The organism is Arcicella rigui, assembly GCF_034929435.1.
GTDB lineage: Bacteria > Bacteroidota > Bacteroidia > Cytophagales > Spirosomataceae > Arcicella > Arcicella rigui.
Genome location: NZ_JAYFUM010000003.1, coordinates 115344 through 199926, shown reverse-complemented (window position 1 = coordinate 199926; position 84583 = coordinate 115344). Strand labels below are relative to the sequence as shown.

General features: G+C 34.4%; 75 protein-coding genes and 5 tRNA genes (1 of these 80 running past the window's edge). 41 read left to right on the top strand and 39 right to left on the bottom strand.

Translation table 11 applies throughout. The annotated features are described in order from the left end of the window. Positions 1–46 precede the first annotated feature (46 nt). Positions 47–119, top strand: a tRNA-Lys gene (locus VB248_RS03105). 76 nt (positions 120–195) lie between these two features. Continuing rightward, positions 196–271, top strand: a tRNA-Lys gene (locus VB248_RS03100). Positions 272–330: 59 nt separating this feature from the next. Here the strand turns inward: VB248_RS03100 and VB248_RS03095 are convergent. Then, positions 331–756 carry an organic hydroperoxide resistance protein gene (locus tag VB248_RS03095; RefSeq protein ID WP_323295267.1) on the bottom strand — a complete coding sequence of 142 codons (426 nt, stop codon included), beginning with the start codon at positions 754–756 and terminating at the stop codon, positions 331–333. A 16-nt stretch (positions 757–772) separates the two neighbouring features. Beyond that, the gene (locus tag VB248_RS03090; RefSeq protein ID WP_323295266.1) at positions 773–1207 is read right to left on the bottom strand and encodes a MarR family winged helix-turn-helix transcriptional regulator; all 435 of its coding nucleotides are present in this window, start codon (positions 1205–1207) and stop codon (positions 773–775) included. Between the two features lie 152 nt (positions 1208–1359). Between VB248_RS03090 and VB248_RS03085 the strand changes: the two genes are divergently transcribed. From VB248_RS03085 to VB248_RS03070, 4 genes are all read left to right on the top strand, one after another. Then, positions 1360–2361: a phosphotransferase enzyme family protein gene (locus VB248_RS03085; RefSeq protein WP_323295265.1), complete on the top strand. Its 1002-nt coding sequence runs from the start codon at positions 1360–1362 to the stop codon at positions 2359–2361. A 76-nt stretch (positions 2362–2437) separates the two neighbouring features. After that, complete coding sequence (locus tag VB248_RS03080; RefSeq protein WP_323295264.1) at positions 2438–2968, top strand: TetR/AcrR family transcriptional regulator; 531 nt, start codon at positions 2438–2440, stop codon at positions 2966–2968. 50 nt (positions 2969–3018) lie between these two features. Beyond that, on the top strand, positions 3019–3993 hold the full coding sequence (locus tag VB248_RS03075; RefSeq protein WP_323295263.1) for an alpha/beta fold hydrolase: 975 nt from the start codon (positions 3019–3021) through the stop codon (positions 3991–3993). Between the two features lie 143 nt (positions 3994–4136). Continuing rightward, positions 4137–4280 carry a hypothetical protein gene (locus VB248_RS03070; RefSeq protein ID WP_323295262.1) on the top strand — a complete coding sequence of 48 codons (144 nt, stop codon included), beginning with the start codon at positions 4137–4139 and terminating at the stop codon, positions 4278–4280. 79 nt (positions 4281–4359) lie between these two features. Here VB248_RS03070 and VB248_RS03065 read toward each other — a convergent pair whose 3' ends face one another. The 5 genes from VB248_RS03065 to VB248_RS03045 form a co-directional block, all read right to left on the bottom strand. Then, the gene (locus tag VB248_RS03065; RefSeq protein WP_323295261.1) at positions 4360–4659 is read right to left on the bottom strand and encodes a thioredoxin family protein; all 300 of its coding nucleotides are present in this window, start codon (positions 4657–4659) and stop codon (positions 4360–4362) included. A gap of 266 nt (positions 4660–4925) precedes the next feature. Beyond that, positions 4926–5807, bottom strand: coding sequence for a carbohydrate kinase family protein (locus tag VB248_RS03060; RefSeq protein ID WP_323295260.1), 882 nt, complete (start codon positions 5805–5807; stop codon positions 4926–4928). A 57-nt stretch (positions 5808–5864) separates the two neighbouring features. Further along, positions 5865–7187, bottom strand: coding sequence for a sugar porter family MFS transporter (locus VB248_RS03055; RefSeq protein ID WP_323295259.1), 1323 nt, complete (start codon positions 7185–7187; stop codon positions 5865–5867). A 283-nt stretch (positions 7188–7470) separates the two neighbouring features. Beyond that, on the bottom strand, positions 7471–10194 hold the full coding sequence (locus tag VB248_RS03050) for a substrate-binding domain-containing protein (RefSeq protein ID WP_323295258.1): 2724 nt from the start codon (positions 10192–10194) through the stop codon (positions 7471–7473). A gap of 200 nt (positions 10195–10394) precedes the next feature. Beyond that, entirely contained in the window at positions 10395–10769 is a 375-nt protein-coding gene (locus VB248_RS03045) for a winged helix-turn-helix transcriptional regulator (RefSeq protein WP_323295257.1), read from the bottom strand. 140 nt (positions 10770–10909) lie between these two features. Here VB248_RS03045 and VB248_RS03040 point away from each other — a divergent pair, with 140 nt between their 5' ends. Continuing rightward, a complete protein-coding gene (locus tag VB248_RS03040; protein WP_323295256.1) occupies positions 10910–11272 on the top strand; it encodes a DoxX family protein in 363 nt (120 codons plus the stop codon). 70 nt (positions 11273–11342) lie between these two features. Here VB248_RS03040 and VB248_RS03035 read toward each other — a convergent pair whose 3' ends face one another. The 3 genes from VB248_RS03035 to VB248_RS03025 all read right to left on the bottom strand — a co-directional run bounded on the left by VB248_RS03035 (position 11343) and on the right by VB248_RS03025 (position 15540). Beyond that, entirely contained in the window at positions 11343–13640 is a 2298-nt protein-coding gene (locus tag VB248_RS03035) for a M1 family metallopeptidase (protein WP_323295255.1), read from the bottom strand. Between the two features lie 282 nt (positions 13641–13922). Further along, the gene (gene holA / locus VB248_RS03030) at positions 13923–14942 is read right to left on the bottom strand and encodes a DNA polymerase III subunit delta (RefSeq protein WP_323295254.1); all 1020 of its coding nucleotides are present in this window, start codon (positions 14940–14942) and stop codon (positions 13923–13925) included. Next, a complete protein-coding gene (locus VB248_RS03025) occupies positions 14935–15540 on the bottom strand; it encodes an acyl carrier protein phosphodiesterase (RefSeq protein WP_323295253.1) in 606 nt (201 codons plus the stop codon). The genes holA and VB248_RS03025 overlap by 8 nt, the downstream gene beginning before the upstream one ends. Before the next feature lie 105 nt (positions 15541–15645). On the opposite strand from VB248_RS03025, the gene VB248_RS03020 reads away from it, so the two are divergent. Together VB248_RS03020 and VB248_RS03015 are read left to right on the top strand one after the other, a co-directional pair. Further along, positions 15646–16158 carry an FKBP-type peptidyl-prolyl cis-trans isomerase gene (locus VB248_RS03020; protein WP_323295252.1) on the top strand — a complete coding sequence of 171 codons (513 nt, stop codon included), beginning with the start codon at positions 15646–15648 and terminating at the stop codon, positions 16156–16158. An 80-nt stretch (positions 16159–16238) separates the two neighbouring features. Further along, positions 16239–16697 (top strand): deoxycytidylate deaminase, encoded by a 459-nt coding sequence (locus VB248_RS03015; RefSeq protein WP_323295251.1) that lies wholly within the window; start codon positions 16239–16241, stop codon positions 16695–16697. A gap of 184 nt (positions 16698–16881) precedes the next feature. On the opposite strand, the gene VB248_RS03010 is transcribed toward VB248_RS03015, so the two are convergent. The 5 genes from VB248_RS03010 to VB248_RS02990 all read right to left on the bottom strand — a co-directional run bounded on the left by VB248_RS03010 (position 16882) and on the right by VB248_RS02990 (position 22586). Beyond that, the gene (locus tag VB248_RS03010) at positions 16882–17745 is read right to left on the bottom strand and encodes a sigma-70 family RNA polymerase sigma factor (protein ID WP_109744482.1); all 864 of its coding nucleotides are present in this window, start codon (positions 17743–17745) and stop codon (positions 16882–16884) included. Positions 17746–17894: 149 nt separating this feature from the next. After that, complete coding sequence (gene pnp, locus VB248_RS03005; RefSeq protein ID WP_323295250.1) at positions 17895–20024, bottom strand: polyribonucleotide nucleotidyltransferase; 2130 nt, start codon at positions 20022–20024, stop codon at positions 17895–17897. A gap of 224 nt (positions 20025–20248) precedes the next feature. Then, on the bottom strand, positions 20249–20524 hold the full coding sequence (gene rpsO / locus VB248_RS03000; RefSeq protein ID WP_323295249.1) for a 30S ribosomal protein S15: 276 nt from the start codon (positions 20522–20524) through the stop codon (positions 20249–20251). A gap of 81 nt (positions 20525–20605) precedes the next feature. Beyond that, positions 20606–22087: an LptF/LptG family permease gene (locus VB248_RS02995; RefSeq protein ID WP_323295248.1), complete on the bottom strand. Its 1482-nt coding sequence runs from the start codon at positions 22085–22087 to the stop codon at positions 20606–20608. A 106-nt stretch (positions 22088–22193) separates the two neighbouring features. Then, the gene (locus VB248_RS02990) at positions 22194–22586 is read right to left on the bottom strand and encodes an START-like domain-containing protein (RefSeq protein WP_323295247.1); all 393 of its coding nucleotides are present in this window, start codon (positions 22584–22586) and stop codon (positions 22194–22196) included. Between the two features lie 305 nt (positions 22587–22891). On the opposite strand from VB248_RS02990, the gene VB248_RS02985 reads away from it, so the two are divergent. Next, a tRNA-Met gene (locus tag VB248_RS02985) sits at positions 22892–22965 on the top strand. 88 nt (positions 22966–23053) lie between these two features. Then, positions 23054–24772, top strand: coding sequence for a 2-succinyl-5-enolpyruvyl-6-hydroxy-3-cyclohexene-1-carboxylic-acid synthase (gene menD / locus VB248_RS02980; RefSeq protein ID WP_323295246.1), 1719 nt, complete (start codon positions 23054–23056; stop codon positions 24770–24772). Positions 24773–24864: 92 nt separating this feature from the next. On the opposite strand, the gene VB248_RS02975 is transcribed toward menD, so the two are convergent. Further along, positions 24865–25767 carry a tetratricopeptide repeat protein gene (locus VB248_RS02975; RefSeq protein ID WP_323295245.1) on the bottom strand — a complete coding sequence of 301 codons (903 nt, stop codon included), beginning with the start codon at positions 25765–25767 and terminating at the stop codon, positions 24865–24867. Between the two features lie 219 nt (positions 25768–25986). On the opposite strand from VB248_RS02975, the gene VB248_RS02970 reads away from it, so the two are divergent. Together VB248_RS02970 and VB248_RS02965 are read left to right on the top strand one after the other, a co-directional pair. Continuing rightward, positions 25987–26430 carry a peptidylprolyl isomerase gene (locus VB248_RS02970; protein ID WP_323295244.1) on the top strand — a complete coding sequence of 148 codons (444 nt, stop codon included), beginning with the start codon at positions 25987–25989 and terminating at the stop codon, positions 26428–26430. Between the two features lie 19 nt (positions 26431–26449). Then, positions 26450–26692, top strand: a complete 243-nt coding sequence (locus VB248_RS02965; RefSeq protein WP_323295243.1) for a hypothetical protein — start codon at positions 26450–26452, stop codon at positions 26690–26692. A gap of 155 nt (positions 26693–26847) precedes the next feature. Here the strand turns inward: VB248_RS02965 and VB248_RS02960 are convergent, their stop codons facing one another. Then, entirely contained in the window at positions 26848–28656 is a 1809-nt protein-coding gene (locus tag VB248_RS02960; protein WP_323295242.1) for a M61 family metallopeptidase, read from the bottom strand. Between the two features lie 224 nt (positions 28657–28880). On the opposite strand from VB248_RS02960, the gene VB248_RS02955 reads away from it, so the two are divergent. The 6 genes from VB248_RS02955 (at position 28881) to trmB (ending at position 37834) form a co-directional block, all read left to right on the top strand. Further along, complete coding sequence (locus VB248_RS02955) at positions 28881–31904, top strand: tetratricopeptide repeat protein (RefSeq protein WP_323295241.1); 3024 nt, start codon at positions 28881–28883, stop codon at positions 31902–31904. A 54-nt stretch (positions 31905–31958) separates the two neighbouring features. Next, positions 31959–33653, top strand: a complete 1695-nt coding sequence (locus VB248_RS02950; RefSeq protein WP_323295240.1) for a TonB-dependent receptor — start codon at positions 31959–31961, stop codon at positions 33651–33653. A 48-nt stretch (positions 33654–33701) separates the two neighbouring features. Continuing rightward, positions 33702–34775, top strand: coding sequence for an HU domain-containing protein (locus VB248_RS02945; RefSeq protein WP_323295239.1), 1074 nt, complete (start codon positions 33702–33704; stop codon positions 34773–34775). 24 nt (positions 34776–34799) lie between these two features. Then, positions 34800–35768: an energy transducer TonB gene (locus tag VB248_RS02940; protein ID WP_323295238.1), complete on the top strand. Its 969-nt coding sequence runs from the start codon at positions 34800–34802 to the stop codon at positions 35766–35768. Between the two features lie 86 nt (positions 35769–35854). After that, positions 35855–37147, top strand: a complete 1293-nt coding sequence (locus VB248_RS02935; protein WP_323295237.1) for a bifunctional folylpolyglutamate synthase/dihydrofolate synthase — start codon at positions 35855–35857, stop codon at positions 37145–37147. A 21-nt stretch (positions 37148–37168) separates the two neighbouring features. Further along, positions 37169–37834, top strand: coding sequence for a tRNA (guanosine(46)-N7)-methyltransferase TrmB (gene trmB, locus VB248_RS02930; RefSeq protein ID WP_323295236.1), 666 nt, complete (start codon positions 37169–37171; stop codon positions 37832–37834). Positions 37835–37900: 66 nt separating this feature from the next. Here the strand turns inward: trmB and gap are convergent, their stop codons facing one another. Then, positions 37901–38911, bottom strand: a complete 1011-nt coding sequence (gap, locus tag VB248_RS02925) for a type I glyceraldehyde-3-phosphate dehydrogenase (RefSeq protein WP_323295235.1) — start codon at positions 38909–38911, stop codon at positions 37901–37903. A 756-nt stretch (positions 38912–39667) separates the two neighbouring features. Between gap and VB248_RS02920 the strand changes: the two genes are divergently transcribed. From VB248_RS02920 to VB248_RS02905, 4 genes are all read left to right on the top strand, one after another. Further along, positions 39668–40486 (top strand): 2,3,4,5-tetrahydropyridine-2,6-dicarboxylate N-succinyltransferase, encoded by an 819-nt coding sequence (locus VB248_RS02920; protein WP_323295234.1) that lies wholly within the window; start codon positions 39668–39670, stop codon positions 40484–40486. 309 nt (positions 40487–40795) lie between these two features. Continuing rightward, positions 40796–41647, top strand: a complete 852-nt coding sequence (locus VB248_RS02915) for a CvfB family protein (RefSeq protein ID WP_323295233.1) — start codon at positions 40796–40798, stop codon at positions 41645–41647. Between the two features lie 143 nt (positions 41648–41790). Further along, positions 41791–42267 (top strand): helix-turn-helix domain-containing protein, encoded by a 477-nt coding sequence (locus VB248_RS02910; RefSeq protein ID WP_323295232.1) that lies wholly within the window; start codon positions 41791–41793, stop codon positions 42265–42267. 582 nt (positions 42268–42849) lie between these two features. Beyond that, complete coding sequence (locus tag VB248_RS02905) at positions 42850–43320, top strand: nucleoside triphosphate pyrophosphohydrolase family protein (RefSeq protein ID WP_323295231.1); 471 nt, start codon at positions 42850–42852, stop codon at positions 43318–43320. Between the two features lie 333 nt (positions 43321–43653). Here the strand turns inward: VB248_RS02905 and VB248_RS02900 are convergent, their stop codons facing one another. Together VB248_RS02900 and gyrA are read right to left on the bottom strand one after the other, a co-directional pair. Beyond that, positions 43654–45132, bottom strand: coding sequence for a hypothetical protein (locus tag VB248_RS02900; protein WP_323295230.1), 1479 nt, complete (start codon positions 45130–45132; stop codon positions 43654–43656). Positions 45133–45227: 95 nt separating this feature from the next. Continuing rightward, a complete protein-coding gene (gene gyrA / locus VB248_RS02895; RefSeq protein WP_323295229.1) occupies positions 45228–47762 on the bottom strand; it encodes a DNA gyrase subunit A in 2535 nt (844 codons plus the stop codon). Between the two features lie 333 nt (positions 47763–48095). Here gyrA and VB248_RS02890 point away from each other — a divergent pair, with 333 nt between their 5' ends. The 3 genes from VB248_RS02890 to VB248_RS02880 all read left to right on the top strand — a co-directional run bounded on the left by VB248_RS02890 (position 48096) and on the right by VB248_RS02880 (position 49471). Further along, positions 48096–48518, top strand: coding sequence for a ribonuclease domain-containing protein (locus VB248_RS02890; protein ID WP_323295228.1), 423 nt, complete (start codon positions 48096–48098; stop codon positions 48516–48518). A 4-nt stretch (positions 48519–48522) separates the two neighbouring features. Then, positions 48523–48933 carry a barstar family protein gene (locus VB248_RS02885; RefSeq protein WP_323295227.1) on the top strand — a complete coding sequence of 137 codons (411 nt, stop codon included), beginning with the start codon at positions 48523–48525 and terminating at the stop codon, positions 48931–48933. 121 nt (positions 48934–49054) lie between these two features. Then, a complete protein-coding gene (locus VB248_RS02880) occupies positions 49055–49471 on the top strand; it encodes an OsmC family peroxiredoxin (protein WP_323295226.1) in 417 nt (138 codons plus the stop codon). Between the two features lie 57 nt (positions 49472–49528). On the opposite strand, the gene VB248_RS02875 is transcribed toward VB248_RS02880, so the two are convergent. From VB248_RS02875 to VB248_RS02860, 4 genes are read right to left on the bottom strand one after another with little or no spacing between them, the layout of a single operon-like run. Then, complete coding sequence (locus VB248_RS02875) at positions 49529–50560, bottom strand: LacI family DNA-binding transcriptional regulator (protein ID WP_323295225.1); 1032 nt, start codon at positions 50558–50560, stop codon at positions 49529–49531. A gap of 6 nt (positions 50561–50566) precedes the next feature. Next, positions 50567–50917 carry a dihydroneopterin aldolase gene (gene folB / locus VB248_RS02870; RefSeq protein ID WP_323295224.1) on the bottom strand — a complete coding sequence of 117 codons (351 nt, stop codon included), beginning with the start codon at positions 50915–50917 and terminating at the stop codon, positions 50567–50569. A gap of 39 nt (positions 50918–50956) precedes the next feature. Further along, entirely contained in the window at positions 50957–51952 is a 996-nt protein-coding gene (locus VB248_RS02865; protein WP_323295223.1) for a DivIVA domain-containing protein, read from the bottom strand. A 36-nt stretch (positions 51953–51988) separates the two neighbouring features. Next, positions 51989–52891, bottom strand: coding sequence for a WD40 repeat domain-containing protein (locus VB248_RS02860; RefSeq protein ID WP_323295222.1), 903 nt, complete (start codon positions 52889–52891; stop codon positions 51989–51991). Positions 52892–53016: 125 nt separating this feature from the next. On the opposite strand from VB248_RS02860, the gene VB248_RS02855 reads away from it, so the two are divergent. Beyond that, positions 53017–53652 carry a 4'-phosphopantetheinyl transferase family protein gene (locus tag VB248_RS02855; RefSeq protein WP_323295221.1) on the top strand — a complete coding sequence of 212 codons (636 nt, stop codon included), beginning with the start codon at positions 53017–53019 and terminating at the stop codon, positions 53650–53652. Position 53653: 1 nt separating this feature from the next. Here the strand turns inward: VB248_RS02855 and VB248_RS02850 are convergent, their stop codons facing one another. Next, positions 53654–54490 carry a transglutaminase-like domain-containing protein gene (locus VB248_RS02850; RefSeq protein WP_323295220.1) on the bottom strand — a complete coding sequence of 279 codons (837 nt, stop codon included), beginning with the start codon at positions 54488–54490 and terminating at the stop codon, positions 53654–53656. Positions 54491–54726: 236 nt separating this feature from the next. On the opposite strand from VB248_RS02850, the gene galE reads away from it, so the two are divergent. From galE to rfbA, 3 genes are read left to right on the top strand one after another with little or no spacing between them, the layout of a single operon-like run. After that, positions 54727–55749, top strand: a complete 1023-nt coding sequence (galE, locus tag VB248_RS02845) for a UDP-glucose 4-epimerase GalE (RefSeq protein WP_323295219.1) — start codon at positions 54727–54729, stop codon at positions 55747–55749. 27 nt (positions 55750–55776) lie between these two features. After that, positions 55777–56835, top strand: a complete 1059-nt coding sequence (gene rfbB, locus VB248_RS02840) for a dTDP-glucose 4,6-dehydratase (RefSeq protein ID WP_323295218.1) — start codon at positions 55777–55779, stop codon at positions 56833–56835. 6 nt (positions 56836–56841) lie between these two features. Next, positions 56842–57702, top strand: a complete 861-nt coding sequence (gene rfbA, locus VB248_RS02835) for a glucose-1-phosphate thymidylyltransferase RfbA (RefSeq protein WP_323295217.1) — start codon at positions 56842–56844, stop codon at positions 57700–57702. A gap of 109 nt (positions 57703–57811) precedes the next feature. Here the strand turns inward: rfbA and VB248_RS02830 are convergent, their stop codons facing one another. The 4 genes from VB248_RS02830 to VB248_RS02815 form a co-directional block, all read right to left on the bottom strand. Then, a complete protein-coding gene (locus VB248_RS02830; RefSeq protein ID WP_323295216.1) occupies positions 57812–59668 on the bottom strand; it encodes a DUF4139 domain-containing protein in 1857 nt (618 codons plus the stop codon). A gap of 213 nt (positions 59669–59881) precedes the next feature. Continuing rightward, positions 59882–60268, bottom strand: a complete 387-nt coding sequence (locus tag VB248_RS02825; protein ID WP_323295215.1) for a Dabb family protein — start codon at positions 60266–60268, stop codon at positions 59882–59884. Between the two features lie 90 nt (positions 60269–60358). Continuing rightward, positions 60359–61186, bottom strand: a complete 828-nt coding sequence (locus tag VB248_RS02820; protein WP_323295214.1) for an aldo/keto reductase — start codon at positions 61184–61186, stop codon at positions 60359–60361. Continuing rightward, positions 61180–62172 carry a phytanoyl-CoA dioxygenase family protein gene (locus VB248_RS02815; protein WP_323295213.1) on the bottom strand — a complete coding sequence of 331 codons (993 nt, stop codon included), beginning with the start codon at positions 62170–62172 and terminating at the stop codon, positions 61180–61182. Before VB248_RS02815 ends, VB248_RS02820 begins: the two co-directional genes overlap by 7 nt. 142 nt (positions 62173–62314) lie before the next feature. On the opposite strand from VB248_RS02815, the gene VB248_RS02810 reads away from it, so the two are divergent. Continuing rightward, a complete protein-coding gene (locus VB248_RS02810; RefSeq protein ID WP_323295212.1) occupies positions 62315–63157 on the top strand; it encodes a helix-turn-helix transcriptional regulator in 843 nt (280 codons plus the stop codon). 284 nt (positions 63158–63441) lie between these two features. Here VB248_RS02810 and chrA read toward each other — a convergent pair whose 3' ends face one another. The 5 genes from chrA to VB248_RS02785 all read right to left on the bottom strand — a co-directional run bounded on the left by chrA (position 63442) and on the right by VB248_RS02785 (position 67558). Next, positions 63442–64620 carry a chromate efflux transporter gene (chrA, locus tag VB248_RS02805; RefSeq protein WP_323295211.1) on the bottom strand — a complete coding sequence of 393 codons (1179 nt, stop codon included), beginning with the start codon at positions 64618–64620 and terminating at the stop codon, positions 63442–63444. Positions 64621–64676: 56 nt separating this feature from the next. Next, a complete protein-coding gene (locus VB248_RS02800; RefSeq protein WP_323295210.1) occupies positions 64677–65654 on the bottom strand; it encodes an isopenicillin N synthase family dioxygenase in 978 nt (325 codons plus the stop codon). A 168-nt stretch (positions 65655–65822) separates the two neighbouring features. Beyond that, positions 65823–66572 carry a superoxide dismutase gene (locus tag VB248_RS02795; protein ID WP_407652843.1) on the bottom strand — a complete coding sequence of 250 codons (750 nt, stop codon included), beginning with the start codon at positions 66570–66572 and terminating at the stop codon, positions 65823–65825. 39 nt (positions 66573–66611) lie between these two features. Beyond that, positions 66612–67229 (bottom strand): recombination mediator RecR, encoded by a 618-nt coding sequence (gene recR, locus VB248_RS02790; RefSeq protein ID WP_323295209.1) that lies wholly within the window; start codon positions 67227–67229, stop codon positions 66612–66614. A gap of 47 nt (positions 67230–67276) precedes the next feature. After that, on the bottom strand, positions 67277–67558 hold the full coding sequence (locus tag VB248_RS02785; RefSeq protein WP_323295208.1) for an ATP-dependent Clp protease adaptor ClpS: 282 nt from the start codon (positions 67556–67558) through the stop codon (positions 67277–67279). 87 nt (positions 67559–67645) lie between these two features. Between VB248_RS02785 and VB248_RS02780 the strand changes: the two genes are divergently transcribed. Further along, the gene (locus VB248_RS02780; RefSeq protein ID WP_323295207.1) at positions 67646–69094 is read left to right on the top strand and encodes a sodium:solute symporter; all 1449 of its coding nucleotides are present in this window, start codon (positions 67646–67648) and stop codon (positions 69092–69094) included. Positions 69095–69150: 56 nt separating this feature from the next. Here the strand turns inward: VB248_RS02780 and VB248_RS02775 are convergent, their stop codons facing one another. Next, complete coding sequence (locus tag VB248_RS02775) at positions 69151–69999, bottom strand: septal ring lytic transglycosylase RlpA family protein (protein WP_323295206.1); 849 nt, start codon at positions 69997–69999, stop codon at positions 69151–69153. 262 nt (positions 70000–70261) lie between these two features. Here VB248_RS02775 and VB248_RS02770 point away from each other — a divergent pair, with 262 nt between their 5' ends. The 5 genes from VB248_RS02770 to glgB all read left to right on the top strand — a co-directional run bounded on the left by VB248_RS02770 (position 70262) and on the right by glgB (position 76700). Beyond that, complete coding sequence (locus VB248_RS02770; RefSeq protein WP_323295205.1) at positions 70262–72220, top strand: alpha-1,4-glucan--maltose-1-phosphate maltosyltransferase; 1959 nt, start codon at positions 70262–70264, stop codon at positions 72218–72220. A gap of 59 nt (positions 72221–72279) precedes the next feature. Continuing rightward, positions 72280–72738: a DUF1572 family protein gene (locus VB248_RS02765; RefSeq protein ID WP_323295204.1), complete on the top strand. Its 459-nt coding sequence runs from the start codon at positions 72280–72282 to the stop codon at positions 72736–72738. 122 nt (positions 72739–72860) lie between these two features. Further along, positions 72861–73397: a bifunctional pyr operon transcriptional regulator/uracil phosphoribosyltransferase PyrR gene (pyrR, locus tag VB248_RS02760; RefSeq protein ID WP_323295203.1), complete on the top strand. Its 537-nt coding sequence runs from the start codon at positions 72861–72863 to the stop codon at positions 73395–73397. A 1-nt stretch (position 73398) separates the two neighbouring features. Beyond that, positions 73399–74325, top strand: coding sequence for an aspartate carbamoyltransferase catalytic subunit (locus tag VB248_RS02755; RefSeq protein WP_323295202.1), 927 nt, complete (start codon positions 73399–73401; stop codon positions 74323–74325). A 341-nt stretch (positions 74326–74666) separates the two neighbouring features. After that, a complete protein-coding gene (gene glgB, locus VB248_RS02750; RefSeq protein ID WP_323295201.1) occupies positions 74667–76700 on the top strand; it encodes a 1,4-alpha-glucan branching protein GlgB in 2034 nt (677 codons plus the stop codon). Positions 76701–77617: 917 nt separating this feature from the next. On the opposite strand, the gene VB248_RS02745 is transcribed toward glgB, so the two are convergent. Both VB248_RS02745 and pyrF read right to left on the bottom strand, forming a co-directional pair. Beyond that, the gene (locus tag VB248_RS02745) at positions 77618–78271 is read right to left on the bottom strand and encodes a hypothetical protein (protein ID WP_323295200.1); all 654 of its coding nucleotides are present in this window, start codon (positions 78269–78271) and stop codon (positions 77618–77620) included. 44 nt (positions 78272–78315) lie between these two features. After that, complete coding sequence (gene pyrF / locus VB248_RS02740; protein WP_323295199.1) at positions 78316–79149, bottom strand: orotidine-5'-phosphate decarboxylase; 834 nt, start codon at positions 79147–79149, stop codon at positions 78316–78318. Between the two features lie 157 nt (positions 79150–79306). On the opposite strand from pyrF, the gene rfbC reads away from it, so the two are divergent. Then, positions 79307–79837 (top strand): dTDP-4-dehydrorhamnose 3,5-epimerase, encoded by a 531-nt coding sequence (gene rfbC / locus VB248_RS02735; protein ID WP_323295198.1) that lies wholly within the window; start codon positions 79307–79309, stop codon positions 79835–79837. A gap of 55 nt (positions 79838–79892) precedes the next feature. On the opposite strand, the gene VB248_RS02730 is transcribed toward rfbC, so the two are convergent. Beyond that, a complete protein-coding gene (locus tag VB248_RS02730) occupies positions 79893–81467 on the bottom strand; it encodes a putative maltokinase (protein ID WP_323295197.1) in 1575 nt (524 codons plus the stop codon). Positions 81468–81749: 282 nt separating this feature from the next. On the opposite strand from VB248_RS02730, the gene VB248_RS02725 reads away from it, so the two are divergent. Together VB248_RS02725 and VB248_RS02720 are read left to right on the top strand one after the other, a co-directional pair. After that, positions 81750–81821 (top strand) — tRNA-Glu (locus tag VB248_RS02725). A 114-nt stretch (positions 81822–81935) separates the two neighbouring features. Next, positions 81936–82007, top strand: a tRNA-Glu gene (locus VB248_RS02720). Positions 82008–82206: 199 nt separating this feature from the next. Here the strand turns inward: VB248_RS02720 and VB248_RS02715 are convergent. Continuing rightward, a complete protein-coding gene (locus VB248_RS02715; RefSeq protein WP_323295196.1) occupies positions 82207–83877 on the bottom strand; it encodes a 2-oxo acid dehydrogenase subunit E2 in 1671 nt (556 codons plus the stop codon). Positions 83878–84301: 424 nt separating this feature from the next. Here VB248_RS02715 and VB248_RS02710 point away from each other — a divergent pair, with 424 nt between their 5' ends. Continuing rightward, positions 84302–84583 carry the 5' end (the start) of a hypothetical protein gene (locus tag VB248_RS02710; RefSeq protein WP_323295195.1) on the top strand. It continues 966 nt past the right edge of the window, so 282 of the gene's 1248 nt are visible here — the first part of the coding sequence; its start codon is at positions 84302–84304; its stop codon lies off the right edge, out of view.

Below are 84583 nucleotides of genomic sequence, written 5' to 3'. Positions count from 1 at the left end.
GTGTCAGAGGACACACTCTATATATACAATCGGCTTGCCGATTACCGATTCCGTAGCTCAGTTGGTAGAGCAATACACTTTTAATGTATGGGTCCTGGGTTCGAGTCCCAGCGGGATCACAGAAGATTGCCAGTGGTAATTTTCCCTTCGTGTCAGAGGACACACTCTATATATACAATCGGCTTGCCGATTACCGATTCCGTAGCTCAGTTGGTAGAGCAATACACTTTTAATGTATGGGTCCTGGGTTCGAGTCCCAGCGGGATCACCAAAGAAAAAGCCTTCAAAATCTGATTTTGAAGGCTTTTTCTTTTTGGGTAAAACAGATTCTTAACCCTCAGTTGTCACCGTAATTGCTACTTCAATATTTCCTCTGGTAGCATTTGAGTATGGACAAACTTGATGTGCTTGGTGTACCAGTTCTTCTGCTTTTGCTTGCTCAACGCCAGGAACATTGACGAATAATTCTACGCCGATGCCAAAGCCACCATTCTCAATTTTACCAATACTTACCGCTGCTTTTACTGAGGTTTCGCCAGTGGTAACTTTTGCCATTTTTATTACCAATTTCAAAGCACTATCAAAACAAGCTGAATAACCTGCTGCAAATAATTGCTCTGGATTAGTATAATTATCGTTTGCTCCGCCCAAAGCTTTAGGCATACGTACTTCTAAATCTAAAATTCCGTCCGAACTTTTTACTTTTCCGTTTCTTCCGCCAGTAGCAGTAGCTACGGCTGTATATAATTTTTCCATTGATAATTGATTGATATTAAACGTTTTGTGATGATTTTACTGATAATATTTGATTAATTTGTTTTTGAAGTAAGAAAAACTGTTCTTCATCCGTAGCCAATTCCTTAAAAAGTTTTTCAGGAATACTTGCCGCTTCTTGTTTTAAGTTTTCTCCTTTTTCTGTAATACTAATATTTACTACTCTTTCGTCTTGTTCAGCACGTTTTCGAGTCAATAAACCATTTTCAGCCATTCTTTTGAGTAATGGAGTAAGTGTTCCGCTATCGAGCCATAATTTTTGACCCAATTCTTTTACCGTCACTTGTTGATGTTCCCAGAGTACCATCATCACCAAGTATTGCGGATAAGTAAGCCCGATTGCTTCCAAATGAGGACGATATAAGGAAGTAATATGTCTTGATAAGGCATAAACTGGGAAACAAAGTTGGTTTTCAAGTTTTAAAATATCCATTGTTGTAATTATTATTGTGTAAAATTAAATTGTACACAATTAAATTGCAAGCTAATTAAAGAATATTTTAAAAAAAAATCATACCAAAGCTATTCTACCATTATCATTATGCTTTTACTATCTTTGCCATCCTTTTCAAAAAACAATCAGCGATGGATACAATTTTTCCTACTCAATACTCAACAGTTTCCACCAAAGCATTAGAGCAATTCTTAAATCAACAATATGGATTTGAAGGAATGTCTTGCCGTTTATTAATCCGCAATGTGAGTGATACTTATTTGTTGGAAGGTGAATCAGAGCGATATATTTTTAAGATTTATCGAAATACGCACCGAAAACTGGATGAAATTGAAGCTGAGGTAAAGATTTTACATTTATTAAAACAGGAGGGAGCAAAAGTAGCTTTTCCAATTTTTGATAAAGAAGGTAACGATATTCAAATGTTTAAAGTAGCAGAAGGGAATCGTTACGGAGTCTTGTTTTCTTATGCCAAAGGAAAACCTGTATATGATTTGAATGAAAGTCAGTTAATAGTACTTGGACGAGAAATGGCTTTGAATCATACTATTGTCTCAAAAATTTCTTTAGATTTTTCTCGTGAAATGTATGACATTGATTCAACTTTGATTAAGCCTTTAGAAATTATTAAACCAGCTTTTAAAGATTTGCCCGAAGAGTATGAGTACTTAAAAAGTACTGCTTTTCAGGTTATAGCGAAAATGAAATCCTTTGATACGCAAAAGTTTAGCTATGGCTACTGTCATTATGATTATTTGCCCAAAAATTTTCATTTTGATGAACATGATAACATTACTTTTTTCGATTTTGATTTTATGGGAAAAGGATTTTTAGTGAATGATTTAATGACATTTTTCGTCCATTATTTTCTTCATGTTCACCATAAAGCCACTTCACAAGAACAGGCGGATAAAGATTTTGAAATTTTTATAAAAGCCTATCGAGCAAATAGAGCCTTGTCCGATGAAGAATTGAAAGCGATTCCTTACTTAGGCTTTATGTTCTGGATGTATTACTTTAAATATCATTTTCAGCATTTTGAAGATTGGTCGAACTACTTTTTTACGCCAAGATTTATCAAAGAAAGAGTAGCATTGATAAAAAAATGGGTTGAATTATTTTGTGAGTTTTAAAATAAATAAAAAATATGTGCGAACAGACTTGTCTGTATTGGAAATGCTTTCTACATTTGTCTATCAAATTAAAAATATGGACGTTAAAAGCAGAATCATAGACACAGCCTCCCGTTTATTTTACAAGCAAGGCTATAATAGCACGGGAATCAATCAAGTAATCAAAGAAGCAGAAGTTGCGAAGGCAAGTTTGTACCAATATTTTCCTTCAAAAGAAGATTTGTTAATTGAATATTTGAATGTAACCAGTAGAGTTACCAAACAGCAGTTGGAATTGGTAGTTAGTCAATTTGAGAACCCCAAAGATAAAGTATTAGGCATTTTTGATTTTTTAATTGAAATGACTGAAATTACTTCTTTTAATGGTTGTAATTTTCTCAATATTAGTGCTGAATTACCACAGGAAAATACGAAAGTTACAGAATTGATTAAAGCTCAAAAGGATTCAATAAGAAATCTATTTACAAGGGTTTTGAACGACGAGCAAAAAGAAGAATTAGCCGATGAGCTTTATGTACTTTTTGATGCAGCTTTAGTTTCAAGTAAAGTTTATCAGAGTAGTTGGCCAGTAAAAACTGCTCGAAAAATTGCTGAAAAATTATTATAGTATTTTTTTTATTCACTCAAGACAGAACGGTCTGTATAAATTTTATTCAAATGAAAACACGAGTTATTATTTCAATCATGCTGTTGGGTAGTGTACTAACTTCCTTCTCAAGCAACACTCCTTCAAAAAAAGGAAATCATTCTTCTAAAAGTATGAGCCATCAAACAATTAGTCACAAAAAAGTTAAAGTAGGTGAATTAGAAATTTTTTATCGTGAAGCTGGCGATAACAACAAACCAACCTTATTATTGCTACATGGATTTCCTTCATCTTCGCACATGTTCCGAGATTTAATCAATGATTTATCAAATGAATATCATTTAATTGCTCCTGACTATCCAGGTTTTGGAGAAAGTAGTGCTCCAACGCCAAAAGAATATCAATATACTTTTGATAATTTAGCTAATACGGTCAATCAATTTATTGATATTCTGGGACTTAAAAAGTTTAGTTTGTACGTTCAAGACTATGGTGGACCTGTTGGTTTTAGAATTGCAACACGCCGTCCAGAGATGATTCAAGCATTAATTGTACAAAATGCCAACGCTTATAATGAAGGCTTGGGCGAAGTACTTAAACCTTTAGTTGCTTATTTGCAAACCCCCAATCCTGAAACTGAAAAAGAAGCCAGATTCTTTTTGACTTTAGAAGCCACCAAATGGCAATATACCAACGGTGCTGAGAATGTTAATAAAATCAGTCCAGCAAGTTACACGCTTGACCAGTATTATCTGAACAGAACAGGCAATGATGAAATACAATTGGCTTTGTTCAGAAATTATGGAACTAATATTCCATTGTATCAGGATTGGCAAGCCTATTTCAGAAAATACCAACCTGCTACTTTGGTGATTTCAGGTAAAAATGATCAATTGTTTGTGGCTGCTGGGGCTAAGGCATTTAAAAAAGATATTCCAGACGCACAAATTAGCTTATTAAATGGTGGACATTTCGTATTAGAAGAGCATCATGCAGAAGCTGCGGATTTAATAAAGGCTTTTTTGATTAGAAAAGGAATTAAATAATTTAGTGAAAACAAAAGACAGACCATTCTGTTTGTTTCTTTTGATTGATATTTATCAAATATCATACTTGAGCAAAATCGAAACAGTAACAAAATAATTATCAATTCATTGAAGAAAAACTTCAATTTTAACAATTAAATATCATGGAAAATACATCATCAGAATATCAAGAAGTGTCTTGGGGAGAAAACACTTATGTTCCTTTTTTCAACGAAGAATGTGGAGATTCACTTTGGGATGAAGTCTTAAAGGAAAAAGAAGCATTAGAAGCTAATAAGACTTTTTAGTAAAGTAGATAAAGGCAAATACCATAAAGGAATTAAGCTCATCATATAAGTTGGGCTTAATTCCTTTATTTAGTGGCACTTACAAAATTCCTCTAATCGCTTGTTTGGCTTTTACTAAAGTAATCATACCTGTATGTCTCCATTTTTGTTTTCCATTTTTAAAGGCAATCAAAGTTGGAACAGCCGTGATATTATATTTTTTTCGTAAAGCTGGATTTTTATCGACATCAATTTTTATCACTGAGATTTCTTCATCTAATTCATCTACTAACTGACTCAAAATTGGCGTGATTTTTTTACAAGGAACACACCAAGCAGCAGTAAAGTCAATTACAACGGGTGTGGGAGAGGAGATGAGTTCTTCAAAAGTTCCTGACATGGCATTTTTTATTAATTCTGAATTTAATAAACGTCAATTGTAGGTTTACAAGTTCCTTTGGTCTGGATAAGTAGAAAAGAAAATTAGCTGACATCCATAAAATCAAAAAAAGTCAGCGTAAAACACTGACTTTTCCAAAATCCAATTTTATTATGAACCACTATTTTCAAACAGTTATTTCATAAGAAATACTGAATAGAAAATAGTTAAGCTTAATTGTACTCTGTATTTTTTGCTGAAATTTCTGAAAATCAGCTTTTTTAAATCTATTGATTAATGATTTTAGCAATCTCTTCATCCGAAATGCGAGGCGTAGCTCCACGATGCGTTGCCACTAAAGCTCCAACAGCACAAGCAATTTTCAAGGCTTCTTGAATAGGTGTCCCTTTCAAAATATTTGAAATAAATGCAGCCAAAAACGAATCTCCACTACCGATAGTGTCTTGTACTTCTACTTTATAACCATGTTGTGTGAAATATCCTTCTTTTGATAAAACGGCTGCTCCGTCTGCACCAAGCGTTACGCAAAGAATATCTAAATTGAATTTTTGATACAAGCTTTTGATTTTTGTTTCTTCATCACCTTCAATTTCATACCAAGCAGCAACCTCTGCCAATTCGTGATGATTCATTTTTACGATGTCGGAAGCATTCAATAAATATTCAATTCCTTCTTGAGAATAATGTGGGGGACGAATATTTACATCAAAAATTTTAGTTTTGGCAATTTTCAAAAGCTCGTACAAGGTTTCTCTTGATTGGTTACTTCTGGTAGCTAAACTTCCAAAAATAAAAATATCAGCTTCTTTTACTTTTTGAATCAAATTTTCATCAAGCTGTATATAATCCCAAGCAACTGGCTGAACAATTTTGTAGGTTACTTCATTTTTATCATCCAAATTTACTTTTACAACGCCTGTTAAATGTGTATTTCCTACTTGTACTAATTCAGTAGAAATACCTTCATTTTTTAAAAATTGTATTAATTCTACCCCTAAGTCGTCACTTCCTACTCGACTAATCATTAAAGGAGGAAGTCCAAAATTTTTAAGGTGAATTGCTACATTCATTGGAGCTCCGCCAGCTTGCTTTCCTGATGGAAGCATATCCCAAAGCATTTCTCCAAAGCAAATTACTTGTTCTTTCATTGTGTTTTTATAAGCAAAAATTGGATAATAGTTTTTATGTCTTTGATTATCAATAAATTAATGAATAATCATTGATTTTTCGATTTGTTCTAACGAAGTACCTTTTGTTTCTGGCATTACTTTCCAAACAAATAATAATTGTAATATCATTGTTCCGCAGAAGAATGAGAAAGTAATACCACCTCCGAATGTATCGGCAATTATCGGGAATGAAAAAGCGATAATTGCTGCCATAATCCAGTGTGTAAAACTTCCTAAAGACTGACCACTTGCACGCACTTCATTAGGAAAAATTTCAGAAATAAATACCCAAATTACCGCACCTTGCGAAAAGGCAAAAAAGGCAATATAAACGAATAAGAAAATAGGTACTCCTGTAAAATCATTGATAAAGAAAGCTCTGGCTACTAAACCTAAAGTGATAATTAAACCGAACGAGCCAACCGTCATTAATACTTTTCTACCGAATTTGTCGATAAAATTGATGGCTAATAAAGTGAATAAAAAGTTGACCAATCCGATTCCCGCTGATGATAAAAATGCTGCCTTTGTTCCTAAGCCTGTCATTTCAAAAATCCTTGGACTATAATAAATAATAGCATTGATACCCGATACTTGATTAAAAACAGCGAATAAAACGGCTAAAGTAACTGGTGATTTGTATTTTCCTGAGAATAAATTTTCTTTAGGCTTACTTTGTGTTGTCTCATTGGCAGAAATAATCGCTTGTAAAGTTTCTTCACTGGTACTTGGGTCAATAATATCAAGAATCTCTTTAGCTTCTTTTACCAAATTATGTTTCATAATCAACCAGCGTGGACTTTCTGGAACATTTAATAAAGCCACAAAAAAGATAACTGATGGCACTGCTTGAATACCCAACATCCATCGCCAATCATTTTCGGCAATTCCTTGCATAAAGTAGTTTGAGAAATACGCAACCAAGATTCCGAAAACTACATTGAATTGGAAAAGTCCAACTAATTTACCTCTTGACTTGGCAGGTGAAATTTCAGAAATGTACATCGGAGCGGCAACCGATGAAGCTCCAACACCAAGACCTCCTAAGAATCTAAAAATTAAAAAAATCACCCAGTCGCTCGCTAAAGCTGAACCAAGAGCCGAAACAAAATAAGCAACCGCAATCCAAATCAAAGTTTGCTTTCTACCTAATCTATCTGTCGGAATTCCACCCAACAATGAACCGATAACAGTACCGATTAAGGCAATCGAAACGGTAAAACCATGTTCAACAGATGATAAATTCCATAATTGTTGAATGGCTTTCTCTGCTCCTGAAATTACAGCAGTGTCAAATCCAAATAAAAAGCCGCCTAAAGCAACGACTATCGACCAAGCTAATACTTTATTGTTATTCATTTAGTGTTTATGTTTTTGTCAAAAGTACTGTAAAATATCACTACGAATAGTCAAATTATATCTCAAAAAAGTTAAATATCGTATCAATGTTATTTTGTTGAGATAAAATGTTGAATTTTAACGATTTATGAATTATCAATTTTATAGAATTAAGCTATATTTTTAAAAACTGTAAACAGTTTTTTCAGTATTGTATCAAAGCTGATATAGGACTTAATTGAGAAAAAGCATAAAAAAAGCACCAAGTGTGATTTGGTGCTTGATTTTGAACGATATGTTAAGATTATGAATTTTTATATTCTAAAGGAGTCTTGTTAAATTTTGCTTTGAAGGCAGTTGAAAAATAAGTTGCCGAGGAAAAACCAACTTTGAAAGCAATATCTGCAATACTCATATTGTCTTGCTTCAATAAATGTTTTGCTTTGTTCAATCTTACTTGCTGTATATAATCATTGACACTATAATTGAGCAAGGCTTTTACTTTTCTGTATAATTGTACTCTTGACAAACCCAGTTGTTTTCCAATTTCATCAACATTCAAATTAGGGTCGCCAAGATGTTCTTCAATGTAAGAAATAAAATCGTTGATGAATTTCTTGTCAATTTTATTTGGATTTCCATTCGCATCAATTGGCAGTTCACTTGTATAATGCTCTCTTAAAATATTTCTATTTTTGATGAGTGTATTTATGTTCGCCGTCAGTACTTCTAAATTAAAAGGCTTGGTGATATATAAATCTACACCAGCTTTGATTCCTTCCACTTGCTGTTCTTGACTATTTTTTGCTGTTAGTAAAATAATAGGAATGTGCGAAGTTCTAAAATCGGTTTTCAAAATGGAAGCCAAAGAAACCCCATCTTTTCCGGGCAACATAATATCACTGATAATTAAATCTGGAATATTTTCAAAGGCACTTCTCAGTCCGCTATCACCGTCCATAGCTAAATAAGTTTTAAAATAAGGTTGTAACTTACGATTTATCACTTGAATCAACTCTTGGTTATCCTCAATAATCAAAACTGAATGTTGTTGTGAAGTAGATTCTGTACTCTCAAATTTAAAAACCTCAATATCAGCTTGATACAATTCAAATGACTGTTGAATCGCAAATTCTTCTTTAACAATTTCTTCAAGTTTTTCGTCTCTCTTTTCTATCAAAGGCAATAAAATTGTGAATGTAGTTCCTTTTCCTTTCTGACTATTTACAAAAATATCGCCGTTGTGAAGCGTAATCAATTCTTTGGAAAGTGCCAAGCCTAAGCCTGTTCCCATTCTTTTGTTGCTTTCGGCTTGGTAAAATACTTCAAAAACGTGTTTACTTTCCTCAGCACTCATACCAATTCCTGTGTCTTCAATTTTGATTTGAATTTGATTATTCGCACAAACTTCAAGATACAAGTAAATTCGCCCATTATTTTCTGTAAACTTAAAAGCGTTCGACAACACATTAAAAATTACTTTGTCTAATAAACTTGGGTCGAAGTAGGTAAATAATTTTGTTTGGCTACAAATAATTCTGAAATCAATATTTCTTTGTTGAGCAATTTTTTTGAAGGATGCCATAATTTCATTCAAAAATGGAATCAAATCATGTTTTTCAGATTTGATTTGCATTTTTTGTCCCTCTACTTTTCTGAAATCCATCAACTGATTTACCAAACGCAAAAGTCGAAGGGTATTTTTTCTTATCAAGAGTAAATCTTGTCTGAAATTCGCATCTTTAAATTTACTCGAAGAAAGTATATCATCTAAAGGAGCTAAAATTAAAGTCAGCGGGGTTTTGAACTCATGCGAAATGTTGGTAAAAAATTTCAATTTTGCTTCATGGGCTAATTGTGCTTTTTCGCCAATGGCTATTAACTGATTTTTTTGCTCAGAAATTTCTTGATTTTGTATCGCTAATTTTTGATTAATTTTTCTGTTTTCTTTTAAAGAAAAATATGAAATCAAACCCAGTACGATGGCAAGTCCCAAAGTAAATGAAATGCCATAAATTATATAGCTTTGATTTTGAGTAATGATATTTTGTTCTTCAATTCGGTTTTGTCTTCGCTCAATATCTTGCTGTTGCTTGAATACTTTTTCATTTTGCAGTTTTGTGATTCTAACATTGTTTTTATCAATAACCGTGACTGACAAAATGTTTTCCTTTTTGAAGGGCTTTTTCTTTAAAATATCAATAGCGGTTCTGATAGCCTCTTCGCCGCCAGTTGGATAAAGAATCGTGGCACTCAACATCGCTCTATCAACCAAATCAATTCCTTGTCCTTTGCCTGATAAACCATCAACGCCAATAATTTTTATTTTTTTATCAAGTCCTAATTTTTTACATACTTGATAAGTTCCCAATGCCATTCTATCGTTGTGAACAAAAATAAGGTCAACGTTACTATTTTTTTGTAGGAAACTTTCCAACTGTGGTTCAAAAGAATTACGCTCCCAATTTCCATTAATTTTTGTAAGAAATTTGATGCCTGTATTTTCTGAAATTGATTTCAGAAAACCATTATGTCTGTCGATTTCTGGTGAAGAGCCAGTTAAGCCTGATATTTCGATGACATTACCTTTTCCTTTCAAAAGAATTTTAGCTTCATCTCCTGCATTTTTACCTACTTCAAAATTATCAGCTCCAACATAAGCAGTAAATTTTTGTGAATTACTTCTTCTATCAATAATGATTACGGGAATGCCTTTGTTGTATGCTTTTTCAATGATAGGAGTGATAGGGATAGTTTCATTGGGTGAAACAATTAATAAATCAATGGGTTGGTCGATTAATTCTTGAATATGAGCAATTTGGATAGAACTATTTCCTTGTGCGTCTTTTACTTCAAAATTAATTTCTGGATTAAACGACAATTCTCTTTTCATATCGTCTTCCATCGTTTTTCGCCACAAATCAGCACTTGTACATTGCGAAAAACCAATCGTAAATTTTTCTGCGGTTTTTTCAGTACAAGACCAAGTGAAGAAAATTAAAAAGACAATAAAAGACTTGTATCGCATATCGAACCAAATTAAAGCAATTCAAAAGAATAGTTATCAATAAACAAAGCTATAAAATTTTCAAAGATAATATGCTTTTGTAGCAAATACGTTTTTAATTGGAGATTTCAGCAGAATAAAGTTAAGTTTTTCGATAAAATAGGTTAAAATCAATGTGAATGTTTATTCATTCTATAAACTATACTTGATTAAATATAAATTTACAAAGTCATTATGCGTTTTCGATGCTCTAAACCCCATTTTATCATTTCTGTAATTAAACTATTGAGCGTTTTGCCATATTCTGTAATTTCATACTCAACGGTTATGGGTTTGGTATGACAAACCGTTCTGGTAATTAATTGATTACTTTCGAGATTCTGGAGTTCCTTTGAAAGTATTTTTGCACCAATGCCTTCAAGACTTTTGGCTCTGCTTAAATCCATAAAGCGTTTTTTACCTTCAAAACTTAAAGTAGCGATGATGGCAATTTTCCATTTTCCGCTTAGAAGTTCCATCACATCTCTTGATGCCAAAATGGCCTGAGTGTGGTCTTCATTACAAAGTGCATGTTTACTTGTTGTCTGTATCGTCATAAGATTTGATTTTTTTTACAATTTATCAATATACTTTCAAAAACGAATATTAGTTTCTTATAGGAAACTACTTTCTTGAAAGAAACTAATAGTAATGACTGCCATAAAATTTTTGAATTTTGTTCAAAAAAAATATTCAAATGAAAAAAGACAAAATAATTTATTGGCTCAGTACTGGTTTAATATCCACAGCGATGTTGATGAGCAGTATAATGTATCTAACAAAAAATCCTGAATTGATGAATAATTTCAAGCAATTGGGGTATCCTTCATTTTTTATTCCAATTTTAGGAACGGCTAAATTATTAGGAGCGATTGCTTTGGTAAATCCATGGTTTAGTAAACTGAAAGAATGGGCTTATGCAGGTTTTACTTTCACTTTTATCGGGGCTATTTGGACACACGTTGCTACTGGTACTCCATTTATTCCTGTAATTGTATTATTAGTAATTTTAGGAGTTTCTTATTTTTTCAATTTGAAGCTCAGTAAAAATTTGGAGTAATTTCTGTAAAAAAAAATCCCGAACAATGCTGTTCGGGATTTTTATGAGTAAAATTTTATACTAAAAAATATTAGTTTTTAGCTCCTTGAATTGCTCCACCTTGTGTCTGCTTTTGTAATTGCATAGGGTTTGGTTGAGCAGGTCTATTTTGTTTAAATACTTGGAAACGAGTTGGTTGCTCTGGCTCTCTTGGGAAAATATTCGATTTTGTATCAATATCCGCTGTTTCCAAGAATGGGTCAAGTACCCAATTCGTTACTTTTTTATCAGTAGGAATTACTTTCTTAATTTCTTTATCGTTCAAACGCCAGATTTCAGCAGGGAAACGGAATACTTCGCTTGTTCCATCTTCATAATTAGCTTTTACGATTACTGGCATAGGCAAACCTCCTACATTTTTTACGTTTAGTACGTAGAAATTTTTATTACTTTCTACCAATTTTTTCTCATCTTCGTTCAAGCTTGCAACAGTTTGCTCAAATCTCTTTTTGTCGGCTTCACTTGTCGCAAATTTATTGTAGCTATTATAAAAATCTCTCATGTCAGGATTTTCTTCTACCACAGTTTTGGGAATATCCGTTTTGTTACGAATATTACTCATCGTCTGACGTTTCGCTTCAGCCTCAGCTTTGGCATTTTCATTTTTCTTTTCTGGTGAAAGATTGTCAATACCAAACCATTCTACATTTTCTAAAGATAAATCCACAGGTTCAACTCCATAGAACCAACCTTTCCAGAACCAATCTAAATCTACACCCGAAGCATCTTCCATAGTACGGAAAAAGTCTTGAGGAGTTGGGTGCTTAAATGCCCAACGGCGAGCGTACTCTTTGAAAGCAGCATCAAATAATTCTCTGCCCATTACAGTTTCTCTCAAAATATTCAAAGCTGTTGCAGGTTTTGTATAAGCGTTTGGTCCAAAAGCCATGATATTGTCTGAACTCGACATAATTGGTACTTGTTGGCTTTTGTCGGTTTTCATATAAGGCACAATGTCTTGTGGCTCACCAGAAGCATCAAAATTTCTATCCCATTCTTTTTCAGCCATTTGCTCGCAGAAAGTATTCAAACCTTCATCCATCCACGACCATTGACGTTCGTCTGAATTGATAATCATCGGGAAGAAGTTATGACCTACTTCATGGATAACTACACCAATCAAAAAGTTTTTAGTACCTTCTGAATAAGTACCATCAGCTTCTGGTCTTGCTCCGTTGAAAGACATCATCGGATATTCCATTCCGCCCACAGGCCCATGAATTGATTGTGCAACAGGGTAGGGATAAGGAATTGTTTTCTTTGAATATGAGCGTAAAGTATGTGCTACCAACATAGTAGAGTATTGTCCCCAAAGTGGATTAGCTTCTTTTGGATAAGCTGACATTGCCCATACTTTTTTACCTTCAATATCTACTTGCATGGCATCCCAAAGAAATTTTCTTGAACCAGCAAAAGCGAAATCTCTTACATTTTGTGCTGCAAAAACCCAAGTTTTCTTACCACTTGGTTTTGATTTTTCAGCAGCTGTTGCTTCGTCTTGTGTTACAATCAATACAGGACGAGTAGCATTTTTGGCTTGCTCTAATCTTTTAATTTGTGTTGCCGAAAGTACTTGTGCAGGATTTTGTAATTCTCCAGTTCCCAAAACGACAAAATCATTTGGAGCAGTGATACTTACTTTATAGTCGCCGAATGGAACAGTAAATTCGCCTTGTCCTAAAAATTGTTTGTGTTGCCAGCCGTTTACGTCGTCATACACACACATTCTTGGAAACCACTGAGCCATTTCGTACAAGTAATTTCCATCTTTAGGGAAAAACTCATAACCACTTCTGGCTCGTGTTGCGATAGCATCTGTGATATTAAAATTCCAATCAATTGAAAATGTGAAGATTCCGCCAGATTTTAATGGAGTCGGTAAATCAATTCTCATCATTGTTTCATTGATGGTATATTTCAAAGCATTGCCTGCTTTGTCTTTTACCGAAGTAATTTTGTAGCCATACTCTTTTGGAGATAAAAGCCCCGTTGAACTACTCAATCTACCAAATGAAGTACCTCTATCACTCAAACTTGATGTTTGTGTTAATTGAGCAATACCATTTTTCTGGAAATTGTTTTGGTCAAGTTGAACCCACAAATAAGTAAGTTCGTCTGGCGAGAAGTTTTTGTAGGTAATTACTTCAGAGGCTGTCATTGATTGATTGGCATCATTCAATTCTGCTTTGATGTCGTAGTCTGCTCGGTTTTGCCAATAGCTTTTTCCGGGAGCTCCCGAAGCCGTTCGATAAGCATTGGGTGTAGGCAACATATTTCCCATTTGTTCAAAACGAGTGTTACCATTGTACTGACTTGATTGTTGTGCCATCGCTGGGACACAAAAAACAATCAGCAAAAGCAATGAGTAAAAGTTTTTGTTGGTCATGAAGTGATAAATTAAGTGAATTAATTCCACTAATTTAAGAAATAAAATGGTTTTATCCTTTACCCTACAAAGCCTCTTAAATACTGTTTAGTAAACAGCGTTTGCTGATTGGTACTTCAATTTGCTAATTATCAAATATTTATGGAAATAATGACTCCGATTACATAGAGTACATTACTTGTATTGAATTGTGATAATATCCTGAACTTGATAAAACGATTAACTTTAATGTAAAATCTTAAAAGTCATTTCCCTTAAAGCCTCAGCATCCGACCATGAGCCACCTTCGATACCTTTTGATTTTAATTCTAATTTTTTAATTTCATTGATTATATGAATCACTTTCATCAAATTATAGTTTCTAACCGCCAATGAATAGTCTTTGGTGAAAAATGGATTAACTCCCAAGACAGTCGCTAAGTTTTTTTCAGATTTATCAGGCGTAACATGCGTGAGTAATACTTTAGAGAAAAAATTGAAAAGCATTAGCACAATCGGAGCGATGGGATTGTCTTTTGGATTAGCAGCAAAAAAGTTGACAATTTGGTTGGCTTTCAACACATCACGGTTGATTAAGGCTTTCTGAAATTCAAAATAATTATACTCTTTGCTGATTCCGACAAATTTTTCAACTACTTGTGCATTAATTTCCTCATCTACTCGTAGATTCAAAACGATTTTATTGATTTCAGAAGCTAATCTTTTTAAATCATTTCCCACATTTTCAACCAGCATTTCAATTGCCTTTCTACTGATTTTCAGTCCTTGTTCATGGCAATATTCTAAAATCCAATCGGGCAATTTATTATCGTAAAGTTTTTTTGATGGCATCACTACGCCATTTTTATCAAATGCTTTTACCCATGCCTTTCTTTCATCAACGGCATCTTTGAACATCAGCACCAGAATACTTGAATTCAAAGGGTTTTTGGCATAATTTTCTAATGCCAATTGCATTTCTTTTTGTTCAATTCCTTGAATACTCTGAGCCTCTTTTACAATAACTAATTGTTTATCAGCCATCATCGGAAAACGCTTCACATACGAAAGTAATGAAGGTACATTTACATCTTTGCCAAAAAGTATGAATTGATTGAAACTTCTATCCGCAGGACTAAGGGCGTGTTCTTCTAAATAATTGCCGACTTTTTCTATATAATAAGGCTCGTCGCCATGTAAAATATACAAGGGAGCGTATTGTTTTTTCTTTAAATCTTTTAAAACTTCGGTACTTGATTTAGGCATTTTTTTGTTGAGCTAAAAATACTTGACAGTAGTTAATTAATGTAGGGAAAAAGATGTCAAACTCTTTTTTATACAATTCGTAATCATTTTTTAAATCTTCCACGGCGAATTCTATTCCCGATTTAAATTTTAAGCGTTGTGAAATTCCTCTTAATGACCATTCGATTCCCTCGTAGTTGGCATAATTACTCAACCAATCTCTTGAAATCATGGAATTTACCAATCTGTCCATACTTTTAGGAATTTCCTCTTTTCTTTCTATGAGTAATTGATAAAAAGTTTGACTGAATGCAGTAAGTGGTATGGAAGAGTATTCAGAGAAATTTTTTGCAAAAATATGATCATAAAACATATCTACCACAATCCCAGAAAACTTATGATATTTTGGGTGAAGTCTTTCAATACTTTGTTTTACTACTTCATGAGAATCAGTAAAAGAGTCAATAGCTCTATGCAAAGCAATGCCTTGAAGAACTTCTTTTTTAATATGTGAGTTATGAATATTATCGAGATTGCCTTTTACAAAGTCACCTAAGAAATTCCCGATTTTAATATCATTATTATCGCCAGAAAGGTAAATATGTGCTAAAAAATTCAAATTTCGATTTTTTTATGGTTCTCAAACCATAAAGTTAAGGAAAAACCCTTACGTTTGTGGCAAATAGAGAATCCTCAACGAAAACACTATCAAAAACTTAGTACAATGCAAATTTCAAATGAAAAGGTTGTTACCTTGGTGTATGAGCTAACAGTCACTGATGCTGAAGGCCAAAAAGAATTAATTGAAACCGTTGAGCAAGACGAACCGATGGTCTTTATTCATGGATTAAGCGGTTTACCAGAAGCCTTTGAAGAAAAAATTCAAGGACTTTCGGCTGGTGATGGATTTGAGTTTTCAATTCCTGCCGAAGAAGGATATGGCGAGTACGACCCAGCAGCAGTTGTAGAACTTCCAAAAGAAATTTTTAAAGTTGATGGCGAATACGTAGAAGAAATGCTTGAAATTGGTAATGTTTTACCAATGACTGACGATGCTGGTAATCGTTTGAATGGCAGAATTATTGATGTTCAAGATACTTTTGTAAGAATGGATTTTAATCATCCTTTGGTTGATAAAGAAATGTTTTTCAAAGGAACAATTGTAGCTGTTAGAGAAGCTACTCCTTCTGAATTAGACCATGGTCACGTGCATGGCGATGGCGGAGTACATCATTAATAGTTCATGGATTTAAAGTTTATGAGTTTAATTTATTTACTTATAAACTTTAAATCCATAAATTCATAAACTCAAAAAGAATGCAGAAACCAGCTTTTGATGATATTTTCATGGATTTGGCTGTCAATCTTGCACAGCGTTCGCATTGTGTGAAAGCTCAAGTAGGAGCGGTATTGACAAAAGATACAAGAATTATTTCGATTGGCTATAATGGCCCACCCGCAGGAACGCACAATTGTGATATAGAATTCCCAAGAGAAGGTTGTGAAAGAGATTCAAAAGGAAGTTGTTCTTTGGCTCTTCATGCCGAACAAAATGCTATTTTGTATGCTGTAAAAAATGGCTCAAGTATCGAAGGTTCAACTATTTATGTAACGCTTTCACCTTGTATCGCTTGTGCAAGGGTAATCTATACAATGAAAGTTGCCAAAGTAGTTTATTTGAATTCTTATGCTGAATACAAAGGAATTCCTAAAGACGAAGGAGTTGAATTTTTGAAAAAATTTGGGGTAGAAGTTGTTAGATACAAGAAGGACTAAAGGACTTAAAGATTGGAAGACTTAATGACCTTATGATTTGAAAAGACTAAAAAAACGAAGGACTTAATCACTAAAAGACTTGAAGACTAAGGGACTTATAGGTTAAATCTAATAATCCTAAAGTCTTCAAGTCTTTCAGTCTAAAGTCATTAAGTCCTTTAGTCTTAAATCCCAATGTCAAAAACTATCCAAGATAAGTTTTCAAAGCTTTACTTCTTGAAGTATGTCTCAAACGACGAATTGCTTTTTCTTTGATTTGACGAACACGTTCACGAGTCAAATTGAATTTCTCTCCAATTTCCTCTAAAGTCATCGCATGTTCACCATTCAATCCAAAATACAAAGTAACAACATCCGCTTCACGTTGTGTTAAAGTTGACAAAGCTCTTTGTACTTCACGGCGAAGAGAATCATTGATAAGTCCAGAATCTGGTTTATCTTCACCATCATTTTCTAAAACGTCCAACAAAGAGTTTTCTTCACCTTGTACGAATGGAGCATCCATAGAAACATGACGACCCGAAATCTTCAAAGTATCTACTACTTCACCAGTTGAAATTTCTAATACTTCAGCTAATTCTTCTGGAGTAGGCTCACGCTCAAATTTTTGTTCTAACTCAGAAAAAGTTTTTGAAATTTTATTTAACGAACCTACACGGTTTAAAGGCAAACGCACAATACGAGACTGCTCAGCTAAAGCTTGCAAAATCGATTGACGAATCCACCAAACGGCATAAGAAATAAATTTAAAACCACGAGTTTCATCAAAGCGTTGAGCCGCTTTAATCAAACCTAAATTTCCTTCATTAATTAAATCTCCTAAACTAAGTCCTTGATTTTGATACTGTTTTGCTACGGATACCACAAAACGAAGGTTTGCTTTCGTTAGTCTTTCTAAAGAAAGTTGGTCTCCATCACGAATTTTTTGAGCTAAAATAACCTCCTCCTCTGGTGTCAACAAATCCACCTTACCAATCTCCTGTAAATATTTATCAAGGGATTGACTCTCTCTGTTAGTAATTTGCTTACTAATTTTTAGCTGTCTCATATTATACTTGTTATATTATTAAATTGGTTAACAAATCCTAACGTAAAAACCAAACAATTATATAAAGACAAAATGTTCAGAATATAATCGTTTGGTAAAGAAATATTTATAATCGTTATTTAAATAACGTCAGAAGATTTGGATTTGTTCTAATTCTTTTCTGGTTTTGGTAAAAGTACTTTGCGTGATAAACGGAATTTGCCAGTTTTCTTATCAATTTCAATCAATTTTACTTTGATTTTCTCACCGATTTGTAAAACTCCATCAACGGTTTCTAAACGTTCCCATTTGATTTCAGAAATGTGTAGTAAACCATCTTTACCCGGTAAGAACTCAACAAATGCTCCGAAAGGCATAATTGATTTTACAGTACCATCATAAACTTCACCTTCTTCAGGAATCATTACAATACCTTTTACCATCGCAACGGCTTTGTCCATCGACTCTTTGTTTGAAGAGAAAATCGAAACATAACCACCATCAGGTTTTTCTTCAATAGTTACCGTAGCACCAGATTGCTTTTGAATATCTTGAACAATTTTACCACCCGGCCCGATTACCGCACCAATTTGGTCTTTCAAGATTTTGATAACCATCGCTCTTGGTGTATGAGGTTTCATTTCAGGTCTTGAAGTTTCAATCGCTTCCTTCATTTTACCTAAAATATGCAAACGTCCACGTTTTGCTTGGTCTAAAGCTTCTGCTAAAACTTCATAAGAAAGTCCATCTACTTTAATATCCATTTGGCAAGCCGTAATACCGTTTTCAGTACCAGTAACTTTGAAGTCCATATCACCTAAATGGTCTTCATCGCCTAAGATATCTGAAAGAACCGCATATTTTCCAGTTGTTGCATCCGAAATTAAACCCATCGCAATACCTGAAACAGGAGCTTTGATTTTTACACCAGCATCCATCAAGGCTAAAGTACCTGCACAAACTGTTGCCATTGAAGACGAACCGTTTGATTCTAAAATATCAGAAACTACACGAATAGTATATGGATTATCTGCGTCAGGAGGAAGTACTTTTTTAATAGCACGCATGGCTAAATTACCATGACCAATTTCACGACGACCCGGACCTCTGTTTGGTTTTACTTCACCTGTTGAGAATCCTGGGAAGTTGTAGTGTAACATAAAACGGTTATAACCAGATGTCATTGCTTGGTCAACAATTTGCTCATCTAATTTTGTACCTAATGTTACTGTGGTAAGTGATTGCGTTTCGCCACGAGTAAATACTGCCGAACCGTGTGGAGAAGGTAAGTAATCTACTTCACAAGTAATTTGACGAATTTCATCTAATTTACGACCATCCAAACGATAACGTTCGTTTAATACCAATTGACGAGCCGCTTCTTTTTCAATATCGTGGAAGTACCATTTTGCCAAAGTTTTATTGACAGTTGTATCTTCTGGCAATGAAGCAAAGTACTCTTCTTCAATAGCTTTGAAAGTTTCTTTACGACCACTTTTGCTTGGGTTAGCTAATTTTACCGCTTCGTAAAATTTGGTAAAATAAGTATCCCAAAGGTATTTTTTCAATTCTTCATCATGAGTTTCATGATTATAAACTCTTTTCTCAGTTTTACCAGTTTCAGCTGTTAATTCGATTAAAGCTGCACACTGAATTTTGATAGCATCATGAGCAATTTTCAAAGCTGTTAACATATCAGCCTCAGAAATTTCATTTCCTTCACCTTCTACCATCAAAATATCATTCATATTAGCCGCAACTAATAATTCTAAATCAGCAGAAGGAATTTGAGAAGATAAAGGGTTGATGACAAACTCTCCATTAATTTTGGCAACACGTACTTCAGAAATTGGTCCGTTGAAAGGAATATCCGACACTGCCAAACAAGCGGCTGCGGCTAAACCTGCAAAAGCATCAGGAGTAACTTCAGCATCAGCCGAAATCATTGTAATCATTACCTGTGTATCTGCGTGATAATCAGATGGGAACGTAGGACGTAGAGCTCTGTCAACCAAACGGCTTACTAAAATCTCGTAGTCAGAAAGTCTTGATTCACGACGTAAGAAACCTCCTGGGATTTTACCAGCCGAAGCAAATTTTTCTTGATAATCAACTGAAAGTGGCAAAAAGTCAGTTCCTTCTTTTACGGTTGTACTGGATACTACCGTTGCCAAAAGCATCATGTTTCCGCTTCTCACAACCACAGAGCCATCTGCCTGTTTTGCGAGTTTACCTGTTTCGATGGTAATCTCTTTACCATCGGGCATTGTTATTTTTTTCGTAATTACGTTAAAAGACATAGTTTTTGATTGATTACCCTTTGCATTTGATGCTTCACTGAATGTAAAAGGTTTTAGTTGGATGTTGCTTCGTTAATTCTCTGTTCGTCAATAATCAATTTATCGTTAAAATTGTTTTAGAGAAACTCCTTTTCTGACGAACTACAATAAAATTGACGATTACCCAAAGAGAGGAAAATGTAAGCAGGGAATCTTTTTCAAGACTCCCTGCTTTGCAAAGTGAATTACTTTCTGATGCCGAGTTCAGCAATGATAGCACGGTAACGAGCAATATCTGTTTTGATTAAATAATCCAACAAACTTCTACGCTTACCAACCAACTTCAAAAGACCCATACGAGTAGAGTGGTCTTTTTTATTTTTCTTTAAGTGTTCTGTCAAATGAGAGATTCTGAAAGTAAACAAAGCTATTTGAGACTCTGCAGAACCAGTATCAATTTTTGACTTCTCATGTCCACGAGATTCGAAAATCTCCTGCTTTACTTCTGAAGTTAAGTACATCTTCAACCAGTTTTAAAATGTTATAAAATATGAAAACGTGCAAAAGTAATGTTTTTTTATGCCATTCACAAATCTATTCTACTAATTGTTGAATAATAACTTATAAATCTTAGTTTTATTGAGTTTTTCTTTCAATTGATTGAAATAAATAATGTAAACATCGCTTTCAAAGAGCCTTGAATCATTTTTGGCTTTACTCAGAAAATATAAACCTATCAAGAAAAGAACAGTATTGGAAGCCCAAGCTCCAATCTGCACAATTACTCTACTTTCTTTGGCTGCTTTATCGCCTTGCTGGGTCATTACATACATCAAGATAAAAAAGAAAATAGCAATTACTACGGGCATACCAAATCCTCCTTTTTTGATAATCCCTCCGAGTGGTGCTCCAATTAAAAACATCACAAACACAGCAATAGCATTCGTAAATTTATGATGCCATTCCAAATCTGTTTTTCTAAAATCTTCACCTTTTGTGGCTAAGGCTGAAATATTATTTTCCACATAACTTAGTACATTATTCGTTTGAGAAATAGCAAAGTCAATGTTCTGGAATGGATTGGCTGTTCGGGTGTCTCTTTTTTTAATCAGCGAATCAATCGTACTATTTTTAGTTTTGAATAATTTTTTCTGCTCCTCATTAAGTACTTGGGGGAGTTTATTCATTTCATAGATATAATAAGACCTTGAGTTTTCATAGAAATTTTCTCTCAGTTTATTATAATCTCTTTTAAGTGAATCCGAATCATTAGCCAATTCACTAAAACTTCTCATCATTTGATAATGCTTAAACTGCTCTTCTTCAGTTTTGTGCATATCAAAAGCCGCCAAGCTCATGACTACTTTACTTTTTCTAAAATTATGAGCCGCCAAATCAGTCTGATTATTATTAGATGTTCTGTCGGCATCTTCCACATAATCATTGCCATTAAAAAGCTCAAATATTAAATATTGTTTATCCATGATGGTGTACATCAGAGCCGAATCTGCCAAAGTAACGTGCTTATCGCCGTCATTTTTGGTATGGTCAAAAATGATGACATTCTTGAGAGTTTTATTATCAGGATACTTCTTAGCAACTTTTATGCTGTAACCGGGCAAATCATTATAAAAAATACCCTCTTTGATATTGAGTGTAGTTTTGGTAGTTTTTATATCATACAAAAGTCGATAACCTTTTAAGTTTGCCCAAGGCAAAGCCACGTTATTGAACCAAAATGCAAAAATACTGATGAGTACCGCCACGATAAACATGGGTTGCATAGCACGAGTCATAGAAATTCCCGCACTTTTGATGGCCGTTAGCTCAAAAAATTCTCCCAATTTTCCATAGGTCATCAGTGTCGAAAGAAGCATTGCCAAAGGCAAAGCAATAGGAATGGTAATGAGACTAAAGTAGAAAAACAATTCAAGATATACTTCTACGCCCAAATCTTTTCCAAAGAGGTCGGCAAAATAGGCAAGAATAAGCCTCATTAAAAAAATGAAAATGACCACGGCCAAGGTCATTACAAAAGGTTGCCAAAAGGCATTAAGAATCAGTTTATCAATTTTCTTTATCATGCTTGATAAGTAAAACGCTCGTATTTTCTGAAAAACACGAGCGTCGTGCGTTTTTAATTAAACGCAAAAATAAATAATTAGGATTTATGAAAGATGTTAAAAAACTTTAATTCCCAACAATCTCTTTTAATTTATAAATGAGGTCTTCCCACAATTCTTGTAGTTCATTGTCATCTGTATTTTCAGAATAATCTACAATTTTTAAATAAGTAGAGCCCGTTAAATCACTTACCTCCATTTTAAATTCAATATAGTTATGATCTCTATCGTCTGGATTTGAAGGGATAAAATCAAACTTTGCTGATTTATTTAAACGTAATTGTGATAATTTGGCAATATGGCTGTCGCCATCCCAAGAAAAATCAAAAGTAGAGCTATCCTTGAGTGTTACTTTTTCTGCAAACCACTGTTGTAGGCCCGAAGCCGAACTTATGTAAGGGAATAGTACCTTTGGAGATGCTCTCAATTCAAATTCAACGACAAATTTATGTTTGCTCATATTCATAAATATTTTAAAGGTATTGGTTACTCAGTAAACTAACAGTAAAGATTATTGAGTAATAGACTTCCGAAACTCTGTATTGGCAAAGGTATAAATGTTAAAGAAATACGCAAGCATTTTTTTTTACTTTCAGAAAATTTGTGAAAAAGCTTTTTTGTTTTTATTGATTGTCAGTGATTTACCGCAAAAATATTTTTTCATTTTTTTTCTTGTTGAAATCTATTTTTAAAAAGATGAAAAGTTTTTTGAGAAAAGATTTGTTAGTAGAAAACTATTTCCGTACTTTTGCACCACAATACGACAGCGGGATAGCTCAGATGGTTAGAGCGTAGGATTCATAACCCTAAGGTCGGCAGTTCGATCCTGCTTCCCGCTACTTTTTAAAAGCGTAATTAATTGTTTTTCAATTGATTACGCTTTTTCTTTTTCAATTGCACTAAGCTTTTACTAATCTCTGAGTATTTATGCTTTTACAACCCATCGTTAATTTGGTAGCAATCCTTTCAAAGAAAGGGCTAAAGCGTGCTATTATTTCTCCCGGTTCAAGAAATGCTCCTTTAACAATTGCTTTGGCTCGTCATCCGGATATTCAAACTTTTTCGATTTCAGATGAACGTTCGGCAGCTTTTATCGCTATGGGCATGGCTCAAAGTAGCAAAGAAGCCGTGGCAATTTGTTGTACTTCTGGTTCGGCAGCCTATAATTATGCCCCAGCGGTGGCAGAAGCTTTCTTTTTGGAAATTCCCCTGATTGTTTTAACCGCAGACCGACCTAAAGAATGGATTCATCAACACGATGGACAAACCATTTATCAAACCGATATTTTTGGAAAACACGTCAAGAAAAGTTTTGAAATAGGAGCAGATTATAGTCATCCAGACGCTATCTGGCATATTGAAAGAACGGTAAACCAAGCCGTTAATTTGGCAAATACTTTTCCAAAAGGCCCAGTTCATATTAATATTCCTTTGCGTGAGCCGTTTTATCCACTTGAAAATGAGGTTGTCGAGTTTGATAGAAATGTTAGAATTATCGAAAGAACGAAAACCGAGGCTATATTATCGACTGAAGTTTGGGCTGAATTATTACAAAAAATAGAGCAGTACGATAATATTTTGATTGCTGGCGGACAAGATGATTACCAGCCCGAACTTTCGGAAGTATTAGCAAAAATTCAAGCAGAGTTTCAAATTCCTGTTTTAGGCGATATTATCAGTAATTTATCTTTTGAAGCCATTAGTAAGCATGATACTTTTTTGCCAAAAGCCGATGCTGAATTAGCACCTGAATTATTGATTACTTTCGGAAAATCATTCATTTCAAAGAGTTTTAAAACATACTTGAGAAAACACAAGGCAATTGAGCATTGGCATTTGAGTTTGAACGAGCATTTAATTGATACTTTTCAATCCCTGACGCAAGTATTAGCCGTAGAGCCTTTGTACTTTTTCAAAAAAATGTTGGAAGAATTAGACTTTCGTCAATTCAAAAACGGGGATGAAGAAGAAAGAGATGGCGAATATTTGAATACTTGGCAGAAAGCTGAAACCAAAGCCAATGTTTATATTGAAAACTTTTTTAGTGAAAGTTTTCATCAAGTCTCTTTGAATGAATTTTATGCCATCAAGCAAATCATGGACGCACTTTGTCCGAATAGTCAGTTGCATTTGGCGAATTCTATGTCGGTACGTTATGCCAATTACTTGACAGTGTCTGCAAACAAAAAGATTGAAGTATTTGCGAATAGAGGAACAAGTGGCATAGATGGCTGTGTGAGTACGGCTTTAGGTGCGGCTCTTACGACAGATAAATTGGTTTATTTATTGGTGGGCGACCTGGCCTTTTTTTATGATAGAAATGCCCTGTGGAATCGTTATGTGCCTGATAATTTGAGAATTATCTTGTTGAATAATCATGGTGGCGGAATTTTTAGAATGATTGATGGCCCAAGTAAACAAGCCGAATTGAATGATTATTTTGAAACCGTACAATCTTACAAAGCGGATACAACAGCCCAAGAAGCCAATTTAGAATACTTTTTTGTGGATAATATTGAAAAATTATCAGCATCCATCGAAGCATTTTGTAGTAAAGAAGGAAAAGCGAAGTTGATAGAAATAGAAACAAATGCGGTGAATAATACAGAAGTATTCAAGAAGTTTAAAGAAGGCTTTGTGTATTAATAAGTAGTGATTAGTGTTTTTAATTGATTATAATACAAGATTGAGTAATTTTCATAATGTTCAATTACTCAATCTTGTAATTACTTAATCACTCATTTTATTTCAATAGAATCATCTAATTTTTTGGCAGCATCAAAGTTTTTGTTTGCCTCAGCTTCGTTGCCCATTTTTTGAAAATAATACCCTAAGTTTCTAAGCGTGTAAGCATTATTAGGATTTATTCTGAGCGAACGCTCTAAGTATTCTTTGGCTTTTGCCAATTCACCCAATTGCAATAAAATATTGCCATAATTATTCAAGTAAATGGCATCCGTAGGTTTTATAGCCAAGGCTTTTTCTGCATAGATTTTAGCTTCTGAGTAAAGTTGTTGCTCTGAAAGAATAAATGCCAAATTGTTAAGAGCAAAATCTTGTTTGGGATTTAAGGAAATAGCTTTCTGAAAATCCTTTTTTGCCAAATCATATTGTTTATTTTCAAAGAAAATAAAACCGTGATTGGTGTAAGCCTCAGCATTTTTAGGGTCAATTCTAATTGCCTTTTCGTAATCGGCAGTTGCTCCAGCGGTATTATTCAACTGGACTTTTACATTGCCTAAACTCACGAAATAGAAAGCAGAATCTTTAAAAGGAACTGCAATTTTTTCTAAATCCGACAAAGCATTTGAAAAATCCCCTTTTTGAAAAAATACTTCCGAACGATTATAATAAGCTTCCCAGTACTTTTTATCCAAATCGATGGCTTGGTTAAAATTTTCGATGGCTTCATCCAACAAATCTAATTGCTGATATGCCAACGCTCTGTTGTTGTAAGCATCTGCAAATTTTGGGTCTTTGATGATGGCTTCATCAAACCAATGAATGGCTTCTTGATATTCTTTGTCTTTTAATTTGTAATTGCCTCTTTTGAAAAATTTGATGGCTTCTTCTTTTTTATCAGCACCACAGGCAGCTACTAACAAACAGAGGATAAGGAAGAGTATTGATTTTGTTTTCACGAAAAATGGAGAATTAGTCTTTGGTAATGGTATCAATGGAGATTTGTGTTTCAGTTAAAAGACAAAATTACGCTATTTTGTTCAAAGGAATCTCTACATCTTACTTTAATCGGCTCTTGGCTATCAAAATTTGCTCAAATTTTTCTGAGCGTAATGACATTCGCATATTTGTCCTTAATTTTGTAGGCTATTAGTTTACAAAATTTAAAAAACATTACAATGATTAAAGCCGAAATGCTAACCGATAAAGGTTTGATGGTAATAGAATTTTTTGAGCAAGACGCTCCAATTCACGTAAAAAACTTTGTTGATTTATCAAAAAGTGGTTTTTATGATGGCGTTACTTTCCACAGAGTAATTCCTGATTTCGTGATTCAAGGTGGCGACCCAACGGGTACAGGTGGTGGTGGTCCTGGGTATAGCATTCCATGTGAATTAACAGGCGGAAATCAATACCATGACCGTGGTGTTTTGTCAATGGCTCACCGTGGTAGAAATACTGGTGGTTCTCAGTTTTTTATCTGCCATAGCCGTAAAAATACTGCTCACCTCGACCGTAACCATACATGTTTCGGTAAAGTAGTAGAAGGATTAGAAGTAATTGACGCAATCCGTCAAGGAGATAAAATTCAGAAAATTACGATTATCGAAGAACAAGCTTAGTTAACCTAATCACAAGAAGATGTATTTTATTGGTGAATTAGAAGGTTCGAGTCCCGACTTAAAAATTTCATTGTATAAATGGAATGCAAAGTTTTTTGTAAAATTCGAGACAGCAGATTTAGAACAAGTATATAAAATTTCAGAAATGGACGTTTCGGAAGCCGAAGTGAGAGCGATGGTAACAGAGGAGTTTATTCAGAAAATCATACAACGTTTTAAAGAAATGTATGAGGATTTAGGCGAATTAATGGGAGACTATTAATTTGGGATTTGTGATTGAGGATTTACGATTTTGTAATTTCTTAAAAAACAAAAAGCTTGGAAGATAATTCCAAGCTTTTTGTTTTTTAAGAATAAATAATTGATTTTCAGGATATTGAAAACTAATCACCAATCTCTAATTACCAATCACTATTACTATAAATACAACCACTTTTTATAAAGGGCTAATTGCTCTGGGGTTTGTGAAGGAAGTGCTTCAATTACAAAATTTTTGGTAGGGTTTCTTTGTAAGTTCACCAAGTAAGTTTTTTCTAAACCATCTCTTTTTACTTTGAAAGAAATCACATCTCCGATTTTTTTACCGCTAATGGCTTTTAAAAGGTCATCAGTTTTATTGCAGTTAATACCATCGATTTGAAGTATTTCATCGCCAATGTTTAGTCCATCGTTATAGGCAGGAGAATCTTTAATGATTGAAGTAATTCTTAAACCCCCTGCTCTGAATTCTGCACCAATATATGGGTCATTCTTTTCAGCATTTTTATCAACTAAACGCATACCCACAGCCGACAAGTAAGTATTATAAGGAATTGTTTCTGTGCCGAAAATATATTTTTGGAAAAAATCATTCAAATTTTTGCCAGCTACTTTCTCAACAGTTTTCTGGAATTCTTCATCCGTAAAGCCTCGTCCTTGTTTTTTGTAGTACTCATCGTACAAAGATTTCATCACATCATCCAGATTTTTTGCTCCATTGGTTGACTGAAGAATCATCAAATTGAGTACACCGCCCAATACAGCTCCTTTATCATAGTAAGAAACGGTACTATTACGAGAGTTTTCGTTCGGACGATAATACTTTATCCAAGCATCCCAGCTCGATTCCGCTACCGATTGTACTTTATTTCCCGGTTGGTTTTCAATTGTATTTATTTCCGCAGCGTAAGTATTTAAATAATCTTCTGGCGTCATCAGGTTCGCACGGCGTAAAATATAGCTTTGGTAGAAACTGGTACAACCTTCCGAGAACCAAAGTAAATGCGTATAATTTTCGTTTTCGTAATCGAAAGGGCCAAGTGCTTTTGGACGAATACGTTTAACATTCCACAAGTGAAAATATTCGTGAGCAATTAGGCTTAAAAAACCTTGGTATCTTTTAGCATCAGTATAAACAGTACGAGAAGTTTGGCAAGTAGTAGAATTGAGGTGTTCTAATCCGCCACCACCCGCAGAAAGGTTATGAATCAAGAAAGTATAATCTTTACAAGGGTGTTCGTCCACTACTGAAAGAGCTGCTTCACACACTTTTTTGAAATCAGCCGTTACTTTAGCTTCGTCGAACTGAGCTTCGCCATACATAGCGATTTTATGAGGAATACCATTCAAATCAAAAGAAAGTACTTTTTGTGTACCGATTTCGATAGGAGAGTCAATCAAAACATCTAAATTTTCTGCTTCAAAAGTATTATTACCCAAAGCTTTTAAAGCCGTTGAAATTGTATTCCAACCTTTATAAGGCGTAATCGTAAGCGTTGAAGGGAAATTTTTAAGTTCGTTCACATATAAAAATACACTCGCAGGATTCAAGTAACCATGAGAATCATCCAAGAAAGAAGTTCTTACTGAAAGTTCATAAGCATAAACTTTGTACTTGACCGAAAACTCATTGGTTGAATTAGAAAACCATACACGCCAAGTATTTTTATTAATTTTGTCCGACTTTAAAGTTGTAGAACCATTTGAAGCGTTCAAACTTTCAACATTTTTGGCATATTCTCTTACTAAATAAGAACCGGGAGTCCAAACAGCCATTTTTAAATCAAGGTAGCCCAAGCTTTTAGTTTTGGCATCAAGGTTAGAAACTTTCACCACTACATCAAAATAGTGAGTTGGAGCTTGTTCCATTGAAAGTGAATAATGAATTTTGGGATGAGTTGGAGGGGTTTGTGCCCATAAAAATTGGCTAAAGAGGAGAAATACCGCTAATATTGATTTTTTTTTCATAATTTAATGTTTGTTATGAACGTTTAAAAATTAAATGATACTTTATGTCGTAAATGGTCTGTTCAGATGATAATTTTATTCATATATTACAAAAGCATCATGTTCCAGTACCTATTCACTACTGTCAAAAGTAACAATCCATTGCTTGTTTCACAAATTATTTTCATGCTTAAAAAGAGAAAGTCTTTTTTGTAGCAGATAAAACACCCTTAAAATCATCTCTAATGAAAAGATTAGCTTCGTTAGTAATCCCAACGTTTTTTTTACTGACTATTATTTCCCACACTGAGCTTTCAGCACAGAGTACCTTAAACAACACCGAAATTTCGCTGCATTTTCGCAACGGGCAAGAATATTTTGAAGCACGGAATTATGAGGCTTGCCGAGTAGAAATGAGTGTCTTTTTGGAAGCCAATCGTAGTTTTCTTGAAAAAGACGATTCCAATATCATCATGGCAGAGTACTACATGGTGATGTGTAGTTTGTATTTGAATTTTACGGATACAGAATTATTAGCGAGCCGATTTGTAAAAAATCATCCAGAGCATCCGATTACCGCAACGCTATTTACAGAAATCGGGAATTACTTTTATGACCAAGGGGATTATGCCAGAGCGATAGATTACTTATCAAAAAGCCCAAAGAATAACGAGGAGGCACAGTTTCGTTTAGCCATTTCACATTATACTTTGCAAAACTACTATGAAGCATTAGCAGTCTTTAATAATGTAAAACAAGCCAGAGGTACTTATTCGCCAGCATCATTTTATTATGCGGGGGTAATTAATTTCAAATTGAAAAACTATGATGATGCCATTTACGATTTCAAAGAAGCTGAACTTTCATCTGTTTATCGTTCAGAAGTACCCAGTTGGTTAGCACACAGCTATTACAAGCAAGGAAAGTTTGCTGAAATGTTGGTTTATACTGAGGCTTTATTGAAAGAGAAAAATTCAGGCAGAAAATTAGATGAAGTAGCATTACTGACAGCCGAGGTTTATTTTCAACAAGGGAATTATACCAAAGCTGCCTTCTACTATAATACTTACAAAAATTATAAGTCGCAGGGAATGTTGCCAAGTGTCGCTTATCGATACGGGTACAGCTTATATAAAACTGAACAATACGGCCCAGCAAGTGAACAACTTAAAAATGTAGCTGCTTCAGGTGACACTTTAGGACAATACGCTGCCTTTATTTTAGGGATTTGTTATTTGAAAGCCAATAATCCTAACTATGCTTTAGGAGCGTTTGACCAAGCTCGTAAAACCAATTTTAATAAAGTTGTAACCGAGGATGCAGATTTTAATTACGGCAAAGTACTCTTAGACTTACAAAGAGGGAGCGAAGCCGTAATAGCCTTGGAAGCTTATTTGCAGAAATATCCAAATCCAAGATATGAGGATGAAACCAATGAATTGATTAGCGAAGCCTATTTGTTCTCTAACAATTACCAAGCGGCTTTACAATACATTGAATCTTTGAAAAAACGTTCACCAAGAATCAATACCGCTTATCAGCGTATTGCCTTTAATCAAGCCGTGAAGTTTTATAATGAAGAGAAATACAACGATGCAAGACCTTACTTTGAAAAGTCTTTGATTACTCCAGAAAATCCTGAAACCAAATATGCCGCAATTTTCTGGAAAGCAGAATCATTCTCGGCACAGTCACAGTTCAGAGAAGCCATTCCACTATATATTTCATTAATTAATACCAACGACCCTACTACTTTAAGTTTAAAAGAATTACAAGCAAAAAGTAAATATGCTTTGGCTTACTGCTATTATAATATTCAAGATTTTGATAGAGCCAACAAAGTATTTAAAGATTATGCAGAAAGCATGAAAGGAATGCCCGGAACACAGGCTTATCAAGATGCCCTTGTACGTTTGGGAGATACTTATTTTGCAACCAGAAAATATGATGATGCCATCAATGCTTATAACCGAGCGATTGATGGAAGTAAAACCGATAGAGATTATGCCATGTACCAAAAAGGTTTGGTATTAATTGCCAAAGGGGATTCTAAGGCTGCGAAAGCTTCATTCCAAGCTTTGCAAATGAGTTTCCCAGAGTCATTATATTTTGATAATGCGATTTTCCAAGAAGCCAATCTTGAATTCATTGCTGGAAATTATACGGCTGCCATTTCACGATTTACTCAGTTAATCAATAATAAATCCCAAAGTCCACTTGTTCCTAAATCACTTCTAAAAAGAGCTATTGCCTTCAGTAATACCAATAATTTAGAGTATGCCATTACTGATTATAAAAACATTCTAAGAAATTATCCAACTTCACCAGAAAGTAAAGAAGCATTGACAGGTTTACAAGAAACCCTCAGTGAAGTAGGAAGACCAGATGAGTTTACCAACATTCTTGGAGAATATCAAAAGGTAAATCCAACAGACCAATCGGTGATGGGCATGGAGTACGAAACTGCCACAAAATTATTTTATGCTGAAAAATACGATAAAGCTATTGAGGCTTTAAGAGAATACATCAGAAAAAATCCTATAAGTGTAGAATCGTATGAAGCAAAATATTTAATTGCGGAGGCTTATTTCAAACAAGGAAATAGACCACAAGCCCTTAATTATTACAATCAAGTAATTGCTGATAACAAGTACAAATTTGTGAATAGAGCTTTGATACAAGCTTCAGTTATTGAATTTGAATCAAATGATTTCAAAAATGCCATTACTCATTATCGTAGAATTTTGAATTATGTGGCAGATAAAAAAGAACAACAAACAGCTTTATTAGGTTTGATGGAGTCTTATTATAAAATTCAGCGAACAGATTCTACGCTTTATTATGCCAAAGAAGTAGCCAATACGCCAGATTTAGTAATTGGAGCAAAAAGCAGAGCTAATCTGTATTCTGGAAAAATCTTGATGGACAAAGGCGACTATGCAAAGGCAATCGAGTACTTCAATCAAACCATTGCACTTGCCAAAGACAATAATGGAGCAGAAGCACAGTATTCTATTGCACAGATTTTACATTTACAAAGAAGATACAAAGAGTCAGTAGATATGATTATTTCAAAATTCAGAAATGATTTTGCTGATGCTGCTCCAAAAATTGTTGGCAAAGCCTATTTATTACTTTCAGATAATTTTGTACGTATGGATAATGTGATTCAAGCGAAAGCAACCTTGAATTCAATCATTAATAATCATCCAGACCCTGAAATCATAGCGGAGGCTAAAAACAAATTAAAAGCTATCGAAAGAAAATAAATTGTTGTACTACTCAAATCTTAAAACATAGACAATTCATTAAATTTTATGAAAATGCCCCAACATTTGAACGATACACATACAAAAAGCCTTTACTTTTTACTCTTATCCCTTGGTGTAAGTGTAAGTGTGAACGGTCAAGATACCAAAGAAGGAAAGATTAAGACTGACGATATTGAGATTATTAAAGAAACTAAAGTAACGCTTAATCAAGCCAATAGAATTTTCGAGAAAATTTATACCAATAAAATGAGCGAAGCTAAAAAGCCCATTCGGTATGAGTTTGTAGAAAGAAAAATGCCTATTGAAACTCCTGAGTTTTCGCCCATTGTATTAATGCCCAACAAGACAGATGCCTCTAACAATGATTATTCAGAGAAGTATCACAATGTTGTGCGTGTGGGAATCGGTAATTATGGACATACCTTCTTAGAAGGACATGGAGGAATCCTGACTGCAAAAGATAATTATCATGGCATTTATATCAAGCACAATGCTTTTCGTACTGGACCAGTTGCAGCTACTTACTCAGGACAATCGCAAAATCAAATTAGAGTACATAGTAGAACATCCTTTAATAATGTGAAATTAGACGGAGCTTTGGGCTGGGAAAGAAGAGGCTTCGATTATTATGCCGCTTATATTCCGAATATTATCAATGCTCCCGAATCAGCATTTTATAATAGTTGGAATAAATTTAGTTTTATCGGAAATATCAATAACATCAATAAAACTGCCAAAGTAGATTATACATTCAAATCGAATCTTGCTTACCTTACCTCTCGTTTGAAAGCTAATGAATTAGTTTGGAAAGGCGAATTGCAAGGGGTATATCCATTAACAGAACAACTTTCGGCGGTTTTAGATGCGAATGTCATGTTATCGCAACGACAAGATTCAACAACCCTTTACAGAAATCTATACAAATTGCGTCCAACCTTCCAGTTTAAGGCAAATACGTTCTCTGTTACAGCAGGAATCAATGTAGTAAACGACCGTGAAAAAACAACTTTCAACAACAGTTACCTTTATCCAGTCCTGAAAGTAGATGTACAACCCATGGAAGGCATTAAAGTATATGCGGGTTACGAAGGAGACGTTCATGCCAATACTTTAACATCATTACTTTCAGAAAATCAATGGATTGCACGATTTACTCCTTTGAGAAACACTCGTAAATTGGCTGATATATATTTAGGAGGAAGAGCCAATTTAGCCAATGGTTTAACCATTGAAGTAAAAGGAAGTTATGCTTCTTACAAAGATTTTTATGTTTTTACAAACAGTAAAGCAGATAGTAGCCGTTTTGATGTTTTATATTCTGATGATACAACCAAAGTAAGAGTAACCAATGTGTCGGGACAAGTAAGTTATCAAATTCCACAGATTTGGAAAACCAATTTCAAGTTTGATGTAAATATGTACAGCAATTTAGGTAATCTAAAAGAACCTTGGCATTTACCATTTTTCAATGCTACTTGGAACAACACTTTTACGATTCGTGAAAAACTTTATGTTTCTTCAGACTGGTACGTGATTTCAGGTTTGAAAGGAAAAAATGCACAAAGCGACCAAGAAGTAAAGTTGAAGCCCATCATTGATTTGAATTTAAAATTCACTTATTTACTTTCAGACCATTGGGATGTTTTTGTTTCAGCAAACAATATTCTTAATAAAAGTTATCAGCGTTACCTGTATTATCCTACTCAAGCTGTTAATTTTCTTGGAGGAATGTCATATTCTTTCTAAATTCGTAATTATAATACAAGAATGAATCATTATTTTTTTTAATATTTTATGGCAACGGTACAAAATCATATCAAAGAATTACTATTTGAGCAAGACTGTGTAGTAATTCCAGATTTCGGTGGATTTATCACAAACTTTGATGCTGCTAAAATTAATACGGCAGATCAAACTATGATACCGCCCAGAAAATGGTTGGCATTTAATGGATTACTCAAAAATGATGATGGATTACTCAGTAATTATATTGCTCAAAATGAAGGAATTAGTCGTGAAGAGGCTGTTCAAAGAATAAAGTCATTTGTAGAAGATGCTAAAAAAATCATTCGTTTTGACCAAAGTTATCATATCGACGAAGTAGGTACTTTTTCTCAAAATGAAGAAGGTAAGTTACAGTTTCATCCCACTGAGTTCAGTAATTTTTATGCTGAAAGCTTTGGTTTAGAAAACGTGAAACTACATAAACCAGTAGTATCACCAATCGTAAGCGAAATCAAACCCAAGGTACAGGTTACTTCTTCACATACCATTCAGCAAGTATTTTCTACGAATGATAGAAAAAAAATCACCGCAGAAGTTATCCAAGAGTATCCGATGCTAAAAAATGCGATACCCCGTAAAAGAAATCAATTATTGAAGTTTATGGCTGGTATGGTGGGGGCTTCACTTTTGGTAGCTTTTATATTCATGTACGAAAACCCAAAATTGAGTTTAAGTACCTTCAATCCCTTTGAATTTAGCCAAGAACAAAACGATAAACCTAAGCCATCAATCGAACAGGTAGTATCCAATACTCCAGAAGTATTAGAGCAAGCTGTCGTTACACACGAAAAGGAAACCCCTTCGCTAAGTACTCCTGTTGCTACTGAGCCAAAAGCTGAAAAAGTAAATGAAGACCATTTTTTAGTGATTGTTGGAAGTTTTGGATTAAGAGAAAATGCCGATAATCAATTGAAAGAACTTCAAAAAAATGGTTTTGAAGAAGCAAGTATTATTGAGCCAAACAAAGGAGCAAAATTAATAAAAGTATCTGCGGGTAGCTTTAGTACAGAAGCAGAAGCCACAGAAGCATGTTCAGCAATCTCTAAACGCATACATCAGAATACATGGGTTTACAAAATATAGTTATTTTAACAATCAATAAAGCCAATGAACTCCTATAATTTAGAAAATGAAGAAAGAAAAAATAGAACCAATGCCTTTATCCTGACCTTTATCATTAACGCAGCCATGCTTTTTCTCTTTTGGAAAATAACAGTATGGTCTGCCGAAGAGAACCAGAAAAAAGACGAGATACTGGCAGGGGGTGGTTTTATCATGAATTATGGGACTGACAAAGCTGGTAGCGGAAATGTTTATTCAAGGAATAAAGCCAATAAAAGTCCAGAGGTTGTTGATTCAAAACCCTCAGAAGAAATTAAGAAAACTAAAGAGCTAACAGTTCCTGAGCCAGAAGTAAATAAAAACAAACTGACTCCTACCAAAAAAGAAGTGGAACAGCCTTTAATTGCTTCAAACAAGCCAAGTTCAGTTAAATACAAAGAGGTTAAGGAAGTAAAAGTTGATAAAAAAGAAAAGACCAAACCTCTCACTGAAACCAAAAAAGTAGCCAATAAGCCAGCCGCACAACCAGTAATTGATAATTCGGCTTTGTTTCCAGTAAAGAAAGACAATGGTTCAAACGGTTCATCTGGAACAAATAGTAAAGCAGGTGGAGCTTCAGATGGAAACTCGAAAGGTACTGGAAATCAAGGACAACCAGAAGGACGTTCAGTAAGTGACGCAGAATATACTAAAAGACCTCCTGGTGATGGAAGTGGCGGTAATGGTGGAAGTGGAGCAGGTAACGGAAGTTCACATACACTTATCGGCTGGACATGGAATTCAAAACCGGTGGTTGACGATGATTCAAATGATACAGGAGTTATTAGATTTAAAATTAAAATTGACTCAGATGGTGACGTTGTAGATATTTCAGTAATTGAAAGTACAGTTAGTCCAAATGTAATGAGAAAATATAAATCAGCACTCCAAAGAACTAAATTTAGACCAACCACAGGAGATAGAAAAACCGATTATTCCTCTGGAACAGTTACCTTTAGGTTGAATTCAAGATAAAATAGAAAGTGTAAGTCGAAAGATTTACACTTTTTTTTTCGTTCATTTAGTCCTTATCTTTACCATCGAAACAAGAAAATGAGTAAATGACCTACCAAGAAACCATCGAATATCTTTATCAACAATTGCCTGTTTTTCATAGAATTGGAAAAAAAGCTTTCAAGGCAAACTTAAATAATACTTTAGCACTCTGTAATCATCTTGATAATCCACATCATAAATTCAAAAGTATTCATGTAGCTGGCACCAATGGAAAAGGTAGCAGTTCACATTATTTAGCCGCCATATTACAAGCCGCTGGCTATAAAACTGGGCTTTATACTTCACCACATTTAAAGTCTTTTACAGAAAGAATCAAAATAAATGGTAAAGAAATACCTGAAAATCAAGTAGTTGATTTTGTGCAAGAGAATCGCTCTTTTTTAGAAGAATTAAAGCCTTCTTTTTTTGAAATGAGTGTAGCAATGGCTTTCAACTATTTCGCTCAAGAATCCGTCGATATAGCGGTAATAGAAGTAGGTTTAGGGGGGCGTTTAGATTCTACGAATGTCATCACTCCTGAACTCTCACTCATTACCAATATCAGTTTTGACCATACAGACATTTTGGGTGATACTTTATCAAAAATTGCGTTTGAAAAAGCAGGTATTATCAAAAAAGGAGTACCTGTGGTAATTGGAGAAAGACATCTTGAAACTGAAAATGTCTTTATAGAAAAATCAACCTTAGAATCGTCCAAAATATATTTTGCCGAGGATTACTTTCAAGTAAGCAATCATTCTCTACAACAAGATTTTCTTGTACTTGATATTTTAGATTTGGATAAGTATCAAACTTTTACACTCAAATCACAGTTGCTTGGTAATTATCAATTAAAGAATTTATTGGGGGTTCTCAAATCCGTTGATTTATTGAATCAATTAGGTTATTCGATTGATTATAAAGCTATTGAAGCAGGAATTAGTCAAGTAGTTAATCTAACGCAATTAAAAGGTCGTTGGCAAAAACTATCAACCAAGCCTTTAATGATTTGTGATACGGCACACAATATCAGTGGAATAACACAAATTATAGATAATTTATCGAAACTTGAATATCAAAACCTTTGGATGATTTTAGGCTTTGTTTCTGATAAAGATATTTCTGGTGTCTTATCATTATTGCCTAAACATGCACATTACGTATTTTGTCAAGCTCGAATACCACGAGCTTTTGATGCTTGGGAGTTGCAAGCATTGGCTAACACTTTTGGTTTGGTAGGAGAGGTCGTTGTCGATGTAAATGAGGCCATTAATTATGTAGAAACTAAAGTAGGAGAGGAAGACTTGATTTATATTGGAGGAAGTACTTTTGTGGTGGCTGAAATAAATAGATTGTAAATATTTTTCAAATTAATATCAATGGGAAGAAAAAAGTCGTTTAGGATTGAACAAAATAAAATACAAGAGAATGTAATACAAGAAGGAAAACCTCTTTTTACTACAATAAAAAATCAGTGGGGGACAGTATTTTTTAAAAACAACAATCCTATTGTTTTAGAATTAGGCTGTGGTAAAGGAGAGTACACTGTTGGTTTAGCAAAACTTTTTCCTGAAAAGAATTTTATAGGAATTGATATAAAAGGCGATAGAATTGCAGTTGGAAGCGAAAAAGCAACAGAAAGTGGATTAAACAATGTAGCTTTTTTGAGAACTAAGATACATGAATTAGAGAGTTTTTTTGATGAAAATGAAATTGCTGAAATATGGATTACTTTTCCAGACCCTCAAGTATTACAAAGTGGTGAAAGAAGAAGGTTGACCAATCCCCGTTTTTTAGAAATTTATAAGAAAATTTTAAAACAAGATGGTTGTTTACATTTAAAAACAGATTCATCTTCATTTTTTGATTATACACTAAAGACTTTAAATAACTTTGGAGTCAGAGAGCTTACTTATACCACGGATTTGTATAGCTCTTCACTAAATGTCAGACACTATGGTATAAAAACAAGATTTGAAGAAATATTTACAGCTAAAGGTTTTTCGATTAATTATTTATACTGCTTATTTAAACTAAATTCATAGTTTAAATAAGCAGTATAAAAGGAGCTAATTTTTATTAGCTCCTTTTTATTTTAACCACAAGTTCAATTATTTAATTAATTGAGCGAAGTAGTTTACAGTACGAACTAACTGAGATACATAAGACATCTCGTTGTCATACCAAGATACAGTTCTAACCAATTGAGTATCTCCAACAGTTTGAACTTTAGTTTGAGTAGCATCAAATAATGAACCAAATGAAGTACCGATGATATCGCTACTTACGATTTCGTCTTCAGTGTAACCAAAGCTTTCGTTAGCAGCGGCTTTCATAGCCTCATTGATTTCACTTGCAGTAACTTTCTTAGAAAGGACAACAGTAAGCTCAGTTAAAGAACCAGTAAGTGTTGGAACTCTTTGAGCAGAACCATCTAATTTACCTTTTAAGGAAGGAAGTACTAAGCCGATAGCTTTTGCTGCACCAGTAGAGTTTGGTACAATGTTTTCAGCAGCAGCTCTTGCTCTTCTTAAATCTCCTTTAGCGTGAGGAGCATCAAGTGTATTTTGGTCATTTGTATAAGCGTGAACAGTTGTCATCAAACCGTTTACGATTCCAAATTGTTCTTCCAATACTTTAGCCATTGGAGCTAAACAGTTAGTAGTACAAGAAGCACCGCTGATTACTGTTTCAGTTCCGTCAAGAATATCGTGGTTAACGTTAAATACAATTGTCTTTGCATCACCAGTAGCAGGAGCGGAGATAACTACTTTTTTAGCTCCAGCAGTAATGTGTGCAGATGCTTTATCTTTATCAGTGAAAAAACCTGTACATTCTAACACAACATCAACTTCATGTTTTGCCCATGGAATTTGTGCAGGGTCTCTTTGAGCATAAATTGTAACTTCTTCTCCATTTACAGAAATTGTGTTTTCAGTCGAAGTCACCTCAGCATTAAATCTGCCTTGTGCAGAATCATATTTAAGCAAATGAGCTAACACTTTAGGGCTTGTCAAATCATTGATTGCTACAATATCAATGCCTTCCATGTTGTAAATTTGACGATAGACTAAACGTCCGATACGCCCAAAACCGTTGATTGCAACTTTTACCTTTGCCATTTTAAAATAAGGGATAATGATTAATTATATACTACTACACAAAAATACAGGATAAGTAGATAATAAACAAAAAATAAGCGATTATAAAATAAAGTTAACTATATTAGTAATTTTAGTTAGTATAATTAGTAAAAAGCTAAATTTTAAGATATAATTGCTAAAAATAATAGCTATTGTTACTCCTGTTGCTAATATCAACTACTCTCCATACACAAAAAACCTATAACTCGTAAATATTAGATATGAAAATCATTCAGCAAATGAATCTATCAAAAGATAGTATTTGACTCCAAGTAGGACATAATAGAAGCTTAATAAACGAATTGATTAGAATAAAAAGGAGAGAGGCGGCAGATATATTTTATATATTTACTAAATAGCATTAGTAAATATCACTTCATAAATAGAAAACATAGCTATTCTTATCAGAAAGATTAATCAAGCAATTATACGGTAGCTTATGTAGTCATTTAAAAAGTTTACTCAGGAATAAAGTAATTCCATATTGAAAACTGACAAATTGTCGCATAAAAAGATAGCTGTTTTGCCAAATTATATTTTGAGCAGTCTTTAAAATGTCAAATTTTAATAACATAATAACTTAAAAATCAGTTTTTTAACAAATTTTATATAAACTTTTACTTAATAATCTTAATTCATTGCTTATTGATTGAATAGTTTACGATAAAATTCATGTTTTGATATAAATGTATTTACTTTGTATTTTAATTTAAGACAAAAAAGTCGCTTAGTTTAATGGAAGATTTAAAACAAATCATTGAAAATGCTTGGGATAATCCAGCATTAAGAGCATCAGAAGAAACCAAAACTGCTATTGAGACCATAGTTGAAAAAGTAGATAAAGGTGAATTACGTACTGCACACCCAAATGAAGATGGTTCTTGGACAGTAAATGAATGGGTAAAGAAAGCAATTGTTATGTATTTCCCTATTCGTCAAATGCAAGTTCAAGAGGTGGGTATTTTTGAATTTCATGATAAAATGAAACTTAAGAATAATTATGCTTCATTGGGTGTTAGGGTTGTTCCGCCTGCTGTGGCTCGTTATGGAGCTTTTTTAGCAAAAGGAGTAATCATGATGCCATCGTATGTAAATATTGGTGCTTACGTTGATTCTGGTACTATGGTTGACACTTGGGCTACTGTTGGAAGCTGTGCTCAAATTGGTAAAGATGTGCATTTAAGTGGGGGAGTAGGTATTGGTGGAGTATTAGAACCACCTCAAGCAGCTCCAGTAATTATTGAGGACGGAGCATTTATTGGCTCTCGGTGTATTGTAGTTGAAGGAGCTAGAATTGGTAAAAGAGCTGTACTTGGTGCTGGTGTTACTATCACTGGAAGTTCGAAAATTATTGATGTGACAGGTGATGAACCAGTTGAATATATCGGATTTGTTCCTGAGAACAGTGTAGTAATTCCGGGGAGTTTAACCAAAAAATTTGCTGCTGGTGAATACAATGTTCCTTGTGCTTTGATTATTGGAAAAAGAAAAGAAAGTACTGATTTAAAAACTTCATTAAATCAAGCACTCAGAGAAAACAATGTTGTTGTTTAATTGAAATTTTATTAAACAAATAAAGTGAAAAGGCCGAGAATTAATCTCGGCCTTTTTTTGCGTTAATAGGCTCTCTAAGCTCAATTATCAGTGTGAGTAATACAATACCTCATATTATGATTTAGCATCGCTCAGAATGAAAAAGAAATAGAAATGTTATAACTATTAAGTCACGCTAATAGACTGAACAATCATTCTATTAGCGTGACACATATTTTGGTATATATACTTTAAATTATACAAATCTTAGAGTAAGGAGTCTCATTTTAAATTGAGAACTTTGTAATGAATATTAAATACAACAATACTATGATTAACGAACAAGCACCATTACAATTGGGCAAATATAATCGCTTAGAAGTAATAAAAGAGTTAGATTTTGGGATGTACTTAGATGGTTTCGATGGAGAAGAAATTTTGATTCCAAGAGTATATATTCCAGAAGGTACCCAAATAGGACAATTTTTAGATGTCTTTATTTATCGTGATTCCGAAGACAGACTCATTGCAACGACTTTAAAACCATTTGCAACTGTTGGTGAATTTGCTTATTTAAAAGTAAAAGATGTTAGCAAACTTGGCGTCTTTTTGGATTGGGGCTTAATGAAAGATTTGCTCGTTCCATTTGGAGAGCAGCTTAGTAAGATGGGAGTAGGTCGCTCGTATTTAGTTTATATCTATGTTGATGAAGAAACTCAGAGAATTGTTGCTTCCGCAAAAATTGATAAATTCTTACCAAAAGATGAAATACAATTAGAATATAACCAACAAGTAGATATTCTTCCATACGAATATACAGACTTAGGAGTAAAGGTGCTTATAAACAATTGTAAAATAGGAGTGATTTACAAGAATGAAATATTTAAAGATGTAAAATTTGGAGAGTTTACAATTGGATACATAAAGAAAGTTAGAGAAGACGGAAAAATAGATATTTCTTTAGTTAAGCAGGGATTTGACAGAATTGACAATATTAAACAGCAAATTTACAACAAGCTTACAGAAGAAAACGGATTCTTACCTTACACAGACAAGACTGATTCTGAGGTTATTTACGCCAATTTACAAATGTCAAAAAAGGATTTCAAGAAAGGTGTAGGGGGATTATTTAGAGAAGAGAAAATTTTAATCAAATCAGAAGGTATTTACAAGATTAAATAGAACATTTTGATTTAATCTTACAAAAAATACATTTGTAAATAACTCTTTTTAGAGAATCAAAATTATTTTACAAAAATAAACTCTCTTTTTGATTGATTATATTACTGCAAATAATTACATTTGTATATAATAACATTTGTAACATGGACTTGAATAAAAAAATTGAACAAATTATTGTAGATAAAGGACTCTCTCCAAGTTATTTTGCAGACACTATTGGGATTCAGAGAAGTAGTATTTCGCATATTTTATCAGGAAGAAATAAGCCCAGCTTAGATATTATCCAACGTATTTTAAGGGCTTTTCCAGACATCGATAGAGATTGGCTACTCTTTGATACTCCAATTCAGCAGTCAAATTCAACGCTAAATAGTGGTTCGAAGGTGTCCTCTCAATCCATCAATGAGGAGATTATCATTGAAAAAAAAGCCTCAGAATCGCCTAAAATAAGTAAGCCTGAGCAAAGTCCAGTACAGCCAATTATAAGCTCTCCAGCACCCCCACAGAGGCGAAAAATTGAGCGTCCGACTGTTCAAAATCCTTTGCCTTCTGGAAAGCAAATTGAACGAATTGTTATCTTTTATACCGATGGAACTTTCATGGAAAGTAAGCCTATTTAGCGTCCTAAATTGTACAATTCTAATGAAAGTATTTTGAGAGTAGAGTAGGAGCAAGCACTCCTAAATAATAGGAGTAAGAAAAAAGGGTGAGATTTTCTGTTTTTTTTTACTCCTACTCGCTTCAAAAATTGGATTACAGGATATAGTTTGCCTTCACTACATTCATCATTTTAAAAAATGAAATTTCGAAAAAAATAACTATCTACTTTGGTGTTAATTTTTTTATAAAAAAGGGAATAGGAAAAATTACAATGAAGCGATAATTGCTCGCTAAATTAATATATCTCTATTCAATCTATTTTCTCCTATTTTCATAGCTTATTCATACATAAATTTCTTCTCTCCTGATAGGTTTATACAAATAGGCAATTAACAAAACCACACTCCTAATTAAAGACAAGTGTCTGTAAATCAGCCATTTAAAACCTACTGTTCCACGTGAATATGTAACTTACTGAAAATAAGGCACTTACGTAAATAAAAATAAGTTTCATCCGTGAAACAATTTCACAATCTGAATCAATACAATTTATATAGATAGTTTTATGTAATTTTGTGTAATCTTTAATTTAAAAATCAACCATGCAATCTATCGACTCGCTCAATCAAGTGTCTGAGTTTCATCACACTTTTAAAGCTCCTGTACTTGAAACCCCACAAATTCCATCATCTGAACGCTGCAAACTAAGAGTGAACTTAATTGCAGAAGAACTTAAAGAATTACAAGCTGCCATTGAAGCCAATGATATTGTAGAAATTGCTGATGCTCTTTGTGATATTCAGTATGTACTCTCTGGTGCAGTACTTGAATTCGGCTTAGGTAATAAGTTTGTATCGCTTTTTAACGAAGTACATCGTTCTAATATGTCGAAAGCCTGTGCAAGCTATGAAGAGGCAGAAGCGACGGTAAATCATTATTTAGCTAAAGATGGAACTGAGGCACAAATCGTGAAAGATGGTGATAAGTATTTAGTGTATAGAATTTCTGATAACAAAGTTTTGAAATCCATCGGATACTCACCAGCGGATTTGAAAAGTATCATTCTTTCATAAAAATGTCAGCATCTGGGCAATTTTTGCTGAATTATTTTGCTCATAATCGCTCAGATGCTTTACTCATTTGATTTTATTCAATTCTCACTGACTTCACAATTGATTTCTTCATAAAATGAATTAATTCAACGTTCTTCTTTTCAGATACTTATCTCTTCTATATTCATCAATTAATAGCTATAAATACACACGTAAATCTAAAAAATAAATGTTGTATAATTTACATTATGTTAAATAAAACATTTTAATATCAAAACACTCATCAAATAGCATAAAAAAAGCCTTGAACTAAAACGTTCAAGGCTTTTGAATATAGAATTATGAAAATTTTAATTATTCTCCTAAAGCTTTCAATTTATCTTCCATTTTCAAGATTTGATACAAACTTCTTAAGCTTGCTTTCAAATCATCTTCTTGCTTGATTGAATAAGCTTTCTCGAAATATGGTAAAGCTTCTTTGAATTTTTTCTCAGCTAATTCCTCTACTTTCTTTCCTTCTGTCTTATAAGTATTCATGTCCATTGAATCAACTTGTTTTTTGATTTCAACAGCCTCGTTAAAGTTCATTACTCCTAAGTTGAAGTTTACATCGTAGTTGTTAGGATCTAATTCTAAAGATTTAACATAATATCCTAATGCTGATGCTTTTGCTGCTTTTTGTTTTGCTTCTGCTTCTGCTAACTTTTTCTTTAAGTCTTCTACATTTACACCGTTTGATGCTTGTTTCGCTGCTTCTTCGTTCAATTTAGCTAATTCAGCTTTTTGTTCATCTTGTGAAGCTTTTACTTGTGCTAATGATTTTTTTGAAGCCGTTGCAGTTTTAGGGTCTTTCTTGATTTTATCAGACAAACGTTTGATTTCTTCGTCGAAAGCAGCTACTTTATCTTTTTGTGCTTGAATCTTTTTATTGATAAGGTCAACACTGTTATCTGTAATCGACTCTTTCAAAGAACGGATTTCTGGAGCAAATTCTTGAGCTTTGTTTTCATATAAAATACCTAAGTTCAAGATTTCTTGTGGGCTACTTGTTCCTTTAGCAATGGCTGTTTCTAATTCTTTAATCGCTAAATCTACTTTTTTGAAAGCCAACAACATATTGATTTTTTCTGATTTCAAATCTTTGTTGTTTGGATGTAATGCAATACCTTTCTCGATAGTAGCCAATGCTTTTTCTTCGTTGTTTTCAGCTCTGTAAATCTGAGCAAGTGCATACACAATCGCAGGGTCTTTACCACCTAAATCAATGAATTTTTCAAAACCTAATTTTGCCGAAGCATCATCTTTAGCCAATTGACCAATTACGCCTGTGTACATGGCAGCCGTAGTATCTTTTGGACTAATTTCAGAAGCCATTTTCAAATCTTTCACAGCACCAGAGAAATCTTTAGCTTGATACTTCACAATACCAGCGTTCATGAAAGCACTAAAAGTTTTTTGTCCTTCTTGTTCTGGTTTTCCGTCTTTACCTACTGTTAATAAAAGGTATTTTTTTGCCAAAGAAGCCACTCCCCCATCTTTTGCATCAAGAGCAATCGCTTTTTTGAAGAATTCAACCGCTTTATAGGCAGCTAAAGGTTCAGTTTTTGTCAATACAGAATCCTGAGAATTAGCAAGATCTAAGTAAGCTTCTCCACGAACTAACCAAGTTTTTGCTTTAATAGAGTCTTTTTTAAGAACTGCTGCATCGGCTTTCTTAACGGCTTCGGAAATCGTTTTGCGATTTGCCTCTATCATCAATTTGTCCATTTGCTGGGCGTTCGCTGCTCCTGCTGTCATCAGTATTGCAAAAAGAGCAAGTGTGATTTTTTTCATTGTTTTGATTGGGAATGGTTACGATTTATTTAATTGAAAGAAAGTAGAACCGCATCAGCGATACGATTCTACAAAAACACTATATTTAATTTGTATTATTCTTGTGTTGGAATTTCTTCACCTGAAGTTGAAGTCATATCTTCAATCGGAGTAACTGTTACTGCTTCTTCTTCTGGGTCTTTTACAATTTTAGTTACCGAAGAAATTTCATCAGATTCGTTTTTCAAACGAATTAATTTTACTCCTTGTGTATTTCTTCCCATTACACGTAAATCGGCAACGGCAATTCTAATTAAAATACCAGATTTAGTAATAATCATTAAGTCATTACTGTCTGTTACTTCTTTGATTGCCACCAAGTTACCTGTTTTCTCGGTTAAGTTAAGTGTCTTCACTCCTTTTCCGCCACGGTTGGTCAAGCGATAATCTTCAACATCTGAGCGTTTACCAAAACCTTTTTCTGAAACTACTAATAATTGTTGTGTTTCAGGGTTTTCGATACAAACCATACCGATTGCCTTTTCAGAAGTAAGGGTTTCGTCAAGCCAAATACCCTTCACCCCTGCTGCAGAACGACCCATCGGGCGAACACGTGATTCTTCAAAACGAACCGAACGTCCAGTATTTGTCGCAATAATAATATGATTATTACCATTTGTCAAAGCAACATCCAATAATCTATCATTTTCACGAATAGTAATGGCAATAATACCATTCTGGCGTGGACGAGAGTAAGCCTCTAAAGTTGTCTTCTTGATAGTTCCATCCTCAGTACACATCACAATAAAGTTATTGTTGATATAGTCTGGGTCTGTAAGTGACTTCACATTAATTACGGCACGGATTGAATCCCCGCTCTCAATGTTCATCAAGTTTTGAATTGGTCTTCCCTTAGCTGTTTTTTGTCCTTCTGGTACAGCATAAACTCTTAACCAGAAACATTTTCCACTTTCAGTAAAGAATAACAACCAGTTGTGCATGGTTGCAGTAAATAGGTGTTCTGTATAGTCGCTATCTTTTGTAGCAACTGCACGAGAACCTACTCCTCCCCTTCCTTGAGCTTTGTATTCGCTAATTGGAGTACGCTTGATGTATCCTTGATTAGAAACTGTTATTAACATTTCCTCATCGGCAATCATATCTTCAATCGAGAATTCATCATCTGTCATGTTGATTTGAGTACGACGAGCATCGCCATAACGTTCTTTGATTTCTTTTAATTCATCTTTGATAATTTGTAACTGACGTTCTGGTCTGTTCAAAATATCTTGTAAATCATCCATCAAACGTTTAATCTCTTCATATTCAGCAATAATTTTATCACGCTCCATACCAGTAAGGCGTTGAAGACGCATTTCAAGAATTGCTTTTGACTGAATTTCAGAAAGATTAAATTGCTCCATCAAACCTATTTGAGCCGTATGTGGGTCACGTGATTCACGGATAAGTTTAATAACTGCATCTAAATTATCTAATGCAATAATGAAGCCTTCTAAAATATGAGCTCTTTTTTGAGCTTCACGTAAATCATACTGAGTACGACGTACCACTACTTCGTTTCTGTGTTCAACGAAATAATGAATCAAATCCTTCAGGGTAAGCGTGTAAGGACGACCTTTTACTAAACAAACATTATTTACAGAGAATGAAGACTGTAAAGCCGTTTGCTTATAAAGGTTATTCAAAACCACATTTGGTACTGCATCTCTTTTCAAATCGAAAACGATACGCATACCATCACGGTCAGATTCATCTCTAATTTCTGAAATACCTTCAATTTTTTTCTCATTTACCAAATCAGCACATTGTTTAATCAATGATGCTTTATTGACCATGTATGGAATTTCAGAAACAACGATTTGTTCTTTACCTGTTTTAGTTGTTTCAAAATTAGCATTTCCACGCACTACGATTCTCCCACGACCAGTAGCGAAAGCATTTTTGATACCCGAAATACCATAAATAGTACCGCCAGTAGGGAAATCTGGTGCTTTGATGTATTGCATCAAACCTTCAACAGTTATATCTCTGTCGTCGATAAAGGCAATAATACCATCAACTACTTCTGATAAATTGTGTGGTGCCATATTGGTAGCCATACCCACAGCAATACCCGAAGTACCATTCAATAAAAGGTTGGGAATTTTAGAAGGAAGAACTGTTGGTTCTTGAAGAGAATCGTCAAAATTGTTCTGGAAATCAACAGTATCTTTGTTTAAGTCGCCTAAGAGTTCTTCGGCAATACGTTTTAAACGAGCCTCTGTATAACGCATTGCTGCTGGAGAGTCGCCATCAACCGAACCAAAGTTACCTTGCCCATCCACTAATGGATACCTCAATGACCACTCTTGTGCCATTCTTACCATCGTATCATAAACTGAGGCATCACCATGTGGGTGAAATTTCCCCATCACTTCTCCAACAATACGGGCTGATTTTTTATAGGCTTTGTTGTAATTTACCCCTAATTCATCCATTCCAAAAAGTACTCGGCGGTGAACAGGTTTTAATCCATCACGGACATCTGGTAAGGCACGAGATACGATAACTGACATTGAATAATCAATGTATGCTCCTCGCATTTCGTCCTCAATGTTAATTGAAATAATGTTACTATGTTGTTCCGACATATAGATAAGATTTGGTTGAAGGGACTAAAGTACCTCGATGCTGATTTAATTTGAAAAATTCATCATCAGATACTACGAAAAGTACCCTTTAAATGCCATTTTATACAAATTTCGTGAAATTTTAATGGTTTTGCAAATTTGAAAGGTATCAGTATAGGAGCTTTATGAAGAACATTTTTAAAGCAAAAAATAATAACTTTCCTAAGTAATCTAAAAATGAGATTTTAGTGAATTTATTGTTACGTTTCCCAAGAAATTGTTTTTTATTTTATTCTCTCAACGGCATCCATAAGTCAGAACTTCTTTCGTAGTTTTGTTAAAAATCTATTTATTATGCGTACTTCTTTGCTCAATACTATCAAATCTCTATTTTGTGGAAGTCTTATTTGTCTTTCTACTTTCTTAATAGTATTTTCTGTAAATGCTTTTCAAAAAGCTGACAGAAATTTTCAACAATCTCCTGCTATTCCAGTCGTTAGTAGTAAAAACATTCCTAAAAATGTTTTGATGGTTTTACAGTATGTAAGAGAAAACGACGCCCCGCCCCAAGGATATGTTGGTGGGCGAAAATTTGGCAATTATGAAGGCATTCTTCCAAAAAAAGACGCCAGAGGAATGAAAATCTATTACAAAGAGTGGGATACCAACCCAAAAATTCAAGGTAAAAACAGAGGAGCAGAAAGATTAGTAACCAGCTCAGACAAAAAAGCTTATTATACACAAAATCACTATCAATCTTTCGTCGAAATCAAATAAAGCAATGGCAAATTATATTCTTTTAAAAGATACTTCAACATTTAAACCTACACAAAAAACGTTAGTAGCCCTGATTGATGGCGAACTTACACAAACTACTGAACAATTTTTTGAGAAGATTGCTGAAAGTATTCGTTTCCCAGAGTACTTCGGACATAATTTGGATTCATTTGATGAATTAATCAACGACCTCGACTGGCTTGATGAAAATGATATAAAAATTATTTTTAAAAATTATGATAATTTTTTGGCAGAAGAAAATGATGAAATAAGAGAAATTATTCTGACTGTACTCGATGACGCAGCCGAAGAATGGAAAAGAAACGACAATACCAAAATCCTGAATATATATATTGAACCATCCGAATTGGCACAAGAAGATTTAGAAACTTTAGGAATTAGTTATATCGACTAAGCCCTGAATGTAACTTTAAATACTTTAGGGAAAAATGTACAAGCTAATGGGTTAAATGTACATTTACTGCTGTGTAGAGATGCTGTAATTTTGTAATATCAAACTTAACAACAATAACACAATGCAAATCAAAAGAAGTGCTTCTGCTCAATGGATTGGAGCTGGCAAAGACGGAAAAGGTACATTAACAAGTCCAAGTGGTGTTTTAAGTAACACTCAATATTCATTCAATACTCGTTTTGAAGACGGTATCGGAACAAACCCAGAAGAATTAGTAGCGGCTGCACATGCTGGTTGTTTCTCGATGCAATTAGCGTTTAATTTACAAGGTGCTGGATTTGTAGCGGATGTAATTGATACAAATTCACAAGTAATTTTAGAAAATGGTGCAATCAACACTATCAAATTGACAACTTCAGTAAAAGCCGCAGGTTTAACTCAAGAAAAATTTGAAGAATTGGTGAATCATGCCAAAGTAAATTGTCCAATCTCTAAACTATTCAATGCTAACATTACTTTAGAAGCTACATTATTGTAGTAATCAAAAATCCCCAATTTGTTAAGTACAAATTGGGGATTTTTGATTACTATATTTTCAGTTCTCTACTTTTAACTTTTGAGAAGATTCTCGAACTACCAATTGTGTTTTTAGAATTTTCACTTCTGGTTTAAAAAAGCCTTTTGTATCTTCTATCTGATTAACCAAAATTGAAGTTGCCAGTTTGCCAATATCTAATGTGGGCTGTGCAACACTGGTAAGCGTTGGCGTAATAATGGTACAAATGGGTTCATTATTAAAACTAACAACCGCTACTTCTTCTGGAATTTTGATATTACGAGCCTTCAAAGCAGACATCGCTCCTACTGCCAGTCTATCACTTACCACAATCAAACCATCAGGACGATTTTCTAAATTGATTAAGTAATTGGTGATTTCAATCGCTCTTTCTAAATTATACTCTCCATGAACAATTAAAGATTCGTCTATTTGGTAACCAAACTCCTTTAAAGCCAATGTATAACCTTCTAATCTTTGGTTGCTAACCGTAACACTATGTGGCCCAGCCAAAAAAGCTATTCTTTTACAACCATTATCAATCAAATGTTTGGTAGCTTCATAAGCCGCCCCTACATTATCAACCATTACTTTTGATACATCCATTTCGGCTGCATCTCTATCAAAAAAAACTAAAGGTATTCCTTTTCGTTGTAGTCTTTTTAGGTGGTCTAAATCAACCGTTTCTTGCGAAAGTGAAATAACAAAACCTTCAACTTGCCCACGAGAAAGGTTTTGAACGTTTGTTAATTCTCTTTGATACAATTCACTGGTTTGTGTAAGTAACAAACTGTAACCTCGTTCATTGGCCTCTTCCTCAATTCCTTTAATAACTGATGCAAAAAAATGATAGGCCAAGTCTGGCACAATTACACCAATGGTTTTGGTTCTACTTTTCACCAAACTGGTAGCCAAAATATTGGGTTGATAGTCCCATTCTTTGGCTAATTGAAGTACTGCCTGTCGAGTTTCTGGTTTAATCTCAGGCATATCACGCAAGGCACGAGAAATTGTTGCCACCGAAACGTTTAGATGGCGAGCTAAATCTTTAATCGTCACTTGATGTGCCATAAAATTTTATCCTTTCAAAGTTACTTTTGCTCTTGTGCAAACCCCACCGATTGGAGGGTTAAATTTTGATACTGAAACTTCAACTGCTTCAACATTTGGATAACGCTGACGAACACTTGAAATAATTAGTTGTGCAATATGTTCTAATAATTTTGCCTTGATTTTCATTACTCCAGCAATGATTTCGTACAAATCACCGTAATTAACGGTATCGCTGAGTTTATCATTTTCGGCGGCGTCTGAAAAATCAGTAGTGACAGAAATATCTATCTGATAACGATTCCCTATTCTTTGCTCTTCGGCATAAACACCGTGATAAGCAAAAAATTCAATGCCTTCTAAGGCAATTATTCCCATTTTCTTTTTTTTAATGCTATAAAATAATTCAGTACTCTATTAGAAAGAATCAAAGAAAGAACCTCCTGTATTTGAAATTCCTCCTTGGTAATCTTTTCCAAAATCTTCCATTACCGAAGAAACAGTTGGTAATCCATCGTCTTTGGGTGTTTTACGAATTTTTGGTTTTACAGCTTTCATTTCTTTAACCAATTCTTCTACTTTGGTATTTTTCGGAACTTCAGGTACTGCTTGCTGTGCTAAAATTTTATGAACTTGTGGAAGTTCCATATTTTCATCATCAAAATCATTTGCTGGTTCAAAGTCTATTTCTGTTTCACCAGAAATTTCTTGTTCAAAAAATGATAGATTAGCATTTGCTTTTACCTCCGCTTTTTCAGTTGGAGGAGTAAACTCAACAACAGGCGAAGCTACAACAGGAATTTGTGTTTTAGGTAAAGTTTCTGTAAAATCAAGAACTGGCTTCTGAATTTTATTTTCTACAACTTCCTTAGTAGGTACTTCGGTGTTTTTACTGCCTACTCTTTCTTCAAACTTAGCAACTTTCTCTAATGTTTCGTTAGCAAATCTTTTTAGTTCAACCACTAAAAATTCTTTATAACGTTCCATTGATTTGAAATCACGTTCATAATTTTTAAGCTCATTATTAGCTTCTTCAATCATGAACTTTGCTTTATTTTCAGCATCCGAAACCAACATATTTGCTTTTTTACGAGCTTCGTTCAAGATTTCCTCCGCTTCGCTACGAGCTTTGTTTTTTATATTTTCAGCTTCAATAAAAGCCTTAGAGTTCATCTGTTCTTTGGCTTCTTCCGCTACTTTTATCGTTTTGAAAAGACCTGCCTCAACTTCTTTCATTTTGGCAATTTCACGTTCGGCAGTATCAATTCTTTGTTTCGACTGACGCACTTCTTCGCCTACTCGCTCCCACTCTTGCGAAAGTGACAATAAAAAAGCATCCACCGATTCAGTATCGTATCCTCGAAAACTTTTATCAAAAGTATGTTGTCTTATTTCAAGTGGAGTAATTCTCATGGTATGTATGGATTATTCAGGGTGATTTTAATAAAATTATACTTTTACATTCCAAAGAGCTATTTGCTTATCATCGGATGCAGAAATTAATTGGTTTTGATAATTATTCCATAAAAGTTTATTTACAGAAGTACCGTGTCCGGCGTGTCTGGCTCTGTCAATTACTTTCAATAGTTTAAAACGATTGGCATCCCAAACTTTTATAGACTTATCCATGCTACAAGTAGCGAATAAACTTTTGTCGGGACTATACACGATGTCGTTAATAGCAAACAAATGAGCCACAATGTCTTCTTGCAAAGAATATTTTTCTTCAACATTCCAAATTTTCAAATGTGCATCTCTACCACTTGTAAGCAAATACTGGCTATCAGGAGAGTAACATACTGTAAAGATAGAGTTGGAATGTGCCTCAATTACTTTTTTTAACGAAAAATCGTACAAATCAAATATTTTGAAGGTATAATCGCTATATCCAACGGCAAATTCTTGATACTTTTCGTTAATACTGATACTTCTCACACTTTTATCAGAAGCTTTCAAATGTTTTTTTACACTAAAAGTATCAACATCCATCACTACAATAATGCCATCAGACAAACCAATAAAAGCATTATTTTGATGAATTTTTATATCAAAAATAGAAGCAGAAGTAATCTTAATAGATTTTATTTCTTTTTTTAATTCTACATCAATAAGATGAATTCCATCAAAATTTTGCCCGACCCAAAGTTGATTTCTACTCGTGTCATAACAAATTGCATAAATTGACGCAGGAACTTGAGCGATGAGTTCTCCTAAATCTGGTGCTTTCAAATTCCAGCGAACTACCAAGCCATCGCCACCCGCTGAAAAAAATTGTGTAGGTTCTACACTACTCTCAAGTGCATAAACACAATCACGATGCCCTGAAAATGTATCTATTTTCTCGACTTGCATAAGTAGTATCTAAAATTTTAAATATTTATTTAAGCAAAATTAGTTTATTTTGTGTCCAATGACAACAATCGTAAGCCATACAGCCGTCCTAAGACTTGTATAGCTTTGAATTACAGGACAGTTAAATGGCAATAATTTTTTGTAAAAACATTTCTAATAAAAGTATTGTAAGCCTTTGGAAAATCGAAGAAACTTCAGCGTTCTATCTGGAGTACCTCGGAATTGCAGAAGAAGACTTATTAAAGATTTCAGGCGTTACTCATCCAGTGAAACAATTAGAATGGCTCGCAAGTAGAACTTGTGCCAAATTCACGATGCAACAATTCGGTTTAACTTTTCATGGAATTGGGAAAGATGAACAGAAAAATCCTTTCTTACACAAACACGACGCTTTTATTTCTCTTTCACACACTAATGAGTATGCGGCAGTAATTGTAAATTTAAAAGACGATGTTGGTTGTGACATTGAAAAGATTTCTGACAAACTTCTGAGAGTAGCCCATAAGTATTTGTCGGAAAATGAATTACAATTTGCCCAAAACGACCTCCAAAAACTATGTATTCTGTGGTGTGCTAAAGAAAGTTTATACAAATGGTATGGCAAAAAGAATCTTTCCTTTAAAGATAATATTTACATCGAACCATTTGAAGAAAAACCATTCAAACTAAAAGGAGAAATATTTATTGAAGGAAAACTAAAGACTGAACACGAGCTTTTGGTTTTCTATCAAGATGATTTTGTTTTCACAACTACTAATTGAATTACTTCATCATTTCCTTCAAAACTCTTTCTATTTCCTGAACCTTATCGTCGTCGCCTACTTTTTCAAAAGCTAAAGTTAGGTTTCGGAGTACTCTTCTGATAATGTCCAAGTTTGAGCAAGGTTGATAAAAAATTTCATTGGAAGGAATATTCAATTGTGTGATGTAATTGTCGATGTCAACTTTACTAAACACCAAACCACGATTGAAAACATTGATATAAAACTGCATTTGTTCAGACTTGTAAGTAAGTATAAACAAATTTGGCAGATTTACGCCCCAAATTGGCATATTTAGTTTTTGAGCAATCAGTAAGTAAATAACACACAATGAAATGGGATTCCCTTTCTTAGATTCTAACACCACATTCAACATCGAATTTGAGGCAGAGTGAAAGTGTTTGGTATTCGCACCAAATTTTAGTTTACCAAAAATTACTGAATTTAGGGTTTTGATTTGGTCCATTGGGTGCATATTGTCCCGAAATTCCGTCCAAATATCAATATAAATTTGATGTAAATCTTGTTTAATCTTTTCTAAAGAAAGTTCTGGATATTGGTAAGTGGCAATTGCCCACATCCCTTCCAATAAATCCTCCGCACCTTTTTGTTTCCAATCTAAAAGTCTTTGTACAAAAGCTTCGTATTGCAAATCATGGATTAAATCTTCTATTTTCTTTTGAGCAAGCGGACTTAAAGAAGATTCTTCCCAACGATCTTCTAAATAAGGAATCACACTTCCACCCAGTGACCTAATTTTAGACTCAACAAGGTTTAAAATTTCACTATCATCATCTTCGAGCAGAGACACCAAAGCTTTAATTTCTGATTGTTTCATGTTGTCACGTTTAATTTTATTGAAAAATAACATAACTTATGCAAAAGTACAAATTTCGTTAAAAGCTTATTTTAGTCTTAAATCACTTCGATAAAAAGGATTTATATATTTTTTGTTTTAGAATGGCTTTATGCTAAATTTGTTTTTCACAACCTCATTATTATTCAAATAAAGTTTTTTTATTTCATTTGTATAATATGACATTAAACTCCCCTTTACTGGGTTCACTCCAAAATATGAAAATTTTAGTAACAGGCGGTGCAGGCTTTATTGGGTCACACACAGTAGTTGAACTTCACAATGCTGGATACGAGACAGTACTCGTTGACAATTTTTCTAACTCTGAAAAAAGTGCTATCACTGGTATCGAAACTATCATCGGGCAATCAGTTACTTTGTATGAAGGTGATATTTCTGAAGCCGCAACTTGGGACACTTTATTCACAGAACAAAAAATTGACGGAATTATTCACTTTGCAGCCAACAAAGCCGTTGGAGAGTCAGTAGCAAATCCGCTAAAGTATTACAAAAACAATATTTCAGCAACGGTTTTGATGTTGCAAAAAATGCTGGAATATGGAGTAAATAATTTAGTGTTTTCGTCTTCATGTACAGTTTACGGACAGCCAGACTCTTTACCAGTAACCGAAAACTCGGCTGTACAACCTGCTATGTCTCCTTACGGAAATACCAAACAAGTTTGCGAAGAAATCATTAAAGATACAGTAAATAGTGAAAAGAATTTTCATGCTATTTCATTGAGATACTTTAATCCAATTGGTGCTCATGATAGTGTATTGATTGGCGAATTACCTTTGGGCGTTCCTGCCAATCTTGTTCCTTTCCTTACGCAAAGTGTTGCAGGTTTGAGAGGGCCATTAGCTGTATTTGGAAACGATTACCCAACACCAGACGGCACTGCGATTCGTGATTATATTCACGTAGTTGACTTAGCCAAAGCACACGTTTCTGCACTTGATTTATTATTGAAACAAGCTGAAGGAAAATATTATGATTTCTTCAATATCGGAACTGGTCAAGGAAGTTCAGTATTAGATGTCATTAACGCATTTGAAGAAGCAACTGGCTTGAAAGTTGATTATAGTATTCAACCAAGAAGAGACGGAGACGTAGTTGCCGTTTATGCTGATTGTACAAAATCTAATGAAGTATTGGGCTGGAAAGCTGAAAAAACGCTTACAGAGGCTTTAGGCGATGCTTGGAATTGGCAAAAAGTATTAGTAGAAAAAAGTAAGTAAAATATTACATAAAACTCCAGAGACGCAATGAAGAAACTACTTATTACAGGCGGAGCAGGATTCATAGGCTCGCACGTTGTCAGACTATTTGTTACTAAATATCCTGATTATCAGATTTTCAATTTGGATAAATTAACGTATGCTGGCAATTTGGCTAATTTGAGCGATATTGAGAATGAGCCTAATTATACCTTTGTCAAAGGAGATATTGTCGATGCTGATTTCATCAACCAACTCTTTGAAAAACACCAATTTGATGGCGTCATTCACTTAGCCGCTGAGTCACATGTCGATAGGTCAATTACTGAACCAATGGCTTTCGTCATGACTAATGTCGTAGGTACTTGCAACCTCCTTAATGCTGCCAAAAATACTTGGAAAGAAGCAGGATATGAAGGAAAAAGATTTTATCATGTCTCTACTGATGAAGTATATGGTGAATTACATAATCCAGAAGATTTCTTTACGGAAACTACTCCTTATGACCCTCGCTCGCCATACTCTGCGTCTAAGGCTTCATCTGACCACTTTGTAAGAGCTTATGGTAATACTTATAAATTACCCATTGTTGTCACTAACTGCTCGAATAACTACGGCCCCAATCATTTCCCAGAGAAATTATTGCCTTTAATGATTCATAATATCTTACACAATAAACCTCTCCCTGTTTATGGAAAAGGTGAAAATGTAAGAGACTGGTTGTTTGTCGTTGACCATGCAAGAGCTATTGATACGGTTTTCCATAATGGTGTTCTCGGCGAAACTTACAATATCGGTGGATTTAACGAATGGAAAAATATTGACATCGTTAAATTAGTTTGTAAAACCATGGACAGCAAACTCGGAAGACCTGAAGGTACTTCGGAGCAACTCATTACTTATGTCACTGACCGTGCTGGACATGACCTTAGATATGCTATCGACGCTACCAAAATCATGAATGAATTGGGCTGGAAACCTTCTTTACAATTTGAAGAAGGGCTTGAGAAAACTGTCGATTGGTTTTTGAATAACCAAGAATGGCTCGATAATGTCACTTCTGGGAACTATCAGAAATATTACGATTCAATGTATTCAAACCGATAAGAAATCATGAAAGGAATTATTCTTGCTGGTGGGTCTGGTACTCGACTTCATCCACTTACTCTTGCTGTTAGTAAACAATTAATGCCTGTTTACGATAAACCAATGATTTACTATCCCCTCTCAATTCTCATGTTGGCAGGTATTAGTGAAATCTTAATTATTTCTACTCCACACGATTTACCTCATTTCAAAAAACTTTTGGGAGATGGTTCACAAGTGGGTTGTAGATTTGAATATGCAGAACAGCCTCTACCCAATGGTTTAGCTCAGGCTTTTGTCATTGGGGAAGAATTCATCGGAGATGATAAAGTAGCTTTAGTATTAGGAGATAATATCTTTTATGGAAGTGGGTTAAGCAAATTGCTACAAGCAAACAACGACCCAGAAGGTGGTGTAGTGTATGCTTACCAAGTACACGACCCTGAAAGATATGGCGTAGTAGAGTTTGACGATGATTTTAATGTACTTTCTATTGAAGAAAAACCAGTAGAACCAAAATCAAATTATGCAGTTCCTGGTTTGTATTTCTATGACAACTCAGTCGTTGAAATTGCCAAAAATATCGCTCCTTCGCCAAGAGGTGAATATGAAATCACAGACGTAAACAAAGAGTACTTGAAACAAGGAAAATTGAAAGTAGGTGTGTTGAACAGAGGAACAGCTTGGTTAGATACTGGAACGTTTGTTTCATTGATGCAAGCAGGACAATTTGTACAAGTCATTGAAGAAAGACAAGGTCTAAAAGTAGGTTGTATTGAAGAAGTAGCTTACAGAATGGGGTTCATTGATGAACAGCAACTCAGAAAAGTAGCTGAACCGCTTGTCAAAAGTGGATATGGAAAATATCTCTTGGGATTATTGAAGTGATTAGTTAATAGTGATTGGTGATTAGAATTTCAAATTATTGATTACTTAATCAATGTAACTCTATAAACAAAAAAGGTATTGTTCAAATTTGAACAATACCTTTTTTGTTTTACTCAAGCGTAAGTGTTTGATTTTTAGGATATTTTACACTGTACTTTAAAATATGCTTTTTCTCTTGCTTTGCTGGTAGTTGGTATTTCCAAGTAAGTATTTTACTTTCTTCGTCCAAGGTAGCATCTTTGTACTCTTGTTCATTTACGCTGATTTCTTTGGTTGTTGAAATCGGGAATTGGTCCTGAATAACGATATTGATACTTTGTTGTTTATTGTTCCTAACACTAATTTCAAAACCTCTATTTTCTGTTTTATAATTACTCAAAAATTGTTTACCACTAAACTCTTTTAGTCTTTTGCGTTCAACAACAATCGCTTTATCTCTCCCCAAAGAAATATTCAGTGTATCGCCTGCATTACGAACATCTAAGATAGACTTTCCTAAATATGCTCCTTCTAAATAAATATTCACCTCACCTTCCAATAAATTAAGATCTTGCCAATCTATTAACTTAGCTGTTAGAAAAGCATCTTTCTCTAATTTTGGAACAGCAAAGTATTCGTACAAAGCTGGAACAGATTGATTTTTAATATCTACACTATATACTTTCCCATCATTTAAAATCGTATAAGGAACTTCAATTTCAAAAGTTAGCGTTGTCGGTTGATACTTTTCTTTTACTTCTAAAGGAGGAGCTGCCATACTCCAAACTGCTTTTTTATTTCTTTCACCATAACCTACAACTACTACTTCTTGAAGAGCTTGATAATTCTCCTCTAAAGCTACGTTTATCGTTTTATTATTAATAGGCACTTCTTGCTTTTTATAACCAACAAAGTTGAAAACTAAAAACTGTGCATTTTCTGGAATTTTCAAATGATAATTTCCTTCAGAGTCCGTTGAAGCACCAATGGTAGTACCTTTTACATTAATCATCACACCGGGCAAAGGTAAATCTGTACCCTTTTCTGTTACTTTACCTGACACTTCGTTGCCATCAAAAATCATTGGTGCACTAAAAGCCAGCGTTTTAGTCTGTACTAAACTCAAATACCAAGGTTCTAAATTAGGAGCTACTCCACTTTCTGTTGGGTCTCCGTTTGAAATTGTTAATTTTACATCTTTCCAATCTTCTCCAGAACTTTGATAAACATTGGCTTTCAGTGATAAATCTATCGGGTTACTAATGTCTTTTACTCTTAAATCATAAGTAGCAAACCAGCCTGCATTCTTGACAAAATAGCTAAGGTCGAAAGAAGCATTAGCTATTTCTTTAGCTGAAACGGTTACCAAGATATCACTGGTCGCAAAGGAAGTGTTATTATTTAAAGCTCCTAACTGATTATCAATTGCGTGAATACTGCTATCTATTTTTTGAATATTCTTTTCATACTCAATTTGTTTTATCAATACTTCCGAAAGCCTACTTCTCTGAAAATCAACCGCTTCTTTTAAATCGGCTGTTTTTACCCCTGTGTTAATGCCACCAATTGATTGATTTTTCGTAAGCATAGTTTCTTCATTTTTGAAAACAGCCAGCATACTTTTTTCTACTCTTAATTTTACTATTAGATTTACTTGTTGGTTTTCCAAAGTTGAAGTCTCTTCTCTCCTTTTTTGCTCGTTCAGAAAATTAGTTTGATGAATCACCGACAAAATGGTAAAATTACCGAAGCCTTTTACTTGAATACTTTGTACATCAATGTTGGGGGAAATTCCTGAAAAAACTAATTCTGTTTTTCCAGCTTGTAGCGTCGCTTTTGCCTTTCGACTTACTTGAGCTCCATTGGTGAAAACTGTAACTTGCTCAATTTTAGAGCTAATCGTTTGTTTTTGTTGTTTAATTTGTGTGAAACCAGTCTGCACAAAAAAAATTAGGCTGAATAGACAGAGGACAATGTTTTGTTTCATTGTATAGTTATTGGGTTTAAAATAATTAGGCTTGTATTAAGAAGAAATTAGTAAATAGTAATTGGTGATTAGTGTTAAAATTTTCAAAAAAGATTAACCATTTACGATAAATAAAAAGATGTAATATACTAATATACAAAACAATATTTTCTCCATAATGAGTATTTAACACTCATCATGGAGAAAATATTGTCTTCCAGAAAAATCCTTTTTTTACTTCGTCCAATAATCCACCACAAATACTTTATCCATGTGTGGTTTCAAAATTTCTTGAAAGGCCTGATGTGCAGGATGTTTTTGGTAAACTACATCTCTATCGTGTTCATTGGCAAAAGTAAGTACAAAACAATGCGTAAAGCCTTGATCGAAATGTTCGGGGCTGTTATTGATGCCCCATTCAAAAGCTTTTACTTCTTTAATTTGCTTTTTCAAGTTCGCAAAAGCTTGGGCTACTTTTTCTACGTCCTCGGCAGAACTACTTTCTTTAAATTTAAAAATCACTACATGACGAAGTACTTTGCCAGCTGGGTGTTTGGGATGTGCCATCGCAAGGGCAGACATCAAAAATAAAATAACAAAAGTGAATAAATTCTTTTTCATAGTTTGGGGGGTAAATAATTATGAGTTGTGAATTATTTTAAAATATTACAAATCACTAATAAACTGACACTTAAAATACTAATTACTACATTACAACAATTCCATTGGGTCTTCTACTACTCTTAGGTTTTCATCAAAAGTATCCATCCATTCCATATCGTTTGCTGAAATTTCAAAATCAAAAATTTGAAAATTTTCTTGTAAACGAATGGGATTCACCGATTTTGGAATGGCTGAAATACCATGCTGGATTGCCCATCTAAGTATTATTTGAGCAGGTGTTTTGTAATACTTCTTACTTAATTCCAACAAACGAGTATCATTGAAACGTTGTCCACGTACCAAAGGCGTATAAGCTTGTAGCTGAATGCCTTGCGTCTTACAAAATTCTAAAAATGACTTTTGAAATAAATAAGGACTCAGTTCAATCTGATTCACCGCAGGAACAACATTGGCATAAGTACTCAATTCTTCCAGAAATGGTAAAAGATAATTGGCTACGCCTATTGCTCTCACTTGCTTGGTTTCGTACAAATATTCCAAAGCTTTCCATGTATTCTTTCGGCTTTCTTTCAATGGCCAATGAATCAAGTATAAATCAATGTACTCGCAATCCAGTTTTTTCAAACTGTTTTCAAAAGCCCTCAGCGTCTGGTCATATCCTTGCTCTGAATTATTGACTTTCGTTGTCAGAAAAATATCTTCTCGCTTTACGCTACTCTGTCGAATCGCATTGCCAATTTCTATTTCATTTTCATACATCGAAGCCGTATCAATCAGTCGATAACCCATTTTCAAAGCCCAATCCACCGCTTGTTCTGCTTCATTGTTATACATATCATATACTCCAAGCCCCAACAATGGCATTTTTATACCATTGTTGAGAGTCGTATAAACTTGCTTACCAGAATCTACCATTTTTCTAAGCCTAAGATTTTCTTTCCTAAATCATTTAATTCTGCCGTATCGTATTTGGTTTGTTCCCAGTTTCTTGGGTCGCCCGGGAAAGCGTAACCTTCTGGAGCAATTCTATTTTTCCATGAATTCACTCTCCAATCTCGCATTGGCTCATTCTCTTCTTCGGCTGGCATCATCGAAATATATTGTGCAATCCGTACTTTGTCTTCACTTTTGTTTGGACGAATACCATGCGGTTGACTACTATTGAAAATCAATAAATCACCTGCTTCTAATTTTACTTTTACCAATTTATCTTCAAAACCTGTAATGTCTGGTTTAAAACGGTTTCTATCTTCTGGTTGCGTCAATTTCCATGTATCATACGTTCTGAACAATTCTGGAATACATTGAAAACCGCCCATATTTTCATCTGTTTGGTCGGCAAGTGCCAGTACTCCCTGTACATTTTGTGGTTTTGTTTCTGGGTCATAGTCCCAATGAATAAAACCTTTGTATTGAAAATCAGGACGAAGTGGGAAATTCAAATTTGCACGGTCGATAGTCACCCACAGTTTTTCTGTTCCCCAAATATCCGTGAAAGCATCATATACTCTTTGCGTCTGGCGGTTATTCCATAAATGCTGATTGTTATACACTTCTACCATTCCTGTTCCAGTCAGCTCTTTCATTTTCATTTCGGCTCTTGGTGGTGTGTACCAAGTACTTGGGTCGTTAGGGTCTTTTTCTTCAAACTCCCAAATAAATTCAGCCGTTTTCAAAGCTTGTTCACGTGGTACTGCATTTTTTACAATTACATAACCATTAGTAATCCAAAACTCCCAATCAGCTTCGCTCAATACTTTTAATGGTTTTCCGTCTGCAATACTGGTTCTGAGTTTCAATTGGCTACTGGTAGCCGTTGAAGGATTTCCAGGGATTTCTTGGTGAGCCATATTTGGCATCATCGTTGGAGTCATGGTTGGGATTGCTTCTTTAATTTCCATATTATGTTATATTTTAAATAAATATTTTTATACAAATTTACAGCAATTCCAAAGGTAATTTCTACCAAAATAATGCCCATAATTTGAACAATATTGATATAATATCTATAATTTTAAATATTAAAAATCAATAATAGCCAAAATGAAGACAGAATTTGAAGAAATTACGCCCGACGAAAACAGTTCGTTCCGATTGATGCTCAATCCACGACTCAATGACTTTTTCTTTTGGCATTTTCATCCAGAATTTGAATTAGTTTTTATCGACGGAGCAAATGGAAACAGACACGTGGGCGAGCATATTGCACGATTTGAAGGAAGTGATTTGGCTTTTATAGGCTCGTATATTCCACATCTCAATTTTGATTACGGCGTAAAAACCGACTACGAAAAAGTAGTACTTCATATTCAGGAAGATTTTCTGAAAAATGCTTTGGGAGATACGCCCGAACTGAGAAGTATTGCTAAACTTTTTGAATTATCGAAATATGGAATTGTTTTTGGCGAAAATATCAAAGGAATCGTAGGGAAACGATTAAAGAAAATTCATACTTTATCAACTTTCGAGCAGTTTTTAGAAGTACTCAGCCTCCTCCAATTATTAGCCCAAAGTGAAGAATATATTTTACTTCACACAAAACCTTACGAAAACCAACATAATAAAAGAGAACAAGAACGACTCAAGAAAGTGTATTTGTTTATTGATGAACAATTTCACCGAAAAATTGAAGTAGATGAAGTAGCTAATTTAAGTAATTTGAGCAAAGCTGCTTTTTGTAGATATTTCAAAAAAATGACTCGACTTACTTTTACTGAATTTTTGAATCATTACAGAATCAACCAAGCCAAAAGATTACTCTTGATTGATAAAAATGTTACAGAAGCCTGTTTTGAATGTGGTTTTGAGAGTTTGTCTTATTTCAATAGAATTTTTAAGAAAATTACTGGTGAAAACCCATTGAGTTTTAAGAAAAGACATTTTTGAAATATGAATTATTAATTATGAGTTATGGCTGTACGAAGGATTGTCAAATTTTTGATTTCGGATGTCGGATTTCAGCATTATGAAAAATGTTTTTTTATTACTACTTTATCCCTTTTCCCGAAATCAAAAATACCAAATCCGAATTAATTAAATCTTTCAATACTATTTATCAGTTAATAGTTAGGACTATATGAAAGGTTTTACAATTGGAGATTTCGGATAAAGTGAAATTATTTTAAGAAAATAAATCTGAAATCCGATGACCGAAATCCGATTGCTTTAAATTAAACCAAAAATCCAAAAACAAAACCAAGAGCCAGTCCGCCCAAGAAAATAAAGAAACTTGGAATTTTGGTAAATTGAATCAATACCAAAGTAGCCAGAACCGTAGCGATACCGATAATATCTACTTGTTTTACCATTGGCACTAAAAAAGTAACCGCCGCCGCCAAAGTCAAGCCGATTGAAGTGGTGTTGATTCCTTCTAAAGATGCACGAATTCCTCTGTATTGTTTCAGTTGTCCCCAAATTCTATAAACAAAGAAAATCAAGAACGTTCCCGGCAAAAAAATACCTGCTGCCCCGACCGCACTGCCTAATAATTGTTCCCACCAAGTACCGTTTTTCATCACTAAAGTTCCCAAATAAGAAGTAAGAGCAAAAACAGGCCCGGGCAATGCCTGTGAAAGAGCCATACCCGTTAAAAAATCATCAGCCCGAACGAGGTGCTTAAATTCTACAAATTCGGTATAAAGAATCGGTGCAAGTACTTGTCCTCCGCCAAAAACCAAACTGCCATTTCGATAAAAATTTTCAAAAAGACGAATCGGTTCGTAATCTGTAAAATGTCCTAAAACGGCTAAAAACAACAAAAAAGCCCAAAAAAGATGAAAATTTGCCCACGGAATCACCATTTTATGTTTGGTTTGGGCTGGATAGTCTTTATAATCTAAAGCGGTATAAGTACCCCCAATAATTAGTGCAATCGGACAAACCCACGGAGATTGAAAGTAAAAAGCAAACATCGCCGCAACCATCATCAACAAAACGCCAGAAGTATTTTTGATTACTTTAGTCCCCAAAGCATAGCCAGCATGAATAATAAAGGCTACACCAATCGGCTGAATAAAACGGATAATATCACGATTTTGTAAATAAGTCATGCCAAAAGCGGCGGCTGTCATAATGGCTACTGCTGGCGTAATCCAAACCAAAAGCGTTAGATAAGCCAAATTAGGGCCTCCTATTTTATAGCCCAAAGCGGTTATCGTCTGGGTAGAAGTTGGTCCGGGCAAAAAAGCACAAAGGGCTTGCAGTTCGAGTAATTCCTCCTCTGTTAAGTAATTTCTTTTATTCACAAATCGCTCAATAAACATCGCCAAATGCACTTGTGGGCCTCCAAAAGAGGTACAAGCAAGAATCAGAACGTCTTGAAGAAAAATAATTCTTCTGATTTTTTTCATTTGGCTTTTTCGATAATAGAGTTTTGGAATTCAAGAAAAGATAATCGTCGGGAAATTTATTTTTTTAGACCTAATTCAATAAGTCTTTCATTTAAAAACTCTCCTGCCGTCATGTCAACATACATTTTAGGATGAAGAGCATCTACACAACTTTCCAGACAAGTTAAATCCATTTCCGAACGTGGGTGCATAAAGAAAGGAATTGAAAAACGAGAAGTACCTAATTTTTCTTTTGGTGGATTTACCACACGGTGAATGGTTGATTTTAATTTATGATTCGTCAGGCGGTCGAGCATATCGCCAACGTTTACCACAACATAATCAGGTAATGAAGTAATCGGAATCCATTTTCCATCGGTTCTTAATACTTCCAATCCCTCCGCCGAAGCTCCCATCAGTAAAGTAATCAAATTAATATCGCCATGTGCGGCGGCTCTTACTGCTCCTTCGGGTAATTCATCAGGATTTGGAATCGGAAAATAATGTATCGCTCTTAGGATTGAATTACCATTTTTTACTTTGTCTTCAAAATAATCTTCTGGCAATTCTAAGTACAAAGCAATAGCTTTTAACAGATTTTTCCCTGCATTTTGCAAAGTCTGATAAGTAAGTACGGTGTATTCTTCAAAAGCAGGAAATTCTTTAGGAAAAACATTGTCGGGATATTCAGCCCAAATGGGGTCACCATCATCTATTTTGGGTTGACCTACATGATAAAATTCTTTTAAATCGGCAACTTTAAATCCTTTTGCCGTTTCTTTTCCTTTGGCTACATAACCTCTCTGTCCTGCAATACCTTCTACAATATATTGCTGTTTTAATTCATCTGGCGAATGAAAAAATGCTTGAACTGCCTCATAAAGTTTCTCGGTATGTACATCAGTTAAGCCATGATTTTTTACCGCCACGAAACCAATATTATTAAAAGCCTTTCCCAAATCTTGGACAAACTTGGCTTTTAAGCTTGGGTCTCCGGAAGTAAAATCAGCTAAATCGAGTGAAGGAATTTCGTCAAGAAGTATTTCTGTATTCATTGTTGTTGAAGCATTAAAATGATTTTGTAAGAAAAATTAGATTTGCTTACAATAGAAAAAACTATACTTTCTCTTGAAAAAGCAAAGAGAAAGTATAGTAGTAATATGAAATGATATTTGTAAGAATGGCTTTTGTGTTGTCGTTTTCACGAACAACATCACCGTTTTTTACTTTACAGCGTTTTCGTAATTTTTTGCCACAGCTTCCCAGTTCACAACATTCCAGAAAGCAGCGATATAATCAGCACGTTTATTTTGATATTTTAAATAATAAGCGTGTTCCCAAACGTCTAAACCTAAAACTGGCGTTCCTTTTTTCTCGGCTACGTCCATCAAAGGATTATCTTGATTTGGCGTTGAAGTGATAACTAATTTTCCGTCTTGAACAATTAACCAAGCCCAACCAGAACCAAAACGACCAGTACCAGCTTTTGCAAATTCTTCTTTGAATTTATCGAATGAACCAAACGTTTTAGTGATTTCGTCAGCTAAAGTACCTTTAGGAGTACCTCCGCCTTTTGGAGACATTACATTCCAGAAAAAAGTATGATTCCAGTGTCCGCCTGCATTATTACGAATGACTGCTGGAGCTTTTCCTGCTTCTTTCAACAAATCCCAAAGCGATAGTTTTTCATACAGTGTTCCTACAACTGCTTTATTCAAATTATCAACATAAGCTTTGTGATGACGACCATGGTGAATCTCCATGGTAAGTTTATCAATATTTGGTTCTAAACTTTCAGGAGCATAAGGTAATGCGGCCAAAGTAAAAGGAGCTGACTCAAGCATTTGTTCGTCAAGCGTCAATTTTGGTAATCTATCGTTATAGCTTCTTTTGAAAGAAAAACTAAAGGCATTCAAACCCGACAAAGCGAAAGCAGAAGCTAAGGTTGTCTTTAAGAAATTTTTACGGTTCATGGATTTTGTTATTTTGAAATGTAAATTAGGTTAACGATTTTATTCATAAACAATTCTACTGACGATACTTCTTCCCAAAGTAATTTCGTCGGCATACTCTAAATCTCCACCAATTGGAATACCTCTGGCAATGGTTGTAATTTTTACGTTCAGCGGTTTTAAACGCTTTGTAAGATAGAACGCCGTAGTGTCTCCTTCCATTGTAGGACTAAGCCCTAAAATCACTTCTTTAATCGCTGATTCTTTGTCTTGATGAAGTGTTATTCTATTAATCAAAGAATCAATTTTTAAATCTGCTGGGCCAATTCCTTCTAAAGGAGAAATGATACCGCCTAAAACATGATACAATCCTCTGAACTGAGAAGTGTTTTCGATGGCCAATACATCACGAGTATCTTCAACTACACAGACAACAGATTCATCACGTTTTGGGTTCGAGCAAATAGCACAAAGCACTTCATCCGAAATATTATGGCATTGTTGGCAGTACTGAGTTTTGGTTCTCATAGCCACCATTGCTTCCGAAAGCTGAAGTGTTTGCTTTTCGTCTCGTTTCAATAAATGTAGAGCCATTCTCAAAGCCGTTTTTTTTCCGATACCCGGCAATTTTGAGATTTCCTCTACGGCATTTTCTATGAGTTTGGATGGGTAATTCAAGCGTTTAAATGGGGGGATTGCGAAGTGAAAATAACAAATCAAAAAAATTAAACCACCTCCGCAGAAATACCTCTACGACAAATGTCATTTCTCATCGGAGCAAGTTCTTCAAAAGTACCTTTCTTCACAGCACATTTCCCTTTGAAATGAATCAATAAAGTACATTGTTCGGCTTGTTCTGGCGTGTGACCGCATACGTCAATAAGCGTTTCAATCACAAAGTCGAAAGTGTTTACATCGTCGTTATAAACCACAAGGTCATTTTGTTCGACATCAATAACTTCCTCCAAAACATCAACTTCTTCTTCAAATTGTTCAAATGGTCGCATTTGTAAAAATATTTATCTTTTAAATTGATAGCAAATTTAACAAAAAATATCAAATTTGATGTTCACAAAACTGAATCACTCAAATTTATGACTACTGGAATAGCTTTTGGAATTTTAGCCCTTTATTTTCTAATGCTTATTGTTGTTGCTCACTTCACCTCGAAGGGAGCCGATACCAATGCTTTCTTTACTGCCAATAAACAATCGCCGTGGTGGTTGGTGGCTTTCGGAATGATTGGTACTTCTATTTCTGGTGTAACGTTTATTTCTGTTCCCGGAGATGTCGGAAAAGTATCACTTTCCTATTATCAAATTATCTTAGGCAATTTAGTCGGATATTTTGTAATTGCAACTGTTTTGTTGCCATTATATTATCGTTTGAACTTAATTTCTATTTACACTTATTTGGATAAACGCTTGGGCAAAGTTTCATACAAAACGGGTTCAGCATTTTTTTTATTAGCACGTACTTTAGGCTCGGCTGCCAGACTCTTTTTGGCAGTGCAAGTACTACAATTAGCGATTTTTGATGCTTGGAATATTCCTTTTTGGGTTTCAGCAATAGTGACTATCGCTTTAATTTGGGTTTACACTTATCGTGGCGGTGTAAAAACAATTATTGTTACTGATACACTCCAAACGTTCTTCCTCCTCACGGCACTGGTTCTTACCATTGTATTAATTGCCAACAAATTAGATTTAGGCTTTGGCGAACTCATCACTACCATCCAACAAAGTAAGTACTCGCAAATGTTCTTTTTTGATGATTTTTCTTACAAACATCATTTCAGTAAAGATTTTGTTGCAGGTATTTTTATCGCCATTGTAATGACTGGTCTCGACCAAGATTTAATGCAGAAAAATCTTACTTGTAAAAATATCGGTGAAGCTCAAAAAAATATGTTTTGGTTTTGTTGCACTTTCGCTGTCACAACGCTCATGTTTGTAAGCCTTGGAGCTTTGCTATATATTTATGCCGATAAAATCGGTTTCCAGATTCCTGAAAGAACAGATTTATTGTATCCAAAATTGGCTTTAGGTGGCGAATTTGGCATACTGGCTGCTATTACATTTTTATTGGGTATTACAGCCGCTACTTATGCCAGTTCCGACTCCGCCCTTACAGCACTCACTACGGCTTTCTGTATTGATTTTATGAAAATTGAGCAATACGAAGAAAAACAAAAAAATTCTATCAAACATTATACCCATTTAGGTTTTTCCGCACTGTTTTTTATCATCATTCTGGTTTTCAATGCCTTGAGTAGTCAGTCTATTATTTCAACAGTTTTTAATATTGCGGGTTATACTTATGGGCCACTTTTAGGTTTATTTTCGTTTGGGCTTTTCACCAATACACCCGTTAAAGACAAATTTGTGCCTTATATCTGTATTGTAGCACCAGTACTTACCTACATCATCGACATCAATTCAAAAGAATGGTTGAATGGCTACCAATTTGGTTTTGAAAAACTATTGGTAAATGGAGCTATTACTTTTATTGGTTTGTATCTCATCAAATCATCCAAAGCCTAAAAAATAAATGGTCTGTTGAAATTTTCAACAGACCATTTATTTGAAAACTGGAAAGTTTAAAGGTTGTAATGAGCTCTAATAACTCCTCTGTAACCAAATTGCGAAATCCATAGATTTTTTTCCATTGCAATTTCCTTAGTGTAAAACTCACCAAAGAGTACTCTATACACTTTAGCATTATCTTTTTGAAGTACTTGAATAAAGATTTGTTCTTTCGGAATGCCTAATTTAATCAGAGCATCATACAAATCTTGTACAGAATTCAAAGAAGATAAAGCTGTTACTTGTACACCATACCCTTTCGGAAATTTCTCTACACCATAAATATCATAAGTTCTATCTGGTGCAAAATTGTTGTCAGGAGAAATAAAACTTGGGTTTGATGGAGTAACAAGGTTCAAGCCATCCATATAATTCTTATCATTTTCCTTTGAAAAAACTACTCTTCCATTACCATAGTTGCTTTCGCCTACTTTTGTGGTAGCTGAAGGATTTTCATACGGACTACCATAAATACTCGGAGAAGAAACAACTTCCAAACGTACCATTGCCTTCCCTGTTGCCATCATACCCAAACGGTTAGCAGCTTCTTTTGAAAGGTTAATTACAGGGTCTTGTCCATCACATTTACAAACATCATTAATTCTAACCTGAACGGAGAGATTATTTTCCAAATTTGTTACCTTCACGATGGTATTGATGGGATACCTTGAGTGCGACCCAGTCAATTGAGAATCATCATATTTCTCACCCGATGAGGTAAACTTACTTCTGAGATTAGCAGAATAATAACGAGCATACCCTTCCTCCACTAAGACACTTGGTGTATCTTCACTTAGCGGAAGACTGAAACTATTGGCATTGACCAATACAGAAATGGCGAAACAAGCAATGATCTTTTTCACGGCGTTCATTTTTATAAATTTCAGGTTTAATTTTTACTACTTAATTTTTATTTCATCAATAAGTACAATTATTTTGTGGAATAATAAAATAACTGCACATTATATCATATTATAATTGGCTACACTGTGAATTTAAAAAAAAAATAGCTTATTTGAACGAAAAAAATACATTTTGTGTGCGTTTTTTTTATTATTGATTAAAACCAAACTATCTATATTTGACTTTTGAAAATACATTTTTAACCATTTTTAATATACAATAATGATTCCTAAAACAATTCAAGGACAACAAAGGGTAATTATCGAAAACGTAAGCCCTGAATTAGACGCAGGACGTTTTGCCGTAAAAGCATTTGTCGGCGATACCATTAGGGTTGAAGCAGATATTTTTCTGGACGGACACGATGTACTTGCCGCTCGCCTACTCTACAAGTATTCAAGTGATGAAACTTGGACAGAGAAAACCATGAATTTTGTCAATAATGACCGCTTCGAAGCTTCTTTTGAAGTAAATAAAAACGGACTTTATAGCTATACCATCGAAGCTTGGGTTGACCATTCAGCTACTTGGGAACACGAAATTGAAATGAAAATCAAAGACGGACAACAAGTAAATGTAGAATTGCTGGTTGGTGCGAATATTTTAGATAAAATGGCAAAAGTGGCTAACAAAGAAGACAAAGCAACTTTAAAATCTTATGCTAAAATTTTCAGAGATAAAGAGGCTTATCATGAAGCTGTTGCCATTGCCACAAGCAACCAAATGCGTGAATGGATTCATCAGTATCCTGATAAGCAAAATGTTAGTGGCTACAAAACCCTAAAACTTTGGGTTGACCGTGAAAAAGCGGCTTTCTCATCTTGGTATTCAATGTTTCCACGTTCGGCTTCAAGCAAAGTAAATACACACGGAACATTCAAAGATGTTGAAGAAAATGTATTACCTCGTCTCAAGTCACTGGGTTTTGATGTACTTTATGTGCCGCCAATTCATCCGATTGGAAAACAATTCAGAAAAGGAAAAAATAATAGCACTACTTGTCAAGAAGGCGAACCAGGCGTACCTTATGGTATCGGTTCTGAATTAGGTGGACATACAGCTATTTTACCAGAATTAGGAACTTTAGACGATTTAAAACATCTGATTGCCACTTGTCAATCAATGGATATAGAATTGGCGATGGACTTAGCCATCCAATGTTCTCCCGACCACCCTTGGGCAAAAGAACATCCAGAGTGGTTTAAAATTCGCCCAGATGGCACTATTCAATATGCAGAAAATCCACCCAAAAAATACCAAGACATTTATCCCATCAATTTTGAGTCAGAAAACTGGCAGGGACTTTGGGAAGAATTGAAAGAAGTAATTATGACTTGGGCTGATTGGGGAATCAGAATTATCCGTGTGGACAATCCGCATACCAAAGCTTTTGGCTTTTGGGAATGGGTAATTGCCGAAGTACAAGCGGTATATCCTGATATGATTTTCTTGGCTGAGGCATTTACCAAGCCAAAAGTAATGGCTCAATTGGCAAAACTGGGTTATACACATTCTTATACTTATTATACTTGGCGAAATACAAAAGCAGAGTTAATAGGCTATATGAATGAATTGACAAAAACAGAACAAAGTTTGTATATGCGACCAAACTTTTGGCCAAATACACACGATATTTTGCCTTGGTGTTTACAAACAGGTTTAGAACCAATGTTTATCATTCGTTACTTCATGGCAGCTACTTTGTCATCAAACTATGGCGTTTTTGGCCCAGTTTATGAGTACATGATTAGTGAAGGTAATGGAGGAAAAGAAGAATACAAAAACTCTGAAAAATACGAAATCAGACATTGGGATTGGCAAATGGAGAATAAACTCACTCATATTATCCGCTTAACCAACAAAGCCCGTAAGGAAAACTCAGCTTTACAAAGAACCAATAACATTACTTTCTGTGATATTCAGAATGATAATGTATTGGCATATTTAAAAACGCATCCAAACGGCAACAGGATTTTGTGTGTAGTCAATCTTAATCCAAGTACAACACAAAGTGGTGTAGTGAAAGTACCGTTAAATTTGATTTATAAACATCCAGACCAAGAGTACTTGGTGCATGATTTATTAACAGGTAATAAATATGTATGGCGTGGCGAAAGTAATTTTATCGAATTAGACCCACACATTATGCCCATGCACTTGTTCAGAATTGAAGATATGTAATTGAATTCAGGAAAGCCTTTTCTAAGCTTAGAAAAGGCTTCTTTTTAAAAAATCAAGAAATGAAAAATAGTATTGCTAAACTTTTTCAAAGAGATTTGAAAGTACTTTACCGAGAAATAGAAGCCTATAAAAATGAAGTTGATATTTGGAAAGTAACAGAAGGAATTACTAATTCGGGAGGAAATTTAGCTTTACATTTAGTCGGAAATCTAAAAACTTATATTGGAAAAAACTTAGGTGGAATCGCTTATATCAGAAACCGTGAAGCAGAATTTTCTTCCAAAAATATTGCTCAAGCGGTACTCCTTAATTCCATTTCAGAAACGGAGCAAATCGTCCTCCAGACACTTGATAACATTTCAGCAAATAGCCTTTCAGAAATATATCCTGAAGAAGTTTTAGGTTACGAAATGACGACGGAGTATTTTTTAATTCATCTTCACGGACATCTTACTTATCATCTTGGGCAAATCAATTATCATCGTAGAATTCTACAAGAACAAAATAAAAATGCCTGATTTACGATAAAAAAACATCACAAGAGTAAAAAAAGTAGCTTGCATAATTCAGCAATCCATAAAGCATACTATCTTTGCGACACGATTCTTTGGCAAATAGCTCAAGAGAATCAACAAACTCAATGCAACACAAACTTATCCTATCAAGCCCCCTTCTGGAAATTACCATCAGCCGTCTCTGTCAAGAATTGATTGAGAATCATCAGAATTTTGCTAATTCCGTAATTATAGGCTTACAACCCAGAGGTGTATTTTTTGCCAATCGCATTCATCAAGAATTAGAAACCATTACAGGCGTAAAAATTCCGATTGGTTACTTAGATGCCACTTTTTATAGAGACGATTACCGTCGCCGTGAATTGGTGAAGGCAAATGCTACCAAAATACCTTTTATTATTGAAAACAAAGAAGTCATTTTAATTGATGACGTTTTAGCCACTGGTAGAATGGTAAGGGCAGCACTTGATGCCATGACAGCCTTCGGTCGCCCAAAAAAGGTAGAATTATGTGTATTGATTGATAGAATTTATAATCGAGATTTACCCATTAATCCAGATTATGTAGGAAAAAAAGTGAATACTATTGATACCGAAAAAGTATTGGTAGAATGGAAAGAAAAAGGGCATGAAGCCGATAACATTTGGTTAATTACGAAATAGCATGCAAAAACTAAGTACTCGACATCTTCTGGGAATTAAAGACTTAACACCCGATGACATTGAACTCATCATGCAAACAGCTCAAGAGTTCAAAGAAGTGATTAATCGTCCGATTAAGAAAGTCCCTTCACTTCGTGATGTTACGATTGCCAACGTTTTTTTTGAAAATTCAACCCGTACTCGTTTATCGTTTGAATTGGCAGAAAAACGCTTATCGGCTGATACGATTAATTTCTCAGCTTCGGGAAGCTCTGTAAAAAAAGGTGAAACGCTACTCGATACAGTCAACAACATTTTGGCAATGAAAGTCGATATGATTGTGATGCGTCACGCAAGCCCTGGAGCACCTCATTTCCTTTCAAAACATATTGCTGCCAATATTGTGAATGCAGGAGACGGCACGCACGAACACCCTACTCAAGCTTTATTAGACTCTTTTTCAATCAGAGAAAAACTGGGAAATGATTTAGCAGGGAAAAAAATTGCTATCATCGGCGATATTTTACATTCAAGAGTAGCTCTTTCAAATATTTTCGCTCTGAAAAAACAAGGAGCAGATGTAATGCTTTGCGGCCCTTCTACCTTGATTCCACGCTACGTAAATGAACTTGGCGTAAAAGTATCACACAATGTAAAAGAAGCCTTGGCTTGGTGTGATGTGGCCAATGTTCTGAGAATCCAATTAGAAAGACAGCAAATCAAATATTTCCCAACTTTAAGAGAGTACTCTTTGTACTTTGGGATTAATAAAAAAATGTTAGACGATTTAAACAAAGAAATCGTTGTGATGCACCCCGGACCAATCAACAGAGGAGTTGAATTGAGTTCAGATGCAGCCGATTCGCATCACTCTATCATTCTCGACCAAGTAGAAAATGGAGTAGCTGTTAGAATGGCAGTACTCTATCTTTTAGCAGGTCAAAATTAAGCTTATCTTTACCATAAATTACTTGCTCATGATGATGCAAAATTTCAAACATCGTGAGCAAGTAACCCTCATTTATCCTTTCAAAATACGATAAGAATCTTCATTTTTTTTGATTAAAAATCAACATAAGCATTAGTAAAAAAACTTAAATGTTGTATATTTGATAAAAAAATAGACTTTTCCGTGAAAATATTTATATTTTCATAATCATCTCTCAACGACTGAATAGAACTATTATTGATTAATTTAATAGGTGTATTCCATCTGTTCAAAAGAAACTTTATCTTTACCAAAACTCGATATTAATTTTCTTTGCAAAAAATCCATTAACTATAAACAAAATGGCAAAAACGTCAAAAGTAACTACTCAAACAACCGAAAAAAGTAAGAAAAAAGTGAGTAAAAAAGAACCTTTAATAACCGAAACAGTCGTAACAGCCACAGAAGAAACTCAACCACCTGCCCCAGTGATTCTTAAAAATGTAGAAGTATTTAGCCGTTTTTCTGATTTCGACATAAGTCTATTCAAATCGGGTAAACATTACAGACTTTTTGAAAAGTTTGGTTCTCATTTAACAGAATATCAAGGCGTACCAGGGGTTTATTTCTCAGTTTGGGCTCCTTCAGCCAAAAGTGTGTCTGTCATTGGTAACTTTAACTATTGGGATAAATTCTCTCACCAACTCTTTGTGCGTTGGGATTCTTCTGGTATTTGGGAAGGTTTTGTGCCTCATATTGGTAAAGGAGAAATCTATAAATTTTGTATTGAAACACAAAATGGAACTTTCCTTGAAAAAATGGACCCTTATGCCCAACATTTTGAAGTTCCACCCCTTACAGCTTCTATTGTTTGGGATAACTGGTACGAATGGACAGACAGTGAATGGATGGCAAAACGTCATACAAAAAATTCACTAAGTTCACCGATGTCAGTCTATGAAGTACACGTAGGTTCATGGAGAAGAAAAAATGGTAATGAAAAATTAACCTTTGTTGAACTTGCCGACCAATTAGTCAACTATGTAAAAGACATGGGCTTTACTCATATCGAGTTTATGCCTGTAATGGAACACCCTTACGAACCATCGTGGGGTTATCAAGTATTAGGCTACTTTGCTCCTTCTTCGAGATTTGGTACGCCACAAGACTTTATGTACTTGGTAGAAGAATGTCATAAAAACGATATTGGCGTCTTGCTTGACTGGGTTCCTTCTCACTTCCCTGGAGATGCTCATGGTCTTTATGAGTACGATGGCACACATTTATACGAACATCCAGATATGCGAAGAGGTTACCATCCAGACTGGAAATCATATATTTTCAATTACGGACGTAATGAAGTACGCAGCTTTTTAATCTCGAATGCCATTTACTGGTTAGAACGCTACCATGCAGACGGATTAAGAGTAGATGCTGTTGCTTCAATGTTATACTTGGATTATTCAAGAAATGCAGGTGAATGGGAACCTAATATTTTCGGAGGTAACCACAATCTTGAAGCCATTTCTTTATTCAAAGAACTTAACGAAACCTTGTACTCACAATTTCCAGATATTCAGGTAATTGCTGAAGAATCAACTTCATTTACAGGTGTTTCAAGACCGATTTACACAGGAGGCTTGGGCTTTGGTCAAAAATGGATGATGGGCTGGATGAATGATACCTTGAAGTACTTTGCAAAAGACCCAATGTATCGCCGTCATCATCAAGACCAGCTTACTTTCTCTACGGTATATGCTTTCTCAGAGAACTTTATGTTGCCACTCTCACACGATGAAATTGTGTATGGCAAAAAGTCGCTTCTTGAAAAAATGCCTGGAGATGAATGGCAAAGATTCGCTAATTTACGTTTGCTTTTCTCTTATATGTTCACTCACCCAGGAACAAATCTTCTATTTATGGGAGGTGAATTTGGACAAACTTCTGAGTGGAACTTTGAGAAAAGTTTGGATTGGTGGCTTTTAGAACACGCTCCACATCGTGGTGTTCAGAACTTAATGAAAGCACTGAATCATCTGTACAAAACCGAAGCAGCACTTTACGAAAAACAATTCTCTCAAGATGGCTTTGAATGGATTGATACTTCAGATAGAAATAATTCAGTAGTTGTATATGCCAGAAAAGGAAATGTACATAAAGAACAACTTATTATTATTCTGAACATGACACCGCTTCCAAGAGAAAATTATCGTATTGGCGTGCCAATGCAAGGCATTTGGGCCGAAATTTTCAACTCAGATAGCCATGAATTCTGGGGAAGTGGAAAAACAAATAAATCACTCATCATGGCTGATGAAATTGCTTGGCAAGGAAAGGCTTACTCTATTTCATTGACTTTACCTCCATTAGGTGCATCAGTATTAAAGGTAAAATAGGACTCTCTATAAAAAGAAAAAGGTGTGATGAAAATCGCACCTTTTTTATTGTAAGCCTATAAAAAAATAAGACTCTTGAATCCGCCAATTCAAGAGTCTTATTATAGAAATACTTTTTTTCAAATAAAATCTTTCGAATTTACCTGACAAAAATACCCTAATTTCTTTTTTACCGCCATAAATCAGAAGTTAAAGTACTTTTTGTTTGTCAAAAAAATAATTACCGCCATAATTGTTTTGTTTGACACTGTAAAATTAACATAAATTAATTGTTGTCAATACCTTGCTGCTATAATTTTTTCAAGATTTACACAAAACAAGAATTTTATCATTCCAAGCTAAAATTTTGATGTGAGTTTTTAAAATCGTCCTTGAACGTAAAAAATTAAATACTATAAAATAGTAAAAATGCACATTATCTTGATAATTAATGATTTAACATTTCTTAAATAGTTAAACGTATAAGTTATACTTTTTTTTAGTCAATCCTGAAAAATTGTACTTTTATAGGACAGATATTTTTTTTGAATTAAACAAAAAAATAAAGACTTGGTGCATAGCTCCAAGTCTTTATACAATCCGCCTAAGTAGTTATTTTGATGGATATAAATATCCGTGATTATTCTAACGTGATAAATAACGAGATTTCTCTAAAAAAAATATGGGTTCTTGAAAGTTTGTATCAATAGACACTGAAAGCCGTAAAGAAGAGATAATAAATCTTGGAGATTTAAAATGACTCAAAATGAGTCTTTCTCACTCTAACATTTGGCGGAATGCTATTGAGGATAAAAACAAGATAGAATAGAATCAAGATTGAATACCTTCCATAAATTGATTCCTTGTAAACCTCCACAAATATAGAAACTCATTTTACAAACAACAAGAAAACACGCTATTATTTATTAATATTATTCTTAGAAATATTTTTTTTTGACTGTTGGGCTTGGAAACTTCATCACAAAATTCTTTAATTTAAAAGTGATTAAAGGATTAACCTTGGATATATCAGGGAAATAATTGAGATTAACCATTATTTTCTTCACTGACGTAATACAAATATCACCCGAAAAGCTTGGTTGTGTCAGCAACAAATCGTCATTTTTACGTTGAACAATTTTAAAAGGGAAAATTGAACTTTTAACGGGAATCGAAAAATATTTCTCCTTAAATTCGGCAGAAAAAAAAGCTTTTTCCTGCGTATTTATTAGTACTTCTGTTTTCTTCTCTAAGTAATTATCCCATTTAAACGAAGCTATTTCCTTAGGTATCCCCCAATTTTCTTGTCCGTTTTCAGCACTTGCCAAAGTAGAAACATAAATTTTAGAAATCGAAAAAACCTTTTGCCAGTCGAAAGTAAACATTCCCGGAATGAAAAGTAATTCTTGGTAAGGGCCTACATCCGAAGAATGATAATCTACCAAAACTACCGCTCCGAAATATCCTAAAAACCTGTTTTTCTGAAAATCTTCCAAAAAGCCATTTTCAAAGACAAATTCTTTTGAAAACCTATACAACATTATGTATGCATCACCCGTCAATTCCCACGGAGCAGGTTTTTCAACTATCATATAGCCTTAATTTTTACTTTTATACTCAAATCAAGTTAAAATAATTAATGAGGCAAATAAGTCGTCAGATATTGTTGCATTTCTAACTGTACTTTCTTAGCCTCAAATGCTGCTTTTTCAGCAAAATCTTCTCCTGAAGAAGCATAAATAATTGCTCTCGAAGAATTTACCAACAAGCCACAATGGCTATTGATACCATATTTCGATACTTCCTCTAAGCTACCTCCCTGAGCACCCACACCCGGCACTAAAAGGAAATGCTCAGGAACAATTTTCCGAATACTTTGCAACATATCAGCTTTTGTAGCTCCAACTACATACATCAACTGCTCTGAATTTCCCCATTCTTGCGATTTAGTAAGTACTTCCTCAAAAAGCTGTTTTTCGTTGGTAGTCACTAAATTTTGAAAATCCTTACTTCCAGCATTCGAAGTAAGTGCCAAAAGGATTACCCATTTTCCTTCAAAATCTAAAAAAGGCGTCACAGAATCTTCACCCATATAAGGAGCAACGGTAACTGAATCAAATTCCAGTCCAGAAGATTTTTTATCAAAAAAAGCTCTGGCGTACAAACCAGAAGTATTACCTATATCGCCTCTCTTGGCATCAGCAATAGTAAAACAATCTTCAGGAATATATTCTAAGGTTTTTTGAAGACTCTCCCACCCTTTTGCACCAAAAGCTTCATAAAAGGCAATATTAGGCTTATAGGCAACAGCAAATTGTTTAGTTGCGTCGATAATTTGCTTATTAAACTCAAAAATGGGGTCTTCTGTTTGAAGTAAATGTTTTGGAATCTTCTGAATATCTGTATCTAAACCGACACACAAATAAGATTGTTTCTGCAAGATTTGCTCGAAAAGTTGCGATTTTGTCATTTATGAAATTCTTAATTTTCTCCTTGAAATTTCTATGTTTAATTGGGAGAAGAAATTTGTTTAATCTTATGAATAAGCATATTTTTGTGAGCAATATTAGTTTGTTAGTTGCCAAAAAACAAAATATTTTCCATTTCTAATTAATTATTTTTCCCTAATGCAATTTAAGAACCACAAAATAGAAGGCTTAGTTGAATGTATTCCAACTAAATTTGAAGACGAAAGAGGTCATTTTTATGAATCTTATAATCAAAAACTCTTCACAGCGAATGGGATTCCTTACAATTTTTTACAAGACAATTACTCTTGGTCTAAAAAAGGAGTTATTCGTGGTTTACATTTCCAATACGAGCCTTTTGCTCAAGGAAAATTAGTCCGTTGTATGACAGGAAAAGTAATGGATGTTGTAGTCGATATTCGTAGAGATTCTCCAACCTTTGGTCAACATGAAAAAGTAATTTTAGATGCCTCAATCGGAAATATGCTTTTTATTCCTCCTGGCTTCGCTCATGGCTTTGTTACTCTTGAAGAATCTATTTTTGTTTATAAATGTACTGAGTATTGGAATAAAGCGTCTGAATCAGGTATTATTTACAATGACCCAGACCTTAATATTGATTGGGGAATCGCCGACCCAATCGTTTCAGCTAAGGACAAAATACTTCCTACTTTCAAAGAATTAAAATAAGCCTAATACAAAACGAAAGCCTCGAAAAATCGAGGCTTTCGTCGTTTAATAGAAATTACATTTTAAGTTTTTCTATTTCTCTAATTACGTTGACAATTCCTTTAAGCGGAATTTTTACCCAATCTGGGCGATAAGAAATTTCATAGCCCAACTCATAAACCGCCTTTTCGAGTAAATAAATCAACATTAAAAAGTTAATTTCATTATTGTTTTTAAAAAGCGGATGTGGACTTCCAAAAGTTTCCAAGTATTTCTCCATGTAAGTCTGCTGAATAAGCTTATACCAACGGTCTGAAGCCGTTTGTATTCTATGAGGGTCGGCAGTACTTACAACACTTTCATTTAACATTTTGGCTGAAATAGCATAATGATAACTTCTAATCATTCCGGCAACGTCTTTCAAAGGCGAATGCTTAATTTTTCGATCTGCAATTGAGCTTTCAGGTTCACCTTCAAAGTCTATGATGATATAATCATTTTGCGTGGCTAATACTTGTCCTAAATGATAATCACCATGAATTCTTATTCTTTGCGATTCAATCGGGCGAGTAAGGATTTCATTCGCAAACTCATCAATCAATTCTTTTGCTTCCATAAAATCCCAAGCCAGTTTGCGAGTAACTAAATCTGTAATCTTGGTATAATTCTCAATCAATAAATTATAACGTCTGTCTAATAAATCAGAGAGTCGTTTATATAAAAATTTTCGGTATTCATCATCAAAACTCACAGGAGCAAACATCACTCCTGCATTAGGGGCATACAATGCAATGTGCATTTCTGCGGTACGTTTTGCCAAAAGCTCTACTTGGTCGAATACTTCTTCTTTAATAGAAAAAGATTTATCAACAAAAGCCTCTACAAACTCATTAAGCTGCTCGCCTGTTTGTACCCAACTATCAGCTTGGTTTTCTACCATTCGCTGCATCATTCCCAGCGTAATGTCTGCTTCTTTCTCTTTTTTCCAAACCAAACTTCCTGCAAAAGCGGGAATGTAAGCAAAATCTGAGTTTTCGGTAATGAACTCTACCATATCCACTTCTGGATTGGTCTGCGTAAAAAGTTTGCGATACAGTTTCAAAAAGTACTTGTCACCAAAAACAATGGCTGAATTAGAAGAATCAACAGGCAATACTCTTGAAGAAATTGGAGCATTGATGTCTTCGCCCAGAAATCCCTTTCCTCTATTAAATTCAATTTTACTTTCTTTCTGAGAAATATTTTCTGCATGAGCTAAATGATAAAACAAAGCTTGTTGAAAACGTTCATCGTAAATTGCATCAACAATAATTCCTCTTTTGTCGTTAATATAGGCTAAAGAGATTATTCCTTTGGCTGTAATATCTTTATTTTGGGCTGAATCAATAAATGAGACAGGAAGCAAATAATTTTCCTTTTCACCATCATCATACACTACCTCAATAATCATAAGTAATGCAATTGATTCTTTGATTGGAATTTCTAAAGCAACTTTTACCCGAAAGGCTTCTTGTGTACGGGCTTTACCAGCAAACCATCGACAGGTATTGATATAAGGCGGCAAAACGCTTTCTTCAAAACTTTTAAACAGTTCTTTATCCGATTTTATATTTTCCCAAGCACTTTTCGAGATTAAAGAGGTTGTAGTCATTTGATTCATAGTATTTCAATTAATTTTTTGTTTATTCAAATGGTATTTTTAAAACTTAAATTTATAATTTATTTATATTCCAAAAAAGAACAATTTCACTTTCTATTTTTTTTGCAAAAAATTTAAAAAAATATTTGATTCCAATCTTTTGAAAATCAGGCATTTTAAATATTTGTTAAGTTTTTTTTCAAAAATGCGTTTGTGTATTCTAAATATTCTCCCTACCTTTGCACCACGAAAAACGAACAACGATACAAAATATCGAAAACGTTTTAACCCAATGGTCCGTTCGTCTAGGGGTTAGGACACGTCCCTTTCACGGATGAAACACGGGTTCGATTCCCGTACGGACTACAAAAGCCCTTCATTTCAATATGAAGGGTTTTTAATTCTAATCACAAATAATGTTTTGTGATGATAAGTTTTAGTGAATAAAAATTTGTCAAAATTAAGTTACAATAACCCAATGGTCCGTTCGTCTAGGGGTTAGGACACGTCCCTTTCACGGATGAAACACGGGTTCGATTCCCGTACGGACTACTAAGGCTCTTCAAGTATTTGAAGAGTCTTTTTTGTTTTATACACTCTTCCATTATCATTCATACAAGTATTACTTCGTAAACGCTCTTCGATAATAATAGTCTTATTATTTATATTGCTGTAAAAGCCTATCAAGCAACAAAACATAAAAAGGGTACAGAAAACAAATCCTGTACCCTTTTTATGCTGTATAAAACGACTATACCAACAATTTGTATGGGTCTTCCAATAATTGTTTGAAAGTCTGTAAGAAAGCTGCACCTGTTGCACCATCTACTGTACGGTGGTCGCAAGTAAGGGTTACTTTCATAACGTTTGTTGCATAGAATTGTCCGTTTTTCACACCAACTGTTTCTTTGATACCTCCAACTGCCAAAATACAAGATTCAGGTTGGTTGATGATTGAAGTAAACTCGTCGATACCGAACATACCTAAATTACTTACTGTAAAAGTATTTCCTTCCCAATCTTTAGGTTGTAACTGTTTGTTTTTAGCTTTTCCTCCTAAATCTTTTGCTTCTGCCGAGATTTGAGAAAGAGATTTTGTATTCGCAAAACGAATTACTGGTACTAATAAACCATCTTCAACAGCCACAGCCATACCGATATGTACATGGTGGTTGATTCTGATTTTATCACCTAACCAATAAGAATTCACTTTTGGATGCTTCGTTAAAGCCACAGCAACTGCTTTAATTACCATATCGTTAAATGAAATTTTCACTGGTGAAATTTCATTCATTGATACTCTTGCAGCCATTGCCTTATCCATGTTGATTTCCATGGTTAAGTAGAATTCAGGAGCAGAGAATTTAGATTCTGACAAACGACGTGCAATCGTTTTACGCATCTGATTCACGGGGAATTCTTCGTAACTTTCTTCGCCAGTAACCACTGGTACGAAAGCTGGTTTCGCAGCCGCAGCTTTTGCTGGTGCTTCAGCTTTCGGTGCAGCTGCCGCAGCAGGCACGAAATTATCAATATCAGCTTTTACTACTCTTCCGTTTTCGCCAGAGCCTTTTACTTGAGCAATGTTGATACCTTTGTCTTTCGCCAAAGCTTTTGCTAATGGAGATGCTTTTACACGTCCGTCGGCATCAGAGCTTGTCGATACTTCTTCAACTTTAGCCGCTGGAGCTGGTGTTGCAGAAGCCACAGGAGCTGCCGCCGCTGGAGCAGAAGCTGCTTTACCATTATTCAACAAAGCTTGGAAATCAGCACCTGGTTCGCCAATTACAGCAATAACTTCATCTACATTTACTGTTTTACCTTCTTCAATACCGATATACAATAAAGTACAAGGATTGTATTTAGTAACGTCGATGAAATTATCTAAATCAAATTCCATGGTAGCTTTATCAGTTTCCACTTCTGCCAAAAGAGCATCACCCGCTTTGATTGAATCACCTACTTTCTTGAGCCAAGTCACCAAAGTACCCTCCATCATCGTATCCGACATTTTAGGCATTCCGATTGCCTCAGCTTTGATATTAGAAGTATCAACGGCTGGAGCAGCACTTGCAGTGGCTACTGGAGCTTCTGGAGTAGCAGGAACAGCAGCGGCTGGAGCAACAGCACCACCCAAAAGATGTTCGTAAGCTTCACCGTTCTCTCCAATGATAGCAATAATACTATCTACTGGTACGGCCTTACCTTTCTCTAAACCAATGTATAAAATTCGGCAATCTTTGAAATTGCTCAAATCCATTCTTTCGTCCAAATCAAGCTCCATTGTCGCTTTATCTGTTTCGATTTCTGCAATCAAGCCGTCACCTGTCTTTATAGGGTCGCCAACTTTTTTGAGCCATTCTGCAACAACACCTTCAGTCATGGTGTCGCTCATTTTGGGCATGGTTATGATTTCTGCCATTTTTATTATTATAGGGAAAATTTACTGTTTTTGGTAAAAGGTTGAATAGCGTTTACTGATTAGTGATAAAAGCCGTCAAAATTTGGGTAAATCAACAACTAAAAACTAATAAAAACAACTACACGACCAATTTAGAATTCAAAAATAAGGCTAAAGACTTGCTTTCAAAAGCTATCTTGGAAAAATATAATTTTGTCTTACTTATTTTACAGTCTATACTTTTCAGAAATATTTAATTCTGAAACAAGGCTCAATACTTTGTCAAAGATGAATGTCAAAAGTTTAGAATGACTTAGTTTTGCATTTGATTACGACTAATAAACACGTACAACATTAATTGGTTTTAATATTCCATTTTTTATCACCAATTTGATTAGATAAAACTTCGCTTGAAAGGTTTTATCAAAATTCTAACATTGAAAGGATGAGCAACGATACTTATTCAATTATTTACGCTAAAATATTAATTTCTACTTTTTTTTGCTTGATGGCTTTTTTGTCCTTTCAATTTCAGCCAAAACTCGAAAAAGTATTTGATAAAATCGGACAAGGGAAAGCTTTTACGATTTTTGTAATTTTATTTCGACTCATTCCTTTCTCCATTGTGTATTTACTTTTAGGCTACAAGGCTCAGTCGGATGTTTATATTTTTTGGCGGTCTGCACAAGAAGCCAGTCATTTCAAATTGGTTTATCGTGATTTCGAG

What these genes read in the sequence shown, in the direction of transcription:
- VB248_RS03095 (WP_323295267.1), bottom strand. Translation starts at nt 756, where the DNA reads ATGGAAAAATTATATACAGCCGTAGCTACTGCTACTGGCGGAAGAAAC.
- VB248_RS03090 (WP_323295266.1), bottom strand. Translation starts at nt 1,207, where the DNA reads ATGGATATTTTAAAACTTGAAAACCAACTTTGTTTCCCAGTTTATGCC.
- VB248_RS03085 (WP_323295265.1), top strand. Translation starts at nt 1,360, where the DNA reads ATGGATACAATTTTTCCTACTCAATACTCAACAGTTTCCACCAAAGCA.
- VB248_RS03080 (WP_323295264.1), top strand. Translation starts at nt 2,438, where the DNA reads ATGGACGTTAAAAGCAGAATCATAGACACAGCCTCCCGTTTATTTTAC.
- VB248_RS03075 (WP_323295263.1), top strand. Translation starts at nt 3,019, where the DNA reads ATGAAAACACGAGTTATTATTTCAATCATGCTGTTGGGTAGTGTACTA.
- VB248_RS03070 (WP_323295262.1), top strand. Translation starts at nt 4,137, where the DNA reads ATGGAAAATACATCATCAGAATATCAAGAAGTGTCTTGGGGAGAAAAC.
- VB248_RS03065 (WP_323295261.1), bottom strand. Translation starts at nt 4,659, where the DNA reads ATGTCAGGAACTTTTGAAGAACTCATCTCCTCTCCCACACCCGTTGTA.
- VB248_RS03060 (WP_323295260.1), bottom strand. Translation starts at nt 5,807, where the DNA reads ATGAAAGAACAAGTAATTTGCTTTGGAGAAATGCTTTGGGATATGCTT.
- VB248_RS03055 (WP_323295259.1), bottom strand. Translation starts at nt 7,187, where the DNA reads ATGAATAACAATAAAGTATTAGCTTGGTCGATAGTCGTTGCTTTAGGC.
- VB248_RS03050 (WP_323295258.1), bottom strand. Translation starts at nt 10,194, where the DNA reads ATGCGATACAAGTCTTTTATTGTCTTTTTAATTTTCTTCACTTGGTCT.
- VB248_RS03045 (WP_323295257.1), bottom strand. Translation starts at nt 10,769, where the DNA reads ATGACGATACAGACAACAAGTAAACATGCACTTTGTAATGAAGACCAC.
- VB248_RS03040 (WP_323295256.1), top strand. Translation starts at nt 10,910, where the DNA reads ATGAAAAAAGACAAAATAATTTATTGGCTCAGTACTGGTTTAATATCC.
- VB248_RS03035 (WP_323295255.1), bottom strand. Translation starts at nt 13,640, where the DNA reads ATGGCACAACAATCAAGTCAGTACAATGGTAACACTCGTTTTGAACAA.
- holA (WP_323295254.1), bottom strand. Translation starts at nt 14,942, where the DNA reads ATGCCTAAATCAAGTACCGAAGTTTTAAAAGATTTAAAGAAAAAACAA.
- VB248_RS03020 (WP_323295252.1), top strand. Translation starts at nt 15,646, where the DNA reads ATGCAAATTTCAAATGAAAAGGTTGTTACCTTGGTGTATGAGCTAACA.
- VB248_RS03015 (WP_323295251.1), top strand. Translation starts at nt 16,239, where the DNA reads ATGCAGAAACCAGCTTTTGATGATATTTTCATGGATTTGGCTGTCAAT.
- VB248_RS03010 (WP_109744482.1), bottom strand. Translation starts at nt 17,745, where the DNA reads ATGAGACAGCTAAAAATTAGTAAGCAAATTACTAACAGAGAGAGTCAA.
- pnp (WP_323295250.1), bottom strand. Translation starts at nt 20,024, where the DNA reads ATGTCTTTTAACGTAATTACGAAAAAAATAACAATGCCCGATGGTAAA.
- rpsO (WP_323295249.1), bottom strand. Translation starts at nt 20,524, where the DNA reads ATGTACTTAACTTCAGAAGTAAAGCAGGAGATTTTCGAATCTCGTGGA.
- VB248_RS02995 (WP_323295248.1), bottom strand. Translation starts at nt 22,087, where the DNA reads ATGATAAAGAAAATTGATAAACTGATTCTTAATGCCTTTTGGCAACCT.
- VB248_RS02990 (WP_323295247.1), bottom strand. Translation starts at nt 22,586, where the DNA reads ATGAGCAAACATAAATTTGTCGTTGAATTTGAATTGAGAGCATCTCCA.
- menD (WP_323295246.1), top strand. Translation starts at nt 23,054, where the DNA reads ATGCTTTTACAACCCATCGTTAATTTGGTAGCAATCCTTTCAAAGAAA.
- VB248_RS02970 (WP_323295244.1), top strand. Translation starts at nt 25,987, where the DNA reads ATGATTAAAGCCGAAATGCTAACCGATAAAGGTTTGATGGTAATAGAA.
- VB248_RS02965 (WP_323295243.1), top strand. Translation starts at nt 26,450, where the DNA reads ATGTATTTTATTGGTGAATTAGAAGGTTCGAGTCCCGACTTAAAAATT.
- VB248_RS02960 (WP_323295242.1), bottom strand. Translation starts at nt 28,656, where the DNA reads ATGAAAAAAAAATCAATATTAGCGGTATTTCTCCTCTTTAGCCAATTT.
- VB248_RS02955 (WP_323295241.1), top strand. Translation starts at nt 28,881, where the DNA reads ATGAAAAGATTAGCTTCGTTAGTAATCCCAACGTTTTTTTTACTGACT.
- VB248_RS02950 (WP_323295240.1), top strand. Translation starts at nt 31,959, where the DNA reads ATGCCCCAACATTTGAACGATACACATACAAAAAGCCTTTACTTTTTA.
- VB248_RS02945 (WP_323295239.1), top strand. Translation starts at nt 33,702, where the DNA reads ATGGCAACGGTACAAAATCATATCAAAGAATTACTATTTGAGCAAGAC.
- VB248_RS02940 (WP_323295238.1), top strand. Translation starts at nt 34,800, where the DNA reads ATGAACTCCTATAATTTAGAAAATGAAGAAAGAAAAAATAGAACCAAT.
- VB248_RS02935 (WP_323295237.1), top strand. Translation starts at nt 35,855, where the DNA reads ATGACCTACCAAGAAACCATCGAATATCTTTATCAACAATTGCCTGTT.
- trmB (WP_323295236.1), top strand. Translation starts at nt 37,169, where the DNA reads ATGGGAAGAAAAAAGTCGTTTAGGATTGAACAAAATAAAATACAAGAG.
- gap (WP_323295235.1), bottom strand. Translation starts at nt 38,911, where the DNA reads ATGGCAAAGGTAAAAGTTGCAATCAACGGTTTTGGGCGTATCGGACGT.
- VB248_RS02920 (WP_323295234.1), top strand. Translation starts at nt 39,668, where the DNA reads ATGGAAGATTTAAAACAAATCATTGAAAATGCTTGGGATAATCCAGCA.
- VB248_RS02915 (WP_323295233.1), top strand. Translation starts at nt 40,796, where the DNA reads ATGATTAACGAACAAGCACCATTACAATTGGGCAAATATAATCGCTTA.
- VB248_RS02910 (WP_323295232.1), top strand. Translation starts at nt 41,791, where the DNA reads ATGGACTTGAATAAAAAAATTGAACAAATTATTGTAGATAAAGGACTC.
- VB248_RS02905 (WP_323295231.1), top strand. Translation starts at nt 42,850, where the DNA reads ATGCAATCTATCGACTCGCTCAATCAAGTGTCTGAGTTTCATCACACT.
- VB248_RS02900 (WP_323295230.1), bottom strand. Translation starts at nt 45,132, where the DNA reads ATGAAAAAAATCACACTTGCTCTTTTTGCAATACTGATGACAGCAGGA.
- gyrA (WP_323295229.1), bottom strand. Translation starts at nt 47,762, where the DNA reads ATGTCGGAACAACATAGTAACATTATTTCAATTAACATTGAGGACGAA.
- VB248_RS02890 (WP_323295228.1), top strand. Translation starts at nt 48,096, where the DNA reads ATGCGTACTTCTTTGCTCAATACTATCAAATCTCTATTTTGTGGAAGT.
- VB248_RS02885 (WP_323295227.1), top strand. Translation starts at nt 48,523, where the DNA reads ATGGCAAATTATATTCTTTTAAAAGATACTTCAACATTTAAACCTACA.
- VB248_RS02880 (WP_323295226.1), top strand. Translation starts at nt 49,055, where the DNA reads ATGCAAATCAAAAGAAGTGCTTCTGCTCAATGGATTGGAGCTGGCAAA.
- VB248_RS02875 (WP_323295225.1), bottom strand. Translation starts at nt 50,560, where the DNA reads ATGGCACATCAAGTGACGATTAAAGATTTAGCTCGCCATCTAAACGTT.
- folB (WP_323295224.1), bottom strand. Translation starts at nt 50,917, where the DNA reads ATGGGAATAATTGCCTTAGAAGGCATTGAATTTTTTGCTTATCACGGT.
- VB248_RS02865 (WP_323295223.1), bottom strand. Translation starts at nt 51,952, where the DNA reads ATGAGAATTACTCCACTTGAAATAAGACAACATACTTTTGATAAAAGT.
- VB248_RS02860 (WP_323295222.1), bottom strand. Translation starts at nt 52,891, where the DNA reads ATGCAAGTCGAGAAAATAGATACATTTTCAGGGCATCGTGATTGTGTT.
- VB248_RS02855 (WP_323295221.1), top strand. Translation starts at nt 53,017, where the DNA reads ATGGCAATAATTTTTTGTAAAAACATTTCTAATAAAAGTATTGTAAGC.
- VB248_RS02850 (WP_323295220.1), bottom strand. Translation starts at nt 54,490, where the DNA reads ATGAAACAATCAGAAATTAAAGCTTTGGTGTCTCTGCTCGAAGATGAT.
- galE (WP_323295219.1), top strand. Translation starts at nt 54,727, where the DNA reads ATGAAAATTTTAGTAACAGGCGGTGCAGGCTTTATTGGGTCACACACA.
- rfbB (WP_323295218.1), top strand. Translation starts at nt 55,777, where the DNA reads ATGAAGAAACTACTTATTACAGGCGGAGCAGGATTCATAGGCTCGCAC.
- rfbA (WP_323295217.1), top strand. Translation starts at nt 56,842, where the DNA reads ATGAAAGGAATTATTCTTGCTGGTGGGTCTGGTACTCGACTTCATCCA.
- VB248_RS02830 (WP_323295216.1), bottom strand. Translation starts at nt 59,668, where the DNA reads ATGAAACAAAACATTGTCCTCTGTCTATTCAGCCTAATTTTTTTTGTG.
- VB248_RS02825 (WP_323295215.1), bottom strand. Translation starts at nt 60,268, where the DNA reads ATGAAAAAGAATTTATTCACTTTTGTTATTTTATTTTTGATGTCTGCC.
- VB248_RS02820 (WP_323295214.1), bottom strand. Translation starts at nt 61,186, where the DNA reads ATGGTAGATTCTGGTAAGCAAGTTTATACGACTCTCAACAATGGTATA.
- VB248_RS02815 (WP_323295213.1), bottom strand. Translation starts at nt 62,172, where the DNA reads ATGGAAATTAAAGAAGCAATCCCAACCATGACTCCAACGATGATGCCA.
- VB248_RS02810 (WP_323295212.1), top strand. Translation starts at nt 62,315, where the DNA reads ATGAAGACAGAATTTGAAGAAATTACGCCCGACGAAAACAGTTCGTTC.
- chrA (WP_323295211.1), bottom strand. Translation starts at nt 64,620, where the DNA reads ATGAAAAAAATCAGAAGAATTATTTTTCTTCAAGACGTTCTGATTCTT.
- VB248_RS02800 (WP_323295210.1), bottom strand. Translation starts at nt 65,654, where the DNA reads ATGAATACAGAAATACTTCTTGACGAAATTCCTTCACTCGATTTAGCT.
- VB248_RS02795 (WP_407652843.1), bottom strand. Translation starts at nt 66,572, where the DNA reads ATGAACCGTAAAAATTTCTTAAAGACAACCTTAGCTTCTGCTTTCGCT.
- VB248_RS02785 (WP_323295208.1), bottom strand. Translation starts at nt 67,558, where the DNA reads ATGCGACCATTTGAACAATTTGAAGAAGAAGTTGATGTTTTGGAGGAA.
- VB248_RS02780 (WP_323295207.1), top strand. Translation starts at nt 67,646, where the DNA reads ATGACTACTGGAATAGCTTTTGGAATTTTAGCCCTTTATTTTCTAATG.
- VB248_RS02770 (WP_323295205.1), top strand. Translation starts at nt 70,262, where the DNA reads ATGATTCCTAAAACAATTCAAGGACAACAAAGGGTAATTATCGAAAAC.
- VB248_RS02765 (WP_323295204.1), top strand. Translation starts at nt 72,280, where the DNA reads ATGAAAAATAGTATTGCTAAACTTTTTCAAAGAGATTTGAAAGTACTT.
- pyrR (WP_323295203.1), top strand. Translation starts at nt 72,861, where the DNA reads ATGCAACACAAACTTATCCTATCAAGCCCCCTTCTGGAAATTACCATC.
- VB248_RS02755 (WP_323295202.1), top strand. Translation starts at nt 73,399, where the DNA reads ATGCAAAAACTAAGTACTCGACATCTTCTGGGAATTAAAGACTTAACA.
- glgB (WP_323295201.1), top strand. Translation starts at nt 74,667, where the DNA reads ATGGCAAAAACGTCAAAAGTAACTACTCAAACAACCGAAAAAAGTAAG.
- VB248_RS02745 (WP_323295200.1), bottom strand. Translation starts at nt 78,271, where the DNA reads ATGATAGTTGAAAAACCTGCTCCGTGGGAATTGACGGGTGATGCATAC.
- pyrF (WP_323295199.1), bottom strand. Translation starts at nt 79,149, where the DNA reads ATGACAAAATCGCAACTTTTCGAGCAAATCTTGCAGAAACAATCTTAT.
- rfbC (WP_323295198.1), top strand. Translation starts at nt 79,307, where the DNA reads ATGCAATTTAAGAACCACAAAATAGAAGGCTTAGTTGAATGTATTCCA.
- VB248_RS02730 (WP_323295197.1), bottom strand. Translation starts at nt 81,467, where the DNA reads ATGACTACAACCTCTTTAATCTCGAAAAGTGCTTGGGAAAATATAAAA.
- VB248_RS02715 (WP_323295196.1), bottom strand. Translation starts at nt 83,877, where the DNA reads ATGGCAGAAATCATAACCATGCCCAAAATGAGCGACACCATGACTGAA.